The organism is Corallococcus interemptor (assembly GCF_003668875.1).
In the GTDB taxonomy this organism is placed as follows: Bacteria; Myxococcota; Myxococcia; order Myxococcales; family Myxococcaceae; genus Corallococcus; species Corallococcus interemptor.
In genome coordinates this window covers 1-109,309 of the sequence record NZ_RAWM01000013.1, presented here as the reverse complement: position 1 = coordinate 109,309, position 109,309 = coordinate 1, and the positions used below count along the sequence as shown (strand labels likewise).

The following is a 109,309-nucleotide window of genomic DNA, read 5'->3' as shown; positions in this document are numbered from 1 at the left end:
GGGCATGGCGGGGGCGGAGCCTACCCGGGTTCCCGGTGTGGACGGCTGGACGGTCGAATGGCGGACCCGGGCGCCGGTGTGGGGAACCTTCGCGCTTGCGGGGCAGGGGGGCAGGGCATATCCCTGGCGGCCACGCCCCCTATGAGCCTGCTCGAAGCCATCGTCCTGGGTCTGGTCCAGGGTCTCACGGAGTTCCTGCCCATCAGCTCCACCGCGCACCTGCGCATCACGCCGGAGCTGTTCGGCTGGCCGGATCCGGGCGCGGCGTACTCGGCCATCATCCAGCTGGGCACGGTGGCGGCGGTGCTCATCTACTTCCGCAAGGACATCGTCTCGCTGGTGAAGGCGTTCGTCGTGGGCCTGGTGAAGCGGGACCCGTTCGGCACGCTGGAGGCGCGGCTCGCGTGGTTCGTGGGCGTGGGCACGCTGCCCATTGGCATCTGCGGGCTCGCGTTCAAGAAGCTCATCGAGACGCAGTTCCGGTCGCTCTATGTCATCGCGGGCAGCCTCATCGTGCTGGCCATCGTGCTGTTCGTCGTGGAGAAGCGCGCGTCGCACCAGCGCACCGTGGCGGACATGACGTGGCGGGACGGAATCATCATCGGCCTGTGGCAGGCGCTGGCGCTGGTGCCGGGCTCGTCGCGCTCCGGCACGACGCTCACGGGCGGCCTGTCGCTGGGGCTCAAGCGCGAGGACGCGGCGCGCTACTCGTTCCTGCTGTCCATCCCGGCGACGACGCTGGCGGGCATCTTCGAACTGAAGCACCTGCTGGAGGCCACGGAGCGTCCGTCGACGCTGGCACTGGTGGTGGGGACGCTGGTGGCCTTCCTGTCGGGCATGGCCGCCATCGCGTGGCTGTTGAGCTTCCTGAAGCGGCGCACCACGTTGGTGTTCGTGGTGTACCGCATCGCGCTGGGGCTGCTGCTGCTGGGGCTGTTGCAGGCGAACATCCTCAAGCCCATGTCCGGCGTGGAGAACCTGGCGACGCCGGAGGCTCCGGCGAAGCCGCCGGTGGAGAAGCAGATCACGGACTGAGGAAGGGGGAGGTCGTGCGCGTGCAGGCCCTGTTCGATGCTCTGGAGACGCGGCTGACGGCGAGGCCGGCGCGGACGTTCGAGTGGAAGGGCCGGGCGCTGCGGGAGGCCGCGGTGCTGGTGCCCCTGTTCGAACGGGACGGGGTGCCCCACGTGGTCTTCACCCGCAGGCCCACCACCCTGCGCACGCACGCGGGGCAGTACGCGTTCCCGGGCGGAGGCCAGGAGGCTCGGGACGTCACCCCGCTGGAGACAGCGCTGCGCGAGACGGAGGAGGAGCTGGGCATCGCGCGCGCGCACGTGCGGGTACTGGGCCTCCTGGACGAAACGCCCACCACGTCCGCGTACCGCATCCGGCCCTACGTGGGCGTCATCCCGGGGGATGGGAGGTACGTCCCCAACCCGGTGGAGGTGGACGTGGTGCTGGAGGTGCCGCTGGTGCGCCTGATGGACCCGGCCATCCTCCGCGTGGAGCGGCACACGTGGGAGGGGATGGAGCACGACGTGCACTTCTACACGCACGGCGAGCACGTCATCTGGGGCGCCACGGGGCGCATCGTGCGCAACTTCCTGCAGTTCGTGGCGGAGGTGCCGGGCATCCAGGGGCTCCTGGACGCTCCCCTGCCTGCTGAGCGCTGAGTCGCGGGGCCCGTGCTGGCGGGCGGCTCGGGCGGGAGGACGCCTTGTCGCCCTGGAGGGGCGGTCCCACGTTGAGGACACACCCTTCGAAGGGACGCGACGTGGATGGTGGCAATGGGCACGGGGCCATGGAGGTGAGGGAGGCCGCGCTGGTGGCGCTGGGGGAGGAGCTGCGCGCCAGGGGCTACACCTTCACGACGGTGACTCCGGAGACGCACCGGCGGGTGAACGCGCGGCCGGGGGCGGAGCGGGCCCATTCGGTCCGGGACGTGTTCGGGTGGAGCCGTCCCTTGGGTCCGGGCGTGCTGGAGCCCCGGCTGGTGTCGCTGCTGGAGGAGGCCGGCGCGCTGGGGGACTGCAGGGACGGGACGCACCGGAGCCGGGTGCGGTTCTCCAGCCTGGGGACGGGGCTGTATGTCCATTCCGCGTGGCCCACGTCGGAGAAGGACGCGGTGTTCTTCGGGCCGGACACCTACCGGTTCTGCGCGTTGCTGCGAAAGGTGCCGGGTTCGTTCCGGCGCGTGGTGGACCTGGGGTGTGGCTCCGGGGCCGGAGGCCTGTCGGTGGCGGCGCGGAGTGAAGCGGTGGTGCTCGCGGACCTGAACCCGTTGGCGCTGGAGTTCTCGCGGGTGAACGCGAAGTTGAACAACGCGGCCAGGGTGGAGGCGGTGCACTCGGACCTGCTGCGGGACGTGTCGGGCCGGTTCGACTTGATCATGGCGAACCCGCCGTACCTGGCGGACACGGACGGGCGCACGTACCGGGACGGTGGCGGCACGCACGGCACGGAGCTGTCGGTGCGCATCGTGCGGGAGAGCGTGGAGCGCCTGGAGCCGGGCGGCACGCTGGTGCTCTACACGGGCGCGCCGGTGGTGGAGGGAGAGGACCTGCTGCGCACCGCGCTGGAGCCGGTGTGGCGGGAAGCACCGCTCTCGGAGGTGCGCTACGAGGAGCTGGATCCGGACGTGTTCGGCGAGGAGCTGGAGAAGGAGCCCTACGCGGGCGTGGAGCGCATCGCCCTGGTGGCCCTGGTGGCCCGGCGGGGTTAGGGCTGCCTTCCTCGCGGAGTCTTCTTCCGCGCCTTGTGACGGATTCCGGGCTCGGATGAATCCTCCAGCTGGGACTCGAGTTGCTCGATGCTCGGGAGGCTGTCTTCGAGCCGCCCCGGCAACGTCTGCACGAGCTGGTATTCGGCCACGCCCATCGGCTTGTTCGTGTCGCGCAGGGCGTACTCGGCGATGACGCGGCTCTTGGTCTTGCAGAGGAGGATTCCGATGCTGGGGCCATCGTGCTCGCCGCGCATCGTCGCGTCGACGGCGCTCAAGTAGAAGTTGAGCTTGCCGGCGTGCTCGGGTTCGAACTCGCCTGCCTTGAGTTCGACGACGACGTAGCAGCGGAGTCGCAGGTGGTAGAAGAGCAGGTCGAGGTAGAAGTCCCGGCCATCAATCTCCAGATGGACCTGTCGACCGACGTACGCGAAGCCCGCGCCAAGCTCGATCAAGAAACGCGAGATGTGCGTGACGAGGGCATCTTCAAGCTCGCGCTCATTCGCATCGGCGCCGAGCGTGAGGAAGTCGAAGCGGTATGGGTCTTTCAGGCTCTCGCGCGCCAGGTCCGAGCTGGGTTCGGGCAGCCGCTCCGCGAAGTTGGTGACGGCCTTGCCTTCGCGCTCAAGCGTGCGTTGTTCGATGTGGAGTGTGAGGACCGCTCGTGACCAGCCGTGCTCGGAAGCTCGCATCGCGTAGGCGAGGCGTGCCTGCTTCGTCTTGAGCTTGGTGAGCAGTACGAGGTTGTGGCCCCAGGGCAATTGTCCAACAGGCTGTTGGACGATTGAGGCCTCGTCCGGCCAGGCCTCCGCGAAGGCACGCATGTACATCAGGTTCGCCCGGGAGAATCCCTTCATCTCTGGGAATGCTGCGCGCAAGTCCGCGGAGACGCGGTCGACGATGCCTGTCCCCCAGCCCGCTCGCCGCTGCCGCACGAGGATGTCACGACCGATCCGCCAGTAGAGTGCGAGAAGCTCGCGGTTCACTGCCAGGGCCGCGCGCTGCTGCGCTGCATGGATGCGTGCCTTCACGTCGGCGAGCCATGCCGCGTATCCCGAGGGAGGCGAGATGAGGGAGGCAGGCGTTTTTCTCGAAGCCTTCTTCGTGCGCAAGGTCATGGCAGGAGATCGCCGTCCGTACCGAGCGCACGACGACACCCATGACGGTACCGCAAGCACGACGCACCGGAAACGGCGGCGTTCGGCTCAGGGCTGGCGGCTCACGTCGCAGCGACCGGAGGCCTGTCTCGCGAGGTCCTCCGCCACGGAGCGCAGGAGGCTGGTCAGGACCGGTGTGCCGGAGGACGTGGGCTCTCCCTGCGTGAGCCAGCGCGCCATGCGGCCCAGGCTCGTGGCCGTCACGACCTGGAGCCTCACCTCCACCTGCACGACGAAGTGTTCGTCGGACTCGGGCCTGGCATCCAGCGTCCAGGCCACCCGCTCCAGCTCCAGCGTGCCCACGCCTCCGGTCAGCTCGCGCCCGTCCAGGACGTAGCCCTCCTGTGTGAAGGCGAGCACCTGCGTGATTCGCGCGCTGTCCAGGTTCGCGTCGAACCAGAAGGCCCGGCGCTTCCAGAGCGTCAGCTCCACCTCCAGCTTCCCCGCCAGGCCCAGCCGCACCAGCCGGTCCAGCTCCGGGGAGATGAAGGCGCGTGCCTCCGGCCGGACCATCACGCGCCTTCCGGAGAGCGTCGCGGTGCACGCGGCGGAGGCCTCTTCCGCGTGCGCTCCGGACGTGAGCAGGCACGCCGCGACGATGAGCGCCGCGCCAGGCCTGCTCTGTGTTCCGTGCCTTCCCATGGCTCAGAAGGTCCGGTTGAACAGCAGGCGCGCCTCGGGCGCGAGCCGGGCTCTTTCGTCAATGCGCCAGGCGGCCTCGAAGCGCACGGCGTCACCGAGGTGGAGGCTGGTTCCCAGGCTCAACTTGGCGTCCGACCACGCGCTCGCGGCGTGCACCGAGCCCAGGTCCGCGAAGACGCCCAGGCAGTCCCAGCGGTACTCGGCGCTCGCGAGCACCGAGCTGTCTCCGCCCCGGAACTCCTTGAAGCCGAAGCCTCGCAGCGCGCTCCAACCTCCCAGCGCCTCCTGCTTCTGCAGCGGCAGGTCGTGACCCGTCGCGGCCCGCAGGCGCAGGCTCAGCCCCGTGTCCCACTTCATCGGCAGGTCCATGGCCACGTCGCCCACCAGCTTCCAGAAGCGCGTGTCCATTCCGCCCGCCCCCGGGCCCTCGCCCACCTCCAGCGTCACGAAGCCTCGCAGCAAGGGTTCGCGCTTCCAGTTGTCATGGCGCTCGAAGAGGGCCGTCTCCGGCGTGCGGAAGAGGGACCCCACGCGCGTGCCCCGCTCCGCGGCGCTGCTGTACTCCAGCCGCACCACCGCTGAACGGAAGCGGCCCTCGTTCACCGGCGCGTTCGGGAACGGCGGGTCGTCGCTCCGGAAGAGGCTCAGCGGCGGCGTGAACGACTGGAGCGAGCCCAGCGTGTCACCGCGCACCTCCACGCCCGCGAGCCACGACTTCGCCCAGCGCCACGTGGCGAAGGCCGTGAAGCCCTCGCGGCGGAAGTAGTCCCGGTCCGGCCGGTTGATGAGGAACGAGTAGAAGTACGAGTCGAAGTCCCCCAGCCGCCAGCGGTCCAGCGTGTCGATGAAGTCATGCACCTGCGCGCCCAGTTCCTCGATGCCCAGCGAGGGCAGCTGCACCTTGGCTCCGCCCAGCAGGTTGACGTGGCGCTGACGGCGCGTGCCCTCCGGGTCGCCCGGGATGCGCTGCCCACCCAGCCGCAGGGGGATGAAGAACGCTCCCTCCAGCGTCGTGTGCACGCGGTCCCGCGAGTCGAAGATGCGCAGGCTCGCCTTGAGCCCCGGGGCGAAGCCCGTCACCTGCGTGTGCACGGGCAGCAGATCCACGTCCAGGTCCGGCGGACGCGGACGCACGTGCACGATGAGCCGCTTCCCCTCCAGCGTGAGGCCGTCGCTCGCCACGTCGCTCTCGATGTTGAACATCCGGGCCCAGCCCACCTCGAAGTCCACGCGCTCGCGGCGCCGCGACTTGCGCCGCGATTCCTCCTGCGTGCGGTAGGTCCGCGTGCCGTCGGTCCCGCGCTCCTCGACGATGCGCACGCCCGTGCGCTCCTCGTCCAGGTCCTCGCTGTCCACCGCGCGCAGGAAGGGCAGCCGTGACTCCATCCGCTTCATGGCGCGGCGGGCATCACTGCGCAGGAAGACGTCGCCGGGCCGCAGCCCGAGGGCCTCTTGCACGCGCGTGGCCATGGCCTCGTCCACGCCCCGCACCTCCACGGACTCCAGCTGGCCTTCGTCCACCGTGAGGGTCAGCTGGCCTTCGGGGGACAGCGTGGCGGACACCGTCGCGAGCAGATAGCCGTCGTTCTCGCGGAGGGTCTTGAGGACGCGGTCCAGCGCGGCGTCCAGGCCTCCCAGCATGATGCCGGGACGGAAGGCTCCGCCCTCCCTCCTCGCCAGCCAGGGACGCGGCGGGTGCGGGGGCGGACACGGGCTGACGACCTTCAAGCTCCCGTCGCGGGTGCGGATGCGCAGGGTGGTGACGTCGTCGTCATCGTCGTAGTCCGGGTCGGAGCGGGAGGACGTTTCGAACAGCGAGCCCCACAGCTCCTGGGGCTGGAGGTCCTGGAGTCCTTCGACCACCACCGACGTGACCGTGGGGTTCTCCTCCAGCGTCACGTCGAGCACGGCCGGGCCCTGTTCACTGACGCGAACGCGGGGCTCCACGCGGGCGAAGAGTCCGGTGCGTGCCAGGCGATGCAGCAGGGGCTGCACCTCCGTGGCCGTCAGGGGGCGCGACGTGTCCGCGGGAGGTGCGCCCACGAGCTTGCGCACCTGCGGATCCGTGAGCCGCTGGAGCCCGTGAAGCTCCAGACCCGTGGGCGCGAGCCCCCGGCCGTCGACCTCGACCTGCATGGCCCCGAGCACCGTGGAGTCGGAGAGGTCGCCCTCGTCGGTGTTGAAGCCCTCCGGGCACGTTGATTCGACGGAGTCCTCCGAAGCGGCTTCGCCTTCCGATGGAGGTTGGCCCAGGGCCGTGAGCGAGAGGAAGCAGAGTGCCAGTGCGAGTCGGTTCATGACGGGCAGCAGGAGCAGGGTTCGTTCCAGGTGGGGGCTCACGGCAAGTGCCCGGAACCACGGAGGGCGGGCAGGCGGGCGGATGTCATGGACACATCCGGATGTATCGGGCGGTTGTGGCCGTGACATCGCGGCTCACGAGGTGACGGGCAGGCCCAGGGCCTTGATGCGCCGGTAGAGGTTGCCCCGGTCCACCTGGAGGAGGCGCGCGGCGCCGGCGATGCTTTCACCTTCGCGGAGCGCGGCGCGGATGAGGTCCCGTTCGAAGTCCTCCACGTGCTCGCGGTAGCTCTTGTCCCCCAGCGACCTGCGCGGCGCGGGCGCGGCCGCCGCCGGTGCGGCCACCGCGTCCGGTCCCAGCTCCAATGGACCGTCACCCCGGAGCAGGTTCAGCCGTTCGATGACGTTGCGCAGCTCCCGCACGTTGCCGGGCCACGGGTAGGCGCGGAGCGCGGCCTCCGCTCCCGGCGCGAGCACGAGCGGCGTGCGGGGGCCGGCGAGCTCCGCGGCGAAGACCCGCGCGAGGGGCAGCAGGTCCTCGGGGCGCTCGCGCAGCGGCGGCAGGTGCAGCGGCAGGACGTTGAGCCGGAAGTAGAGGTCCTGCCGGAAGCGGCCTTCCTTCACGGCCCGGCCCAGGTCCTGGTGCGTGGCCGCGAGGATGCGCACGTCCACCGGCACCGGCAGCGTGCCTCCCAGCCGCTCCACCTGACGCGTCTCCAGGACTCGCAGCAGCTTGGCCTGGAGCTCCAGCGGCATGTCCCCCAGTTCATCCAGGAACAGCGTGCCGCCCTGGGCCTGTTCGAAGCGGCCCGCGCGCCGTGCGACCGCGCCGGAGAAGGCGCCTCGCTCGTGGCCGAACAGCTCGCTCTCCAGCAGCGTCGAGGGAATCGCCGCGCAGTTGACCGCCACCAGCCGGCCCTTGCGCCCGGAGGCCTTGTGCAGCGCCTGCGCCACGCGCTCCTTGCCGGTGCCCGTCTCGCCGGTGATCAGCACCGCCGTGTCGCTGGGGCCCACGCGCGCGATGAGCTGGCGCAGGGACTCCATGGCCGGGCTCTCGCCCACCAGGTGCCCTGGCTGGGCCAGCGCGTCCAGCAATCGCTCCCGCTCCTCGCGCAGCGCGCCCAGGGCCAGCGCGTTGTGCAGCGCCGTGAGCAGCCGCTCGGGGGATGGAGGCTTCTCCACGAAGTCCGTGGCGCCCAGCTTCAGGGCCTGCACCGCTTCGGAGGGGGAGGCTTCGCCGGACAGGACCACCACCGGCACGGGCAGCGGCTTGGGCAGACGCGCGAGCAGCTCCAGCCCCGTCTCGCCCGGCATGCGCAGGTCCAGCAGCATCAGCGCGGGCGGCGCGTCCGGCGCTTCGAGCAGACGCGAGGCCTCCGCCGTGGAGCGGGCCTCCACGGGAGTGAAGCCTCCATCTTGGAGCAGTCCGCGCACGGCCCTGAGGACGCCGGGGTCGTCGTCGACGATGAGGATGCGGGCTCCGGTCTTCATGTGGCCCCCTGGGACGCGTCGGAGGGCAGCACCACCTGGGCCCGGGTGCCGCCCCGGGCGCCGGGCTCCAGTCTCAAGGTGCCGCCGTGTTCGTGGGTGATCTTCTGCGCGATGGGCAGGCCCAGCCCGCTGCCTTCGGGCTTGGTGCTGAAGAGGCCTCGGGTGAGGGCAGGGCCCTCCAGCACGCCCGGGACGCCGCTGCCGCCGTCGCTCACGATGACGTGCACGCGGCCGTCCTCCGCCCGGTGCAGCGCCACGTGGACGGGTGGGGCGTCGGGAGAAGAGGCTTCGGTGGCGTTCTTCACCAGGTTGCCGAAGAGGCGGCGCAGTCCGTCCGGGTCCGCGCGCAGGGACACCTCGTCGCCGGGGTCCAGCACCACGGGGACGGGGGAGGTGCCCGAGTACAGCGCGCACACCTCCGCGAGCAGCGGGCGCAGCGCCACGTCCTGGAAGCGGGGCGCGGGCAGGCGCGCGAAGGTGGAGAAGCTCTGGGTCATGCGCATGAGCAGGTCCACCTCCTCCTGGAGGAGCGCCACGGCTTCGGCGAGCCGCGTCGGGTCGGGCGGGGTGTCGGCATCCCGCGGAGACAGACGCGCGAGCGACAGCCTCATTGCGGTCAGGGGGTTCTTCAGCTCGTGGGCGAGCGCCCGGGCCACGTCCTGCCACGCGGCGATCTGCTCGGCGGCCTTGAGGTGTTCGCGCTGCTCCAGCAGCTCCTGGCCCATGCGGTTGAACTGTCCCAGGAGGAACTGGAGCTCGTCGCGCGCGGGTTCGGGGACGGGCAGGCGGACCGACAGGTCGCCTCGCGAGTAGGCCCGCATGCCGTCCAGGAGCGTGGCCATGGGGCGCGTGAGGACGCGGCCCAGGAGCACGGCGGACACGGTGAGCACCACGGCGGCGATGACGCCCACCGCGGCGATGAACACGGGCACGCGGCGCACCAGGGCCCGTCGCGCCAGCTCCGCCTGCGCCAGGTTCAACCGTGCTTCGTCGAGCGCATCCGGCGGCAGTCCCCTGCGGCTCAGCTCGTGGGAGACGTTGTCGAGCACGGCCTCCACGGGAGCGATGGAGATGGAGAGCACGCGGTCCAGCACGCTCTGGGCGAGGGCACCCAGCAGTGCCAGTGGGATGAGTCCCGCGAGCAGCATCACCGCCAGCAGTCGCCGGCGGAAGCGGAACGGAGGCGGGGGAGGGCGCATGGATGGCGCACGGCGCATGGTGCGCTGTTCATATACCCACTGCCGCTGGAGTTCCCGCCAGGCCAGGCCGCGCGTTCACACATTGCGGTGATAGACGGGGCATGGCTCAACTCGAGGCGACGCCCATGCTGAGACCCCACGCACTGCTTCTCCTCGTGTCGCTTCTCCAGGACGGAGGAACGGAGCCGCCGGCCCGGCCCGCGCATTCCATCGTGAGGAACCCCGCGTTTCCCGCCGCCACAGTTGGTGCGGAAGGCATCCAGTGGCCCGACGACCTTCAGCCCCTGGCGACCCTGGACGGGCCCGCGGTCCTTGCCGCGCACGCCGCGTTACAGCGGCTCCTCTCCCGCTACCCCAAGGAGTACGCCAAGAGCTGTACCTATTCGGCGAAGGGGATGGAGGTCATCGTAGGGGAGGAGCGAGGGATCTACTTCGTCCGCATCAACCCACGGCCCGACAAGTGCGGTTGGGCGCCCGGCTCGGTGCTCGCGTACGACGAATTCGAGCTGTACGCCGTCTCACCCGAGGGAAGGGTGTTGGCGCGATATCCGTACATGCCCTGAGCGAACCTGCAGCATCAGAACTGCAGGTACACGTACGGGCGGGTCTCCAGGGTGGAGAGCTGGCGGATGCCGAGGCCCAGGAGCACCAGGACCACGGCCCTCGCGGGCGCGGGCATCTTGAGGAAGACGAGCGCCGCGGTGTCGTAGAGCTTCATCGGCAGCGTGTGCGCGATGACCGCGATGGCCAGCATGCTCCACACCAGCGGGCCCACGTTGGCCAGGCCCGGGATTCCCGCCAGCATCCGCGCGTAGAACTCTCCCGCGTGCGCCATGTCCGGCGCCCGGAACACCACTCGCGTCAACACCACCAGCGTGAACGTGGCCAACATCCCCAACGCCACGCGCACCGGGCCCGGCTCCTGCTCCTTGCCCTTGAACCACCACCAGCAGCGCACTCCGCACAGCGCCACGCCGTGCACCGCGCCCCAGACCGCGAAGCGCCAGTCCGCCCCGTGCCACAGGCCTCCCAGCACCATCACCATCATCAGGTTGAAACACACCCGAGGCTTCGACCGGCGGTTGCCGCCCAGCGGGATGTACAGGTAGTCCCGCAGCCACGAGGACAGGCTCATGTGCCAGCGGTTCCAGAACTCGAACAGGTTCTTCGCCAGGTACGGCCGCGCGAAGTTCTCCGGGAACTTGAACCCGAACAGCGACGCCACCCCAATCGCGATGTCCGAGTACCCCGAGAAGTCGTAGTACAGCTCCAGCGTGTACGCGACCGCCGCCACCGCGCACTCCGCCGACGAGTACGCGTGCGGACTGCCGAACACCGGATCCACGATGCCGCTGCCCAGCACGTCCGCGATGACCAGCTTCTTCACCAGCCCCACGGCGATGCGGAACAGCGCCTTGTTCCCGTCATCCGAGGACAGCGTGGGCACTTCCCGGAAGTGCGCCATCAGCTCCGACGCGCGGACAATGGGCCCGCTCAACACGCGCGGGAAGAACAGCATGTAGAGCAGGTGCTCCACGAACGAGTGCTCGGAGCTCGCCTTCCCCCGGTACACGTCCACCGTGTAGCTGATGGACTGGAACACGAAGAACGACAGGCCCACCGGCAACAACAGATGGAAAGGCTCCGGCCGCACCTCCACGCCCCACGGCCCCAACAGCGACGACACCGTCCTGCGCAGCAGCTCCAGGTACTTGAAGCCCGCCAGCAGCCCCAGGTTGGAGACGATGGACAGCACCACCAGCGCCTTGCGCAGCCCGGGCCGCTCCGTGGCCCCCATTCCCTTCACCAGCAGGTGGTCCACCGTCACGCCGGCCACGAAGATGAACAGCGGCACCAGCTTCACCACCAGCGCGCCTGGCGGCATCCCGCCCACGAACGCCAGCAGCGGCACCTGGAGGAAGGACAGGTAGACCAGCAGGCTGGCCGCCAGCAGCAACAGCATCCGCGGCCAGTAATACCGGTGCACCGCCCAGTAGGCCGCGAACACCAGGATGACGAAGACGACGTACTGGAGGCTGTGGGACAGCACGGCTCAGGGCGCTCCCGCGGCGGAGGCCGTCGGCTCGCCGCCCTTCTTCGTGGACTCGTACGCCGCCATCAGGTCCTTCACGAACGCGTTCGCCAGCACCGCGTACCCCTGCGGCGTCAGGTGCACTCCGTCCGCGTGGCCCAGCGGCACCGGCTGGCGCTGCCAGCGCTGCATGGAGCGCTCGCCGCCCATCGCCGCGCGCGCGGACCAGTACGCGCAGCCCGCGTCCTTCGCCACCTGCGGCAGCGTGTTCAGCACCTTCGAAAGGGACGGCGCCTCGTCCCAGCGGCCGCTCGAGTCCTGCGCCAGCCGGTCCGTGGGTCCGATGATCAAGCACTCCGCGTTCGTCGCCTTGCGCATCCGCGCAATCAGCGCCGCGTAGTCCTGGCGCAGGCCGTTCGCGTCCAGCCCCGGCAGCTCCGCCTCGTTGGTGCCGTACCAGAACACCAGCAGGTCCGGACGCCGCGCGGTCAGCTGCGCGTCCATCGCCTGCGCATCCATGTCCCGCGCCGTGAAGGCCGTGGCCCCGGGCAAGCCCAGCGCGTCGTACACCAGGCCCGGCGTGTCGTACTCCAGCGACGCGCCCAGCACCGTCGCGCTCCCGCCACCCTCCGGCACCTTCACCTGGACGGAGTGCGCCACGCCCGTCACCGGGAACGACCGGATGCGCACCGTGGGCTGCGTCAGCGGCTCCGGCGGCGGCGCTTCCGGCGCAATCGCCTCGCCGTCCACCGTGATCTCCGGCGCCGCGGCCCCCGGCGCGTCCAGCGCGTACAAATCCAAACGGCCCTGGCGGTCCTTGTCCTCCGCGCAGCCTTCGCAGAAGGAGATGCCCAGGCTCGCGCCCGGCGCGCCCACCGCGCGGATGCCCGTGAGGCCCCAAAGCCCTCCCGGCGTGGCCTTCGCGTCCTCCACCGTCCACGCGCCGTCCAGCGTGCGCGTCACGTGCGCCGCCTCCAGCCGGGAGGACGGCTTGCCCGCCGCGATGAAGCCCCGGCCCGCGTCGCCGAAGCGCTTCGTCAGCGCGTCGCGGACCTTGTCGGAGAAGGAGTGCGCCGCCGTGTGCGAAGCGCCCAGCTGCGCGATGCCCACGCGCAGCTTCGCGCCGGACTCGCGGCGGGCCAGCGAGGCGAACGTGTGCTGAAGCGCCGGGGTCGCGTTCTGCAGCCCCGTCGGATCCGCGCCCGGCACGCGAGGCGGATGCGTGCGCGCGAAGGCCCGCTGCAGCGCCAGGTCGAACAGGTGGCCCAACAGGTTGGAGCCGCGCACGCGCGGGTGCACCAGGTCCTCCAGCATCAGGCCGGACTCCAGCCATTTGAGCGCGGAGCCCTCGCCGCCCATCGCCGCCAGCGTGTCGTAGAAGGCGCAGCCTCCCGCGCGCGCCTGCTCACGGAACACCTCCGCCACCTCCGCGGAGTGCCGGCGCGTGATGAGTTCACCGCTCAGCGTGCGCACGCCCGCGTCAATGGGCGACATGACGAGGCACGCCGCGTCCGGCACCGACGTGCGCACGCGCGACACCAGTTCCTTCATCTGCGAGCGGACCTCGTCCAGCGTGGTGCGCTCGCGCGAGAGGAAGAACGCCTCGTTGCCGCCCACCATCAACACCACCAGCGACGGCTTGCGGTGCTTGAGCTGCGCGCGGAACGCCTGGGGCTGCGCGCGCAGGTACACCTCCGCCATGCCGCCCAGCAGGCCCACCGTGTCGTAGACGACGCCCGGCGTGCCCGACTCCACCGACACGCCGTGCAGCTCCGTCTTGCCGCTGGCGGTGAGCGTCAGCGTCTTGGCTCCTTCGGGAATCTTCAGCCGCGCGAAGGCCGCTTCCGCCTTGGGCCCGAACGCGCGCGTCTGGATGCGCTGCGTGTTCTTGCCGTCCACCGCCACCTGCACGGAGCCGTTCGCGGGCTGCGCCAGGAAGAACAGCTCCGCCTCGCGCGCGCCCTCCACGGAGTAGCGCGTGGCCTGCGCGGGGCCGCTCGTGGAGAAGGCCACGCCCGTCCAGCCCACGCGGTCCCTGGGCCAGTGCGTGTCCACCAGCCGCTCCATCTTCCAGCCGTCCGTGCTCGCGGTGCCCGCGCGCGTGGCGCGGCCGGCGCTCGCCAGCCGGTGGATGTAGAGGAAGCCCGGGCCGCCCGAACCGAAGCGCTCCTGCAGCCGGTCGCGCACCACGTCCGTGATGTAGTCAGAGGCGATGAGCGAATCGCCCAGGTGCACCACCCGCACCGGCGTGCGCCGCGCGTCCGCGCGCAAATCTCCCAGCGCCTTCATGAACGGCGCCAGGCCGTCCTCTTCACACGAGCCGTCCGCGCGCGCCTTGCGGCAGTTGAGCTCGATGTCCACGTGCTTCGCGCCCATGCGCTCGCGCAGCGCCTCCAGCTCCCGCGCGGTCGCCAGCGTGGGGGCGCTCAACTCCTCCAGGCCGATGCCGGGGACAGCGAGGGCTTCCCCCACCTGCGGGCCCGCCTGCGGATCCGTGTCGTTGGCGGCGGTGTCCGCTTCCGCGAGCGCGGCGGGCGGAGCATCCGGCGCCAGGCCATCCGCGGGCGGACGTGGGGCCTTCACGCCCCGCAGCGACGCGGGCAGCACGAGCGCCGCCAGCTTGGGCCCGAGCGAACCTTCCTGACGGAGGCTGGGGAGGGGGCGGTACTTCTCCGGCAATGGCGCCAGGGACAACCCCACCGCCAGCAGCACGGTGAAGGCCAGCGTCCATCCGGTGGATGTGGGCTTGAGGCTCAACGCCCGGGCATGAGACTGGCTTTTCGGGGGCGGGTCAAAACTCTGCCCACATTGTCGCGCCCCATCCCTCGGGGAGCAGGCGGCCGGGCCCCCTTCACATCGTCGGGCCGGATGGGAGACGCTGAATCATGGGACAGCGCTCAGACTCCTCGAAGACGCCGACCGTGGTGCTGACGAACCCGAAGGGGTTGTTCGACCCGGCGCCCTATGGCTTCTCCCACGTGGCGCAGGTCGCGCCCGGCTCCCGGCTGGTCTTCCTGGCGGGGCAGGGGGGAGAGCATGAGACGGGCGCGCTCGAGCCCGACTTCCGCCTCCAGGTGCGGCAGGCCTTCAAGAACGTGCGGACGGCCCTCGAGTCCGTGGGGGCGGGCGTCGGTGACGTCGCCAAACTCACGATGCTCGTGGTGGACCACACGGAGGAGAAGCTGCGCATCATCGGCCCCGAACTGGACGCGGCCTGGAACGGCGGCATGAAGCCGGCCTGCACGCTGATTCCCGTCTCCCGGCTGGCACTGGACGGGATGCTCTTCGAGGTGGAGGCCATCGCGGTCCTGCCCGCCTGAGCGGCGAGCAGCCCCCTTCCTCCGCTGGCGCGACGCGCTAATGTGCGCCGCCGTGCGCGCCGGGCCGTGGCCCGACGTGCCCCTAGGAGCTCACACCCGTATATGGCCCTCTACCCCGTCATCATGGCCGGAGGCTCCGGCACCCGCTTCTGGCCGCTGTCCCGCCAGGCGCGTCCGAAGCAGTTCCTCCCGCTGGCCTCCAAGCAGCCGCTGCTCACCGACACCGCCCAGCGCCTCAAGGGCCTGGCCCCGGTGAAGAACACCTTCATCGTGTGCGGACCCGTGCACGCGAAGACGGCCGCGAAGCTGGTGAAGGGGCTGCCCAAGGGCAACCTCCTGGTGGAGCCCGTGGCGCGCAACACCGCGCCCGCCATCGCGCTCGCTGCGCTCCAGGTCGCCGCGCGCGACCCGAAGGGCGTGCTCGCGGTGCTGCCGTCGGATCACCACGTCGCGGACGTGAAGGGCTTCCAGCGCACGCTCGCGGAGGCCGCGCGCATCGCCGAAGGCGGCCACATCGTCACGCTGGGCATCAAGCCCGCGCGCCCGGAGACGGGCTACGGCTACATCCAGGTCGGTGACGCGCTGGAGGGCGGCGGCCGCCGCGTGAAGGCGTTCAAGGAGAAGCCCGACCTCAAGACGGCGCAGGAGTACGTGGCCGGCGGCGACTACCTGTGGAATGGCGGCATCTTCGTCTTCCGCGCGGACGTGATGCTGGAGGCCTTCCAGAAGCACATGCCGGAGATGCAGAAGGGCCTGGACGCGCTCCAGAAGGCCGCGGGCAAGCGCACCTTCCCGGCCGTGCTCAAGCGCGTCTTCCCCAAGCTGCCCTCCATCTCCATCGACTACGGCGTGATGGAGAAGGCGGAGAACATCGCGGTGCTGGACGGCGACTTCGGCTGGTCCGACGTGGGCTCCTTCGCCGCCATCCCGGAAGTGCGCCCCGCGGACGCGCAGGGCAACGTCGTCTCCGGCGACGCGGTGCTGGTGGACTGCACCCACTGCGTCGTGCTCGCGGACAAGCGCACGCTGTCCGTCGTGGGCATGAACGACGTGGTGGTGGTGGACTCCGGTGACGCCGTGCTCGTCGTCCCCAAGGACAAGAGCCAGGACGTGCGCAAGGTCGTCGAGGCCCTCAAGGCCCGGAAGCGCACCCGGCTGCTGTAGGCGTTGAGGCGACTTCGCCTCCTGTTTCACCCCAGACGTTTCTTCCCGGGGCTCCCTGTCGTTTCTACAGGGGCCCCGGGTTCGTTTTGCGGGGTTTGCTGGCACCTGCGGGTGTTGGAGTGTCGCGGTCTGGACGAAGGCGCGCCCCGGGTATGAGGCGCGCGGGTTGCAAGTCCACCCCGGGCCGCCCCATTTCCGGGGCGACAGGCGGGGATGGCGATGGGCTGCAAGCGCTGCGTGGGCGAACACCGGGACGGGGAGGCGTGCCCCGTCGCTGTCCGGCCTCCGGTTCCGGGGGATTCGCTGGAGGGCCAGCGGCACGGGCCGCTGCTCTTGAAGCGCCGGCTGGAAGTAGGGGCGGTGGCGTCGGTGTACCTGGCGGAGTACGTGCCCACGGGGCACCGCTTCGCGGTGAAGGTGCTGCACGCGCACCTGGCGGCGCGTCCCGCCGTGCGCGCCCGGTTCATCGCGGAGGCGCTGGCGCAGCGCAACGTCGTGCACCGCCACGTGGCGCGCGTGCTGGACGTGCGCCCCGGTCCCCAGGGCCTGCCCTGCGTGTTGATGGAGGCGCCGGAGGGTGAGTCGCTGAGCGCGCTGCCCCTGCCGCTGTCTCCGGCGGAGGTGGGCGAGGTGTTGGACCAGGCGCTCGCGGGGCTGGAGGCGGCGCACGCGCGCGGGCTGGTGCACGGGGACCTCACGCTGGATTCGATGTTCGTCACGCGCGACGCGAAGGGCGAGCGGCGCGTGCGGGTGCGCGACTTCGGCGCGGGCGCGGTGCGCGAGGCGGCGCTGTCCCAGCAGGAGCGCGCGCAGGGCGTGGCGGTGGGCTCGCCCACGTTCATGGCGCCCGAGCAGTGCGCCGGCATGAACCCGAGCCCTCGCGCGGACGTGCACGCGATGGGCGTGGCGGGCTACCTGCTGGTGACGGGGCGGCTGCCGTTCGGGCTGGGGCGCTCCGCGGACGTGACGCTGTTTGCGCCGCATGCCCTCAACGCGAGCGTGCCGCCCGCGCTGTCCACCGTGCTGATGCGCGCGCTGGCCGCGAAGCCGGAGGAGCGGTTCGACAGCGCGTGGGCCTTCCGAGTCGCGCTCGCGGAGGCGCTGGGCTTGAAGGCGCCGGTGCGGGACGCGTCCGCGGATGCGCCCGAGGTGGCCGTCGACGTGGAGGTGGAGGAGCGCGACGCGGACGACTTCGACATCGTGGAGGACGTGCCGGAGTGGGGCATGACGGCCACGTCCATGGAGGCCGCGGCCCAGCGCGCGGCGGATGGCGCGTCTTCCGACGGGACCATGCGCGCGGACGTGGCCGCGTTCTGGGCCTCCGCCGTGGCGATGCTGGGGACCGCCGAGCCGGAGCTCTCCGCAGGCCCGCAGGCGCCGGCCAGGACGATGAAGCTGGGCGTCGTGGACGTGAACACCCTCCAGGGCCCGGCCACGTCCACGCTGGGCGCGGCGGCCATCCCGTTCATGACCCTGGCGCCCTCGCTGGAGCCCGCGTCCATTCCGTCGCCTCCGCCCATTCCGCTGGTGGACGTCATCGAGGACGCCGCGCCCATCCCGCTGGTGAACCCCGTGCCGCCGCTGGAGGCCTCCGCGCCCCGCACGGACGCGCCCGCGGACCTGCGCGTGCGCCTGGGCCTGACGCCGGGGGAGGTCCTCCAGCCCGTCTCCGTGAGCGACGTCGCCCCCGAGGGCCTCTTCGCCGAGTGCCAGGGCTCACTGCCCCCGCTCGCCGCGCGGCTGACGGTGGAGGTGTCCTTCCGGGGCGAGACGGCCCTGGGCGCCTGCGACGTCGTCCGCCACGTCACCTTCGACGAGGCGCGCACCTGGAACGTGCCCGCGGGCGTCTTCGTCCACTTCTCCGACGAGTTCCCCGCCCTGGGCCGGCTGCTATCGCGCGTCCTGATGGAGGCCGCGGAGCCCGCGCCCGACGCGGAGCTGGCCCGCATGCTGTCCCGCGCGGAGGCCGTCGCCAAGGACCCCTACACGCTCTTGGGCGCGAAGCACGACGCGGACTTCGGTGACATCCACCGCCGCGCCCAGGCCGCCCTGCGCCGCCTGGCCGCCTTCCAGCACCGCCCGCTGCCCACCGCGCAGCGCCAGGCCCTGGACGCCCTGCGGGTGCGGGTGCTGGCCGCGCAGCGGATGCTCGGCGACCCGCTTTCACGTGTTGGCTACGACGCCACCCGGGGCAACCTGGGGGGCCTTGCCCGCTGCGTGGCCGCCGGGGTGCCGGAGCCCACCATGGAGGCCCTGCGCAGCGCGTTCCTCGCCGCCCGGCCGGAGGTGGAGCGCAAGGCCCGCGCCCTCTTCACCCAGGGGCACGCGTTGGAGGTCCAACGGGCGGTCCCGGCCGCGCTGGAGCGCTACGCGGAGGCGCTCAAGCTGGACCCTCTGAACACGTCCTGGCTGAAGCACTACCAGTCCCTGCGGCGGCAGGTTCCGGCCCAGTCCGCTGGGGCCATGGCCTGATGGGGGCCATCAGCCTCCCCTGGGGGTAGGTTCCGCCCTCCCACGGGGGCCAGGCGTTCAACAGTCAGCCGGGCTCGTTCGGGCGTGTGCAGCCCCCGGGCCCGCTCGTGTAGTGTCCCACGCCTTCCGTTACGCCCTCCCGGTTCCTGTCGAGGGTGGGGACACTGCCATGAACGCGCACATCTTCCGCGAGTACGACATCCGAGGTCTGGTGGACAAGGACCTCACCATCGAGGTGGTGGAGCTCCTGGGCCTGGGCCTGGGCACCATGATCCGCCGCAAGGGCGGCACCTCCATCGTGGTGGGCCGCGACTGCCGCGAGTCCTCCACGCGCTTCCGCGACGCGCTCGCGAAGGGCCTCACCGCCACCGGCCTGGACGTCTACGACGTGGGCGTGGTGCCGACGCCGCTGACCTACTTCGCGGCGAACACGCTGCCCGTGGACGGCCTGGCGATGATCACCGGCAGCCACAACCCGAAGGAGTTCAACGGCTTCAAGATTGGCGCCGGCAAGACGACCTTCCACGGCCCCGAAATCAAGGAGCTGCGCCGCCTCATCGAGGCGAAGGACTTCGCGACCTCCAGCAAGCCCGGCAAGGTCACGCCCTACGACATCATCACGCCCTACAACCACTTCATCCGCCAGACGGTGAAGGTGGGCCGCAAGGGGATGAAGATCGTCATCGACGCGGGCAACGGCACGGGCGGCGCCATCGCGGTGCCCCTGTTCGAGAGCATGGGCTTCGACGTGGTGCCCCTGTTCTGCGAGATGGACGCGGACTTCCCCAACCACCACCCGGACCCCACGGTGGTGGAGAACCTCCAGGACCTCATCAAGAAGGTGAAGGAGGTCAAGGCGGAGGTGGGCATCGCCTACGACGGCGACAGCGACCGCATCGGCGTCATCGACAACGAGGGCAACGTGCTCTGGGGTGACCAGCTGATGGTGCTCTTCAGCCGCTACGTGCTGAAGGAGTCCCCGGGCGCCGCCATCATCGGCGAGGTGAAGTGCAGCTACACGATGTACGACGACATCGCGAAGCACGGCGGCCGGCCCATCATGTGGAAGGCCGGGCACTCCCTCATCAAGTCGAAGATGAAGGAGGAGCACGCGGAGCTGGCCGGCGAGATGAGCGGCCACATCTTCTTCAAGCACCGCTACTTCGGCTTCGACGACGCGGTGTACGCGTCCGCGCGCCTGCTGGAGATCCTCACGCAGGAGAAGCAGTCCATGTCGCAGCTGCTCGCCGACGTGCCGAAGACCTTCGCCAGCCCCGAGCTGCGCTTCGACACGACGGAGGAGAAGAAGTTCGCGATGGTGAAGCGCGCCACGGAGATCCTGCGCGACGCGGGCCACAAGGTGGTGGACGTGGACGGCGTGCGCGTGACGTTCCCGGACGGCTGGGGGCTCATCCGCGCGTCGAACACGCAGCCCATCCTGGTGCTGCGCTACGAGGCCAGCACGGAGGCCCGCGTGAAGGAGATCCAGGCGCTCATCGAGAAGACGGTCGCCCAGGCGCAGAAGGAAGTCGGCGCCTGAGCCGCTGGCGCTCCACGCGAAGCACACGCACGTAAGGGAGGGAGCATGCCGACGCTGGGAATCGACCTGGGCGGAACGTTCGCCCGGGCCGCGGTGGTGGACGGGAAGGGTGAAATCCTCGCGAGCGCCAAGGTCGCGGTGCAGGACCGCAAGCCGCAGGGCGTGGTGGAGACCATCGCGCAGGCGGCGGAAGAGGCGGTGAAGAAGTCCGGGGTGAAGGTGGACGGCTGCGGCGTGGGCGCGGCGGGGCAGATCCACAAGGACACGGGCGTCATCTCCGTGGCGCCCAACCTGGGCTGGCGGGACGTGCCGCTGGCGGCGATGTTGACGAAGCGGCTGGGCTTCGGCGTGAAGGTGGTGAACGACCTGTCCGCGGCGGCGTGGGGCGAGCTGCACGCGGGCGCGGGGCGCGGGGCCCAGGACATCCTGGTGGTGTTCGTGGGCTCCGGCGTGGGCAGCGCCATCATCGCGGACGGGCGCCTGGTGCAGGGCGGCGGCGGCGTGGCGGGCGAGCTGGGCCACATCAAGGTGGTGCCCGGCGGCCGGCTGTGCGGCTGCGGTGAGCACGGCTGCCTGGAGGCGTACGCGGGCGGCCACAACCTCATCGCGCAGACGAAGGAGCTCCTGTCGTCCGGCGGCTCGCCCGTGCTGGAGCAGCTGACCAGCGGCGACCCGTACACCATCACCCCGGTGACGCTGGAGACGGCGGCGGAGGCGGGGGACGTGAAGGCGAAGGAGATCCACTCCCGCGCGGCGCAGTTCCTGGCGGTCGCGGTGGCCAACTACGTGACGGTGCTCAACCCGTCGCGCCTGGTGCTGGGCGGCGGCGTGCTGACGCACTGCCCGGGCATGAAGCGGAAGGTGCTGGACGGCGTGCAGCAGTGGGCCTCCCGCGTGTCGCGCGAGGGCCTGCTCATCGCCGACGCGGAGCTGGGCGACGACAGCGGCATCATCGGCGCGGCGCTGCTGGTGAAGTGAAGCACCCGGCGCGGGGAGGAGACTCCCCGCGCCCGAAGTGGATTACGGGGCGAACACGAGCTTCGCGATGCGCCCCTCTTCCCCCACGGCCCAGGCGGTGTCCCGTGCGCGAGGCGGAGTGGACACGGCGTGGAAGCCGGTGGAGTCCAGCGGCTCCCACGTCCTGCCCGCGTCCTTCGACACGTCCGAGCCCGTGGGCCCTACCGCGACGAGCCACATCTTCCGCTCGCGCGTGAGCGGGGCCACGCAGGAGCGATATCCACCGAGGCCCTTCTCCGGCACGGTCCACTTGCGCTTGGCCCCGTCCAGCGTGAGCGCCGCGTTGCCGGTGGCCACCTCCGGCTGCTTGTAGTTGCCGCCCACGGCGATGCCGGCGAGGGGGCTCCAGAAGTAGAGCGAGAACACGCCCGCGCCTTCCCCCGTGGCCAGCGGCGTGGGCGCGATGCCCCACGTCCTGCCCCGGTCCGCGGAGTGGAGCACGCGCGCGATGGAGCCTCCCAGTCCGAACCAGACATCGGATTTGCCATGCACGGCGATGCTCGTGCCGCTGGCGGCGAAGCCGGCCTCCCCCGCGAGCGCCGCCGGCAGCGCTCCTTGAGGCACGGGCTTCCACGTCGCGCCGCCGTCCTCCGTGGTGATGACGACGAAGTGGCCGTCCACCGGGTCGCTGAAGGCGACGCCGTGCTGTTCATCCCAGAAGGCCATGCCGTTGAAGAAGGCCCCGGGCATGGCGTTGGTGAACTGGAGCGTCCAGTGCGCGCCGCCGTCCGTCGTCTTGTAGATGCGCGACTTGTCACCCGCGCCAATGGACAGCACGTAGGCGGTGCGGTCGCTGAAGGCATCCACGTCGCGGAAGTCCAACGCCTCGGAGTCCGGCACGGGCGCGCGCGTCCACGTCTTGCCGCCGTCCGTGGTGCGCACGACGGTGCCCTTGTCGCCGCTGGCCCACGCCACGCGGGTGTCCACCGCGCTCACGCCGCGCAGCCGCACCGTCGTCCCGCTCGCCTGCGGCTCCCACTTCATGCCCGCGCTCCCCAGGGCCAGCCACGTCGCCAGCCACACCGCTCCCGTCGTCATGTCCGGTGCCTCCCGCGTGTTCGTCCACGCGAGGGGAACGCTAGCCGAGGTCAGCGCCGCTCGGCGGGGTTCGCGGCGTCGGGCAGCGAGGTGTCCTCGGGGACGAAGTCGATGCGGCACTTGTCCAGGAGCGGGCCGCAGGCGCGGTCCAGGTCGCCGCGCGTGTCGCAGCCCGGGCGCTCCTCGCAGGTGTCCGGCAGGAAGGCCCAGACGAACTGGAGCACGTTGCCGCCCCGGCCCTCCGGCAGCGCGGCGAGGAAGTCCTGCTTGTGCTCCTGGAACAGGCGCGCCAGGTGCACGGTCTTGTCCTCCAGCTTCACGTGCCTCGCGTCGCCCATGTACCGGCGGCTGGCGTCGTTGAGCTGCGCGTCCAGGAACTCCGGCTGGTAGGGCGCGCCGTCCAGCCGGGGGCCCCCGCGCGTCCCCCGGAAGAGGGCGAAGTGCACGCGCGGGTCGGCGTACTCGCCCAGCAGGATGCGCTGCTCCAGGGCGTACAACGTCAGCCGCTCGCCGCCCACCGGCCACGCGCGGGTCCAATAGAAGCCTCCGAACCAGGACGCGCCCACGCCCTCCGGGTAGCGCTCCACCAGCTGCATCAGCACCAGCGCGTTGTACGCGTTGATCCAATACGCCAGCCCGTCCTGGGATGAAGGGAAGCGCTCCGGCTGCCGGTGCGGCGACACCGACGCCAGCGACGCGACGAAGCGCTCCAGCGCCGGGCGGTCGCGCTTCAGGCCCTCGAAGTCCAGGTCTCCGCTGGGGCGCACGTGGTTCAGCGCCTGCGCGTAGTCCGTGTAGCCAAAGGGTCCCGCTTCCGGGGGCACCGGCGCCGGCAGGGCTCCCCCCACGTACAGCCCCGCGCCCACGGCGAGTGCCACCAGCACGGCCAGGGCCGCCACGGCGGACCAGCGCGCGCTGCGACGGGAGGGAAGGGGCGCGTTCACGGCCGGGCAGTCTATGCCACCCGCCTGGGTCCTCCACGACAGACCGCTATACTGCGCGTGCCATGGAGCCTACCCCCGACGTTGTCAGGCATTTCCATCCGGTACTCCCCTCCCGTCAGCTGCGCCGCCAGCCCGTCCGCGTGGAGCTGGCGGGCCACGCCTACGCGCTCTTCCGGGATGCGTCCGGCAAGGCCGCGGCGCTGTCGGACGCGTGTCCGCACCGCTTCGCGCCGCTGTCGAAGGGCACCGTGACGAAGGAGGGACAGCTCCAGTGCCCGTACCACGGCTGGCGCTTCGACGCGCAGGGCCACGGCGTCAATCCCAGCCAGCCGGAGCTGCGCCACTGCGAGGCGAAGAGCTACCAGGTGGTGGAGCGCCACGGCTACCTCTGGCTCGCGCACGCGAGCACGCCCGAGTCCGCCCTGCCGGAGCTCTCCGGCGAGGACTACGTCTTCGGTGGGACGTTCTCCACGCTGTTCCAGGCGCCGCTGCACGTGGCGCTCGACAACTTCAGCGAGGACGAACACACGCCCTTCGTCCACACCCGGCTGGGGTGGAGCGGCCAGCATGCGGGGGAGGTGCAGTTCGAGGCGCACAACCACGAGGACCACACGGAGGTGCACTACCGCGCCCCTCAGCGGCCCGCGCCCATCATGCGCCTACTCACCGTGGGCAAGGGCGACATCTTCCACAACGACTGGGTGACGCGCTTCGATCCGGTGCGCAGCGTCTACACCGTGAGCTGGAGGACGCCCTCGGGGGCGCCGCGTCCGTTCACCACGCAGGCGCACATCTTCTTCGTGCCGGAGACAGCGCGCACCACGCGCCTGCACGTCTTCTCCTTCCTGCGCACGTCGGTGCCCGCGCTGCGGCCCTTCCTGCCCGTGGCGGCGAAGGCCGCGCTGGGCCTCACCTGGTGGGAGGTGCGCGACGACGCGCGCTTCATCCCCACCGTGGCGGACACGCCCTACAGCCACAAGGGCATGCGGCTGGACAAGTACGACAAGCCGCTCGTGCACCAGCGCAAGCTCATGGAGCGCATCTACTACGCGCACCCGGCGCACGAGCCCGCCGGGCCCGCGCTGCCGCACGTTCGCGACGCCACGGGGAGCTGAGCGGCCGGTGCGCCGTCAGTGCATCGGCGCGGGTTCCTCGTAGCTGGGAATGGCCTCGCTGGCGCGCGCCTCGAAGGCGTTGCAGCCGCTGTCCCCGGAGACCACGAGCGCGAACTGCTTGAGCTCCGGCTGGTTGCAGCTCTGCGTCGCGTCGTCGCTCGGCTCGTCGCTGTTGCCCGCGAAGAAACGGCAGTTCTTGCAGTTGCCCCAGGATGCATCCGCCATGGTTCCCTCCTCGTGGAAATGGGTCCTAGGAGGAGGGTGGGGTCGCTGACGGACCCCCACAACGAAGCACCTGCTTCCCGCCCGGGAGGGCAGGGGACCCGGCGCCCTCAACAGGCGCCGGGAATCACACCTCGCCTGCGCCTTACTGCTGGGGCGCGGGCTGCTGCGGAGCCGGCTGCTCCTGGGCCGGCTGCTGTTGGGGCGCGCCCGCGCCGGGCAGGGCGCCCAGGGCGGCCGCGTCCCGCTTCACGGAGCCAGACTCGAAGGAGCCCAGCGAGTTGAGCAGGCGCAGCGCGGCGAGCGATGCCTGCAGGCGCTCGGACACGAAGCCCACTTCCGCGTTGGTGAGCGCGGTGTTGGCGTCCGCGACCTCCAGGTAGGTGGCGACGCCCGCCTTGAAGCTCACGTCCGTCAGGCGGTTGGACTCGCGCGCCAGCTCCAGGGCCTCCTCGGCCTTGGAGCGGTTGGCCAGCGCGTTCTCCAGGTCCAGCTTGGAGCGGCGGACCTCTTCCTTCACGCGGGCCTGCGCCAGCGACTGGGTGACGGTGGCCTCGCGCACGCGCGACGACGCCTCGGAGAGGTTCGCCTCACGCAGGCCGCCGTCGAACAGCGTCCAGCTGGCGCCGAAGGTGATGGCCCAGGTCTCGTTCTGACCGGTGAAGCCCGCCGCGTTCGCGATGCGGTAGGCGCCCGTGACGCCCAGCGTGGGCAGGTAGCTCAGGATGACGCCCGTCTTGTTGATGCGGCTGAGCTTCAGGCCCACTTCCGCGGCCTGCACGTCCGAGCGCTCCTGGATGGCCTGGTTGACCAGGTCGTCCGGCGACGCCTGCGCGGGCACCGTCGGCTCCGGCGGCGGGGCCAGGTCGAAGTCCGGCTCGCGCTGGATGAGCGTGCCCAGCGCCAGCTTCAGGCCCGCGAGCGCGTTCTTCGCGCGCACCAGGTCCTGCTCCGCGCGCGAGCGGTCCAGCTGGGCGCGAAGCAGCGCCACGCGCGTCACCGTGCCCGCGTCGAACCGGGCCTGGGTGTCCTTCTCCCGCGCCTGGTTCAGCTCCAGCAGGCGCTCCTGCGCGCGCAGCGCTTCCTGCTGCGCCGCGGCGCCGTAGTACGCCTGCGCCACGCCGAAGAGCACCTGCCGGCGCGCCGTCTGCGTGTTGAGCTCCGCCAGCCGCACGGCCTTGTAGGAGGCCGCGATGCCCGCCCACAGCTGCGGCGCGATGATGGCCTGGCGGATCTCCGCCTGCGCGCCCTGCTGGATGAGCGGCTGGATGGTGATGTCCACCGGCGCGATGGGGCCCGCGGGGATGATGGCCGCCACGTTGTTGCGCGTGATGGACGCGCCCACGCTGATGTTGGGCAGGTAGCCCGCCCACGCCCGGCGCGTCGCGAGCGATGCCTGCTCGAAGCGCTCCTGGGCAATCTTCAAATCGAGGTTCTGCTGGCGGGCCGACTCCAGGGCCTCATCCAGCGTCAGTACGGGCGCCGCGGCCAGGGCGGCCGACAGGGACAGCGCCAGAAAGGTACTCATACCGCTCGACCTCCTCACCGACCCGCGGGAGCGCGAGGCGGATCCGTCCAATGGACGACTGCGTTGCGTCCTCTACCCGACCTGCGAGCGGCGTTGAAGTAATCCGCACTGTCGGATGTTGGAATATGCGGAATGTAGTAGCGGTCAATGGTTGAGGGTGTCAATTGTTTATGTGTGCACGATGAATTAACGTAAATTCACTATGAACGCTTTCAACGACGGTCCCAGCGAGCAGGTGACGTGCCGGCCGGCGGCCACCCAGGGTCTGGCGGAGGGGGCGGGCGGGCTGCCCGAGCAGGCGTGGACGCTCCTCTTCGAGCTCTTGCACACGCACATGCGCAACTTCCCCGCGCTGGCGGCGGAGTTCGATTTGTCTCCCGTGCAGGCGCACGTGCTGAGGCAGCTGGGCGAGGGTGCGCTCGCGATGAGCACGCTCGCGCACTACCTGTCGTGTGACGCGTCCAACGTGACGGGGCTGGTGGACCGGCTGGAGGCGCGCGGGCTGGTGGAGCGCAAGAGCAGCGAGCAGGACCGCCGCGTGAAGATGCTGGTGCTGACGGAGGCGGGCGCGGAGCTGCGCGGCCGGCTGATGGCGCGGCTGAGCGCGCCGCCGCCCCTCATCGCCGCGATGCCGGATGAAGACCTGGCCGCGCTGCGCGACATCATGCGCCGCGCGCTCAAGACGCAGTAGCGCGCGGACCCCTTCAGTCCAGCAGGAAGGTGTACGAGTACTTCATCTCCGTGGCCACCGGCTCACCGCCCTTGATGGCGGGCTTGAAGCGGAAGCGGCGGATGGCGTCGCGCGCGGCCTCGTTGAGGCCGTAGCCGGGCCCGGAGATGACCTTCACGCTGCTCACCTTGCCCTCCGCGTCGATGGCGATGGACAGCGTGACGGTGCCCTCGATGCCCGCGCGGCGCGCTTCATCCGGGTAGGGAATCTTCACCTCGGACGCGACGGACGGCTCCGAGTCCACCTGGTACACCGGCACGTACTTCGGCGCGGAGTAGCCCTTCACGTCCTGGGGCGCCTTCGCGGGGCCGTTGGCCTTGCCGTAGGCGGTGTTGCCCACGGGCGCGGCGAAGGAGCCCGCGCTGGTGGTGGACGACATGGTCATGCCCACCACGAGCGGCGGCTTGGGCTCCTCCGGCTTCTCCTCCGGAGGCGGCGGGGGCGGCGGCTTCTGCACCTCCACCATGACCAGCTCCACGGGCTTCTGGATGGCCGTGAGCTTGCGGCCCTCCAGGGTGGAGAGCAGCCCGAAGCCCACCCCGTGCAGCGCGAGCGACACGAGGACGAACACGAGGAGGAACCGCGAGGAGCGGTCGCGCTGCGGCAGGGGAGAGGGTTCGAGGACCGCCTGGCTCATCGTCGCTCAGCCTCAGGGCGTGGCGGGCGCGGCCCGGGCGGGGCCAGCGTCCTTTTCGATGTTGAGGGCGAACTTCGCGATGCCCTGCCCCTTCACCACGTCGATGAGGCGCATCACGCGGCCGTAGGCGAGCGTCTGGTCCGCGCTGATGATGGCGCGCGTGTCCTTGTCCTTGGCCACGGCCTCCGTCACGCGGCGGGACAGGTCCGCCTCCGTCACCTCCGCGCCGTCGAAGTAGAGCTTGCCCTCTTTATCCAGGACGACGTTCACCAGGCCCTGCACCGTCTCACCGCCGTTGGCGGCGCGGGGCAGGTCCACCTCCACCGTCTCGCGGACGATGAAGTTGGCGGTCACCATGAAGATGATGAGCAGCACCAGCACCACGTCCACCAGCGGGGTGACGTTGATGCCGGAGATTTCCTCGTCGCTGTCGTTCGCGCCGCCGGCCATGGGCTAGTTGCCTCCCGCGGCGCCCGGCTTGCGCGCCTTCATGGCGCCCACGAGCGCGTGGCCCAGGGCGGTGGTGCGGCTGGTGAGCGTCTTCAGCTGCCGGTTGAAGATGTTGAAGGCGACCACGGCGGGGATGGCGACGGCCAGGCCCACCGCGGTGGCGACGAGCGCCTCCGAGATGCCGGCCATCACGGTCTGCTGCATGGCGCCGCCCTTGGCGTTCATGGCGCCCAGGTCGTTGAAGGCCTTGATGATGCCGAGCACCGTGCCGAACAGGCCGATGAACGGGGCGTTGTTGCCCAGCGTGCCCAGGATGGACAGGCCGCGCTCGTACTGGGGGCGCTCGCGGGCCACGGTGGACGCGATGACCTGCTCCACGGTGTCGGGGCCCTGGTGCGAGGAGGCCAGGGCCTCGCGGATGACGGCGGCCTCCATGCCCTTCTGGTTCTTCACCTCGCCGGCCACGGCGTCGAACTCGCCGCGCGCCAGGCGCACCGCCAGGGCCTCCGAGTTCGCCAGCCGGTGGCGCGAGAAGTAGACGGCGCGCTCCAGCATCACCGCGATGGAGACGATGGACAGCGACACGAGCAGCCAGAGCACCCACTCGGCGCTGCCCAGCGTCACCCCGAGCAGCTTGCTGCTCAACCATCCGAGTTCGGGGTGGGCCGCCTGGGCCAGGAGGAAGGAGGACGTCATGTGGGAAATGCCCGGTTCAAGAGTGGGACCGCGTTAACGCGCGGCGCAGTCTCTTGTTCCCCCCGACTTAAAAGTCAAATGGATCGGCCTTCCGTTCACCTGCCTGTCGCGTGCCATGGGACAGGCGCTCGGAAACCAGGGCGCGGATGTCATATGCCGAGCACGAAGCGGAACAGGCGTTGGGGCGCCTGTCCCGAGGGGTGGGCGGCCATCCGACGCTTCAGGGCCGGCGGCTGGGGCTGGTGGTCTGCGCGGGGTCGCGCTCCACGACGGGGCCGAGGAGGGTGTCGATGCGGCGCAGGAGTTCCGCGTCGAGCTTCACGCCGGTGGCCTTCACGTTGTCGAGCACCTGCTCCGGCTTGGACGCGCCGATGATGGCGGAGGACACGCTCTTGTTCTGGAGCACCCAGGCGATGGACAGCTGCGCCATGGACAGGCCGGCCTCCTGGGCCAGCGGCTTGAGCTGCTGGACGCGGGTGAGCACGTCGTCGGTCATGAAGCTGCTCATGAACTGCGCGCCCGGGGTGGCGGCGCGGGTGTCCGCGGGCGGGGGCTTGCCGGGCAGGTACTTGCCGGAGAGCACGCCCTTGGCCATGGGGGACCAGACAATCTGGCCCAGGCCTTCCGCGTCGGACGTGGGGATGACCTTGGACTCGATGACCCGCCAGAGCATGGAGTACTGGGGCTGGTTGGAGATGAAGGGCACGCGCAGCTCGCGGGCCAGCTTCGCGCCGGCGGCGATCTGCTCGGCGGTCCACTCCGAGACGCCGATGTAGAGGGCCTTGCCCTGGCGCACGATGTCCGCGAAGGCGAGCATGGTCTCCTCGAGCGGCGTCTCCGCGTCGAAGCGGTGGGCCTGGTAGAGGTCCACGTAGTCCGTCTGGAGGCGGCGCAGGGAGCCGTGGATGGACTCGATGATGTGCTTGCGCGACAGGCCGCGGTCGTTCTGTCCGGGGCCGGTGGGCCAGTAGACCTTGGTGAACAGCTCGTAGCCTTCGCGGCGCTGGCCCTTGAGGGCGCGGCCGAGCACGGCCTCCGCCTTGGTGCCGGCGTAGACGTCCGCGGTGTCGAAGGTGGTGATGCCCGTGTCGAGCGCCGCCTTCACGCAGGCGATCGCGGCGTCCTCCTCCACCTGGGAGCCGTGGGTGAGCCAGTTGCCAAAGGAGATTTCACTGACCTTCAGACCGCTGCGACCAAGGAATCGGAAGTTCATGGGGGGCGGCACACTAACCGCCGCTTCCTGGGGGCGCACTGCTTCAGGAGAAGCAGCGGTGGAACCAGGCCACGAAACGTTGAGCTTCGGGCGAGTCATGGCCCAGCACCTTGCTGGCGAGGGCGACGCCGAAGGGGATCCCCGGGTCCAGTTGCCAGGCGAGCCAGGCGTGGAGGGCGCCCTTCACGTGGTCTTGGTGGCGCAGCGGCGCGCCTTGGTTCAGCGCGTCCGTGGTGGTCGCCCGGGCGTGGGGCCAGAGGGTGTCACCGGCGGGGACGAGCTTCTCGATGAACTCCTCGATGCGGCCGGGCTGGGAATTGTCTGGCATGACCCAAACTCCCAGCAGCGAATTGGGGCGAAGCCCCGGGAGGAGGGTGCCTCCGGGCTCGGGTGTATCTGGGACTGCGATGTTGAGTTGTTCGAGACAGGTCTTGAGCTGGTGCCAGCGATTGTAGGGCGGCAGGTCCGCGTCGAAGACCAGCGCAAGACGGTCGTGGGTCTTGAGTGCGGTGGACAGAAGTGTTCTGTCGAGCAGCTTCTCCACGCCACCCACGTCCTCGACATAGGGACGCTTGATCGTTGCATCGTCCCAGTCATAGCCGTGCCGTTTCAAGAGGTGGACGAGGGTGTGCTTGTCGTCCGGCCCTTCAACCATCAGGCGATAAGGGCTCTTGGGAGACGGCGGGCTCACCGGATCTCCATCTCGTGCTTGGCGGCGATGAGCAATTCGTCCGCCGAGTACGGGACGTTGTGCTCCGCGTTCCGTTCGATGCGATGGACGGAGATGACATCCCGGAGGTCCTGCTGCTCCTCGTAGAGCGAGGCGAGAGCCCGGACGCAGTCCAGGCTGTGCGTCGTCGCGAGGACCTGGACGTTCAAGCGCTTCGCGGCTTCCGTTACGAGCCGCCACATCTTCACCATCACGGAGTGATGGAGGCCTGTGTCGATTTCGTCCACGAGCAGGTAGCCACCTGCGACGTGCACCAGATTCAAGCTCAGGGTCATGAGGCGTTTGATGCCTTCGCCCATGCTCCCGAGCGGGATGCGCTGCTCGGAATCGCGCAGCTTCACGAACATGCTGGCATCAGACCGACGATGATGGCTACCCGAGAGAGCCGCGATCCGTTCGATGTCCGGCTCAATGATTCGCAAGACCTCCGTGACACTCTCTTCCTCAGGCGTAAGAACGACTCCGTCCCAGAGGTCACGGAGGAATGCGGCACCGGGAGAAGTCGTTTCAATGAATCCGACTCGGTTGTTTCCGTACGATTCGCTGCCAATGGAGAGGCCGAGGTCGTCCAGCGAGAGTGCACGGCCTGCTAAGTCATAAACTGCAGGACCGAATTGATCACTCTCCAATTCGATTGCCCCCGGAGAATCAACCCTAAGAGACAAGCCCCGCACGGGTGTTTTGGCACTGACTCTGGTGGAACCCACGCCACTCTTGAGGCGGCCTTCGAAGAATATTTCTTGAGGGGTTATCGCCTCAATCCGGAAGACCCCTGGTTTCTCGGTCGCGTGCCTTGAGAAAAGATGCGCCACCTCCACCAGCTCGCCTTGCAAGCCTTCCTCTGCGTGACTGCTAGTCTCGCCACGCCGCATGGGGCTCCAGGCGATGGCGGAAGGATGGTGGCCTGCGAGCACCAGTTCCGCTGCCTCCAGTACGGAGGTCTTGCCCGTGTTGTTGGCGCCTACCAGCAGGCTGACGCGGGTCAGTCCCTCGACCTTGAGGTTTCGAAGGGAGCGGAAGTTCTGGATCCGCAGGGACGTCAGCATGGGAGGCTCCGGCAGAGGCAGGCTCCGTCCCTCTAGCACAGCGAGCCCGGCCACGGTTTCTCATGACGCGAGAGGCTGGTCGCCCTGTCCTCCCGACCGTCCGCGGCGGGATTCGACCGTTCCCGGGCGTCGCTTGTGGACGGTGGGCCGGGTGGCCGACACTGGCTTCCACGCATGGCCGCCAGTGACGAACGCCGCTTCCAGTCTCTCGTGCTCGCGCCCATCCGGCGCGTGCAGCGGCGGCTCAACCTCGTCGCGTGGGCTGGCGCGGGCATCGCTCCGGTCTGGGCCCTGGTCACTGTTTGCGTGCTGTCCCGGCTGCTCTTGCGCGACGGGGCGGTGTGGGCCGTGCCTCCGCTCGTCGTCGCGGGGCTTGGGTGGTGGTTCGTTCGTGCCCGGTCGCGCGGTGTTTCGCTGGAGTACGCGGCGGTGCTCGCGGACCGCTCCGCCAACGCGGGCGGTCTGCTGCTCACGCGGCTGGAGCGCCCTGTTGGCGAGTGGGAGCTGAGCCTCAATCAGTTCGCCCAGCAGGTGAAGCCTCCGGACGTCCCGTGGCGCAGGCCCGTGGGGGCGCTCCTGGGCGCGCTCGTGTTCGTCGCCATAGGGTTTCTTGTTCCGCTTCCCGCGCTGCGCGCGTCGAACATCAACGCCGCCGCCGCGACCCAGGTCGCCGCCGTGCAGGCGCAGGCGGAGGCGCTGGCCCGTGAGGAGCCGCTGGGCCCCGACGTCGAGGAGGAGCTGCGCCGACTGTCGGAAGAGGTCGCGCAGGGCCGCTTCGACTCCGCGGATTGGGAGGCCTCGGATGCCCTGGAGCAGCGGCTCGCCGAGCGCGCGTCCGAGGCGGCCGCCGAGCTCAACCGCGCGTCCGAGGCCGCTGCTGAGCTGGAGGATGCGCTCGCCGCCGCCGGTGGTGCGGAGTCCGCCACCCGTGAGCGTGAATCGTTGGAGCAGGCGTTGATGGCGCTCGAGGCTCGCGCCAGTGGGAACTCGGAGGACCCTGCCTCCGGTGATCAGGAAGCTCCCGCGTCCGAACGGAACTCGCAGGGGCAGGGGGCTGATTCGCAGAACGGCGGTGACTCGCAGGGGTCCTCCTCCGAGGCACGAGCCCGTGCTTCCGCTCGCGCCCAGGCCTCCGGTTCTCCGGATCAAATCGCCGACCTGCGCCGCACGCTGGAGCGGCGGCAGCAGTCCCTGGCCCAGCGCTTCGGCGAGGAAAACGCGTCGCGAGGGAACCGCGGCGCCCAGGCCCGGCGTCCCACCCGGCGGCAGCAGTCCGGACAGGGGCAGAAGGGTCAGGGCCAGGACGGGCAGGGCGAAGGGGAAGAGGGCGACGGCGAGGGCGAGCAGGGCGGTCAGCACGCGAGCCGGAACACGCGGCAGGGCGATGGCTCGGGCACGGGCCGGGGCGGAGAGAGCCAGCCGCTCGTCTTCGGCGGCGAGGCGGAGATGGATCCGAACCGGCTCGCGTTCCAGCCGCTGCCGGACGGCAACGGCGGCGAAGCGGAAGAGTTGTGGGGCCTTCGCGCAGCGGATCCGCAGGCCCGGACGGGGCAGGCGGGGCCGTCCAGCGCGAAGGGCACGGGCGCGAAGGGCGATGCGACGGCGGGACCGACCTCAGGTCCGCTGCTGCCTCGCAACCGCGACCTGGTGAAGCGGTACTTCGGTGGTCCGTAGTCCAGCAGGGGGAAACGACGTGGCAGCGGAACTTCTGAGCCCCGCCGAAGCACAGGGCGCGGCGGACGTGGCGTCCCGGCTCAAGGCCGGGCTCAACCAGGTGATGCTCGACCAGGAGGCGGTCGTCGAGCAGGTCGTGACGGCCATCCTCGCCCGGGGCCACGTGCTCCTGGAGGGTCTGCCCGGCCTGGGCAAGACGGAGCTGTGCAAGGCCCTGGCGCGGCTGTTGTCGCTGCCCTTCCGCCGCATCCAGTTCACCCCCGACCTCCTGCCCGGCGACATCACCGGCACCTACGTGCTGGAGGGCGAAGCGCGCCGCGACTTCGTCTTCCGCGAGGGCCCCCTCTTCGCGAGCCTCGTCCTCGCGGACGAAATCAACCGCTCCAGCCCCAAGACGCAGTCCGCGCTGCTGGAGGCCATGCAGGAGCGCTCCGTGACGGTGCTGGGCCAGACGCGCCCCCTGCCCGACCCCTTCTTCGTGCTCGCCACGCAGAACCCCATCGAGCTTGAAGGCACGTACCCGCTGCCCGAGGCGCAGCTGGACCGCTTCCTCTTCCGCATCCTGGTGCCGCCCGTGGGCGCGAAGACGCTGCGCACCCTGCTCACCACGCGCGTGCGCGGCGCGCCTCCCGCGCTGGAGCCGGTGCTGGACGCGGAAGGCCTGTCGCGCCTGTTCGCCGCCGTGGACCGGGTGCACCTGCCCGGTCCGGTGGCGGACTTCATCGGCCGGCTGGTGGAGGCGTCCGACCCGCGCCAGCCCTCCGCGCCCGAAGCCGTGCGCCGCTTCGTGCGCTTCGGCGCGAGCCCTCGCGCGGCGCTGGCCCTGGCCGCCGCGGGCCGTGCGCGCGCGCTGCTGGAGGGCCGGCCCAACGTGGGCTTCGACGACGTGGTGGCCGCCGCGCCCGCCGCCCTCAACCACCGCCTGGTGCTGGCCTACGAGGCGTCCCTGGAGAAGGTGACCGCGCCGGACGTGGTGCGCGAACTGCTCAAGGCCACCCCCGAGGTGCCTCGTGGCTAGCCGCGCGACCCTCGTCCTGGCCATGGGCCTGGGGGCCCTGCTCTGGGGCGCGACGCCCGCGTTCGCCACCAGCCCGACGGTGGAGGCAGCGCGAGAGGCGGAGCCCCAGGGCAGCGGCTACCGCAATGTGGTGGAGACGACGGAGATGCTCCAGGACGTGGGCGGCGGCCTCAAGGTCTCCATGCGCGTCGTCACGCTCGTGCCCAACCGGGGCTACACGCCCATCCAGGTGACGGTGCACAACAGCGGCGGCCAGCCGCGCCCGGTGCGCCTGTCCATCAATGCCCAGGGGCGCCTCATCGAGCGTTCGCTGGAGTTGGCCCCGCGCGAGCGCACGGTCACGTGGCTGATGCTGCCCGCGGACCTCCAGTCGGGGACGCTCACCATGAGCTCGCCCGGGTTGGACACCGCGTCCCGGGGCTTCTACCTGGACGGAGCCCGGGGCGCGCGCGTGATGGTGCTGGGCGACGTGAAGGCCTTCGAGGCGGCGACGGGCCTCGTTTACTCGCCGGAGAACGTGGAGCCGCTGGTCGCCACGCGCTTCGTGGAGCCTCGCACCGCGCCGCGCGAGCTGGCGGCCTACGCGGGCTACGACGCGGTGCTGGTGACAGTGCCCGCGGATCAGGTCCCCGATGACGTCTGGGCGGTGCTGGAGACGTACGCCGTGAGCGGCGGCAAGCTGGTGCTCGACCAGCCTCCCGCCAATCCGCGCCTGCGCCTCCCGTTGCTCCAGGACGACAAGGCGGAGCTGTCCCCCTATGGCTTCGGCTTCGTGCGCCAGTTCCGCGAGTGCCGGAAGCAGGAGCCGGGCTGCGGCTTCAGCCTCTGGGAGGACACGCAGCGCTCCCAGTCCGTGGTGACGCCCGCGGGGCCTCCGCCCCGGTGGGAGCGCCACGACCTGCTGAACGACGGTCGGCTGCCGCTGCTCTCCAGCGCCCGCGCGCCCGTGGGCCGCTTCCTCCTGCTCATCTTCCTCTTCACGCTCGCGGTGGGGCCCGGCGGGTGGATGCTCGCAAGGAGCAAGGGGCCGCTGGCGGTGCTCATCGCGGTGCCCTCGCTGGCGGTCCTCACCAGCCTGGGCCTGGTGGCGTGGTCCGTGCTGGTGGATGGCTTCAACGTGCACGCCGCGCGCTACAGCCTCACGCTGTTGGACCGCGAGCGCTCGCGCGCGGTGACGGTGGGGATCAACGCCTGGTACGCGAACCTCGCGGAGGACGGCATGCGCATGCCCGGCTCCAGCGTGCTGCTGTCCGCCAGGGACCCGGAGGAACCCCCGCGCTTCCTGGACTGGACGAACGGGCTCGCCGTGAAGAACAGCTTCCTGCCCTCGCGCAGCTACCGCGAGTGGGGCGAGCTCGCGGTGGTTCCCTCCCGCGCGCGGCTGACGGTGCACGAGGCCGGCGGCGGCGTGCGGGTGCAGAACGCGCTGGGCGCTCCGCTGAAGGGCGGCACGGTGAAGCTGGACGGCCGGTTCTGGACCCTGCCGGAGCTGGAGGACGGCGCGGAAGGGGCGGCCACGCCGCTGGACGCGGCGCCCGAGGACCTGCTGGGCATGGAGCACGAGCCGCTGTCGCGCTTCGCGGACGGGGTGATGCCCCTGTCGCGGGCGCTGGAGGACGGGGCGTTCGTGGCGCGGCTGGGCGGGCGCGGCTTCACGCCCACGGCGGCGCTGGACGTGGAGCTGGAGGCCGCGCTGCACGTGGTGCGGGGTCAGGCCGAGGAGGCACGACGATGAGCCTGCTGGAGGTGAAGGGGCTGCGGCGCGACTACGGGGCGCTGCGCGCGGTGGACGACGTGTCGTTCTCGCTGGAGGCGGGCAGCATCCTGGGCTTCATCGGGCCCAACGGCGCGGGCAAGAGCACCACGCTGCGCATCCTGGCCACGCTGGACGTGCCCACCGCGGGCTCGGTGCTGCTGGACGGCACGTCGCTGGTGGACGCGCCGGACCGGGCCCGGCCGCTGTTGGGCTACATGCCGGACCGCTACGGCACCTACGACGACGTCACCGTGAGGGAGTTCCTGGACTTCTTCGCGCGCGCGTACGGACTGAAGGGCGCGCAGCGCAAGCAGCGGGTGGAGTCGGTGATGGAGTTCACGGGGCTGGGGCCGCTGGCGCACAAGCTCACCACGGAGCTGTCCAAGGGCATGCGCCAGCGCGTGGCCCTGGGGCGCACGCTGCTGCACGACCCCCGGCTGCTCTTGCTGGACGAACCCGCGGACGGCCTGGATCCGCGCGCGCGCATCGAGCTGCGGGAGCTGCTGCGCGCGCTGGCGGACCAGGGCAAGGCGGTCATCATCTCCAGCCACATCCTCACGGAGCTGGCGGAGATCTGCGACAGCTGCGTCATCATCGAACAGGGGCGCCTGCTGGCCCAGGGCAAGGTGGAGGACCTGCTGCGCCAGGGCCCGGACACGTCCCGCGTGCTGGAGCTGACGGTGCGGCTGGCGGCGACGGGTGACGGGAGCGAGGCGCTGTGGGCGCGCACGGAGCGCACGCTGCTGGAGCAGCCTCGCGTGAAGGACGTGTCCCGTGAGGCCAGCGCGCTGCGCGTGCGGTTGGAGCTGGAGGTGGACGCGGGGCCGACGCAGGCGGAGGCGGCCGCGGCGGCGTTGCTCTCCGCGCTGGTGTCGCAGGGGCTGCCGGTGTGCGCGTTCAGCCCGCGCGAGCGCAACCTGGAAGATGCGTTCATGACGGTGACGAAGGGGAGGGTGGCGTGAGCACGCAAGCAAGTCCCGCGTCGGGCGCGGCCGAGTCCGCTCCCTCGCCCGGAGTCCCCGCCGCGGCGTCCGACCGGTGGGAGAAGTGGGGCGACCGGCTCAACCCGCTGGTGGTGAAGGAGGTGCGGCAGGGGCTGCGCACGCGCGTCTTCTGGGTGAGCTTCGGGCTGTTGCTCGCGGCGTGCCTGGTGCTGTCGCTCATCGCGTACGCGAACACGCACGACAGCACGTACACGCGCGAGGGGCGGAGTTACTTCTTCTCCTTCTTCGTGTGCCTGGCGCTGGTGCACTTCGGCCTCATCCCCTTCAACGCGTACCGCTCCCTGGCGCGCGAGCGCGAGGACGAGACGTGGTCGCTGCTCCTGCTCACGGGGCTGGGGCCGCGGCGCATCCTGCGCGGCAAGGTGGCGTCGTTCCTGGTGCAGGCGGTGCTGTACGCGTCGGCGGTGGGGCCGTTCCTGCTGTTCAGCTACTTCCTCAACGGCATCGACCTGCCCACCATCCTGATGGTGCTGCTGTTGGGTGGGGCGTGGCTGGTGTTCCTCACGCTCGTGTCGGTGTGCGCGGCGACGCTGGCGGACAGCCGGATGGGGCGGGCCGCGGTGCGGCTGGCGCTGGTGGGCGTGCTGGTGGTGACGTTCTTCCAGTCGCTGACGTTCGCCTTCGTGATGACGAACGAGCGCGGCAGCGGGTTCTCGTTCGACCGGGACTTCTTCCTGGGGCTGGTCACGGCGCTCTGGGTGCTCGGGTCGAACGGGTGGCTGGTGTTCGAGACGGCGGTGTCGCGGCTGTCGCTGGTGACGGAGGACTACACGCGCCATCCCCGGCGGGCGCTGGTGGCGCAGGTGGTGCTGACGTTCGTGGGGATGATGGCGGTGTGGTGGCTCCAGGACTGGGACAACAACATCCTCGAGGTGATGGGCATCCTGGGCGGCCTGCACCTCATCTTCGTCAGCCTCTTCGTGGGGACGGACGTGGACGGGCTGGCGCGGCCCCTGCGCGCGGGGACGCGGGGCTGGTCGCTGTTCAAGCCCGGCGCGCTGCGCGGCTTCCGGCTGTCGGTGCTGCTGCTGCTGGGGTGGGCGGCCGGGTGCGCGGTCCCGATGCTGGTGGTGGACGACGCCTCGGGGAGTCTGCGGAAGGCGATGTCCACGGTGGCGCTGGCGCTCTATGGGGTGCTGTACCTGTCGGTGGCGCTGCTCTTGGGGCGGATGCCGCGCTCGGGGCGGTTCGCGTCGCCGGTGTCGGTGCGGCTGCTCTACGTGCTGGCGGGAATCCTGGGGGCCGGCGTGCCGCCGCTGCTGGCGGTGTTCCTGGGGCTGGAGGGGGACGATGCGTTGCTCAACCTGCTCAACCCGGTGGTGGGGACGCTGAACTTCGGCAAGTACGACTACAGCGACCCGAGCGGTCTCAAGCTGCCGCCGGAGATGCTGCTGTGCGTGGCGCTGGTGTCGCTCCTGGCGGCGTTCGCCGCGGACCGGGTGCTCGTGGGGCGTGAGAAGCAGGTCCACGAGCAGTGAGCACGATGCTGGATGAGGCGGAGGTGGCGCGGCTGGCGCCGGGGTTGAGCCTGGCGCTGCCTCGGCTGCCGCAGCGGGGGAGGGTGGGCGCGGTGCGCCGCACGTCCGCGGGCAGCGCGATGGAGCTGCACGACTTCCGCGCGTACCAGCCGGGGGATGACCTGCGGCAGCTGGACTGGAACGCGGTGGCGCGCACGGGCGAGCTGGTGCTGCGCGTGCGCCAGGACGAGGTGTCGCCGCGCGTGGAGGTGGTGCTGGACGGTTCGCGGAGCATGGCGCTATCGCCACGCAAGGCGGCGGGGGCGCGCGAGGTGGCGCTGCTCACGGTGGAGGTGGGCGGGCGGCAGGGGTTGACGCCGGCGCTGCTGTGGGGCGGGACGAGGTCGGAGCGGGTGCAGGGGCCGGCGTGCCGCGCGGCGCTGCGAGGGGCGGAGTTCGAGGCGCGGGACGACCTGGCGTCGGCGCTGGGGCGGCTGCCGCCGCTGAGGCCGTGTGGGCTGCGGGTGGTGGTGAGCGACTTCCTCTTCGAGACGGACCTGGAGGCGCTGTGCGCCCGGCTGTCGCGAGGCGCGTCGGCGCTGTTCCTGGTGCAGGTGCTGGACGCGGAGGACCTGAACCCCACGGGGGGCGAGGGCGCGCGGCTGGTGGACGCGGAGAGCGGTGTTGCGCTGGAGGAGCTGCTGACGGACAGCGTGCTGGCCGCCTACGCCCGGCGCTTCGAGGCGCACCAGCGCGCGCTGCGAAGCGCGGCGGTGCGGGCGCGGGGAACGCTGCTCACCGTGAACGCAGCGGAAGGGTTGCGAGCGCAGCTGGCGGGACCGCTGCGCGCGCTGTTCGTGGCAGGAGGCGGGGCGTGAGCTTTGGGCTTCCCTGGGGGCTGCTGGCGCTGGGGGCGCTGGTGCCGTTGGTCGCCGCGTACTTCCTGCGCCGCCGGCAGAAGCCGGTGGTGGTGAGCGCGCTGTTCCTGTGGCGCACGCCGCGTCCTCGCGCGGAGGGCGGACCCCGGTGGGAGCGCTTCACTCGGGAGGCGTCCCTGCTGCTGGAGGCGCTCGCCGTGCTGGCCGCCGCGCTGTACCTGGCGGACGTGCGGCTGGGAGAGACGGCCCACCGCCGTCATCTCGTGCTCGTCGTGGACGGCAGCCTGTCCATGTCCGCGCGGGCTCCGGATGGCAAGACGGTGCTGGAGCACGTGCGCGCCGAAGCCGCGAAGCGTGTGGAGACCGAGCGTGCGACGCACGTCACGGTGCTCGCGAGCGGTGTGGCCCCCCAGGTCATCGCCGGACCGGAAGCCGATGCATCCCGCGCCCTGGCCGCACTTGAGTCCTTCGAGGCGCGCGGACCGGACCACGACGTCACGGCGTCGCTCCTGTGGGCGCAGGAGCTGGCGGGGCCGGGCAAGCGCGTGCACTTCTTCACCGACGCTCCGCCTTCGGAAGACGCCACCGTGCCGCCCTCCGTGCGCTGGACGGCGCTGGGGCATTCCCAGGGCAACGTGGCCCTGGTCTCCGCGCAGCGGCGCGACGAAGGAGGCCGGGCCACGGTGACGCTGCGGGTCGCGCGCTTCGGAGCGGGGCCTTCGGAAGTTGAAGCCCGCGTGCGCGCGGCGCCAGGGCCGGGCGCGCGCGAAGGCACCGAGCGCACGGAGCGCATCGCGCTGCCGCAAGAGGGCGCCGCGACCGTGCGCCTCACCTTCCGCGAGGCCGGCGACGTGGAGGTGTCCCTCCCGGACGACGCGCTTCCCGAGGACGGACACGTGCGCCTGCCTCCGTCCCCCGTGATGCCCGTGTCCGTGGGATTGACGGAGGGGCTGTCGCCCGCGTCGAAGCAGGCGCTGGAGCGGTTCCTATCGGTGTCCCCCGACGTGGCGCATGGCCCTCCCGTCCCCGGTGCGCCGGTGCTGTCCGTGGGGCCCGCGCGCGCCGAGGCCCGCGTGACGCTGGGCGCGGAGGGGCCCCTGCGCACCTTCGTGGGGCCGTTCTTCACGGAGAAGGGCAGCACGCTGATGGACGACGTGCAGCTCGCGGGTGTGCGGTGGACGGCGGGCGCGAATCCACCGGGCCGTCCGCTGATGACCGCGGGAGAGGCCGTGCTCGTATCGGAAGAGGAGGGCGGGCGGCTGCACCTCAACGTGGACCTGGCGCGCTCCAACCTCCAGCGCACCACCGCCTGGCCCGTGCTGCTGGGCAACGTGGTGCGCGAAGCGCGGCGGCTGCGTGAAGGCTTCCCCCGGCGTCAGCTCAACCTGGGCGAAGCGCTCTCCGTGGTGACGGAGGCCGGTGCCCGCTACGCGTTGAAGGGGCCCTCGGGCCGCAAGCCCGTGTTCGGCGCGGGTTCGCTGAGCCTGCCCGCGCCGACGAGCCCCGGCCGCTACGTGCTGGAGCGCGAGGGCCGCGACGTGGACTCACTGGAGGTGCTGGCGCTGGACGCGCGCGAGTCGGACCTGCGCGGCCGGGGCAGCGCTGACGTGGCCGCGAAGGACGTGGGCGAGGACTCGGATGGGACCGGCGGCCATGAGCGCGCCCGCTGGCCCCTGGTGGTGCTGCTGGCCGCGCTGCTGGCGGACTTCTACGTCACGAGGAAGGCATGACCTTCACCCTTCCCCAGGCGTGGCTGCTGCTGCTGCCGCTGGGCCTCTTCCTGTGGCGCTACGGCCGGCGGCCCGGTCCGCCCATGGTGCTGCGGTGGGCGCTGCTGGTGCTCGGCGTGGGCGCGCTGTCCGGGCCGGAGCTGCGGCTGGCGAACGCGGGCAGCGACGTGGCCGTGGTGGTGGACCGCTCGCGCTCCATGCCGCTGGACGTGGACCGGGTGGCACAGGAGCTCATCGCGCTGGTGGAGTCCCAGCGCCGCCCGGGCGACCGCGTGGGCGTCATCACCTTCGGCCGCGAGGCCCGGGTGGAGTCTCCGCTGTCGGAGGTGGGCCGGTTCGGCGGCTTCACGCGGCCGGTGGACGCGGAGGCGTCGGACCTGTCGGCCGCGCTGGACGCGGCGGGCGCGCTCATCCCCTCCGAGCGCACGGGCCGCGTCCTGGTGGTCTCCGACGGCCGGGCCACGGGAGCGGATGCCCGGGGCGCGACGCGGCGGCTGGCGGCGCGAGGCATCGCGGTGGACTACCGGCAGGTGGCCCGTCCGGAGCCCGCGCTGGACGTGGCCGTCGTGTCGCTGGACGTGCCCGCCACGGTCTCCGTGCGCGAGCCCTTCCAGTTCTCCGCCGTGGTGCAGGCCACCTCGGCCATCACCGGCACCGTGCGCCTGGAGCGCGACGGGAAGGTGCTGGTGAAGGGGCCGTACGACTTCAAGCCCGGGCCCAACCTGCTGCCCCTGAGAGACCTCCTGGAGGAGCCGGGGCTCGTGCACTACCGGCTCAAGGTGGAGGTTGCCGGTGACGGCGTCCCGGAGAACGACGTGGGCGTGGGCGTGCTGCGCGTGGAGGGACCGCCGCGCGTGTTGCTGCTCACCGCGCAGCCGTCGGGAACGCTGGCGAAGGCGCTGGCGGCGACGGGCATGTCGCTGGACGTGAAGGCGCCATTCCACCTGTCGCTGGAGGCGCTCGACGGCGTGGGCGTGGTGGTGCTGGAGAACGTGGACGCCAACGCGCTGGGCGAGACGGGGTTGAACGCGCTCGCGGACTACGTGGACCAGGCGGGGGGCGGGCTGGTGATGACGGGAGGGCGGTCGAGCTTCGGAGAGGGCGGCTACCGGCGCTCGCCCCTGGAGCCGCTGTTGCCCGTGTCGCTGGAGATGCGCGAGGAGCAGCGGCGTGCCTCGGTGGCGATGAGCGTGCTCATGGATTCGAGCTGCTCCATGGGCGTGCAGGTGCCGGACGGCCGCACGAAGATGGAGCTGGCCGCCGAGGGCGTCACGGCGGCGCTCACGCTGCTCAACGCGAAGGACGAAGCCTCCGTGCACATGGTGGACACGGAGCCGCATGAAATCTTCCCCTTGAGCCCGGTGAGCGAAGGGCTGCCGTTCGACAAGGTGGCGCGGGGCTTCAGCGGAGGTGGAGGCATCTACGTGGGCACGGCCCTGAGCGCGGGCCGCAAGGAGATCCTCCGCAGTGACAAGCCCACGCGGCACGTGGTGCTGTTCTCCGACGCGGCGGACTCGGAGGAACCGGGCGACTACCAGCAGACGCTGGCGGCGCTGCGAGAGGCCAACGTGACGGTGTCCGTCATCGGCCTGGGCAAGCCCACGGATCCGGACGCGGACCTGCTGCGCGAGGTGGCCCGGCGCGGCGAGGGGCGCATCTACTTCGCGGAGGACGCCATGAGCCTGCCGCGCATCTTCAGCCAGGAGACGCTCGCGGTGGCGAGGGCCACGTTCGTGGACGAGCCCGCGTCGCTGGAGGCCGCGCCGGACCTGCCGCTGCTGGGGCCGTTGCCAACGGCGGGCCTGCCGCAGGTGGGCGGCTACAACCTCACCTACCTGAAGCCCCGGGCGAACGTGGCGCTGCGCACGCTGGACACCAACGCCGCGCCGGTGCTGGCGCTGTGGCCGCATGGCGCGGGGCGCACGGTGGCGCTCACGGCGGAGGTGGACGGCAAGTACACGGGCGAGCTGCGCGAGTGGAGCGCGCTCCGGGCGACGCTGGAGGCGGTGGTGCGCTGGTCCATGGGCCGGACGACGCCGAAGGAGGAGGCGGTGGTGCGCTCGGAGCGCCAGGGCAACCTGCTGAGGGTGACGTTGGACCTGCCGCCGGGTGAGCCCATGCCGGGAGCGCTGCCCACGGCGGTGTTGCTGTCCGGCGACGGGCGCTCCGGCGTGGAGAGGCCGCTGCACTGGGAGGACGAGGACCGGCTGGTGGTCGAGTACCCCCTGACGGGCAGCGGCACCTGGCACCCGGTGGTGAAGTGGGGAGGGCGCGCGTTGAGGGCGCCACCAGTGGCGCTGCCGTACGCGCCGGAGTTCGAACCCGGCAGCGCGAAGGAGGGACTCAAGCTCCTGCGAGCCCTGTCGGCGGTGGGCGGAGGCCAGGAGCGGCTGTCGATGACAGGCCTGTTCGCGGAGGCGCCCGAGTCGGAGGGCCGCGTGGCGCTGGCGCCATGGCTGGTCGCGTTCGCACTGGCGGCGATGCTGGCGGAGGTGGCCGTGCGCCGGTTCCTCTCCGCGCCGCGAGTGCGAGCAGCGCGAGAGCGGCCGATGAAGGAAGCCACCACGAGAGGGACCACCACGGCACCGGGCCCGGGCCCGAGGCCCATGACAACGCCGGCCCAGCCTTCACCGGAACCACCTGCCGAGCAGAAGCCCGAGCCCCCCAAACCGCCAGCCGGAGTGGACTCCGCGCTGGAGGCCGCGCGAGCGAGAGCAAGGCGCCGCACGGGCCGCTGAAAGGGAGTCATGCACAGAGGCCCGGAAGCACGAGTCGAGCGGAAGCCTCCGGGGCCCATTGCCACGCCGGAATCTGCCTTGAGCCCGTCATCCCGATTGACGTCTGATGCCGGTCGGTCGGGGGCTCACTCTTCCACGCGGGAAACTGTCGTCAGCACATCATCCGTCAGCACCTCGTCCTGCGCGGTGATTGGTGGGCGTCGGTCGAGGTCACCCTTCTCAATGCGGAGAACTGCCGTCAGCGCATCGTCCTGCGCAGTGGCTGGTGTGCGTTGGTCGAGAGCAGTCCCCTCCACGCGGAAAACCGCCGTCAGCACGTCGTTCTGCGCGGCGGTTGGTGCAAGCTGGTTGAGGTCAGGCTCCTCCAAGCGAGGAACCGCCGTCAGCACATCGCCCTGCGTAGTGGCTGATACAAGTCGGTCGGAGTCGCGCTCCTTCATGCGGTGAGCCGCCGGCAGCGCACCGTCCAGCGCGGCGGTTGGTTCACGCTGGTCGAGGACATGCTCCTCTACGCGGGAAACTGCAGTTGGCTCATCATCCGGTGTACCGGCTGGACCAAGGTGATTGAGGCCACGCGTCTCGTCGCAGGGGCGTGCATCCAATGACCCACTCCTGCCTGTGGCTGGCGCGATGTCTTCAACGGGGCTCTTCTGGTGGCCCGATGCCTCGGGGGACACATGTCCTTGGAGGGTAGGTGCGAAGGCGTCCAGCACAAGGTCATCGTGTGCCTTCATCAGGACAGGCAGTTCGTGCTGGATGGCCCGCGTATCGCGGTCATGCAGGGCATCCTTCGCGCAGTTCACCCACTGGCGCAGCGGCTCACCTCCCAGGAGGGGCAGCAACTGGGCCGCGCCGACCATGAAGGCCCGCTGCAGGGACTGCACGAGGAGCACGTGCCCGGGCCGGTCCGCCACCCGGGCCGCCAGCCGCAGCAACTCGAACTCCACCTGGGCGCAGTAGGCCCCCGACTCCCAGCGCGCCGCATCCCAGAGTCCGAAGCAGATGCTCCCCAATCGGTCCAGGTCCCGCTTGGAGGCCCGTGCGCAGCAGTCGGACAAGAGCTCCACCAGCACCTGCCGCCGGAGGCTGAAGTAGCCCTCCAAAAGCCACCGGGCGTCCGGCGAGCGCATGTCATGCAGCGCCAGGCCCAGGTTCTCCAGCGTCAGCGACTCATCCAACGGCACCGCGCGCGTCTTGCGTCCAGGCCGCTGCACCACCACGCCCCGCGCCGCCAGCCGCCGCAGCGCTTCACGGATGGTGCCCCGGCAGACGTCATAGTGACGCGCCAGCTTCGCTTCCGAGCCGAACCGCCCGTTCGGGTGAATCCGTCCCAGCGCGATGTCGCGCTCAATCTGTGCTTCCACGTACGCCACGAGCCCGCCGTGCTCCATCCCCATTCCCCCTCCTCGTCCCAGCATCGCCATCCAACCACAGGGGTCTGACATGGACGCGCGAGGCTCCCCTCCGGAGCCGGACGAAGAAAACCTGTCCGACTGTCGGACAGGTTTTTGGCAACCGCCCCCGGGCGGGCATCTTTGTCCGAGGCCTGGTCCTGGCGCCCTCGCGCGCACGACATCGCGCATCACCGCTACACCTTGCGAGGCGCATGTCCCTTGCTTCATGCGGCGCGAACCTGTCCGACAGTCGGACGGGTTCTGAACCAACCCCGCCCAGGCGGGTGCCTCTGCCCGTGGCGCTGTCCTGGCATCCGTGCACGCACGACGTCGCGGCGTATCGCTGTGCTCTGATGGCGCGTGTCCTTGGGTTCATGCGGCGTGAGCTTGTCCGACTGCTGGAGCGGTTTTGGGGCAATCGCACCTGGTGCGGGCGTCGCGCCTGCATGACGCCGCGGCCCACAGCGGCGCTCCATGGGCGACAGTCCCAGGCTTCATGCGGCGTGAGCCTGTCTGGCTGTCGGAGAGGTTTTGAATCAGCCGCTTCCCGGGCGGAGCTTCTGCCCCCAACCCGCCTTGGCGTCTCGCCGGCTCTGCCGTGTGGAAGGTTGAGTTGCTTCGGTGGTGAGGCAACGGTCGTTGGCATGTCGCAGATCTGGTTCTCTGTCCGGCTTTCCAGCGCGTATGCGGTGCGCGGCCATGGTGGAGTGTTTTCGCGGTATGACGGCGCCGATGACGGAGCCTCGGGCCTTGCGGTGGGGGCTGGGTGTCGTCCTGGGCGTGCTCGCGCTCCAGGCCTCTCGCCTCGCGCTTCACAAGGCATTCAGCATCGACGAGTTCCAGTACGCCCATGCCGCGTGGCTCATGGCCCACGGACAGGTGCCGTACCGCGACTTCTTCGAGGTGCACTTTCCTCTCGTGTACCAGGTGCTGGCTCCGCTGTTCCGGATGCTCGGGGATGATCCGCGCAACGTGCTCGCGCTTCGTGCCGCGATGCTCGTGCCGCTCGCTGGGGCGTGTGTCTCCGTGTTCCTGATCAACCGGCGGGAAGGACGCATCGCCGCGCTCCTGGCTCCGTTGATGCTGCTCTGCTCGCCGGGCTTCCTGCACTTCGCCACCGAGGTGCGCCCGGATGCCCTCACCGCCGCGCTCTTTCTGGGAGCCCTTGCGGCACTGGCCGTGCAACCCGGCTCCTTCCGTTCGTCGTTCCTGGCGGGCGCGCTGCTCGTCGCCTCAGCATGGGGCTCCCAGAAAGCACTCTTCTTCGGCGGGCTTGTGATGGCCGTGCTCCTGGTCGGCTTCGTGTCGCGACGGAGTGCTGTGCCTTCGCTCATCGCAGCGCCTCGCGCGCTCTTCGTGGGCGTCATCTCCGCGACCAGCCTGGTGGCTGCGTATCTCACGGTGACAGGGTCCTGGCGCTCCTGGTGGCAGTGGTGCTTCGTCTGGGCTTCTGAACACCAGCGCCACTACCCGGGCTTCTCGTGGCGCGAATACCTGGTGCCGGCCCTGAGGGAACAACCCGCGTTCTTCCTCCTTGCTGGCGTCGGGCTCGTCGCGATGGTCCCCCGGTTGCTGAAGGATTGGCGTACTCCCGAGTTGCTCCTGTTCGTGGCCGTGCCCGCGACCTTTGGGGCCTATGCGCTCCAGCGCGCTCCGTTTCCGTACAGCCTGCTTCCCTTCCTGGGCGTGCTGGCTCCCTTCGCTGCTCGCGGCGTCCTCGTCGTGGTCTCTGGGTTGCGCACTCCCGTCGTACGCGCCGTTGGCCTTGCTGGGCTGGGCGGCCTGTTCGCTGTTCAGGCCTTGCAGGTGGAGGCCTTGCTGGATGGAGGCGGCAATGCGCGTCAGCGCGAGGTGCTGGCTCGCATCGCGGCGCTCACGGACCCGGAGGATGTCGTCTATGACAATTCGGGCGGCTTCGTGAGCCGGCCTCATGCGCACTTCTACTTCTACACGGATGCGTATCTGCGCGGCTCCCTCGCGGACCTGCTTTCCGACGAGATGCCTCGGGTGCTCGTGGCGCAGGGCTGTGTGATGCGGGTGGATGATCTGCGCACCTCGGGTCTTCCCCTGGCGCTGCGCCGCTTCCTCGACACGTACTACCAGCCCTACGACGGTGACTTGTTCCTGTGGGGGCAGCGCTATCGCGTGCGCTCGGACTCCGGCACTCTGGAGGATCGCTTCCTCGCGGTTCGCTCCGACCGGTACTTCGTCCAGCCCGCGAGCCTGCTCGAATCCGGCGCGATGTTCATTGATGGCGCGCGCGTCACGACTCCTGAGTTCAGCCTGGCTCGGGGCGAGCACCGCCTTCGTTATGAAGGGCTCGCGGAGGCCTTCCAGATCCTGTGGTTGCCCCGGGATGCGAAACGTTGGGTGCCTCGGCCGGGGGCTCCGTCCATCTACTCGCGCTTGTTCTAGAGCAGGCGAGCCAGCGTCGGGCCCTCCTTCCGGGATGACGGCACTGTCGTCCTGGCTGTCCGCGGTGGCGACTCCATCCTGAAATCAACCGTGAAGCCGGGCCCCGGGCCGAACTTCCCTGCGCCCGGGGGATTCCTACTGTGCAGGGCCTGGATGGTTCGCAGGGGAGGTTGCCGTGGCTGGTGATGATTCGGGGCGGAAGCGGAACCGTGCGCCCGTTGCTTCCCAGGGGGTGATGTCGCTCCTGGACCGCTGGGTTTCCGACCTCGAACGGGATGCTCCCTTCTCACGGGAAGGTGCGACGGAGTCTCGTCCACTCAGCCCTGGACCTTCTCCGCGGAGCGGTGTTGATCCGCTCGAAGCCGCCGGGCCTGGCGGCCGGACGACGCAGCGGGAGTCCTCCGGTTCTTCAGGCGCGGCTCGGGAGGAGCTGCGTCCTGCGCGTCGTGGCTCGGGCTCCGACCCACGGCACGCACGGGATATCCCGTCCCGCTCGGCCCGGGAGGAGGGACGTTCCCCGCGTGGCCGTGAGCCTTTCTCCGAAGTGGAGGGCCGTGCATCCGTTGCATCCGAACCCTCTGCCTCCGCCTTGCGCACGACCCGTGAGGGGATTCGTCCTCCACGCCCCGGCTCCAGCGCGCTCGCTGGGGCATCGCCCCGGACCCGTGTGACGCAGGACGCGTCCTCGCATGCAGCCCGTGAGGCGCGCCGCCCGGAGGTGGATCCGTTCGGCGAACAAGCGCCTCGCGCCGAGTCTGCTGGTGCGGTGCGTGGCGCGCGTCACCCGGAGGCAGCGCTCTTCGGTGGCCAGGCGTCTCGTACGAATCCCGTTCGCGCGACGCGCGGAGAGCGCCCATCGGCAACAGCCGCGTTCAGCGGGCCGGTACCGCATGCGGAGTCCGTACGTGCGACGCGTAGGGGGCGTCACCCGGAAGCAGCGTCGCCCAGTGACCGGGCGTCCCGCGCGGAGTCCGGTCGTGCGATGCGCGGAGCGCGTCCCCTGGGCGCGGCGCCCTTGGGCGACCGGATGCCCCGCACGGAATCTGTTCGTGCGACGCGCGGGGAGCTCCAACTGGACGCTGCGGCCTTCCGTGAACCGGCGTCCCTCCCTGAATCCGTTCGCGCGGCACGCGAGGTGAGTCACACGGCGGCAGCGCTCCTCGGTGAATCAGGGCCTCGCATGGGTGCGGCATCGGAACGCCTGGCTCGTGAAGAGGGCCGTTACCCCAATCCCAGCGGAGGCCTGGCCGGCGCCTCTGATAGGGCCAGCGGTCGTGCTCCCCGGGCAGGGAACCTTCATCCGCGCTCCGGCGTGGATCCGTTCAGGGAACCCGAGCGCACGCCTGTTCGCTCCGCCGCTGAGATGAACCATCACTTCCGAGACTCGGAGGCGGAATCCGGTCGCGCAACCCATGAAGAGCACCATCACTCCGGTTCCGGCGTGAATCCGTTTGGAAACTCCGGAGAGGAGACTGCTCGCGCTTCCCACGAGGAGAATGTCCACCTCCGCTCCGGAGCCGCCCTGTTCTCCGAGCCCCGGTCCCTCGACGCGGACGCACCGGCTTCTCCCTTCCGTGCGGCTCGCGAGGAACTTCTCCTCCAGGGGCACGTGGTCGGTTTCCCGGATGGCGCCCGAATCGTCCTCGACCTCGAGGGCGGCAGACCCATCCATCGCGGCACCGTCGCGGTGCGTGGCCCTTGCTCGCCTTCTCGCGAGGAGTTCATGGGGCTGGGCCTCTCCACGCCGGAGGCCCGCGCCCTGGAGTTCGTCCTCGCCTGGTTCGGTCACCCCTTCGACTCCGTCACCTTCGAATCCGCGTCCAGCCACGAGCTCCGCTGGGGCGCCTGGCCCCTGTCAGGGCCCACGCTCGCCACCGCGCTCTGCCTCTGGAAGCAGCGTGAACCCGAGGCGTTCGAGAACCGGCTGGGACGCCTGGGGCTCGATGCCATCCCTCACTCCGACAACGCGCCGGCCCTGTTCGCCCAGGACCCCCGGCTGCTCGCGGCGCTCGCCCGGGCCGGACGGGAACGCGGCGCTCAACGCGCGCAGCTGGAGGTCCTTGTCACGCACGTGCTCCGTCCCATGCTGGCCTCCTGCACCCAGACGGAGCTTGCCTCCGGAGGCCTCTTCGCCTCGGCCCGCGCGCTGGCGCTGCTCTTCCATGCCGAGCTGCGCTTCGGCCGCCGCGGCGCCACCCGGCTGGTGACGTTCGCTCGCGAACGGCCGGAGCCTCCCGCGGGAGAACGCCTCGCGGAGGAGCTGCGCGCCTCCGGGCACCCGCGCGAAGCCTCCGAACTCTGGCGCATCCTCACGTCTCCCGAACTCGCGGACCCGGCCTGAGCCCCCGCCATGCGGACGCCTCTTCCTCCCGGGAGCCATGTGCTGCTCGTGGTTCCCGACCCCGGCGGCCCGGCGCCTCCCCCCGCGCGCAACCACGCCCTGGCCGGTGAGCTCATCATCAACGGCCAGCGCTACCACCTGGTGCCCGCCGAGCCCGGCGCGCCCCCCGCGACCGGGCCCGCCTCCGACGTGCGGCTGCTCACGTCGCGCGAGCTGCAGGTCGTCTCGTGCGTCTGCGCGGGCTGGGGCAACAAGCAGATCGCCACGAAGCTCAACATCAGCACCTGGACCGTGGCGGCCCACCTGCGGCGCATCTTCGTCAAGCTGGGCGTGGACACCCGCGCGGCCATGGTGTCGCGCTGCCTGGGCGCCGTGTCCCTACCGCCCACTCCCTGACGGCCGCCGCGCTGGCGGCGCCACGCTCTGACGCAGCCCCAGCAGGAGCGCCACGTTGGCCTGGGGCCGGCACACCAGCCGGACGCACTCCTGCGGGCAGATGAGCAGCGGCGTCACCCCGGGCCCGTGCCCCGCGACCTTGCTGTCCGAGTGCATCACCACCGAGGGCACCGTGTGCGTCACCGGAACCACCAGCCGCCCGCCTTCCGTCCGCACGCCCCAGCGCCGCAGCAGCCGGGGCGACAGGTTCAGCGCGCGCACCCCGGGGAAGTCCGGCAGCTCCAGCCCCTGCCCGTACGCATCCAGCTGGATGCGGTCCCCGATGCACAGCCGGCGCTTCACCAGTGGAGGGAAGTCCACGATGACGTGGTTGATGCCGCCGTGCTTGCCCACCACCGTGCCCACCGCGCCCGTCATGGGGCCGCTCGTCACGCGCGCGCGGTTGCCCACGCACGCCTGGAACATCAGCGCGCGGTTGGAGCCGCCCTTGCGGCCCACGTCGTCGCGCCCCGTGTTGTGGATGGACACGCCCGCTTCCATGTGGTCCGCGGCCAGCCCCACCGCGCGGTCCCCCACGCGGCGGTTGAGCACGATGCCGCCGGTGCCGGGCACCAGCCGGAGCACGCCATCCCGGCCGATGCGGTAGGGCGAGACCTGCACGACGGGATGGGACACCTGTCCCGCCACCGCCGAGGCCACCAGCCGCGACACGTTGGTGCGCGGCGCCGAGGCGGCCCCCATGCCCGCCTCCATCAGGGGGTGCTGCAACGGGAGGTCCATAGGGCCGTTCCTCCCGCCTTCAGCGCAGCGCGCCCGGCGCGGGGCTGGTGATGCCCAGCGTCGTGCGCAGGGTGGGCGCCACGCCCCGGAACGCGCGGCCGTCCGGCGTCATCCGGTAAGCGGCGATCCACTCTTCAGCCACCGGACCCAGTGGCATGACCTCCGTCTGGAAGTCCCTGAAGTCGCGCGTCTTGAACGGGTTGTCCGCGATGAAGTTGAGCAGCAGGCGCCCCGCGTCCGCCATCTTCGAGCGCTGCGAAATCTCACCCGTGCCGCCCAGGTAGCGCTGCGACACGACCTCAATCACGTCCCACTTGGTGTTCGCGTCGAAGGCCTTCTTGATGTCCGGCGTCTCCAGCGCGTCGAGGATGGTCTTGAGGTACTCGCCCACCTCCACCGTGAGCGCCAGGATGTTGCCGTAGGTGGCGCGGTCAATCTGCCAGCGGATGTCCGTGCCCAGGCGCTGGATGGTGGCCTGGCTCGCGAAGGGCCGCTCGTTCAGCTGCTGCGAGCCGCGGATGACCTCGCCAATCAACAGGTCGCGGAAGTACTGCGCGATGGCGGACACGAAGGCGACGAACTCGCGGTGGAAGTTGCGGAACATCACCGCGCCCGGGGGCGCCGCCAGGCTGCCGTAGTTGAACGCGCGCCGGTACGCGAGCTGCCGGTCGCGCGGCTTGTAGCGCAGCGGCTGGTGCTTCTCGATGAGGTACAGCGCCCGCGCGCCCGGGCCCCGCTGGATGCGCATGCGCCCGTCGTGGAAGAGGCGCAGGAGCGCGCCCGCCACCTGGAAGACCTTCATCCGTTCGTGCTGGTAGATGTAATAGAGCTCCGCGGTCGCGTGGAGCTGCGTCTCGATGACGGACTCGTCGAAGTCCTGGACGAGCACCGGCCGGCTGATGGAGTCGAACGACGGCGCGCCGCCCTTGTCCAACCCCATCAGGTCGGAGAAGACGGACGCCGTCGAGCCGTCCGAGGCGCTGGCGAGCAGCTCCTCCTCACGGAGCGACAGCTGCTTCTGCAGCTCCGTGCGCTGCTCATCCGACGTGACGTTGGCGAGGACTTCCCGCTTCCACTGCGAGAACAGCCGCTGAAGGGCTTCTGCCGTACCGATGCTCATGGCATGCCACCTGGGTCAATGACGTTGAAGGAAAGGGTTTCGGGCCCGTGCGTGCACGTTCACGGCTTGCGCGCGTGGCGCACGTGGCGGCGCGAGTGGCCGCCCTTGGCGTGTCCGTTGACCGGCGCGGGCCGGCTGTCCGCGCCGTGCCGCTCCCTGCCGGCGATGATGCGCTCCACGGCCTTGAGCTGATCCGAGAACGCCTGCTCCAGCTGCCGGGCCAGCTCCGGCCCCTGGGCCTCCAGCTGCTGCTTCACGTCCGTCATGATGCGCGCGCGGCTCTTTTCGATGAGCGACGCCACGTCATCCATGCTGGCCCCGTTGCCTCGCGCGCCGGCGGCCGGCGCCTCCGGAGACTCGCCCGGCTCCGCGTGCCTCGGGTGCTCCACGACGCCGGGGTTGGAGATGATGCGCGGCTCCAGGTCCTTTTCGATGCGGTCCAGCGAGACGCGGATGGGCGGCGGCACCGTGAACGGCTCGCCGGTGTTGCAGTGCGCGCCCTGGGGGAAGCCGTACTTGTGGTTCCGGTCGTCTTCAATCTCCTCCGCCTGGCCGGGCGCCTCCTGGGTCAGCGTCTTCGCCAGCTCCAGCGAGTCCTCCTCCAGCCCGCATTGCTCCCGGAGGAACGCCGGGCTCACGTTGAAGACGTCCACGTTGTCATCCAGCTGTTCAATCATCTCCTCGTGGAGGTCCACGCGGTTGCCGCCCGGCACCGTGGCCTCGTCGTAGTCCAGGAGGAACAGGTCGATGATCCGGTCGATGTGGTAGAGCTTGCGGTCCAACCGGGCCAGCTCCTTCCAGAACTCCACCGACGTGCTGGGGTCCATCAGGAGGTCCTCGATGAGCTCCTGGGTGTCGTTGCGCTGCCGGAACTTGTCGTTGAGCTCCTGCTCCTTGCCCGTCAGGTCCCGGAAGGTCAGCGGGACGGGGAGCACCAGGTTGAGCAGCCGCGCTCCGGCGTTGGGCCGGTCGAACGCGTCGATGAAGAGCGTGAGCGCCTCCACGAAGGCGGCCAGGGGCGCGGAGGCGCCCTGGACCTTCGCGTTCAGCGCGACGCCCCGGCTGCTGCTGTGGGTGAAGGCGTCGGTGGACGTGTCCAGCAGCGTTCCGGCCACGTCACGCAGGCGCCGCAGCTGGATGAGCTCCACGGGCACCGCGGACGCGATGCCGCGCATGTCCTCCGAGTTCTGCCGGGGCGCGTGGTTCAGGAGCACGTCCAGAAGCCGCGACATGGCCTCCGGCCGGGCGATGGCGCGCAGGTCCGACTGCCCCCGGGCGCGCAGCTGATCCAACAGCTTGCCGTAGGACGCCTGGCCGTCACCCCAGTCGTCATAGCCCTCCTGGAGGGAGGTGGCGGTGAGCTGCTCCAGCGAGTTGATGAGTGCTTCGCGGCGCTGGCGCAGGTCCTGGAGCGCCACCTGGAACACCGTGCCGCCCTTGTCGAAGCCCGCGCGGAAGAGCGCCTCGCCCGCCAGGATGCGCAGCAGCGTGGCGTTGTCGTCGATGGTCGCCGCGAGCCGGCCGAACTCCTGGACCACCGTGGGGTTGATCATCCCCACCAGGCGCGCCACGCGCGCGGTGTCCCCCAGCTTGCGGATGGAATAGAAGGCCCGGTCGCGCGACACGGGGTCCACGGCCAGGTTCGCCGCGGCCTCGCCCTCGTCCAGCTCCGCGAGGATGGAGTCCCGCCAGCCGCAGATCGGCGCCTTGAAGTCCCGGTTGGAGGCCAGGTTCACGGCGATCTCCAGGTCGTCCACCAGCGCCTGGCGCTCCTGGCGGAAGCGGCGCTGGCCCGGCGAGTCCAGCATCCCGGTCATGGGCGTCATGGCCGGTTCGGGCGTGGCCGTGACGCGGATGGGCTGGCCGCGGCTCTCGTCGTCCAGGCGCGCGGCCGTGGTCGGGTAGAGCTTTCGCAGCGCGTACACCACCGCCTTGGGGTCACGCGCGTCGGACACGCCGAGCTGACGGCGCAGGAACTCGTCGAACTTCGACTTCGCGCTCGAGGCCAGCTCGATGGATGCGGCGGGGCTTCTCCCCTTCACGTTCTCGTACATCGTCCCTCCCTTGAGGTCCTGTCATGCGGCCAGGGTGACGCCCACACCCGGCGTCCGCGCATCGCGCGTGCCGAGCTTCACCAGATGATTGAGCACCGTCCGAGAGATGCGCTCGGGCGGGGCCAGCCTCCGTTCAAGCGCCTCGCGGCTGGCGCTCACCACGTGGCGCGGAGGCACGCCGGGCGGGATGTGCCCGCGCGCCAGCGACTCCGCGGCCCGGTCGATGCGCTCCTGGTCCGAGTGCCAGAAGGGCACCACGTCCACCAGCGCGCGCTGCGCGAGGCCCCGGCGGGGCTGGAAGGCAATCTCATCCACGACATGGGGGATGAGCTGGCGGGCCGTGGTGAGCAGCAGCTTCGGGATGCGCGCGTACGGCAGCCGCGAGCGGTACAGCCGGTTCCAGTTGTCGAACACGTCGCAGGCGCGCTGATGGAAGCCCATGCGCCGGAGCATCTCCGCCTGGATGAACACGCGCAGGAACGGCGTGGGGTGCGCGCTGAGCGGATGGAATGTCAGCACCCGCGACGCCGGGTACGCGAGGAAGTCCTTCATCGAGTGCACCGACGCGGGCCCCCCGAGCAGGCACGCGATGAGGTCCGCGAAGATCTCCTTGTGCCAGCGACCCCACAGGCGCGTGAGCCACGGGTTGCCGGTGGCGTGCAGGACGCGGCGCTGGAGGGCCACCTGCGTCTCCTGCCAGATGCCCAGGTCCGCCTGCAGGTTGTGGCCGATTTCATGGAGGATGACCCCCATGCCCCACGGGGCCTCCACGCGCTCGTAGGGCACGCGGATGAGCGGGAAGGGGTTTCGCTCCCCCAGCAGCCGGCTCAGCAGGACGCCGCGCCGGAAGGTGGCCGGGGAGAAGCCGTGCTCCAGGTAGGTGAGCGGCTTGAGCATCGGGCTGTGCAAAAGGCCCGGCGCGGCCTGCCGCACGGCCTGGAAGCAGTCCACCGCGATGGCGTCACACGCCGCGAGCGCCGGCGCGAACCGGGTGCCCCGCTGGCTGAAGACGTCGAAGAACAGGCCGTAGGCGCGGCGGGCGCGGTCGATTTCGCGCTCCAGCAGCGCGTTGCGCTGCAGCACCTCGTCCGGCGGGGGCGGGGCGTCGCGCAGCCGGCCGTTGAGCCGGGACAGGGCGCGGCGCACGTCCCGGTCGATTTCGCCCAGCCGCGCGTTGGCCGCGGCGAAGTGCGCGGGGGAAGGGGCGTAGGGGACGTCCCGGGGCCGGATGCCCACGTCCTGCGGCGTGAGGCGCGACAGGCGCCCCGCCCGGAACGTGATGCTCTGGACCTTGGCCCGCAGGAACCGCTGAAGCGTGTCCGCCATGTGCCCGCCTCCCCCTTGCCCGCTTCGCGCCCCTTCCACTCACCGCACGACGACGCGCACCGGCCCCCGCAGGGTGACGGTCCGCATCCGGCGGTAGGCCGGGCCTCCCATCATGGTGTTGTACCGGCCGCGCGGCCCCGTGCGGCGCAGGCCCGCGCGCGCCCGCAGCTGCCGCACGGCGGGGCTGGTCCGGGCCAGCCGGCGCACCACGCGCGGGTTGGAGATGACGCGCATCCCGATGCGGCGGATCATCCGCGGCACGGCCTGGGGGCTCGCGCCCTGCTGGCGCACCAGCCGCGTCACCTGGCGCACCACGCGCGTCACCGCCGGCAGGGCCCGGGGGCCGTAGCGCTGGCTGATGCGCGAGGCGAGCTGCGTGGTCATCTGGCCCACCGCGCGTCCCAGCGCCCGGGCCTGCTGGGGCGACTGCCGGCGGCGCGCGGGGGACAGGGTGGAGCGGACCACGTGCCGCGCGGCGAGCCCGCCCAGCACGCGGTTGAAGGCGTCCAGGTCCTCGTCGCTCGCGTAGTCACCGGCGGCGTCCGCGAAGGCGTCCATGGCGTCCGCGCGCAAGAGCCCGCCCAGGGTGCGGCCAATCTCCTGGCCCGCGATGCCGCCCAGCCGGGGCGCGGCCTGGCGGATGAGCCGCATGGCGATGGGCATGGCCCGGCGGCGGATGCGCTGGAAGGTGGGCCCGGCCACGGTGGCGATGCGCCTGGCGCCGGCCACCAGGCGGCGCAGGAACTCGTCCTCGTCCTGGGCGTCCATCGCGTCCGCGAAGGCGTCGTCCAGGGCGTTGGGGTTGTCCATCTCGAAGCCGTCACCCTCGAAGCCCTCGCCCTCCATGTTGATGGGGCTCTCCTCGAAGGAGATGGGGCTCTCCTCGAAGCCCTCACCCTCCAGGGTGGTGGGGTTGTCCTCGAAGCCCTCGCCCTCCATGGGGGTGGGGTTCTCCTCGAAGCCCTCCTCCATGCCCTCGGCCTCGAAGCCCTCACCCTCGAAGCCCTCGGCCTCGAAGCCCTCCTCCATGCCTTCGTCCTCGAAGCCCTCCTCGCCCTCTGCCAGCAGGTCGGACATCTCGTCGCCCTGGCCCGAAAACTCCTCTTCGAAAGGCTGCGGTTGCATGGGTACTCCTCCTTGTCCTGAAGACTTCGTGAGTGGATGGAACTAGGCGCGGCGGACGCTGGCGGCGCTGACCGCGGCCACGGGGATGCGGCGCAGCACCTGCCGCCGGGCGTACACGCGCCGCGCGGCCAGGCGCGGCGGGACGACGCCCATTGAAGGCACCTGGACCGCGCGCGTGAGCACCCGGCGCCCCGCGCCCTGCACCACGCCGGGCAGGGCGGTGATGGCGCCGCTCGGGCCGCGCAGGCGCAGGTTCCCCGCCGCCAGCCGGGCGATGAGGCGCATCAGCCGCAGCCGCCGGCCCGCGGTGCCCGGCACCTGACGGGCCAGCCGCATCAGCAGCTGCTCCACGCCGCGCGAGCGCGCGCGCAGCACCCCCTGCGCGGCGCCACCGAGCGACGTGCTCAGGGGCACCGCCTGCCGCGTCACCACCCGCGCCGCCAGCCCCGCGCCCAGGGGCAGGGCCACGGCGGGCGGCACCTGCCGCGCGTCCGCCATGTCCGCGAGCGCGTCCAGCGACGCGTCGTCATCCGCGCCGTCTCCGCGCAGGATGGAAGACGCGATGCGCCCGCCCACGCCTGGAATCAGGCCACCCACCGCCCCCGCGAGCGCACCGCGCAATCCCTGTCCGCGCAGCAACCCCTGCGCGGCGCCAATGCCCGCCGCGACGACCCGGCCCCACGGCCCCGCGAGCCCCGCCACGCGCTGGACCACCGGCAGCGCGCGGGCGATGAGCGGCCCCGCGCGGCGCAGCGCCGCGGCCCCCAATTGGCCCGCCCGCCGTACGCCCCGGGCGATGCCGCGCGCGGCGCTGCGCACGCGCCGGGTGATGCGACGGAAGAACGCCTCGGCGTCATCCGCGTCCATGGACTCCAGCACGAAGGGGTTGAGCGCCCGCGCGAGCGTCACCGCGGCGGGGCCGGACACGAGCCGGTTGCTGGTGGCCGGCACGAACAGGCCGGTGGCCGGGCTCGCCTCGAACCCCTCGAAGCCGTCGTCCTCCAGGAAGGTGTCCTCGGCCTCGGCCGCGGCGAACAGCTCCTCGAAGCCGTCATCCTCGAACCCCGAGGGCTCGAAGCCGGTGGGCTCGAAGCCCGAGGGCTCGAAGGGGTCGTCCTCGAAGCCCGAGGGCTCGAAGGACTCCAGCTCGCTGAACTCATCCGCCAGGTCCTCCAGCTCCTGGAGGGCATCCGCGCCCTCCCAGGCGTCCATGGCGTCGAGGGACTCCACATCGGACAGGTACTCAGCGCTGGTCATCACTCCCCCTCGCAGGTGAGACATCCACCCTTCACGGGCCGCAAGTTGGAGGAGGCACTGGGGGAGTGACAGTCACTCGTTTGAGCTAGTGCTGGCACAATCCAACGCCCCATGACCCTGGAAGAGACGATGCGGAAGCTGGAGCGGCTGGGCACGGAGCAGACGCGGAAGACCTATCTGCGCCACGGGGCCCCCCAGCCGTTGTCCGGTGTGAACTTCGGTCCGCTGACGGCGCTGAAGAAGCGCATCGGCACGGACGCGGCGCTCGCCCGGGCGCTCTGGGCGTCGGGGCATACAGAGGCGCGGCTGCTGGCGACGATGGTGGTGGACGCGCCCGCGATGCCCTGGAAGGAGCTGGACGCCTGGGCGAAGGCGCTGGACTGGCACACGCTCACGGACGTCTTCGTGACGAACGTGGTGCTGCGCTCACCGCACGCGGCGAAAGCGCTGACGTGGACGAAGTCCAGGTCCGAATGGGTGGGGCGGGCAGGGTGGCAGAGCCTGGCCGCGCTGCTCACGAAGACGGCGGTGCTCGCGGAGGAGGACCTGCTGCCGTGGGTGAAGCGGATTGAAGCGGAGCTGCCGGGCGCGAAGAACCGCGTCCGCGAGGCGATGAACACGGCGCTCATCGCGGTGGGCGCCACCGGAGGCGCGGTCCAGACCGCGGCGCTCGCGACGGCGAAGCGGCTGGGCAGGGTGGAGGTGGATCACGGCGACACGGCCTGCGAGACGCCGGATGCCGCGCAGTACATCCAGAAGATCCAGGCCCGGAAGAAGGCGAAGGCCCGGGCCTGACGAAGGCCCGGGCGTCAGCGGCTTTAGTTCTTCACGCACGCGGGCTGGCCGCCCGCGTCCTTGTAGGCCTTCACGCGATTGACCAGGTTGCCGTTGTCCGTCTCCGGCGTGGTCTGCTCGTCGTTGCCCGCGCCGAAGAGCATGGCCACGCCGCCGGCCGCGGCCACTTCACCCGGGTGGGTGAGGAAGTAGTCCACGCGGTTGTCGCGCCACTGCTTGCCGCTGTTGGAGAGGGCCATGTTGCCCACCGGCAGCTGCCACCACATGTGCGGCTTGTTCATCCGCGCGGACACGGCCTTGGCCCAGCTGAGGGCCTGATGGAAGTGCGGCAGCTGGCGGTTCTCCGGGTCCCACCACACGGCGCTGCCCGTCGTCTTCTGGTACCAGCCCGCGTCGCGGTCGGACGCCTCCACCGTGACGAAGTCGGTGTCGCCCGCGCCTACGGACATGAGGAAGTCCGCGACCTTGTTCGCCTCGCCCGCCACGTCGAACGACGGGTCCATGTTGCCGGACACGTCCATCTTCGTCGCCCACGCGCTCGCGTGCAGGCCCACCTTCGCGTTGGGCGCGTACTTGCGCACCATGGAAATCATGCACCGGCCCAGGCCCGCCCCGTTGTTCTCCTGGGTGCCGCAATCCGTGGGGTTCGCCGCCTTCACTGCGACTGGCGTGGACTGCGCCTTGCCGTCGTTGGGGAAGTACTGGAGGTAGGCCCACATGTCCGGCTCGATCTGCAGCAGCACCTTCTCCTGTCCCACCTGCTTCAGGAGGAACCGCCAGTCCGCGAGGTAGCGCCCCAGGAACGCCGCGTCGTTGAGCGCCTTCAGCTGATCCTTGCCCTCGGCGAAGCCGCTGGCTTGGTAAGCCTCGTAGTAGGTGATGAAGGGAATCTGTCCGTTCTCTTGCGCGGTCTTGATGAAGTCACGCAGGTAGGCGCCGGGCGGATCCTGGTCGTACTGCCAGCAGCCCCACCACCCGCAGCCGCCTGCGTCGTTGGCGCAGGACGCGCCGTCGGACGTGCACCCGGATGCGCACGAGTTGCACGCGTCCTTCGAATCGAACAGGCCCGCCGAGAGGTACAGGTAGCGCACGTCGAAGGGCGCGGCCTTCGCGGTGTCGTCCTCCATCTTCGCGCCCACCAGCACCGTGCTCTTGCCCAGCGTGGTGAGGAACTTCGCGCCCAGGCACTCCGAGCCGTCGCCCGGCGTCACCCCGGGCCCGTCCGTGCCCGGACCGGGCTCTTCACCCGGGCCACTCGAATCCGAACAGCCCGCCACGGCCAGGAGGCCCGCGGCGAGGAACGGCCAACACTTCCGACGAAACAGGGCAGGGGTCCGCATGATGTCCAGAACTCTACTCCGCCCCTCGTCCTCCCTGCTCGGGGCTAATTCTCAACTTCCCGGAAAGTCTTGAGTCATGCTCGCCCCACCGGCCCTCAGCCGGCCTTTCCCCCGAGGTGTGCGTGATGAAGCTCCGATGGTCTGTGCTGCTGCTCCCGGCGCTGCTGGCGGCCGGCTGCGGTCCCCTGGAAGAGAGCCCCAACGAGCCTGTGATTGACGAGCTGACCGGGCAGGTGCTGCAGGAGGCGACGACGAAGTACGACATGCACCGCCTGCTGGAGGACTCGGACGTCACGGGTGGCACGGGCATCACGCCCGCGCAGGTGCAGGCGTTCCTCCAGCAGCAGGGCTCGTACCTGGCGGGCTACACGGACCCGGCCTGGGGCAAGACGGCGGCGACGCTCATCGTGGAGCGCTCGCGCGCGTCCAACATCAGCCCGCTGTACATGCTGGCGCGCATCCAGGGTGAGTCCAGCCTCATCCAGAGCGGCACGTCCACCAACCTGAGCAAGGCCACGGGCTGTGGCTGTCCGGACGGCAGCGGCTGTGACGCGCAATACGTGGGCTTCGGCAAGCAGGTGGAGTGCGCGGCGAAGAAGATGCGCGGCTACCTCACCGACCTGGAGGCGGGCCGCGCCACCATCTCCGGCTGGAAGGTGGGGGTGACGAAGTCCACGTCGGACCCGTGCTCGGTGAAGCCGGTGAACAACGCCACCGCCGCGCTCTACACGTACACGCCCTGGGTGGGCGCGTACGCCATCCAGTGCGGCCGCACCACGGTGGGCGGCTCGTCGCTGATGGCGACCATCTACAACCGCTTCAAGACGGCGTACCCGTGGACGCTGACGACCACCACGGAGGGCTGCTACTCCGGCACGGTGGACGCCACGGTGCCGGAGGGCTCGTGCGTGCAGAGCTCGTCGGACGCGCTGTGGCGCCAGTGCTCGCAGGGCGTCTTCATTGGCGGCACCACCACCAAGCCGTCCAACTGCAACGTGTCCTTCCCGTACTGCGTCTCCACGCGCCTGGGCCGGGGCGTGCCCGTGCGCACCTGCGTGCAGGTGAGCAGCACGCTGTGGCAGCAGTGCGGCGCGGAAGGAGCGTGGCGGGACGCACCGGGCGCGGGCACCACGGGCGTGGGGCCCATGGGCACGTGCTACGCGGCGTATCCGCTGTAAGGCCGCGCATGCCGCCCGGACGTACGCGTCCGGGCGGTCAGTAGTCCTTGTGAATGAGAAGTTACAGGGCGGTAGGCCGTGTGACACCATCTCTAGTCGTGCAATCCCACCCTGCTTCTTGCGGGTAAGCTTGGCTGGGGCGACTAATATTTTTCTCTGATCTTAATAGCCTCTTCGACCCAGGCTTCGATGTTTTTGGCGATGTCGGCGTATGCTGCTTTGCTGTCAACCCCGGATGGGGTTTTGAGTGATGCTATTTGGGAGAACGATTTCCCTTTAATGTTGAGCAGATCGAACGGATTGGCTCCTGGGGCTGAAGATTTGCCATCTTTGTTGAGGAGTTTGTTGATCCGAATGCCAAGAACCCCCTTGCCCTCACTCCAGCCTTTCTTGATCTCGTATTGGACCCATTTGCGGGAGGCGGTTTCTGAGCCTACAAGAACGACAACGCAACTCTTTCCAACCATTTGGTCGTCGATCCACTTTTGAATTGAGGCGTCACCCTTCTTCTTAACCTCTTCCCAGGTGTTCGCAGCGACAAGCGTCTGACCCTCAAGAGCATTAATGTTTCGCACTTGCTGCGTGCGCCAAAAGTCATTGTCGAAGTGGAAGCTATAAAAGACTCTGCGTGCCAAATTGTCCTCCAGGGTATTTGTTGGTTCTAGTGTGGCGCGGTAGTGGGGTGGCGGAAACTTGCTTCTGTTGGCAGGTTTTCAGGGGCTCAGTGTCTGGCTCCAAGAGTTGGGCTGCGTAAATAGAGACGATGTGTTTGCGCTGGTGCTTCAGTGTAGATGCGGTGTAATGATGGCTTGCTTCGGCCAATTAAGGTGGAGTTGATGAACTCGGGCTACTAGCCGGGGGAATCGGCGGGCTCCCTGTTCTACGTAATAATCGTCTAAACAGGGATGCGTATGCTAGATCATGCTCTAGTCCAGGATCTTTCGTGCCCAATGGCTCGCGATCAAAAAGGATACGAGCGGCAGCTCCAGTGGAAGCAACTGCGAGAATGGCCGCATGTGGATGGTGGTGACAGAAGAGCTTGAATTCATCTTCCACTCCCTCCATCCCTCCTATGAACACCCCTGCTTGGAAGCGCTCGCTCATGATCATCTGTTTTCGCATCAGGTCCAAACTAGCGGCCCGGCTGGCACCCGCTTGCGTCCAGATGAGATGGCGAAATTTCAGTGAACTCGGCGGAATCATGCTCTTGAAAAAGAGGGATTGATAAATGTAGACATGGTTTGCGACACCAAGTCGCTCTGCGCCTAAATGTACTAAGGGGGAAATTGCGGGATGGCCACCGAAAACTAGCCGATCTGTGGGAGCAATCACCATGGTGAGCGCGGTGACGGCCTCCCTGATGGCTATGAGGTCAACGGTGGTCAAGTACTTCTGATCGCGATACGGGCTGGGAATGCTTGCTGAGAGGAAGACAGGCCCTAAGGTGTGCTTTTGGGTGTCAGCCACTTGGGGACCTCTGAGATAGCCAGGGATTCGACGGGAAGGAAGCCATTAAGCCACTGTAGGTGCGCTGCTTTCCGGGGCCAAATGCCAAGCGGATCGTAGATGAGACAGCCATGAGGAGTTGGTGCTCCGCATGTTGTGCAGTCGTCGGCTATCTCTTGTAGCAGAGTTGCCTCTGGATGCCCCACAATGGGAAAGACATACGTGGCGCCACGGTGTGGGTGCGGTACTTCCAAGCGTCCAGAGGGTTGGATGGTTACGTCCACTCCGTGTGTCTTCATCTGCTTGCAGAACTCGGTAATTACTCTGGTTTTTCGACTTGCGAGAGAACGAGCACGTGTGGATTCGGCCCGCGCGACAATCTCTTCAAGCTTGAACTTGTTGAGTGTCGTTCCCGACGAGTTCGGATTGTCGGTAAAGTCGTTAGCTTCGAGAACGAATGGCTCACACAATTCGGTTCCAGGCGTTCTTTTGTGCGGTGCGGGCCAAATGAGTTGGAGCACGCCCAGCCCAAGATTGTGTGCACGTGCGACCTCTTGTTCGACCCAAGTGCTTGTAAGCGCATTGGGTGTATCCAGGAGAATCAGTAGATCCGCATCTCCTAGTCTGTCCCAAAGCATGGGCTGAAATTCCTCGCCACGTTTGATGCTGTGGGTGTCCAGGAATACTTCGAACGAGCAAGCATCCAAGGCTTGGTAGAGTTGGAGCGCTACCCCGCGTGACTCATCTCGTTTGTAGCTAATGAATGCGAGTCGACGCGAGCGCATCAATCCCAGTTCTTCCATGAGCCGGGCTGTAATGTGCTCTAGGGCAGGGTCGCTCTTTTTTAGTTCCTGGCCATTGATTGCAGCCAGTGTGCTGGGGACCTGCGTTTGATACGCTATCAGCGTGGGTACAACGGGGAGGATGAAGCAGCCCTCGCTTCGAAGCTCTTCTAGGATCTGAGTAGCCTCCGTGCTCTGGTATGACCCACCGAAGTAAACGGCAGCCACAGGCATGCCGCGAACCCGCTCTCGGTGAAAGTTACTCTCATCGAGAACCCGTAGTGCAGCCATAGGGTCGAGCCCAAGTTCCCGTAGCTGACGTTCAAGGGTCGCCTGCAGCGTCGTTGAGTGTCCGCCTCCACCGGTAGCCTTGCGCTCTGGTTCAAGTACCACGACTTGGTAGCAGCCAGACGTGCCCATTATACTCACGGTGCTTTACCTCAGCCTGTCCCGAAGTGCATTGGCAATTGCATTGGGCTCAAAAACAACTTCATGCTCGTTTTGGATTTCTCGGGGTAATCCTCCTCTCGTCCCTGGAATCCTAATGGGAATAACAATTTTGTGAAGCGAGCGAGCCACTGACACTTCATAGTCAATCCACTTTCGACTGTGGCTCGTGTCCCCCACAAGTACGAAAACCGCAGCACAGCCCTGGATGAGAGGCCGTAGGTGGTTGCGGATCTCCTGTTCACCTTGCTGCCGAACATCGGCGCGCTCATAGGTGACGACAACATTGGAGCCTAGCCGCAGTCCTTCAATCCAACTCGCAACTTTGTCTTTGTAAGGCCGTTCTTCGAAAACGTAGCTAATGAAGACGGAATGAGGCATCGTCTGTCTCCCTAAACGTTGGTGCTCGATAGAGAGCCTACCAGAGCCCCAAGTTGGAAGGAACTTCATGTCGGACCTTATCATCAAGCGCGCAGAACTGCACCAAGGCATCATTAGCAGGATGGCACAGAACTCCTTCGCTATTAAGGGGTGGGCCGTCACAGTCATCACGGCACTGCTGGCTTTTGGCAACAAGGACACAGAGCGCTATTTTGCTGTCCTGGCTGTTTATCCGACGGTGGTGTTTTGGGGATTGGACTCCTACTTCCTCATGAAAGAGCGCCAATTTCGAGGCTTGCCAGTTCAGTTGATAGCGTCTGGAGAAGAGCTAAGTCTTGTTGTGCCTCCGGCCTCGGTTAAGAAATATTTCGAGGCGGTTTGGGCGTGGACTGTATGGCCAATCTATGTTGGGTTGTTGTTTGTTGTTGGTATATTGGTTGGAGCGTGAAGTCGTGGGTTTGTGCTGTGTCTTGATGTGTCAAAGTGAGGCCTGGACGGTTCTTTTCGGCATGAATGTCAGTAGTCCTTGGTCCAGATGAGGTCCAGGCCGCCGGAGCGCGCGTCGCCGTACATGCCCTCCAGGCTCCAGCGCGGGCTGAAGAGGTACTGGAAGCGCACGGCGTTGGCGTTCTCTCCCCGCTGGAGGTTGGCGCCCACGCGGCCGGTGTAGCCCACGTAGATTTTGTCCGTCACGTACGTGCCCACCTCCAGCTTGGTGCCGGAGATGCCGTTGTCGCCCGCTTCGATGGAGAGCACGTCCAGGGGCAGCTTCGCGGCAATGGCCTTGCGCGCCTCGTTGGCGACGAACGAGCCCACCACGGAGGCCGCCTGCGCGCCCGCGTTCATGGACGCGCCGGAGCCGCGCTCCAGCGTGCGCCGGCCGGTGGCGAGCAGCGTGTAGATTTCCGACTCCGGCAGGGCCGGCTCGCTCGTCGTCTTCAGGGTGATTTCCTTGCCCTGGCCGCGCACGGTGACGAAGACGGTGACGTTCGCGTTGTCGTTGCGGTGCTCGGCGGTGACGTTGATGTACGGCATCATCACCGGGCCGGTGAAGCGCACCTGGCTGTCGCGCTGCACGTCGAAGCGGCGGCCCAGCACGTCCACGCGGCCCAGCAGCACCATCACCTCGCCGAACATGCGCGCCTCGTTGGCGTACTCGACGCGGAAGCCCTCGGACAGGCCCAGCTGCACGTTGAGGTCCGTGCCGCGCACCCACAGGTTGCGGGGCGCGTTGATGTTCACCCAGAACTGGCGCTGCGGCGGTGCCTCCTCCTCGCCTTCCTCCGCCAGGGCCTCGGCCTCCGCCTGGGAGGTGGGGCCGCCCGCGCCGCCGCTGCCCACGGTGGACTCCGGGTTGCCGGGCATGCCCGGGGAGTCCGGCGCGTTGCGCGGGTCCCGCGCCTTCTGCGACGTGGCCACCTGCGTGGGCGCCTGTTCCTTCTTCTTGCGCTTGTCCACCGGCACGCCGTTGCGGACCATCACCACGTCCACGGGGCGCTCCAGGGGCTGCAGGTCCTTGCGCTTGGCCTCCGGCAGCTCGACGTGCGCCTCCGGGATGGACAGGTCGCTGATGTTCACCAGCCGCTCGGTGAGGCTGCCCTTCATGGACAGGTTCAGCGTGAGCAGGGCCATCAGCTGGTCCTCCACCACGATGGGCAGGTTCTTGGTGTGGCCCTTGCCCTCCATCAGGAACTCGCCGCCCTTGCCCTGGCGGTTCGCGGTGGCCGTCAGCTCCAGCGAGCCGTTGCCGGACTTCGCGGTGAGCTGCTTGAGCTCGATGCGGTCCTGGGACGCGTTGAGCGCCAGCTGGATGTCGTTGTACTCGCCGTAGCCCATCAGCCCCAGCCGGCCGTTCTTCCACGCCAGGTTGCCCTTGAAGGTGGGCGCGCCCACGGTGCCGCCCAGGCTCGCGTCCGCCTGCATGATGCCGCCCAGCGAGCGCACGTACGGGGAGACGCCGGACAGGAACGTCGGGTCGAAGCGGCGCGCGCGCAGCGTCAGCTCCACCGGCGCCCGGTCCACCTTCTTCGCGGGCCCCTGCGCGGACTGGAACGCGGGCAGGGACAGGTCCAGCTCCATGGTGCCGCCCAGCAGCAGCGACCCGCCGCCGGGCGCGGTGAGCATCGCGTCGAAGAGGGACTTCGCCTGCGAGTAGGAGTAGTGCAGCCGCGCCTGCCCCAGCGCCGTCTGCGCGACGCCCAGGCCCTGCATGCCCGCGTTGACCTCCAGCTCCGGGGCCTCCGGCGTGCCGCGCGCCACCAGCTCCATGGACAGCACGCCCTGCGGCCCTCGGTTGCCCGGGCCGGGCTCCACCACCATGCCGGGCAGCTCGTTGAGGGGCACCGGCCCCACGCGGCCCTTCATGCGGAAGGGCACGCGGCTGACCACCTCGCGGTCCTGGAGCGCGGCCAGCGGCGCCAGCACGCGCGCCTCCAGCGTGGCCAGCGGCCCGTTGGGGCGCTGGACGTCCAGCGTCAGCTTCACGTCTTCATTGCCCGCCAGCGCCAGCGCGGTGCCGTTGAGGGGCGGCAGGCCGTTGGCGGTGACACCCTTCGCCTGCATCTCCACGCGGCCCTGCGGCGCGAGCGCGCTCCCGTTCACGTCCGCCTTCAGCGTCAGCGTGCCGTCCGGCCTGTCCACGCCCTCCGCGCCCTGGAGCACCTTCAGGGGCAGCTCCGCCACCAGCGCCTCCAGGTGCAGCGGCGCCTCCAGCGCCTGCGCGGGCGTGGGCGGCTTCGCGATGACGCCGCCCAGCGTGAAGGGCGTCTTCACCAGCACGTAGGCCCGCGGCGCCACGCCCTGCACGTCCAGCCGCGCGCCCAGCGTGCCGTCGTTCGCGTCGGAGTTCGCGTGCAGCTCGAAGCCCAGCGCCTGCGCGAACAGGGCCTCCGGACGGCCGGGGTAGCGCAGCTCCGCGCCCACCACCTTCAGGTCCAGCCGAGGGTCCTTCGCGGAGCCGTCCACCACCAGCGTGCCGGTGATTTGGCCCGTGGGGCCAGGGGGCTGGTTCGCCAGCTTCAGCGCCTCCGCGACGTCCAGCTTCTCCAGGTTGACCGTCAGGGACACGGGCTCGTTGCGCCGGCGCAGCACGCCCTGCACGGGCACGTCGAACTTCGACGACACGCGCGCCGCGTTCAGCTCCGCGCCCAGCGTGCCGGTGGCGCGGTCCTTCACGTACCGAGCCTTCACCTGGAGCCCCAGGCCCTCGTAGCCGCGCGCCTTGCCGTCCGTCAGCGTGAGGTCCACGTCCGCGTCCGGCCGAGCCATGCGCCCCTTCGCCGCGACGTGGCCGGACAGCGTGCCGCCCAGGCCCAGGTCCTCCGGCACCGCGATGCGCGGCAGCTTGGACAAATCAAAGGCGCCCAGGTCGATGCGCGCGTCCACGCGCTCGCCGTCCTTCAGCGCGGCGATCTTCAAGGTCTGCGGCCCGGACGCGAGCGCCAGCGGCGGCTCCAGCGCGATGCGCCCGCCCCCGAAGCCCAGGTGCGTGGGCTGCTGGAGCGTCCAGGTGGCCTCCGGCCAGGACAGCGAGAAGACGCGCATGGCGAGCCCCTCGTTGTCCGCGTCCACCGTGCCCTCCACGCCCAGCGCGAGCTGCGCGTCGCCGTCCACGCGCACGCTGGCCTTCAGCTCGCGGTGGTCGTCGGTGGTGAGCGCCAGGGACAGGTCGCGGAACGTCTTGCCCGCGGTCTTCAGCTGGCTCACCAGCACGGTGGCGTCCGTGGTGAGCGGCCGGGTGACGTCCGGCACGTTCGCCTTGAGCGACAGGTCCTGGATGGCGATGTCGCCGTAGTTGAGCGCGACGAAGTTGCCGTCCGCCTTCACGCCCGGCGCGGCCGGAGGCCCCGTCACCAGCAGCTCCAGCGAGCCGCTGCCGGACATGGGCGGCACGGTGCCGCCGGGGAGCAGCTTGTCCAACGCCTGTGACAGGAGCTTCAGGTCGCCAGCGGACAGGCTGCCGCGCGCCTCCAGCGCCTTCGCGGTGCCTTCACCGGAGGCGACGAGCGCCGCGCCCGGCATCATCACGCGCAGGTTGGCCACGTTGTAGCGGCCGTCCTTCGCGCTGGCCTTCATCTCGATGGGACCCACCGACTGGCCCCGGAACTCGGACGGGGTGACGGTGAGGGCCACGTCGCCGTCCAGCGTCTCCACGCTGGTGCCACCGCCGTGCGCCACGAGGTCCGCGGCGATGTTGGTGGGGATGCCGTTCTCCATCAGCTCCGCCAGGTTGACCCCGCGCGCCTTCACGGTGGTCTCCGAGGTGCGGAACGTCTCGAGGTTCACGTCGCCGTCGAGGTCCAGCGTGGCCTTGCCCGCGGTGGCGCCCAGCTTCGCCTTCGCGAGGTCGCCGTCCATGGACGCGGTGCCCTTCGCTTCAATGGGCACCACCAGGGGGTACGTGGGCACGAAGGCCTTCACCGGCGCGGGCGGCACGGCCAGCCGGCGCAGCTCCACGGCCGCGGCCGCCTCACCGGTCTGCTTCGCGCCCAGGTCCGCCTCGATGCCGGCGAGCCCCAGCTGCGCGTCCACCTGGCGCACCACGTCCTTGCCCTGGCCCTTGAGCACCAGGCGCACCGGGCCCGTGAGCGGGCGCGTGAGGCCGCCCGAGGCCTGCAGGTCCGCAGCGAAGTCCATGTCCGCCAGCGCGTAGTGGCCCTCGCCCTTCGCGCCGAACTCCTCCAGGCGCACCTGGCGCTCGCCGCCGTCCGGCAGCTCCTGCTGGAAGTCGATGTAGCCGTGGCTCAGCTCGAAGTCCTTGAGGTCGATGCGCAGCGCGCTCTTGCTCTCTGCCGGGGGCTCCTCGGGCTTGGGCTCGCGGGGCTCCAGCGCGCGCATCAGGTTGAGGCCGCGCTCGTCCTGCACCAGGTACAGGCGGGGCGCCTCGATGCGCACCTTCCTCAGGTCCACCCGCTGACCCAACAGCGGGGACAGGTTCAGCCGCGCCTCCACGCGGGCGATCTCCGCCGCCAGGTCGCCCTCCGGCGTGTACAGCTTGATGCCGGTGAGGACCGCGCCGTTCAGGTCCAGGTCGAACCCGCCCAGCTCCAGCCGGCCGGCGAACTGCTTGTTCGCCAGGTCCACGCCGAAGCGCGCCAGGCGGGCGGACCCGCCGGGACTGGTGGCGTACACGAGCGCGCCCGCCACCAGCAGGACGATGAGTCCCAGGAGGCCAAGCAGGCCCCACAAGAGCCTCCGTCCCCAGCGCTTGCGCCGGTGGGGCGGGGCGGCGGGGGCGGGGGTCGTCGGGTCGCTCAAAACGCCTCTCCGATGGAGATGTGGATCGCGCAGAGCCCTTCCGGGGCACCCGCATAGGCTGCATCCGCGGATGTCGAGGTCTTGTCGAACTTGCGCCCGAAGCCCAGGCATCCACCCGAGGACGGATAGATGTATCCGGGATCGCTGACGGGCAATCCCCGCCCGATGTTCAACCGCCGGGCAAGGTCCAATCGGATGGGGCCGACGACCGTCAGGTAGCGCAGGCCGGCGCCCACCGCGTGGTAGTGCTCGGGACCGAACAGCTTGGGGCCGTTCTTGCCGAACAGCTCCTGCGTGCCCACGAGGCCGGAGTCGTAGAAGACGGCCAGCATCAGCGCGTCCGTGAGCATGTAGCGCAGCTCCACGGCGCTCTCGAAGAGGCTGTTGCCGCCCACGGGCACGGTGTCCCAGGAATCCAGGATGGGGTTGCCGTTCGCGTCCACGAGGACGTTGCCGTCGTCGTCCTCCTTGTAGGTGGGCGCCAGGGGCGTCATGGGCGACAGCCGCTGGCCGTTGAAGCCGCGCATCGCGGTGGCGCCGCCGGAGAAGAAGCGGGTGACGATGGAGCTCTGCCCGCCGCCCGCCGGGTTCAGCGTGCCCGCGCGCAGCTTCACCGCGAGCGTCAGGTCCTTGTTCTCCCCGATGGAGCGGTAGTAGCGCAGGTCCGGCAGCAGCCGGACGTAGTTGTAGTTGCCGAAGAAGGGGCCGCCGCCCTTCTGGAGGGAGAAGCCCAGGTAGTAGCCGTCGCGCGGCTCGGTGCGGTCGTCTCTGCGGTCCCAGGCGAACGCCACCTCCAGGAAGCTCAGCGCCTGGTCGCACTTGCCCTCCGACGTCGTGGTCCCACAGCCCAGGATGATGGGCGGGACGCTCTCCTCCAGGCTCACCTGCCCGGTCAGCCGGTACAGCTGCAGGTTGTACGAGGGGAAGACGGAGAAGGACGGGTGGGGCGTCCAGATGACGCCCGTCTTCAGGTAGCCGCCGTAGAACGAATAGGCCTGCTGGAGGCCCTTCTCCGCGGTGATGGAGGCCTGCAGGGCCACGTCGCGGAAGAGGAAGCGCGGCTGCTCGAACTCCGTGGTGAAGGTGAAGACGGGGGCCTGCTGGGAGCCCTCGTCGTCCCGGAGGCTCGCCAGCACGTTGGGGATGAACGCGTAGCCCAGGCGTCCGCGCAGCGTCAGCCGCCGCAGGCCGCCGCGGAAGTTGCGGTTGGTCCACTCGCCCAGGATGCGGCCCTCCTGCCGGGCCGCGTCCACGCCGATACCGCCGCCCAGCCGGATGGAGTGGAAGGGCGACTCGCGCACGTCCACCACCACCGGCACCGTGGCGTTCTGCCGGTCCGGCGCGCCCCGGTTCACCTTCACCGCGCCGAAGACGCCCATGCGGAAGACGCGCGCCTGCGCCTCCGCCAGCGCCGCTTCGCTGAAGTACGCGCCCTTGTGCACGGCGCCCTGCGCCTGCTCGATGATGCGCCGGGGCGGCACCTGGGGGTTCGCGTCCGTGGCGATGAAGATGTTGCCGAAGCGGTAGCGCAGGCCGGGGGCGATCTGCAGGTCCACCACGGCCTTCTGCGTGGCCACGTCCACGCGCACCTCGCCGCCCACCTCCGCCTCCGCGTACCCCAGGTCCTTGAGCCGCTGGAGCACCAGGTCCTTGGTGACGGCCCACGTGTCCTCGCGGAACACGTCGCCGGTCTTCACCGGCAGGTCCTCCAGGATGCGCTCCCGCTCGCGCTGCGAGGGCTGGTCCGGCCCTTCCCCCAGCGCCTCCAGGCCGTGCGTCTCGATGCGGTCGATGACGGTGGGCGCGCCCTCGTTGACCACCACCTTGAGGCGCACGGCCTTGTCGCCGTCGGGAATCACTTCGTTGGACTCCACCTGCGCCTGGTAGAAGCCCTGCGCCTGGTAGAAGCGCTCGATGCGGCGCAGGTCCGCCTGCCACGCGTTGGTGTCGAAGTAGTGCGCCTTGCCGAAGGGCCAGAACGCGTACCAGGGCGTGGAGGACGTGAGGATGCGGTCCTTGATGTCCCCGTCGTCCACCTGCTTCGCCCCCTCGATGTCCAGGGACTTCACCTTCGGGCCGGTGGGCTGATTGGACGTGGTGGCGCACGCCGTCAGCAACACGGCCAGCGCGAGGGGCACGGCGGAGCGGAGTCGGAGGAGTCGGACGGCGGCCACGTCACGTTTCTTACCGGAAGGCCAGCCCCTGACGCGTTTCCCAATGTTTCTTTGTGGGGCGAGTGTCGCATTCCACGACCTCGGGGACGGGGTCAGTGTCCGCCACCCCCCGGGCTCCGTCGCGGCGCGTGCAACCGGGCCCGGGGTGCGTCAGATTCGGGCCCCTATGGTCCGGCGAATCGCACTCTTGTTGTCGGCCACGCTGGTGCTCGCCACCGGCTGCGGCGTGAGCGAAGACGAAGTGGTCCAACTCAAGGAGGGAGAGAACCTCTCCGACACGCCCTACTGCGGCTCGCTCGGGTGCGCGGATCCGTTCCGCTCCTGCGCGGAGCTGTTCCTGGAGTTCGGCCGCTCGCCGCCCCTGTGCGTGGTGGAGAACATCTGCGACCGGCTGGAGTGCGCGAAGGCGGGCCGCCACTGCGCTGTGTTCGGGGGCTTCCCCGGCCAGGTGAAGTGCATCGAGGACTAATCCCTCGCGCCCGGGGCGGCCGTCGTCCAGCGGCCCCGGGGCGGGAGGCTTTTTCAGCCTAGCGGCGCGACGAGGCGGTGAGCCACGCCAGGCGCTCCGCGGCGTCCTTCGTCTGCGGCTCCGTGAGCAGCGCGTCCGTGTTCTGCGCGATGCGGTAGGCCCAGTTGGCGTCGCCCATGGTGCCGGGCAGGTTGATGCGGTCGCGCGTGCCCAGCACGTCCTGCCACGGCAGCACGCACAGGTCCGAGCCCGCGTTGAGCGCGGCGGCCAGCGTGGCGCGGTGGATGTCCGGGGTGAACTCGCGCGTCACCGCCACGCCCTGGAACTCCGGCCACGCGCGCGCGGCGTTCTGGCGCTCGTGCTCCTGCGCCTGCTCCCACCACTCGGCCTGCGGCTCCGTGTCGTGCGTGCCGGTGGTGACCAGCGACACGGCGGGGAAGCCGTGCGGGTCGCGGTAGGTGTTGTCGTCGCGCTCCCAGCGCAGCACCCGGTAGCCGGGCAGCTTCAGGTCCGCCAGGATTTGCCGCACGAACGGGGGAATCACGCCCAGGTCCTCGGCGACGATGCCCGCGCCCTCCGACAGCAGGCGGAAGTGCTTCTCACCCTGGCGGCGCCAGGTGGGCTCGTCCGCGGGGACGAAGTAGCCGGTGGGGTTCTTCTCGTCGCGGATCCACTGGCGGAAGTAGCCCACCGCGTGGTCCACGCGGCGCAGGTCGTAGTAGCTGGCCGCCTTGGCCGCGCGCTTCTTCAGCCACGCGTAGTCGTCCTTCTCCATCGCGGCGAAGTCGAAGTAGGGCAGGCCCCAGTCCTGGCCGGTGGCGGAGAAGTCGTCCGGCGGCACGCCCAGGCGCGCGTCGCGGCGCAGGATGTCCGGGTGGGCCCAGCAGTCGGAGCTGTCCTGCCCGATGATGAAGGGCTCGTCGCCGCACAGCAGCACGTCCTTCGCCTTCGCCTGCGCGCGGACCTGGTTCCACTGCGCCTCCGCCAGCCACTGGAGCCAGGCGTGGTAGCGCACGCGGCGCTCCAGGCCCTGCTCCTGGATGGCGCGCAGCGCGTCCGGCTGGCGCGCGCGCAGCCCCTCGGGCCACTGCCACCAGGGACGGCGGTCCTCCTTCTCGCTGATGGCGGTGAAGAGCGCGTAGCTCTCCAGCCACTCGCCCTGCGCCTCGCGCCACTTCTGGAACTCCTGGGCGCGCGGCGTGCGGGCGGACCACTCGTGCTTCTCGAAGTGGTCGAAGGCGCGCGCGAACGCGGCGTCCTTCAGCGGGAACACCAGGTCGTAGCGCACGCGCGCGGCGGCGCGGGCCTCCGCCAGCTGCTGCTTCTGCGCATCACTGAGCGCGCCCTCGCCGCCGGTGGCCTGGAACTCCGGGACCTGGCTCAGGTCGATGAAGAGCGGGTTCAGGCCGAACGCGGACCGCGTGGCGTAGGGACTGGGGTCACCGGGCGCGGTGGGCAGCAGGGGCAGCACCATCAGCAGGCGCTGCCGCGCGGCCTTCATCCAGGAGAAGAGCCCGTCCATGGCACCGAAGTCACCGATGCCGAAGTCCGTTCGCGAACGCAGGGAGAAGAGAGGCAGCAGGAGACCGGAGAGCCGGCCAGGAGTGGACATGATGCGGCGCAATCTGCCCCAGCCCCGGGCCGGTGTGAACTGCTGTCGCGACGCGGTGCACACACGCCTGCCTGTCCGCCGTTTGGGGCCGACGGTGGCATTGGACCGCGGGCCCATCCGAGCGCTCAGTGGTTGACGAAGCGCACGCGCCCTTGGCTCCCGGGCGTACGGCGCCTTCAGTCCCGGAAGTCGAAGTCCAGGGCGACCTCGGCGGCCTCACCCGGGCAGGTGCCAGCCGTTGGTCCCTGGACTGTCAGCTCCAGGTGCCCCCGGAGCCGGTCCTCCGAGTTCTCCTCCAGCACGAACCGGCCGGAGACCTGCTGGATGGCGGTCTTCTCGTCGTCCCCGGCCGCGCAGAACGACTGGGTCCAGGCCGCCTTCAGCCCCGGCGAGTGTCCAGGGCCGGGCTCGAAGTAGACGCCGTCGTGGGTCCCCCGATACCGCAGGCCCGGGACATGGGCTGCTCCGTCAATGGCGTACTCCGCGGGCCCGCTCCCCTTCGCGAAGAGCTCGACGTCCACGTAGACGCAGAGGCCCCGGGAGTTCTCCTGGCGTTTCTCCGACAGGTCGTCCGAATTGCAGAAGCTGAAGACCGGGCCGAGGTTGAACCCGGAGTCCCGGGCCTCCTGGGGCTGGACCTGGCTGAAAGCCGACGTGGGGAATTCCTCCCAGACCTCGCCATGCCGCACCCGCATGTGGCCGGTGACGCCGCCGGGCTCCCTCCCGCACCCGGTCCCTCCCAGGACCGTGAGCGACAGCACCAGGGCGAACGGGGCACGGCGGAAGCGGGGAAGCCCATTCATCGGGTTGTGCATGAGGTCGTCTGCCATCATCTTTCGCCTCCGGACAAGCCTCCCTGGCGTCGTGGGTGGCTTTGGCCCCGGCACGCTCCGCACCCATGAAACGACTTCCCCTGTCCTTCTACGCGCGGCCCACCCTGGAGGTGGCGCGCGACCTGCTGGGCACCCTGCTGGTGGTGGACGGGGTGAAGGGCCGGCGCGTGGGCCGCATCGTGGAGGTGGAGGCCTACCTGGGCGAGCACGACCTGGCGTGTCACTCGTCCAAGGGGCGCACGCCCCGGACGGAGGTGATGTTCGGGCCGGCGGGGCGCTCCTACGTCTACCTCATCTATGGAATGCACCACTGCTTCAACGTGGTGACGGACGGCCCCGGGGTGGCCGCGGCGGTGCTCGTGCGGGGCGTGGAGCCGATGGAGGGCATCCCGCCTGGTGAGCGGACGGACGGGCCCGGGCGGCTGTGCCGGGTGCTGGGGCTGAACCTCAACCACAACGACCTCCCGCTGGACTCGGAGGGGCTGCATCTGCTCCCGGGGACGCCGGTGCCGGACGGGCAGGTGGAGCGGGGGCCCCGGATTGGCGTGGAGTACGCCGGGGCGTGGGCCGCTGAACCCTTGCGGCTGTGGGACCGGGACAGTGGACACGTCAGCCGCTTCGTCTCCCGGCGGCCTCGCCGTCGTCCTTGACGCGGAACGTTCTGGCTGGTTGGGTGGAAAACGCCATGTCCCAAGAGGCTCCCCAGGAAGATGACCGGCAGGAAGAAGACCGGCGGCTCCTGGCGCGCGCCCAGGACGGCGACGTCTCCGCCTTCGAGGCCCTGGTGGGCCTGCACCAGGACCGGGTCTACGGCCTGGCGCTGCGGATGACGCGCTCGGAGGCGGACGCGGCGGAAATCACCCAGGACACCTTCCTGTCCGCCTACCAGCACCTGAAGGACTTCCGGGGCGAGGCGGCCTTCGGCTCCTGGGTGCACCGCATCGCGGCCAACCATGCGCTCATGCGCCTGCGTCACCGCCGGGTGGCCCAGGCGGCGGAAGCCGAACTCCAGGCGCCTGAATTCACGGAGCGGGGCACCCTGGCGGACTACCCCGTCACGGACTGGAGCCGGGACGCCGAGGAGAAGGCGCTGGACGCGGAGTTGGGGCAGGCCATCCAGCAAGCGGCCGACCGCCTGCCGGAGGGCTACCGGGAAGTCTTCCTCTTGAAAGACGTGGATGGCCTCAGCTACGAACAGATCGCGGAAGTGACGGGGGATTCCATCCCCGCCATCAAGAGCCGCCTGCACCGGGCACGGCTCGCGCTGCGAGAGGCCATCGACCTGTTCTACAACCGGGACAATCGCGGGGTGTGAAACCCCCAGGGCGCCTCGGCATCTTCGAACTGGAACGAGGGGAGCCGCAGCCAGCCGAGGTTCGGATGTATACCTGCAAAGATTCCATCAACCTCCTGCTCGAGTTCCTCGAGGGCGAAATGCCCGAGGAGGAGGCGCGGCACCTGCAGGAGCACCTGTCGGGCTGCAAGCCCTGCGAGGAATTCCTCAGCACCTATCGGGCGACGCCCGGCCTCTGCAAGCGCGCCATGGCGCTGAAGATGCCCCGGGAGGTGTCCGCGAAGCTGACGGAGTTCCTGCGCTCGAAGATCAAGTCCTGCTCGTGAATCTGAAACAACTGTCGCTGCCGGAGCTGGAAGCGGCGCTCGCGCCGGCCCAGCCGTCCGCCACCGCGGTGCGCAAGGTGTTCGCGGGCGTCTTCGCCCACGCCCGTCCCACGGTGGACGCCGTCGCGCTGGCGCCCCAGGTGCCTCGCCGGGTCGCGGACCTGCTCCGCGCCCAGGCCCAGATGCCGTCGCTCAAGATTGTGGAGCGGCGTCAGGCGGAAGACGGCTTCGTGAAGTACCTCTTCGAGTCGCCGCTGGGCGGCCGCATCGAAGCGGTGCGCATCCCCATCTTCGAGGAGAAGTACGTCGTCTGCGTGTCCAGCCAGGTGGGCTGCGCGCTGGCGTGCGACTTCTGCATGACGGGCAAGCTGGGCTTCCAGCGCAACCTCCAGACCTGGGAGATACTGGACCAGGTGATGCAGGTGCGCGCGGAGGCGGACCGGCGCGTGGGCGGCGTGGTGTTCATGGGGATGGGCGAGCCGCTGCTCAACTACAAGGAGACCATCCGCGCGGCGCAGATTCTCTCGCACCCTGCCGGGTTCTCCATCTCCGGCACGGCCATCACGTTCTCCACCGCGGGGCACGTGCCCGCGATTCGCCGCTATACGAAGGAAGGGCACCCGTTCCGCCTGGCGTTCAGCGTGACGAGCGCCATCCCGGAGAAGCGCGCGAAGGTGCTGCCCATCGAGAAGACGCACCCGCTGCCGGAGCTGATCCAGGCCATCCGGGAGTACAGCGAGGCGCGGCGCGAGCGGGCGATGATTGCCTACGTGGCCATCCAGGGCTTCAACCTGGGGCGCGAGGACGCGGAGGCGCTGAAGGCGGCGTTCGAGGGCATCCCCATCAAGGTGGACCTCATCGACGTGACGGATCCGACGGGCAAGTACCTGCCGCCCTCCGCGGAGGAGCTGAGCGCGTTCCGGGACCACCTCCAGATTTTGAAGGCGCCCATCGCGCGGCGGTACTCCGGCGGCAAGGAGATTGGAGCGGCGTGCGGCACGCTGGCGGCGAGCCAGTACGGCGGCACGGTGCTGCCCACGCCCGCGGCTTCGTCCCGGCAGGCCTGACGCCCGCTTCTCGCGGCGTTCGTGATTCGACGGCAAGAACCGGAGCGCGGGCCCTGGCCCTGCGGCGCTACGAGGACCGTGCGCCGCGGCGAGGGCCCCGGCGGCGCGACCTCATGCGCGGGCCATGTTCGGAGAGCCGTCGGATGACGCATCGATTGGAAGGGAAGGTCGCCCTGGTGACGGGGGCGGGTTCAGGGATTGGCCGGGCGACGGCGTTGGCGTTGGCCCGGGAGGGCGCGCGCGTGGTGGCGGCCGGCAGACGTATCGAGCCGCTCGAGGAGACGGCGCGCCTGGCTCGCGAGATGGGCGGGCAGGTGGTGGCCCGCGCCGCGGACGTGACGAAGGAGGGCGACGTCGAGGCCCTGGTCCGCTTCACGCGGGAGACGTTCGGGAGGCTCGACGTGGGCGTCAACGCGGCGGGGGGCTCGTTCGGCGGCGGGCCCACGCACACGCTGGACACGGCGTCGTTCCGGGAGTGGATCGACGGGTACCTGGTGAGTGCGTTCCTGTCCACGAAGCACCAGGTGGCCGCGATGCTGGAGTCGGGCGGAGGGAGCGTCATCAACATCGGGACCTTCGTGGGGCACACGAAGGCGATGCCCGGGACGTCCGGCTACGCCGCCGCGAAGACGGGCCTCATCGGGCTCACGCGCACCGTCGCGGCGGAGTACGCCGCTCAGGGCATCCGCGCGAACGTGCTCGTCTCCGGAGGCGCGGACACGCCCATGTTCCGGAGCTGGAACGCCTCCGAGGAGCAGCGCGCCGCCGCCGCGCGGCTGCATGCGCTCCAGCGCGTCGCGGACCCGGAGGAGATCGCCAACGCGGCCGTCTTCCTCGCGAGCGGCGAGGCGTCCTTCGTCACGGGGAGTGTCCTCACTGCGGATGGGGGACTCTCGCTCGTCTGAGAGGCCGGGGCCGGCATCCGGCCCGTGCCTGCGCCCCCCTGCGCGGGGGATGCGAGCGTGGGTTGCCCCTGGAGGCCAGGGGGCTGTCCGTGTTCACCTCCGCGCGGGTGGTGGAAGAGACGGGTTCCCCCGGGCGGGAAGGCGACTTAAGTCTCGCGCCGGGAGCTTCTGGCCCTGGAGGGCACCGCGCGGATGTGGATCGAGCACGTCGACAAGCTGATTGGGATGCTGGGGCCGTTCGGGTTCCTGGTGCTCGGCGTGGCGGCGATGCTGGAGTACGTGGTGCCTCCGTTTCCCGGGGACACCATCGTGCTCATGGGCGGCGTCTACGCCGTGCGCGGGGAGAAGCCCTGGTGGCTGGTGCTCGCGGTGGTGACGGCGGGCAGCGTGTTGGGGGCGTTCATCAACTACGCGGTGGGCCAGTGGCTGGCGAAGCGCTTCGAGGCGCAGCCGGGGCGCTCCTTCTTCGGGCTCACGCACGCGCGGCTGGAGCAGGTGCAGGCGAAGATGCGGCGCACGGGGCCGTGGCTGCTCCTGGTGAACCGCTTCCTGCCGGGCATCCGGGGCGTCATCTTCATCGCGGCGGGGGCGGCGCGCATGCCGCGCTTCAACGCGTTGGTGCTGGGCGCCATCTCCGCGCTCGCGCACAGCGGGCTCATCCTGGCGCTGGGCATGGCGGTGGGCGGCAACCTGGAGCGGCTGACGGTGCTGGTGTCGCGTTACCAGTACGCCGTCATCGGGCTGCTGGTGGTGGCGGCGCTGGGGTTCGGCGTGCGGGCGCTGACGCGGCGGCGTGAGTCGGCCGTGGAACCGTAGCGGGCCCGGCCGGGCAGGAAAATGTGCGGGGACGACCCGCCAGGGTGGGCGCACGTTGCGCGGGCCCGGGGTGGCGCGGTTGAGTCGGGGCATGTTCCGCGCCCGTGCTCGCTGGTGGTTGCTCCTGGTGCTCGTCCTGGTGGGAGGGTGCCGCTGTGGCGACGACCCCAACCTGGGCGGTGCGAGCGCCAGCTTCCGGCCCCAGGCCGAGGTCGTGGACTTCGGCCGGGTGCTGGAAGGCACGCAGGTGCGCCGCTCGCTGACGCTGGTGGCCACGGGCCGCGCGGGCGTCACGGTGGAGGCGGTGACGGACGCGCCCTTCTTCGTCGTCGTGTCCCAGATTGTCGTGAGCGGCAGCGGCACGGGCACGGTGGACATCCTGTTCTCCGCGGGCAACGCGCCGGTGGATGGTGAGCTGGTGCTCACGGCCGGGCGCACCACGGCGAAGGTGAGGCTCACCGGCGTGGGCGTGCGCCCGCTGGCGTGCGTGCCGCAGGGCGAGTGCCGCGAGTCGCGCTTCGACCTGGACTCCGGCCAGTGCATCGAGTCACCGCTGGAGGATGGCGCGTCGTGCATCCCCGGCAGCCGCTGTCAGGAGAACGGCCGCTGCCAGGCGGGCGTCTGCGTGGGGCAGCCGCGCACGTGCGATGACGACAACCCGTGCACGGTGGACAGCTGTTCGCCGACGCAGGGCTGCGTGACGGCGAACGTCGCGTGCCCGGTGCCGGGCAACCCCTGCAAGGTGGGCGTGTGCGACCGCAACGAAGGCTGCAAGCAGGTGGACGTGGCGGACTTCAGCCCGTGCGGCGCGGTGAGCTGCAAGGCGGCGCAGGTCTGCTTCAGCGGCACGTGCCGGTCGGTGACGCCGCCGGACGGCTTCGTCTGCGCACCGGCCACGCCCTGCCAGGACGAAGGCAAGTGCAGCGCGGGTGAGTGCATGCGTCCGGACGCGGGGGATTTGGAGTCCGTCTTCAGCGCGGAGCTGGGAGGCGCGCCCGTCGCGGAGGACGGAGGCCCGGTGCTGTTGGTGGACGACGGGACGGTCTACGCGTCGGTGTGCGGTGAGGACGCGGGCTGCTGGCTCGCCGCGTACACGGAGAGCGGACTGCTGCGCTACGAGTCGCCCTATGCGGACGGGGGCGTGAGGACGTTGCTCGCGGCGTCGGACGCGGGCGTGGTGGTGCTGGCACCGGAAGCGCTGGAGGCGTACGCGCCTCGAGGCGCGGGCGAGCTGCGCTGGCGCACGTCGCTGGCGTTCGCCGATGGAGGGACGCCGGAGGGCGTGCCCGGCACGGGAGCGGGCAGGGTGGCGCTCACGCAGGAAGGAAACGTGCTGACGTACGTCTCGCGGAGCGCGGAGCCGCTGCGCTCCCGGCTGATCATGCTGAGCGCGGTCGATGGCGTGCCGCTGGCGACGGGGCCGGAGGAGGACGGCGGTGGAGCGGCGAGGCTCGCAGTGGACGACACGCGAGGCGCGTACCTCTACACGCCATGGGATGGACGGCTGGCCTTCACAAGCTGGGCGCTGCCCGAGCCGGTCATGGACGGCGGGACTCTCTTCGGCGATGCCCTCGAGGACGGAGGCATCGCATCGCTGATCCTCGAACAGCGTGGGGAGGGTGTCCCAGGTGGTGCGCCGTCACTGGCGCTCGCGTCGGGACGGTTGCTCGTGGGTACGCGGGCCGCCGTGGACACGGATGGAGGCGTGCTTGGCGCGCTGGATTGGGACGCGGGCACGCGCACGCTGTCACCGTTGGCCGAGCCCGTGCTGATGACTCCCAGTGGCAGGGTCGGTCATGCGTTCGCGCTCGCTTGTGACCGCACGGACGGCAGCCCGTGCGTCGACGCGGAGCTGCGCACCGTGCTGCGCTCCTTCAGCACGGATGACGGCAAGTCCCTCTCGGACGTGGACGTGCTGCCCTCGCCGCTGCTCCCCGGCGCCTTCCATGAAGCCGCGCTGCTGTCTCGGAACACGGTGGGCGTGCTCGCGGACGCGGCGCTGCCGAATGGTCAGCGCCAGGCGTGGCTCGAGTGGATTGCCTACGGCAACAAGCTCAACCAGTGCGCCCTGCCGGGCCGCGTGGAGGTCGCGGGCGCGCTGTTCGCGGGCGACCTGCTGCATGTGGCGCTGCGCCGCGATGGCGTCTGGAGGCTGGAGGCCTATCCCGTCGGCGAGCGCGCCGAAGTCCGCGGCTGGCCCCAGCGCAACGCCAGTCCCGCGGGCACACGCCGCGCCGTGCCGTAGGTCAGCTGCCCACGGCGCACGGACAAACGGCGCCCGCCGGACCCGGTCTCTGAAAACCTGTCCGACAGTCGGACAGGTTTTGGCGCTTCGCCTTCGGAGGGCGAGGACGCGGGTGCTTCGCGTCCATGTCAGCCCCCCCTGGTTGGATGGCGAGGCTTGGGCGGGGAGGGTGGCGGAGATGGAGTGGGTGAAGTCGATTGCGAAGATGGCGGCGCGGCTGATCCGCTCAGCCGCCCACGGCGGGGTCCACCCAGAGGTCCTCGAAGCGCACCTGCGGCGGCGTCTGATGCAGCCGCAGGTTCTGCACGGAGGCCACCGCCACCGCGTGCGTGCGGTCGTGGTACAGCGGGATGAGCGGGCAGTCCTCGCGCGCCAGCAGCTCCGCGCGCTTGTACAGCTGCGAGCGCAGCTCCGGATCAATGGACACGCGCGCCTCGGCGGTGAGCCGGTCCAGCTCCGCGTTCCTGTAGCCCAGCGGGTACACCGTCTGCGCGCTGGAGTTGAGCAGGAAGTGCAGGAACGCGTCCGGGTCCGGGAAGTCCGCCAGCCACAGCGTGCGGAAGGCCGGGACCTTCCCCTCGCGCAGGCGCGGCAGGTACTCCTCGGCGGGCATCTGTTCGTGGCGCAGCTCCAGGAGTCCCGCTTGAATCAGCGGCCGGAAGAGCACCGCGTCCTCGGCGGATGTGTCGCGGCCCACCGGGTGGTGCAGGGTGAGCTGCAACCGCCGCACGCCCGCCTCGCGCAACAGCCGCTCCGCCAGCGTCAGGTCCGGCACCGGCGCGGGCCCCAGCTCCTGGGCCCCGTCCAGCAGCTCCGGAGGCGTGAAGGTGCGGGCCACCCGCGCGCCCGGGTGGAACTGCTCCACCACGCCCTGCAGGTCCATGCCCGCGCGCAGCGCGCGCCGCACGCGCACGTCGTTGTAGGGGGCCTCGTTCAGGTTGAAGCCCAGGAACGCCGTGGAGGGCGTGGTGCTGGTGACCACCTGGTGCGCGTCCAGGCCGTTGGCCTGCGTGTGCTCCACGTGCAGGAACGACACGAGGTCCAACTGTCCGTCCAGCAGCTGCCGCATCGCCTGGTTGCGCGTGTCCGAGAGGACGAACTCCAGCCGGTCCAAAAGGGGCAGTCCGCCGCGCCAGTAGGTGGCGTTGCGCTCCAGCACCATCCGGTCCGGCTGCATGCCCACGACGCGGAAGGGCCCCGTGCCCACCAGCTTCCCCGCCGGGTCCACCTTCGCCACCGCCGTGGCGGTCAGCGCCATCAGCTGGAGGAAGAACACCTTGGGCTCGCGCAGGCGGATTTCCAGTGTGCCCTCGTCCAGCGCCTCGATGCCCGTCACCTCGCGCGCCATGCCGCTGGAGTACTCGCGCGCGCCCTCCACGTCCTCCAACAGGCTGCGGTCCGGCGAGCGCAGCGCCGGGTCCATCAGCCGCTCCAGGTGGCGCTTCACGTCCTGCGCGGTGAGCAGGGCGCCGTCGTGGAAGGTGACGCCCCGGCGCAGGTAGAAGCGGTAGCGGCGCGCGGACGGGTCCGCGTCCCAGCGCTCGGCCAGGTCGGGCACCAGCATGCCGTCCTCCAGCCGCACCAGGCAGGAGAAGAGGCACGCCGTCAGCTCCGCCATCTGGTTCTCCACGCTGAAGAGCGGATCCACCGTCTGGCGCGCGCGCAGCGATCCCCCCTGATGCAGCCCCACCCGCAGCGTGCCGCCCACGCGGGCGCGGGGCAGCTGGAAGCGGAACACCTCCGCCTCCAGGCTGGCCGTCTCGTGGCCCAGCTGGTCCACCGTGCGGTCCAGCCCATCGCCAATGCGGATGACCCGGCGCGCGTCCTCGCGCACCTGCGCGATCTCCTCGCGGATGGACGCGTCGCCCCGGGTGAGCACCTGGTGCGCGGAGCGCAGCTCCTCGATGGCCGCGCTCAGGCGCATCACCGCCTCGGACAGGTCGCGGCCGGTGCGCGCCTGGGCCTCCGCCTTCTGGCCGGCGCTCTGGCCCACGCGCGACATCTCTTGAATCTGGCGCACCAGGTCCCGCGCGTTGCCGGACTGCTCGATGGCCATGCGCGTGATGTCCTCCACGCGCTGGGCCACGCGCTTGCTGGCCTCCACGACCGTGGCGCCCTGCGCCTCCAGCTGCTGCGTCTCCATCACCGTGGCCTCCACGGCGGCGAAGGTGCGCTGGGTGATGGTGCGGATTTCGGCCAGGGCCTCGGAGGCGCGGTCGCCCAGGGCCACACCCGCGGTGGCCTGCTCGCGGCCCTCCTGCACCAGCGCCACGGCGGTCTCCACCGCGTCGCGGATGCCCGTCACCATGGTGCCAATCTCGCGCGTGGAGCGCGTGGTGCGCTCGGCGAGGCTGCGGATTTCGTTGGCCACCACGCCGAAGGGGCGGCCGTGCTCGCCCGCCTGCGCGGCGATGATGGCGGCGTTGAGGGCCAGGAGGTTCGTCTGGTCGGCGATCTCCTGGATGACGTCCACGATGCGGCCAATCTCCAGCGACCGCGTGCCGAGCATCTCCATCAGCTCGGCCGCCTTGCGCACCGTCTCCTCCACCCGGTACATGCCCTGCACGCTGTCGCCCACCAGCGACTCGCCGCGCTGGGCGGTGGCGGTGACGGCCACGGCCATGCTGTTGGTCTCCATGGCGCGGCGGCGCACGGCGTAGATGCCGCCCTCCACCAGCGCGACGAAGTCCTCCGCCTCCGAGGCGAAGCGGCCCAGCTCGTCACCCGACGCGGCGATGTGGGTCAGCCGCTCCGTCATCGCCTGGGTGAGGCCGCTGGTGCGCTGGCTGAAGTCGTTGACCGTCTCCAGGCCGTCCACCACCTGATGCAGCCGCTCGGTCATCTCCAGCAGGGCGCCCGTCGTCTCGTGCGCGAAGGTTTCAATGTGCTGCACGCGCTTGATGGCCACCTGGAGGCTGCTGCCGTTGCCGCCCACGGCGGAGAGCGTGCGCTCCACGGCGCCGCCCTGACGGCGCGCGGCCTCCAGCAGCATGCGGGCCTGCTCGCTCACGCCGTTGCCGGTGCGGTGCAGGTTGCTCGTCACGCGCTGCACCTGGGACAGCGCGCGGCGCAGGGACAGGATGAGGCGGCGCAGGTCCTCCTGGCCCTCGAAGCCCGTGTGGATGGGGGTGGTGAGGTCGCCCTCCGCCAGCCGGGACATCAGGTCGCGCCGCTCTCGCCGCCGCATGGACGCGAAGCGGAACCACGACAGGTAGCTGCCGATGAGCCACAGGAACGGCACGCCGAGCAGCAGCACCGCCCACCCGGCCGTGTCATCCGGCTTGCCCGTCACCCACCACAGCACGAAGCCCAGGATGAGTGCGGAGACGAGCGCCGCCACCAGCCCGAACGAGAAGAGGTACCGTTTGGCGCCCATGGACGGGGGTGACGCTAACCCGCCTTCTCGCGCCGGTCCTGATTTCGACGCATGCTTCACGGGACATGAAGGCCCTCTTCGCCATCGCCATGCTGGCGCTCCCGGGAATCCCCGCGAGCACGGGCGCCGAGGCCGCCCGGAGCGGAAGCTCGGTCCGGTTCGTCTTCGCGTGGCGGGGCGTGCCGGTGGGGACGGTGGGGCTGTCCCTGGACGCGGGGCGGTTCACGTACACCAGCCGGCACCTGCACGTGCGAGACGGCCACGCGGGCGAGCGCGTGCGCGAGGTGACGCTCCCCGTGGACGCCACAGGGCGCGTGACGGCCGGGGACGCGGTGCCCCAGGCGCTGTGGCTGTGGCGGGGCCCCCCTCCCGAGGGCTGCGTGAAGGGCCGCGAGGAGCTGTCCGGCCAGGAGGGCCCCCACTGCGTCACGGCGAGGGGCCCCACCAGCGCCGAGGGCACGATGCTGGGTGCCCGCTTCCGCGCCCGCTACGACGACCGGGGGCAGCTCCAGGCGCTGGAGGTGGGCGACTCCCGCTTCACCCGGGCGGCCCCCGGGGAGCGGCTGCGCGCCCCGCCGGAGCTCTTCGCGGACGGAGTCCCCGTGGAGGGGGGCACCGGAGGCGCGCTGGCGCTCGCGCCGCGAGGAGACGGGCCGTCCTTCACCGTCCCCCCGCGCCTGCCGGAGATGACGGAGTGGACGCCCGCGGCGGCGCGGGCCCTGTCCGCGAAGGTGCACGCGGCCTTCCCGGACAAGGGGCCCACGGCGGCGGACTGGCGCCCGGGAGGGGAGGGCGAGGCCGGAGGCTGCCTGGCGCACGCCCTGCGCTACGCGTCCCTGGCTCGCGCGCGGGGCCAGCGGGTGGGGCTGGTGCACGGGCTGCTGGTGGTGGACGGCGGACCGGCCCGGCCGCACGCCTGGGTGCGGGTGGCGCTGAAGGGCGGCGGGACGCTGGAGTTGGACCCCACGTCCCTGGACCCCGTGCGCCCGGACACGCACCTGGCGCTGGCGCTGGCGCCGCCGGAGGGCCCCGCGCTGGAGGCAGGGGAGCGCTGGCTGGCGCTCCTGCGCGGGGACTACCGGGTGGTGCGCGCTACTCGAACGGAATGACGGACAGCTTCGCGCCGGGCTTCACTTCCAGGATTTCCTTCGCGCGGGCGGGCAGGTGGATGACGGTGTTGTCCAGCCGGGCCGTGCAGCGCACGGAGCGGAAGCGGTTGCGGCCGGATTCGCGCTCGGCGGCGACCAGCACATCGTCGCCCTCCAGCTCGAAGTCCTCCTCCGCCAGCTTCATCGTGCGGTAGCGGCGCACCAGGGAGATGTCCGCCGTGTCCGCCTCGAAGTGCGGGCCGCCGTCGAACGGGTCGATGCGCTCCACGTACCGGAAGCCCACCCGCTCCAGCATCCGCTGCACGCCGCGCGTGGCCGGGCCCACCTCTCCCAGCACCTTCTGCACGCGGTCCGGGAAGAGGGACGCGTAGATGTCCGACGCGGGGAACAGCTCCTTGATGAACTCCTTGTTCTGGCGGCTCAGCCGGTCCGCTTCCAGGTAGGTGAGGCCGGTGAACTTCTTGCCGCACGCCTCCCAGAGCAGGCTGCGGCCGTCCGGGAGCAGCGGCGGCAACAGCTCCGCCAGCACGCGCGGCCGGAACAGCCGCCGGTGCATGGCGATGAAGAGGAAGCGCACGAAGGACAGCTGCTTGCCGGGCTTGTCCGGCGTCGCGCGGTAGGGCGGGTCCACCACCAGGCCGCCAATCTCCGTGGGGCCCTCGTAGTTGTACGCGATGGACAGCACCTTGTGCCGCAGGTGCCGCTCCAGCGAGGCGGAGTAGTGCTCGCGCTCGCTCACCTCATAGTAGATGTGCGGCGCGTCGTACGTCCCGTGCTGGGCGATGATCATCGACGTGCCGATGATGAGGTTGTTGCGCACGTCCTCCAGCACGAAGAGGTACTCGCGCTCGAACGGGTCCTTCACCTTGCCGGCGAAGCTCTTCACCGACTTGTCGATGATGGCCTCGAGCGTCTCCTCGTTGTTCGGCAGGTTGACCGTGTTCAGCACCGCGGCAAGACGCTTCAGGCCGGGCAAGTCGGTTTTCTGGACGTCTCGCAGCACGAGCATGGGGCACACTGAAGGGCGCCCCGGGAAGGGAGCGCCGGAAGGGCCCGTGACCTTACACCACGCCCCCGTCCCGTCAGCCCCCTGCATGCTCCCCTGTCAATGACGCGTTGCGTTCAGGACATCGCTCCGCCGTCCGCTCGCTGGGTATGGGCGGCGTGGCTCCCGACGTGAAACATGTCTCAATCCGGGGAAGGGCCTGCCTGCCCGCATGCTGTGTTGTCAGGCGTCTGGGAATGGTTTGGCGGGGGAATGAAGTGAGGGAATGGTTTGGGGTAGTGTTTGTCAAAGCTTTGCCGTCAAAGCATCAACCCCTCCCCTCCCCCCTCCCAAGGATTCAGCATTGAAAGCACTGCACCTCTGGCTCGCGGCCTGTCTGCTCCCGAGCCTCGCTGCGGCGGAAATCGTCTGGCGGGGCGATTTCGAGACGGGAAACCGTTCCCAATACAGCGTGGAACAAATGGTGAGCTCGGACCGGCTCCAGGTGGTGACGAGCCCGGTGTCGGAGGGCAAGTACGCCCTCAAGGCCACGGTGAAGCAGGGCGATGACCCCATCAACTCCAGCGGCAACCGCAATGAGCTGGTGTACCTGAGCAACGAGAAGGTGGGTTCGGAGTACTGGTACCGCTGGAAGGTGATGTTCGCGAACGACTTCCCCAGCGTGGACGCGTGGCAGCTCTTCACGCAGTGGCACCACGACGGGTGCTGCGGGTCGCCGCCGATTGAGTTCTTCGTGAAGGGCGAGCTCATCCGCCTGACGCTGAACGACAGCGGCACGGTGTGGAGCACGGCGCTCAAGCGCGGCACGTGGCAGGAGTTCGTCTTCCACGTGAAGTGGTCCCCGGACGCGTCCGTGGGCTACGTGGAGCTGTGGCACAACGGCGCGCAGGTGCTGAAGAAGACCTACGCCAAGACGATGTTCTCCGGCCAGAACAACTACCTGAAGCTGGGGCTGTACCGGGCGGACACCATCAAGCCGGTGGGCGTCGTCTACCACGACGGGATGATCCAGGCGACGAAGCGCGAGGACGTGTTCCCGGTGGTGCAGCCGGATCCGGAGCCGGTGGTGGACGCCGGCACGCCGGTGGACGCGGGGACGCCGGTGGACGCGGGCTCGCCGCAGGATCCGGACCCGGTGGTGGACGCGGGCAGCCCGGTGGATCCGGACCCCGTGGTGGACGCGGGCACGCCCGTGGACCCGGCCCCGGTGGTGGACGCGGGCACGAGCACGGGTGTGAAGCCGGCGCCGCTGGACGAGGACGATGGCGACGCGAACTTCCACGGTGGCTGCTCCGCGAGCGGTGGTTCGCTGGCCGCGTTCTCGCTGCTGGGGCTCTTGGGCCTGGCGCGGGCGCGCCGCCGCCGGAGCTGAAGCGTCGTCCCTGAAGGACCCTCCCGCTCCGGTGCGTCCGGGGCGGGAGGTGGGTTGAAGGAGTCCGCGCTTCCATGCGAGGAGGCGCGGGATGACTCCTCCCCGATTGGCGTGGTGGCTGTGCGGCCTCCTGCTGTGGACCGCGTGCGCGGGCCCGGAGGTGCGAGCGCCACGAAGCTACTCCCAGATAACGATGGACTCCGCGACGACGGGGTGTCTGCGCAATCCGGCGTGTGCCTCGCAGGTGGGGCAGGACGCCATCCTGCCGTGGCTGTCCCGAGCCGCGGCCCGAGCGGCCGAGGCCGCGGCGGTGATGCGCCTGTGGGAAGCGGCGGAGGTGGCCCGCGTGGAGCACGTGCTGGTGGAGTGCGCGAAGCGGGCGAACTTCGAGGTGAACGAGCGGATGCTGGGGCCGGGCCGGCGGACGACCCGCGAGATCTGCGAGGAGAAGGTCGTGGACTCGAACGGACGGACGGTCAAACGGGGCGTGCTGCTGGGGAACGCGAAGCACGAGGCCGCGCTGGCGTGCGTGCAGGAGCAGCTGGGCGCCACGGACGCGGGCCGGTTCAGCCTGGAACCGCGCTACCTGCGGGATGCTCAGACGGGCCGGACGCGGTGGTTGGACCCGGAGGAGGTGGCGCGCTGGCTGGCCGCCGGACAGTTCTTCCTGCTGACAGGGACCATCGCGCCGGATGTGGTGCTGCACGCCTTGGGAAACCCACTCCAGGCGCAGCGGGTCTACGACTTCAAGTTCCCGTGCCCCGTGACGAACCCTCCCAGGTGGGAGACCTACCCTGAAGGACATCCGTTCGCGAAGCAGGAGCAGGGCGAGGTCTACTCACTGCTCCTTGGCAAGGACACCGCTCCTCGCCTCGTGTCTCCGAACCTGGGAGTCAAGTAATGGCCACGAGCTATCCAGAGAGCCGTGTCACCCTCGACATCGAAGGTGAGCCGATCGTCGTCCTGCGCGAGGCGGTGAGCATCGCGTTCTTCATGGGGGGACCCCACGAGGAACTGGCCTTGCCGCTCTGCCGTGCCCTGGAACGTTACCGGCGTGCCATCGAGCCCCGCTCCCTGGCGTGGTACGTGGACCGCCACGGTGATTGGAGTCCCCTGGCCGAAGAGGCTGATGCATTCCTGACCGAGGCGGTGATGCACCCGGCGACCGGGCGCATTGAAGTGAGCGAGAAGCCCGACTCCGTGACGGGGATCCGGTTCAAGTACCGGGGCCGAGGGTTGCCTCAACAACCCTTCTTCCAGCTCACACCGCATGGCACCTTCGCCGCGGAGTTCTGGCTCCCCATCGAGTTCCTGGAGCATCCCGGTCCGGAATGGGTGCGTGCGCTGGCCCTCGAACTGGGACGAGAGCTGCCCTTCCACTCTGGTTACGTGGGACTCTCCTTCGACGCCTGGGGCTGGGCGGAGTCCACCACTCCGGTCATGAAGGCGAAGGGGTTCCGCCATCCTGGCCTTCTGCTGCCAGGACTGGAGACCCTGGCGACGAAACTGGGAACGCGGCTCTGGGGGCCAACGTGGCTCAATTTCCTGGGCCCGCCCGTGCTCAACGAACTGGGCGGCGTGGAGGGACTTCGCTCCCGGCTGCACTCGCCTTCGACGCAGGTCGAAGCCCTGTCTCCAGACCGCGCAGTGGTGTCCCTGGGCCCGGTTCCTGAAGCCGGGGACGTGGAGGCCGGTGACACACTGCCTGCGTACCGCGAGCTGGCTCGCTTGCTGGAGCCGTGGCTCTACGCGCACCAGGGGGCCTGGGGCGGCCTCACTGAAGCCGAAGTCCGCCAGTGGGAGCGCCGCTTCCTCTGACCTCGCTGTGGCATCATCCCCGGACGCCATGTCGCAGACGCCTCGCAAGGTCTCGCTCGTCCTGAGCTTCCAGTACCCCGGCAAGTACGCCTTCACCGTGCTCGCCGGCGCCGTGGAGGCGGACCCCGCGCTCGCGGATGTTTCGCTGCACTTTCCTCGCAGCCGCGAGGCCCTGCTGGACACCCTGCGCCAACGCGTGGACGCGGGCGACACCGTCGTCGCCGCGTGGTCCTTCTACTCCGCCAGCTTCGGCCCCTCCGTGGAGGAGCTGACCTGGGTCCGCGAACGGCTGGAGGGCCGCGACGTCCTCTGCATCGCGGGCGGCGTGCACGCCACCGCCGAAACCCTCCAGACCCTCCAGGCCGGCTTCGACCTCGTCGCCGTGGGCGAGGGCGAGCACACCCTGCGCGCCCTCCTGGCCCGCGTCCTCAAGGGCGAGGACCCGCGCGCCACGCACGGCACCGCGCACCTCAAGGACGGCAAGCTCGTGCAGCACGGCCACGGCGAGGGCGTGCGCCTGGACGACTTCCCCGCGTTCGCCGTGAAGCACGTGAAGTACGGCGCCATCGAGATCACCCGAGGCTGCATCTACGCCTGCCGCTTCTGCCAGACGCCCTTCATGTCCAAGGCGCGCTTCCGGCACCGCACCATCCCCAACATCGCCCACTGGGCCCGTGAGCTGCTGCGCATGGGCCGGCGCGACGTGCGCTTCATCACCCCCACGTCCCTGTCCTACGGCACCGCCGACGAGACCGTGAACCTGGCCGCCGTGGAAGAACTGCTCGCCGCCGTGAAGGAGGCCACGGCCCCGGACGGGCGCATCTTCTACGGCACCTTCCCCTCGGAGGTGCGCCCGGAGCACGTCACGCCGGAGGCCCTGGCCCTGCTCAAGCGCTACGTGGCCAACGACAACCTCATCATCGGCGGCCAGTCCGGCTCCGAGCGCATCCTCCAGGCCACCCGGCGCGGCCACGACGTGGAGACCGTGGTGCGCGCCGCGCGGCTCGCGGTGGAGGGCGGCTTCGTGCCCAACGTGGACTTCATCCTGGGACTGCCGGGGGAGGAGCCCTCGGACGTGGAGGCCACGCTGGACCTCATGCAGCGGCTGTCCGACCTGGGCGCCCGCGTGCATGGCCATACCTTCATGCCGCTGCCCGGCACCCCGTACCGGGACGCGGCCCCCGGCCGCCTGGACGCGCGCACCCGGCAGCGGCTGGACTTCCTCGCGTCCCAGGGCCGCCTGTATGGCCACTGGAGGGCGCAGGGCGTGCTGGCGGAGGCCATCGCCGCGCGCAGACAGCCGCGCGCCCGCTAGCGCCGGGCGTTACACTGGCCCTCGCGATGGCTGAACAGACGCCCTATTGGCTCCTCATCTCCGTGCTCTTCAGCTCCCAGCCCCTCACCCCGGCGCTGGCCATGACGCTGCACGAGGCCGCCTTTGAGCTGTACTCGCGCGGCGAGGGCTCACGCGAGGTGGCCGGCGATCTCATCTCCGGCCGCGTGAACAACCTGCGCAAGGACGTGTCCCTGGGCGGCATCGCCGGGCCCGCCTTCGAGGCCGAAATCGAGACCGAGCGCGGCTCCGGCGTCGTCCGCTTCATCCTCACCCGCCAGGGCCTGGAGATGATGAAGGCCCAGCCCCCGGCAGCTCCCAAGAAGCCCCAGTACCTCAACTGAGGAGGGGGCCGCCCGGCCGCCCGGCCGCTCCCGGAACGGCGCCCCGTCACCACCTTGAGGGCTCAAGGGAGGAATGGCGGCATGGACCCCAAGGACGAATACCTCAAGAAGAGCGCCGGCATCCCGCTGGATCCCAGCAAGCAGAAGGACCCGGAAGAGCACGGCGACACGGTGCCCGCGGAGGGCCGCTCCGAGGAGCTCAACGACGTCACCGGGCAGAACGGCGGCCAGCGCACCGACGTGGACCAGCCCTGGAACGACACGCGGCACCGGCACGACGGCATCCGCGACCAGTACAGCGACGACAGCGACAAGAAAAAGCCCTGAGGTCTCCCCCAGGGCTTCATGAAGTCAGTGCTGTGAAGACGGCCTGGGGCGAGGGGACTACTCGCGCTCCAGGTCCAGCTTCATGCCGCCCATGTGCAGGATGGACTGGGACATGGACACCGCGGACATGGTGGCCAGGTCTTCAATCGCCTGCAGCTCCTCGCTCTTGGGCTCCGCGCCCGTGCCCGTCTGCGAGGCCGCGGCCTGCTGCTGGGGCTGCTGCCCGGTGACGTTCACCGGCGTGGAGGTGGCGCCCGAGGTGTAGGTGCCCAGGAGTGAGCCGTGCGGCGTGGCCCCCATCTGCGCCAGCGCCGACGACACCACCGACGCGCCCGTCAGCTGCGCGCCCGTCTTCGGCTGCGCGGCCGCGCCCGACATGAGCGAGCCAAAGCGGCTGCCCGACACGGAGGAGGCGGTGTTCGTCGTGGCCGGCTGCACCCGCGGACCGGAGAGGGACGTGATGCGGTTCATGGCGGCTCCCGTCAAAAAGGCCCCGGTCGACTGAAGAGGCACACCCGAAGGCGTACCCGTGGGGCTTCAAGTTCGTTCTCCCCATTATCGCCCTGGGCCCGGGGAAGTTGCCTCTTCCGCCCTACAAACAGCGAAGGCCGCGAAATCCCAGGGAATTTCCCCCTGGGACGCCGCGGCCTTCAGCGCTGCTCAGCCTTCAGGATGATCCGCCGGGCCTAGAACTGGTGGGCCTCGGTGGACTCGTGCAGGGCCAGGGTGCTGGCGCTGCCGCCGGAGATGACTTCGGCGACCTGGTCGAAGTAGCCGGTGCCCACCTCGCGCTGGTGGCGCGTGGCGGTGTAGCCGTGCTTCTCCGCACCGAACTCGGACTGCTGCATCTCGCTGTAGGCCGCCATGCCGCGGTCCTTGTACTGACGGGCCAGCTCGTACATGGAGAAGTTCAGCGCGTGGAAGCCCGCCAGGGTGACGAACTGGAACTTGTAGCCCATGGCGCCCAGCTCGCGCTGGAACTTGGCGATGGTGCTGTCGTCCAGGTTCTTCTTCCAGTTGAAGGACGGCGAGCAGTTGTACGCGAGCATCTTGTTGGGGAACTGCTTGCGGATGCCCTCTGCGAAGGCCTTGGCCTGCGCGAGGTCCGGGGTGCTGGTCTCGCACCACACCAGGTCCGCGTACGGGGCGTAGGCCAGGCCGCGCGCGATGGCGCACTCCAGGCCGCCCTTGATGCGGTAGAAGCCCTCGCCCGTGCGGCCCGCCGCCTTGTCGATGAAGGCGTGGTCGTACTCGTCCGCGTCGCTCATGAGCAGCTTGGCGCTGTCCGCGTCCGTGCGGGCCACGAGCAGCGTGGGCACGCCCATCACGTCCGCCGCCAGGCGCGCCGCGGTCAGCGTGCGCACGAAGTGGCTGGTGGGCACCAGCACCTTGCCGCCCATGTGGCCGCACTTCTTCTCGCTGGCCAGCTGGTCCTCGAAGTGCACGCCCGCGGCGCCCGCTTCGATCATGCCCTTCATCAGCTCATAGGCATTGAGCGGACCGCCGAAGCCGGCCTCCGCGTCCGCGATGATGGGCGCGAACCAGTTGCGGTCCTTGCGGCCCTCCGCGTGGTCAATCTGGTCCGCGCGGCGCAGGGCGTTGTTGATCTTCTTCACCACGGAGGGGACGGAGTCCGCCGGGTAGAGGCTCTGGTCCGGGTACATCTGGCCGGCGTTGTTCGCGTCCGCGGCGACCTGCCAGCCGGACAGGTAGATGGCCTTGAGGCCCGCGCGCACCATCTGCACGGCCTGGTTGCCGGTGAGCGCGCCCAGCGCGTTGATGTAGTCCTCCGTGTGGAGCAGCTCCCAGAGGCGGCGGGCGCCCAGCTCCGCCAGCGTGTAGCTCACGCGGATGGAGCCGCGCAGCTTCTCCACGTCCTTCTCGGTGTAGTTGCGCTTGATTCCCTCGAAGCGCTGGGCGTGGAGCTTCGCGTGAGGGGAGGCATCGGAAGTGGTCGGCGTCGCGTCGTACATGCCAGGACTCCTCGGGCTTGAGTGAAGGGTGGAAGGAACGTCGTTGAAGCGGTTGGAAGAGCTCAGGACCGCGGGTCGAGGGCCTCGTAGGCCGGCAGGGTGAGGAAGTCCTCGAAGGCGGAGGCGGTGGACAGCTGCTCGAAGAGGGCGCGGGACTTCTCCATGTGCGCCTGGCCGTAGCGCTCCACGGCGCCCTCGCGGCCCATCCGAGCCATCTCCTCCTCGAGCAGCTTGCGGAACAGCTCCGGCGTCACCTTGCGGCCGTCCTCCAGCGTGGCCTCGTGGTGGATCCACTGCCACACCTGGGCGCGGGAGATCTCCGCCGTGGCCGCGTCCTCCATCAGGTTGTAGAGCGGCACGCAGCCCAGGCCGCCCAGCCACGCGGCGGTGTACTGGATGCCCACGCGGATGTTGTGGCGCAGGCCCTCTTCCGTGCGCGTGCCGGACGGCACCTTGAGCAGGTCCGCCTCCGTGACGCGCACGTCCTCGCGCTTGTTGGCCACTTGGTTGGGGCCCTTCATCCGCGCGTCGAAGATGTCCTTCGCCACGGGGACCAGGCCCGGGTGCGCCACCCAGGTGCCGTCATGGCCGTTGTTCGCCTCGCGCTCCTTGTCCGCGCGGACCTTGGCCATCACCGCGTCGTTGGCGGCCGTGTCCCCCTTGATGGGGATGAAGGCGGCCATGCCGCCCATGGCGTGCGCGCCCCGGCGGTGACAGGTCTGGATGAGCAGCTGCGAGTAGGCGTTGAGGAAGCCCTTGTCCATGGTCACCTGCCCGCGGTCGGGCAGCACCACGGACGCGTCGGACTGGAGCGTCTTGATGAAGCTGAAGATGTAGTCCCAGCGGCCGCAGTTGAGGCCGGCCGAGTGCTCACGCAGCTCGTAGAGGATCTCGTCCATCTCGAACGCGGCGGGCAGCGTCTCGATGAGGACCGTGGCCTTGATGGTGCCGTTCGGGATGCCCAGCTCCTTCTGGGCCAGCTGGAACACGTCGTTCCACAGCCGGGCCTCCAGGTGGCTCTGCATCTTGGGCAGGTAGAAGTAGGGGCCCGTGCCGCGCTTCAGCTGCTCGCGCGCGTTGTGGAAGAAGAACAGGCCGAAGTCGAAGAGCGAGCCGGAGATGGGCTTGCCGTCGATGCGCACGTGGCGCTCCGGCAGGTGCCAGCCGCGCGGGCGCACGAAGAGCACCGCGTGCTTGTCATTCAGCGCGTAGTGCTTCCCGTTCTCCGCCGTGAAGGAGATGGTCTTCCGGACCGCGTCGCGCAGGTTCAGCTGGCCGCGCACCACGTTGTCCCAGGTGGGGCTGTTGGCGTCCTCGAAGTCCGCCATGAAGACGCTGGCGCCGGAGTTGAGCGCGTTGATGATCATCTTGCGGTCCACCGGACCGGTGATTTCCACGCGCCGGTCCTGCAGGTCCGCCGGCACCGGGGACACCTGCCAGTCGCCCTTGCGGACCTCCGCCGTCTCCGGGAGGAAGTGCGGGCGCTCGCCCTTGCGCCACGCCTGGGCCACCTTCTTGCGCCGCTCCAGCAGGGCTTCCCGCCGTTCACCGAAGGCGCGGACCAGCTTCGCCACGAAGGCCATGGCGTCCTGCGTCAGCACCTCCGCGTAGTCCGGATGCCAGGCCCCCTCCACGGTCACGCCGGGGCCGAAGGCCGGAGGATTCTGGGAGGTGCGCGCGTCCATGTCGGCTCCTGACGTGATGCGTTGTAAAAACGGCTCAACGGGCTGAAAGATGCCCCTCCCGTCTAGGGAAGGGAAGCCTTGGTCAATTAGAAGCCGCTTGCCTGTAAGCCCGTCAACATCCTCTGGATTAAATCTGTAAATCGCCTGACGCAGCGGGACACAACCCCCCGGAATCACAGCGCCGGGGGGAGTGCGCAATCGGGCCCGCGGGTTTCCGTAGGTAGGAATGAGACCCCCATGTGCCAAGCGGGGGCCTGACGGAGAGGTCACCTCATGGACGTCACGACACGCTGCAGGGCCTGTTCGAGGGAGCTGTCCGGGGAGGCGCTGCGCTGCCCGCACTGCCGCAAGCGCACCGTGCCGATGCACCGGGGCGAGGGGCGGGCGCTGCTGGGCGTCTGCTCGGCGCTGGCGCGCGAGCTGGACGTGGATGTTTCGCTGGTGCGGGTGGCGTTCGTGCTGATGCTGTTCGCCTCCGCGGGGATGAGCGCGGCGCTCTACCTGCTGCTCTGGGCGTTCATCCCGGCGAAGGCCTACGGCCGCGCCCCGCTGCAGGGGACGCTGGACTGGGTGTCCAAGGTGGCGAACACGCCGGTGGACGACGACTCGCCCCGCTGGGAGAAGCGCGTCTGACGTGTGGCCGGCGTCGGGTGCGTCCCGCTAGACGCGCCAGACGCCCGCCACGGTCTCCATGCGCTCGGCCACGCCGCGCAGCGCGAGCGTCATCCGCTGCGTGCCGTGCATGGCCTGGAGCGTGTCGTCCATCATCCGGGACAGGTCCGTGACGGCCATGAAGATCTGGGCGATGCCGGCGTTCTGCTGGATGACGGCGGCGGCGATCTGCTGGGCCGCGGACGCGTTGTCCTGGATGATGTCCGCCAGCGCGCGCAGGCTCTGACCGCTTTCGCGCACCTGCGCCAGGCCCGCCTCGGAGTGGCGCTGGCCTTCTTCCGACAGCGCCACGGTGTCGCGGATGCCGCCGCGGATGGCGTCCAGGATGTCGCGCACGCGGTCGGTGGCCTGGATGGACTGGTCCGCGAGGCTCCGGATTTCGCGCGCCACCACGCCAAAGCCCTTGCCGTGCTCGCCGGAGCGCGCGGCTTCGATGGCCGCGTTGAGCGCGAGCATGTTGGACTGGTCCGCCAGGTCCTTCACCGTCTGGGTGATGCCGCCAATCTGGTGCGTGCGCTCGTGGAGGGAGGAGATGCCCTCCGCCAGGCGCGTGCCGTGGTCGCGCAGCTGTTCGAAGCCGTCCAGGCTGGCGCCGAGCGCCGTCTGGCCGGAGCCGCCCACCTCGCGCGCCCGCGCCACCAGCGCCAGCACCGCCTGCGAGCGCTCCGCGGCCAGCTGCGAGGTCTGCTGGATCTCCTTCGCGGTGACCTGCGTCTCCTGGATGGCGGCGCCCTGCCGGGTGAGGATGCGCTCCTGCTGCTCGGTGGCCTGGGTGAGCTCGCCCACGGTCTGCCCCAGCACGCGGGTGGCCTGCTGGAGGCTGGTGGTGGACTCGCGCAGGTGGTCCATCATCCGGGAGAAGGCGGAGGCCAATTCGCCCACCTCGTCCTGGTGGCCGTGGGCCTCCACCTTCTGGGTGAGGTCGCCCTCGCGCACCACGCGGGTGACGAGCTCGCTCAGCGTGGCGATGGGCCGCGTCACGCCGCGCGCCAGGGCCCAGGCGGCCAGGACGGCGATCCCCAGGAGCGCGGCGCCCGCGAGCAGGCTCAGTTGCAGGAAGCGCCCCAGGGGGAGGAAGGCCTCGGTCTCCTCCAGCGCCGCCACGAAGCGCCAGTCCTGGCCCGCGGAGAAGCGGTGGTTGGCGTCCTTGTGGGCCTCGGCGCGCACGGGATTGGAGAGGTTCGGCGTGCCCTCCGCGCGGGCGCTGAAGAGGCTCTGGCCGTCCGGGGTGAGGATCTCCAGGGTGAAGCTCTTCTGTCCCCGGTCCTGGGCCCGCTGGAGCGCGCCCGTGACGACCTTCTCCAGCTGGCCCCAGTCATACGCGGCCAGCAGCACGCCCACGCGCGCGCCGGAGATGGGGCTGAGCACGGGCAGGGCCAGGGGCATCACGAGGCGGTCCAGGAACGGGTCCTTCTTCGCGAGCGCGCCGGTGAGGATGGCGGGGTCCAGCCGGTCCTCCAGCGCGGCCTGGAACCAGAGGGAAGCGCGCACCTCCTGTTCGCGTCCGGCGAAGGCCTGGCGCAGCTGGGGCTGGCTGACGGAGACGGCGCGTCCGTCGGGGGTGAAGAGCACCAGGCCCGCGAAGCTGGTGTGCCGGCCGTTGAGCGAGGTGAGCACCGCGTCGCTCTTGGCGTAGGTGTCGAAGAGGAGCGCGCCGCGCACGATGGCGTCCTCGGTCCACGCGCGGGCGTTCGCTTCGCGCTCGTGCAGCGAGGCTTCGATGAGGTCCCGCAGGCCGTCCGCCTCCACCTGGAGGACGCCGCGCACCTGCTGCTCCAGGTTGCGCCGGATGACGTGGACCCCCGCGCCGACGGCGGGGACGAGCGCCGCGACGAGCAGCAGGCAGATCCACAGCGTGAGGCGGCCGCGCAACTTCAATCCGGACAACAGGCGCATGCGTGAGGAACCCGGGTGGACGGTTGTCACAGGTCGAGCAGGGACAGGCCCACGGTGAGCGCTCCGATGACGCGGGCGCCGTCGCGGACGGGGAGGGACACCTGGATGACGTAGGCCTGGGTGGACTCGTCGAAGAAGGGGGCCTCCTTCAGCACGGGGCCGCCGCGGCCCTGGGCGTAGGTGAGGCGCCACTTGTCCTCGTCGCCCTGCCAGTAGTCGGACGTGCGCCGGCTGGCGCAGACGAGCGCGCCCTGGTCATCCATGGCGAAGGACTCCGCCAGGGCCGGGCCCAGCGTCTCCCGCAGGCGCAGGAGCGCGCCCGTGCACGGGCCGTCCAGCACGCGCTGCTTGTGGGGCGTGAGGGCCGGTGTGGCCATCCACTCCGAGTCCAGCTGCTGGATGGTGGCGAGAGGTGTGCCGCGCGCGTTCTGGGCGCGCAGGGCGCGCACCACCTCCGGGTCTTCCGCCAGACGCCGCAGGTGGGGCATCACGCCGTCCACCTTCCGGAGCTGCGCGACGCCGTCCGGTGGCAGCTGCCCCCAGGCAGCCAGCGCCAAACCCAGCCAATGCATGGACATCCAGGCGCCCCCAGGAGCCGTGAGAACGATTGAGAAAAGTGTGACACGGAACAGCTCGCGCCGTCACCCAGGCAGGCGTGATTTGAATAATTCAATCAAAGCTTGTTTTCACCGGCTTCAAGGCAGACGGCACTGCACGGGCTTGTCCTCCTGCCTCCGTGTGCCGGCTGGGTCGGCCGTTGGCTTGAGGATGTTATGGGTAGGGTGCATCCTCTCTCTCATGGTGATGGGAACCAGAACGCTGGCCACATACGCTGACCTCGAGGACGTGCCACCGACGAAGGTGGGGGAAATCATCGAGGGAGAGCTGGTCGTCAGCCCACGTCCCGCGTCCCGCCACACGCGCGCGGCATCGAAGTTGGGGGCCTTCCTGGACGGTCCCTTCGACCAGGGCGTCGATGGGCCAGGAGGATGGTTCATCCTCAAGGAGCCAGAGCTGCGGTTCTTGAAGTCGGGTGATGCATTGGTTCCCAACATCACTGCCTGGCGACGAGAGCGGATGCCCTACATGCCCAACGTGCCCTACTTCTCACTCGTGCCGGATTGGGTGTGCGAGGTCGTGTCCGACGTCACGCTGGCTTGGGACCGCAGCCCGAAGATGCGCGTCTATGCGCGCGCGGGCGTGGAGTGGCTGTGGTTCATCGACCCGCTGGCGGAGGGGCTGGAGATCCACCGTCTCCAGGACGGCCAGTAGCGCCTGCACGAGGTCCACCTCGGAAGAGGCACCGTGAATGCTGTTCCCTTCGATGCGGTGCCTCTGGACTTGAGCAGGCTCTGGAGCCGGTGACGGCTCAGGGCAGCTTGGGCCTCCGGGACGCGGCGCATGGGCGTGCCTCGCTCCTGGGCCAGGAAGGGGGCCTTGATGATTCCAGCGGTGCTCACGACGTGACACTAACGCCCGGGGGCTCCGGTGGTGAGTGGGTGGCGGTGTTAATCGCTCGCAGACCGCGTTCCTGACTGGAGAGGCCCACCGTGAGCACGAAGAACGTCCGCATCGAGAAGGACACCTTTGGTCCCATCGAAGTCCCCGCCGACCGGCTCTGGGGCGCGCAGACCCAGCGCAGCCGCCAGAACTTCGCCATCTCCTCGGAGCGCATGCCCCTGGCGCTCGTGCACGCGCTGGTGCTGGTGAAGAAGGCCGCGGCGCTGGTGAACCAGGAGAACGGCTCGCTCCCCAAGGAGAAGGCCCAGGCCATCGTGAAGGCCGCGGATGAGGTGCTCGCCGGCCAGCATGACGACGAGTTCCCCCTCCTGGTGTGGCAGACCGGCAGCGGCACCCAGACGAACATGAACTGCAACGAGGTGCTGGCCAACCGCGCCTCGGAGCTGCTGGGCGGCGAGCGCGGCGAGGGCCGCAAGGTCCACCCCAACGACGACGTCAACAAGGGCCAGAGCTCCAACGACGTGTTCCCCACCGCGATGAGCGTGGCCGCCGTGGAGGCCGTGGTGAAGCACGTGCTGCCGGAGCTCGTGGCCCTGCGCGACGTGCTGGCCCAGAAGTCCCTGGCCTTCGGGTCCATCGTGAAGATTGGCCGCACGCACCTGCAGGACGCGACGCCGCTCACGCTGGGCCAGGAGTTCAGCGGCTACGTGGCGCAGCTGGACCGCGCGAAGGGCCACATCGAGGCGTCCCTGCCGCACCTCCTGGAGCTGGCGCTGGGCGGCACCGCCGTGGGCACCGGCCTCAACGCGCCCCCGGGCTACGCCGAGCGCGTGGCGGCCGAAATCGCGAAGCTCACCGGCCACGCCTTCGTCACCGCGCCCAACAAGTTCGAGGCGCTGGCGGCGAACGACGCGTTGGTGCAGGGGCACGGCGCGCTCAAGGGGCTGGCGGCGGTGCTGTTCAAGGTGGCCAATGACATCCGCTGGCTGTCGTCCGGGCCGCGCTCGGGCATTGGCGAAATCAACATCCCGGAGAACGAGCCGGGCAGCTCCATCATGCCGGGCAAGGTGAACCCCACGCAGAGCGAGGCGCTCACCATGCTGTCCGCCCAGGTGATGGGCAACGACGTGGCCATCTCCCTGGGCGGCGCGTCCGGCAACTTCGAGCTCAACGTCTTCAAGCCGCTCATCATCCAGAACTTCCTGCAGAGCTGCCGGCTGCTCGCGGACGGCATGCGCAGCTTCCGCCTCAACTGCGCGGTGGGCATCGAGCCCAACCTCCCGCGCCTGCAGGAGAACCTCCAGCGCAGCCTGATGCTCGTCACCGCGCTCAACCCGCACATCGGCTACGACAACGCGGCGAAGATCGCCAAGACGGCGCACAAGCAGGGCAAGACGCTGAAGGAGGTGGCGGTGGAGCTGGGGCTCGTCACCGCCGAGCAGTTCGACCAGTGGGTGCGCCCGGAGAAGATGACCGGGAACCTGTAGGCCCGCCTCCGACCCGCCCAATCGTGGGACAGCGCACGCTCCCGCAAGAAGGGGGGAGCGCGCGCGCTGGGGGACGATTAGGGTACGGGGGCCATGAACGTCCCCTTCGTCATTGAGACCACGCACCGCGGCGAGCGGGCGTACGACCTCTACAGCCGTCTGCTCAAGGACCGCATCATCCTCCTGGGCACGCCCATCAACGACGATGTGGCCAACCTCATCGTCGCCCAGCTGCTGTTCCTGGAGTCCGAGGACCCGGACAAGGGCATCAACCTCTACATCAACTCGCCCGGTGGCTCCGTCACGGCGGCGCTCGCGATGTATGACACGATGCAGTACGTCAAGTGCCCGGTGTCCACCATCTGCGTGGGCCAGGCGGCCTCCGCGGGCGCGCTGCTGCTCCTGGCCGGCTCCAAGGGCAAGCGCTACGCCCTGCCCAACAGCCGCATCATGATTCACCAGCCGCTGGGCGGCGCGCAGGGCCAGGCGACGGACATCGACATCCAGGCGAAGGAAATCCTCCGGCTGCGCACGTACCTCAATGGCCTGTTCGTGAAGCACACGGGCCACACCATCGAGCGCATCGAGAAGGACACCGAGCGCGACTACTTCATGAGCGCCGAGGAGGCCCGGCAGTACGGCCTCATCGACGAGGTCGTGGAGCGCGCGTCCGGCGTGCCGGCGCCCAAGTAGCATTCATTCCAGCAGGGACCGGAGGAGCAGGCTCCGTGCCGCTGCTCCGGGCAGGCATGCGATGGGTGACGGCTCCGCAAGCTGCCCCACGGTGCAGCTTGACGGGGGCGTGTCCAGAGTCTGGACATGGCTCCCCGTCTCCTTGCCGCTGCTCTATTGCCTGCCTTCCTGGTGGGCGTGGGATGTGCCACAGGCCCTTCGGGCCGTACTCCCGTGCCGCCCAATTCCCAGTCGGTGCAGGCGGAGCTGGGCGAGCGCAACATCGTCGAGGCGGGCGCGGAGTACTCGCGGCAGAACGCCATCCTGCTGGCGGACAGCGGTGACAGTGAGGCGTTGCGGATCAGCCCCAACTACTGGCGGATCCGCTTCGCGCTCCCGGAGGAGGGCTCCGGGAACATCCTGGCGCTGAACTTCGATGAGCTGGCGCAGCGCGTGACAGGGGCGCGGCGCCTGGACATCACGCCCATCCCCATCACGAACAGTGCCCTTCGGCCCAGCGTGGCGAGCCCCGCGACCGGGGGCTCGGGGTTCCGCTGAGACGCGGCTTCAGGGCAGCCGCGTGATGCGGTCCAGCGACGGGGCCGGCAGCGGGTTCGCCTGGGTGCTCTTCGCCTTGAAGTACGCCTCCAGCGCATCCAGGTCCACCGCGCCGCCCATGGTGTTCGTGCCCTCCGCGAAGACGGTGAAATTGTCGCCGCCCGGGGCGAGGAGGTTGTTCGTCGTCACGCGGTAGCTGGCGGCGGGATCCACCGTGACGCCGTTCAGCCGGATGCTGGCGGGGTCCACCTTGGAGCCGATGGGCGCCGACGCGCTGAACGCGTACTGGAAGCCCGCGGACGGGAGGAGGATGCGGGTGAGGTCGCCCGTGCGGAACTGCTGCTCCAGCAGGCGTTCAATCTGCGCGCCCGTCAGGGTCATGGTGACCAGCGTGTTGCTGAAGGGCTGCACGGTGAACGCCTCGCCGTAGGTGACGGCGCCGGCGCCGTTGGGGTCGGCCGGGTCGTACACGAGGTCGGTTCTCACGCCGCCCGGGTTCATGAACGCAATCTGGGCGCCGCCCAGGGCCGCGGGCTTCGTGGCCTCCAACTGGGCGTCCGCGATGACGAAGCCCAGGGTGGACTGGCCGGTGGGGTCCCGCTGGAGGTTGCTGCGGGTGAGCGTCTCCGCGACCCAGCCAATGACGCGGCCCTCCAGCGGCGCCGTCAGCCCCCTGTAGCGGGCGACGAGCTCCGTGAGGGTGGGGTCCGGCTCCACCGTGCGGGTGACGATGACGTTCTGGGCCTGGGCCTTCACCACCTGGCCCGAGGCCGCGTCCAGCGTCAGGTCGATGTCCGTGACGAGCCGGCCCACCGACGCGGCGCTGGTGACGAGCTTGCCGCTCAGCGTGCAGTTGTAGGCCTGGTGGGTGTGGCCGCTGATGATGACCGACACCGCCGGGTCCAGGTTCTGCGCGATGTCCACGATGGGGCCGGACAGGCCCTTGCACTCGTCGTAGAGCGAATCGGGCGCGGGCGTCCCGCCCTCGTGCACGATGACGACGATGGCGTTCACGCCCTGCGCCTTCAGCTCCGGCACCAGCGCGTTGACGGTCGCCACCTCGTCCTTGAACTCCAGCCCCGCCACGCCCGTGGGGACGACGATCTTCCCCGTGCCTTCCAGCGTCATGCCGACGAAGGCCACCTTCACGCCGCCGAAGGTGCGCACGTCGTAGCGGGCGAAGAGGGTGCGGTCCACGTCGGTGGCCACGTTGGCCGCGAGGTACTTGAACCTCGCGCCGGAGAAGCCGGTGCCGTCCTGGCAGCCGTCCACCGGGTGGCAGCCGCCGTTCTGCATGCGCAAGAGCTCCGAGCCGCCCTCGTCGAACTCGTGGTTGCCCACGGCGGCGAGGTCCAGGCCGATCTGGTTCATGGCCTCGACGGTGGGCTCGTCGTGGAAGAGCGCGGAGAGCAGCGGCGTGGCGCCGATGAGGTCACCCGCGGACACCACGATGGAGTTCGGGCTCTTCGCGCGCAGCTCCGCGACGTAGCGCGCGAAGTACACCGCGCCGCCCGCGTTCACGCGGCTGGCCGGGTCCACGCCGCCGTCGGGCAGCAGGGCCTGGGCAATCTGGCCGCCAGTGCCGGTCGCGGGCTCCAGCTGCCCGTGGAAGTCGTTGAAGGCGATGATCTTCAAGGCGACGGTGCCGCCGGTGCCCGCGTCGTCATCGCCGGTGCCCGCGTCGGTGTTGCCCGGTGGAGGCGGAAAGGTGACGGCCTGGCAGACGTGGTCCACGCAGGTCCAGCCCTGGCCTTCCGGCGCGGGGTTCTGCTCCTGGCAGTCGAAGGCGTTGGTGCACTCGTTGTTGCCGCAGCCGCCGTGGAAGGCGAGCAGCAGGCCGGTGACGAAGGCACCGGCGAGGAGGAAGACGCTGGGGCGCGCGGCGTCACGCGCGCGGAGGACGGAAGGCTGCATCGGGAACGACTCCTGGGCAGGGATGCGCTGAGCGAGCGAGGTGTCGGACCCTGGCATCGTCGCGTGGCGCCCGCGTGAGGGCGGGGTTCCGAATGGATGCCGGCCCGGCGGATGTGACCTGTTCGACACCTGACGCGCGCTCAGGTGCGGACGGACCCACTGCACATCACCAGCTCCGCGACGCCGCTCACGGCGCCCCAGAGCACGGCCTCCTGGTCGAACAGCCCGCCGATGCGCAGGGCCTCATCGCGGGACAGGCCGGGGACGAAGAGGCTCTCCTCGAACCAGCGGCGGTCGTCGGCCACGCCCACGGCGGACAGGGCCACACGGCCTTCGGCTTCAATCAGCGCGAGGAGGCGCTGTTGAAGCCGCGCGTTGGTGCGGGGCGGGCGCGGGTGCGCGTGGGGGTTCCACGCGGTGAGGAAGGCCCAGGTGGCGAAGCCGCGCGCGGTGAGCGCGGCGTCGAGCGCCGGATGCTCAGCGCCCACGCGCAGCACGTGCTTGCGGTCTCCCACGAGCGGGTGCGCGCGGACGACGTAGCCCGTGGCCTGGAAGGCCGCGTGCAGCGCCGTCCGCCGTACATCACTCATGCGGCGTCACGACCGCGGGCACCGGGAGCCGCGGCAGCGCGGGATGTCCCTCGCGCAGCTTGGGCGGAATCTGGCTGGCCACGATGGGGGCCTCCTCCGCCGTCTTCCACGGACGGTCGGGCCACCAGCGCTCCACGGGCGGCGGCGCCAGCGGGAGGAAGTCCTGCCCGGGCCGGGGCGTGGTGATGCCCACGCCGTCATGCTTCGCGGCCACCAGCGAGCGCTCCACCGGCTCCGTCCAGCCGTGGTACGCCAGCGTCACCAGCCCCCAGTGCACCGGCAGGAACAACCGGCCCTGCACCAGCCGGTGGGCCAGCACCGCCTGCTCCGGCCCCAGGTGCCAGTCCGGCCAGCCCGCGCCGTACTGACCCGTTTCAATCATCGTCAAATCGAACGGCCCCAGCTTCGCGCCAATCTCCTCCATGGCGGGGAACAGGCCCGTGTCGCCGGAGTAGTAGACGCGGTGCTGGGGGCCCACCAGCGCCCAGCCCGCCCACAGCGTCTTGTTCTGCTGGAGGAAGCGGCCCGACGCATGCCGCGCGGGCGTGCACACGATGTCCAGCCCCTTCACCTTCGTGCGCTCCCACCAGTCCAGCTCCACGATGCGGTTGGCGGGCACGCCCCAGTATTCCAGGTGCGCGCCCACGCCCAGCGGCACCACGAACGTGGTGTCCCAGTCCTTCATCGCCTCGATGGTGTGGTGGTCCAGGTGGTCGTAGTGGTCGTGCGAAATCACCACCGCGTCGATGGGCGGCAGCTCGTTCAGCGCGATGGGCGCGGGGAACCAGCGCTTCGGGCCAATCCACCCCAGGGGCGACGTGCGCTCGCCCCACATGGGGTCGGTGAGCACGCGGTGCCCGTCCACCTCCACCAGCGTGGACGAGTGCCCCATCCAGGTGACGCGCAGGCCGTCCGCGGGCGGCGTGGCGAAGCGCTTCGGGTCGATGCGGTCCACCACCACCGGCATCCGGGGCGTGTTGTCCGGGCTCGCGTGGAACAGGTCCGTCAGCGTCCGCTCCCAGTTGTTGAGGATGGGCTGCGGGTTCTCGAAGCCACCGTCCAGCCACTGCGGCGAGCGCTTCATCCGCTCCAGCCGCGCTCCCTCCGCCCCCGTGCCGAACGCACGCCACCCGTCAATGACGACGACCAGCAGGAACGCACCCAGCAAGAGCAGGCCCCATCCGAACAGGCGCAACAACCTGCCGCCCCAGGACGGCCGCTGGCCGTAGGAGGGAAAGGCCGTGCGGAAGGCCTTCTGTCGGGCCTTGTCCGCGGCCCGCATGGGTCCCGCGTTCATCCTCATCCCCGGACCCTGATGGGTCCGGTGCGTCAGTGTCAATGGGGAGACATCCCGCTACGCCCCGGTTTTTCCTGACTCCGGCGGCGTCGCTCCAGACCCGTGGCCGTTCGGCGTGGGGCCGGGTCTGGACCTCTTCAGGACCCGGGCGGGACGATCTTGAACCCGCGCTGGAGCAGCGGGGCCAGCCGGTCCGTGAGGTCCCACGCCTCCACCAGCCGACCGTCGCGCAGCCGGTACAGCGAGTCCCCGAGGAACGTGAGCGGGCGCGATTTGCCGTCCGCGGTGGGCGGGCCCTGGGTGTCCGTGCCCGTCGCGCGCCAGCGCACCACCACCCAGTCGTCCTCCGCCAGCACGTGGAGCAGCTCGAACTTCAGGTCCGGGAACAGGGTGAAGCCGGCTTCCGCCTGGGTGCGCACCACGGCCGGGCCGCGCAGGTCCTGGGGCGCGCCCTCGGAGTGGTCCACGAAGTCCGCCGCGACGTACTCCGGGATGCGCTCCAGGCGCTTCTGGTTGTAGATCTCCTCGGTGAACAGGCGGGCGCGCTCCTTGTTGGACGCGCTCACCTGTTGGGCCCGTTCCGCCGGGGACACCGTCGCGCAACCGGTGAGCCCCACGAGCCCCAGCACCACCCACGACACAACACAGGTCCTCATGACGCGCGCGAATCTGCCGGGCCCGCACGGGCACTGTCAGCCGCCGTGTCGTCGAACCGTTCACCGCCGGGCGCCAGCCGCCCCAGGCCAATGGGCGCGGCCAGGCACGTGTCCGGAATCCCGAAGGCGTCCACCAGCCCCACTGCATCCGGACGCAGCTCCGCGCACAGGAGCACGCGCTCCTTGCGGATGGCCTGGGCCTTGGGGGCCGTGAGCCAGCCGTGCTCCAGGAACCAGCCGCTGGCGGACTCCAGGCAGGACAGGCCGAAGAGGTCCGCCAGGCGCCCCAGCACCGGCTTGAGCGCTTCGTCCTTCACCGCCGCCACGCCGCGCAGGAACTGCTCCAGCACGATGCGCTCCACGCTCGCGTGCGCCAGGGCCAGCAGGTGCGCCTGCACCTGGTTGAAGGCCTCGAAGGCCTCCACGCCCGCGGTGAGCCGCTTGCGGATGCGCTTGGACACGGACGCGAGCAGGGCCTCCTCCCGGAAGCGCAGGGCGCGCAGCTGGAAGTCGCTGTCGCGCAGGTGGTCCGTGTCCGTGCGCCGGCCCGCGATGGGGTTTCTGTCCGTGAACACCGTGGTGGCCTGATCCACCAGCAGGCGCAGGACGGCGAAGACGCGGTCGTCCTCGAAGCGCTGGCGGTAGCCCGTGAGCAGGCCCTTGGCGACCAGCTGCATGAGCACGGTGTTGTCGCCCTCGAACGTGGTGAACACGTCCGTGTCCGCCTTGAGGGACGCGAACCGGTTCGCGGTGAGGTAGCCCTGGCCGCCGCACGCCTCGCGGCACTCCTGGATGGTGGCGGTGGCGTTCCACGACGCGTAGGCCTTGAGGCCCGCGGCCAGCGCCTCCACCTCGCGCGCGTCGTCCTCCGTGCGGTGGACGTAGCGGTCCACCAGGTACTCCAGCGCGAAGTCCACCGCGTACGCCTTGGCGACGAGCGGCAACAGCCGCAGCTGGTGCACCTGGTGGTCCAACAGGCGCACCTCGGGCGCGCCCTGCGGGCCGAACTGGCGGCGCAGGTCGCCGTAGCGCACGGCGATGGTCAGCGCGCTCTTGGCCGCGGACAGGGACGCGCACGCCACGCTCACGCGGCCCGCCACCAGCGCGCCCAGCATGGTGAAGAAGCGCTTGGAGTCGCCGGTGATGGAGGACGTGTATTCACCCGTCTCCGTCACCTGGCCGTAGCGGTCCAGCAGGTTCTCGCGCGGCACGCGCACGTGGTCGAACCACAGCCGGCCGTTGTCCACGCCGTTGAGGCCCATCTTCTCGCCGCAGTCCTCGATGCGGATGTTGGGCAGGACCTTGCCCTTCTCATCGCGCAGCGGGACGAGCAGCGCGTGGACTCCCAGCCGTTCCCCGTCCACCTCCAGCTGCGCGAACACGGTGGCGATGCGCGCGTGGCGGGCGGCGTTGCCAATCCACTCCTTGCGCGCGGTCTCCGACGGCGTGTGGAGGACGAACTCGCTGGTGGCCGCGTCGTAGCGGGCCACCGTCTCGCAGTCGCGCACGTTGGAGCCGTGGCCCAGCTCGCTCATCGCGAAGCAGCCGGGCAGGTCCAGCGAGGCGACCCCGGGCAGGTACTTCTGGTGGTGCCGCTTCGTGCCCAGGAACAGGATGCTGGAGCCGAAGAGGCCGAAGTGCACGCCCGCCTTGATGACGAGGCTCAGGTCGAAGAAGGCCATCGTCTCGAAGGCGGCGATGAACGCGCCCAGGTCCCCGCCGCCCTCGCGCCCCTTGGGGTAGGCGAGCTGTCCCAATCCGTCGTTGGCCAGGTGCTTGAGCCAGTCGAAGACCTGGTCGCGGTAGGCGGTGGTGGACAGCCCTTCCTTGTAGCGGAAGTCCGCGTCCTCCAGCCATCCACGCACGCGCTGGCGCACGTCCGCGTAGGTGCGCTCCAGCACGGCCGTCATCGCCACGGGGTCGAACGACGCCGCGTGCGAACGGGGCTCCGCCTTCGGGACGCGCGATGCCTTGGGCATCAGGGAGCGCACGGCCTCCTTGCCATCCACGCCCAGGGTGGCCTCGATGGAGGCCAGGGCCTTGGACAGCTCCGCGGGCGGGATGCTCAGGGGCGCTTCACCCGCGAGCGCCTGGGCCAGCTGCACGCCCAGCTCCGCCAGGTTCTGCTGCTGACTGCTGGCCAGCTTCTCCGCGGTGGCGCGGATGTGTTCGCGCACGAGGGCCAGCTCGCGGGGCGGGGGCGGACGCAGCGGATCCACCCAGAGGGCCAGGACGGTGCTGGACTTGAGGTCCAGCCAGGGCTGGGAGCGGGCCGCGGCGCCCAGGGCCTTGAGCTCCTCGCCCGTCAGCTCGCCGTCCGTCCAGGCGACGTACAGCATGGGGACCAGTGGGGCGAGGCTGGAGAGCGACAGCAGCTCGCGGGCGGAGGGGCGGGAGGGGGCGTCGAGCATGCTGGACTCTCCAGGCGAGGGTACGGAACCCGGGCAGTGTCGCCACGCTGGAAGGCTCCGGCAACGATGGAATGGGGACCTGTTCACCGGACGGGGCCGGGGGCGGGCGGTGACTCCCAGGGG

90 protein-coding genes are annotated in these 109,309 nt (G+C 70.1%); 45 read left to right on the top strand and 45 right to left on the bottom strand.

Features of this window, described 5'->3' with window-relative positions:
- Positions 1 to 141: 141 nt before the first annotated feature.
- The 3 genes from D7X96_RS07590 to D7X96_RS07580 all read left to right on the top strand — a co-directional run bounded on the left by D7X96_RS07590 (position 142) and on the right by D7X96_RS07580 (position 2,722).
- The gene (locus tag D7X96_RS07590; RefSeq protein WP_120550042.1) at positions 142 to 1,035 is read left to right on the top strand and encodes an undecaprenyl-diphosphate phosphatase; all 894 of its coding nucleotides are present in this window, start codon (positions 142 to 144) and stop codon (positions 1,033 to 1,035) included.
- Between the two features lie 14 nt (positions 1,036 to 1,049).
- Positions 1,050 to 1,673: an NUDIX hydrolase gene (locus D7X96_RS07585; protein WP_120550043.1), complete on the top strand. Its 624-nt coding sequence runs from the start codon at positions 1,050 to 1,052 to the stop codon at positions 1,671 to 1,673.
- Positions 1,674 to 1,774: 101 nt separating this feature from the next.
- Positions 1,775 to 2,722, top strand: a complete 948-nt coding sequence (locus D7X96_RS07580; protein ID WP_233609793.1) for a methyltransferase — start codon at positions 1,775 to 1,777, stop codon at positions 2,720 to 2,722.
- Here D7X96_RS07580 and D7X96_RS07575 read toward each other — a convergent pair.
- The 5 genes from D7X96_RS07575 to D7X96_RS07555 all read right to left on the bottom strand — a co-directional run bounded on the left by D7X96_RS07575 (position 2,719) and on the right by D7X96_RS07555 (position 9,506).
- A complete protein-coding gene (locus D7X96_RS07575) occupies positions 2,719 to 3,837 on the bottom strand; it encodes a PDDEXK nuclease domain-containing protein (protein WP_121769351.1) in 1,119 nt (372 codons plus the stop codon). The genes D7X96_RS07580 and D7X96_RS07575 overlap by 4 nt on opposite strands.
- Positions 3,838 to 3,924: 87 nt before the next feature.
- Positions 3,925 to 4,518 carry a hypothetical protein gene (locus D7X96_RS07570; protein ID WP_120550045.1) on the bottom strand — a complete coding sequence of 198 codons (594 nt, stop codon included), beginning with the start codon at positions 4,516 to 4,518 and terminating at the stop codon, positions 3,925 to 3,927.
- Positions 4,519 to 4,521: 3 nt separating this feature from the next.
- Positions 4,522 to 6,816, bottom strand: a complete 2,295-nt coding sequence (locus D7X96_RS07565) for a BamA/TamA family outer membrane protein (RefSeq protein WP_121769350.1) — start codon at positions 6,814 to 6,816, stop codon at positions 4,522 to 4,524.
- A 135-nt stretch (positions 6,817 to 6,951) separates the two neighbouring features.
- Positions 6,952 to 8,307, bottom strand: coding sequence for a sigma-54-dependent transcriptional regulator (locus tag D7X96_RS07560; protein WP_120550047.1), 1,356 nt, complete (start codon positions 8,305 to 8,307; stop codon positions 6,952 to 6,954).
- Complete coding sequence (locus D7X96_RS07555; RefSeq protein WP_121723078.1) at positions 8,304 to 9,506, bottom strand: sensor histidine kinase; 1,203 nt, start codon at positions 9,504 to 9,506, stop codon at positions 8,304 to 8,306. Before D7X96_RS07555 ends, D7X96_RS07560 begins: the two co-directional genes overlap by 4 nt.
- Positions 9,507 to 9,607: 101 nt before the next feature.
- Here D7X96_RS07555 and D7X96_RS40805 point away from each other — a divergent pair, with 101 nt between their 5' ends.
- Complete coding sequence (locus tag D7X96_RS40805) at positions 9,608 to 10,069, top strand: hypothetical protein (protein WP_233609794.1); 462 nt, start codon at positions 9,608 to 9,610, stop codon at positions 10,067 to 10,069.
- A gap of 14 nt (positions 10,070 to 10,083) precedes the next feature.
- Here D7X96_RS40805 and D7X96_RS07545 read toward each other — a convergent pair whose 3' ends face one another.
- Positions 10,084 to 11,556, bottom strand: a complete 1,473-nt coding sequence (locus tag D7X96_RS07545) for an MBOAT family O-acyltransferase (RefSeq protein ID WP_120550049.1) — start codon at positions 11,554 to 11,556, stop codon at positions 10,084 to 10,086.
- A gap of 3 nt (positions 11,557 to 11,559) precedes the next feature.
- On the bottom strand, positions 11,560 to 14,295 hold the full coding sequence (locus D7X96_RS07540; RefSeq protein WP_121723079.1) for a GDSL-type esterase/lipase family protein: 2,736 nt from the start codon (positions 14,293 to 14,295) through the stop codon (positions 11,560 to 11,562).
- Between the two features lie 128 nt (positions 14,296 to 14,423).
- Between D7X96_RS07540 and D7X96_RS07535 the strand changes: the two genes are divergently transcribed.
- From D7X96_RS07535 to D7X96_RS07515, 5 genes are all read left to right on the top strand, one after another.
- On the top strand, positions 14,424 to 14,858 hold the full coding sequence (locus D7X96_RS07535; RefSeq protein WP_120550051.1) for a RidA family protein: 435 nt from the start codon (positions 14,424 to 14,426) through the stop codon (positions 14,856 to 14,858).
- A gap of 102 nt (positions 14,859 to 14,960) precedes the next feature.
- On the top strand, positions 14,961 to 16,022 hold the full coding sequence (locus tag D7X96_RS07530; protein WP_121769349.1) for a mannose-1-phosphate guanylyltransferase: 1,062 nt from the start codon (positions 14,961 to 14,963) through the stop codon (positions 16,020 to 16,022).
- 213 nt (positions 16,023 to 16,235) lie between these two features.
- Positions 16,236 to 18,494, top strand: coding sequence for a serine/threonine-protein kinase (locus D7X96_RS40800; RefSeq protein ID WP_244219487.1), 2,259 nt, complete (start codon positions 16,236 to 16,238; stop codon positions 18,492 to 18,494).
- Positions 18,495 to 18,663: 169 nt separating this feature from the next.
- A complete protein-coding gene (locus D7X96_RS07520) occupies positions 18,664 to 20,034 on the top strand; it encodes a phosphomannomutase/phosphoglucomutase (protein WP_120550053.1) in 1,371 nt (456 codons plus the stop codon).
- A gap of 45 nt (positions 20,035 to 20,079) precedes the next feature.
- Positions 20,080 to 21,012: an ROK family protein gene (locus D7X96_RS07515; protein WP_121769348.1), complete on the top strand. Its 933-nt coding sequence runs from the start codon at positions 20,080 to 20,082 to the stop codon at positions 21,010 to 21,012.
- A gap of 42 nt (positions 21,013 to 21,054) precedes the next feature.
- On the opposite strand, the gene D7X96_RS07510 is transcribed toward D7X96_RS07515, so the two are convergent.
- Complete coding sequence (locus tag D7X96_RS07510) at positions 21,055 to 22,089, bottom strand: WD40/YVTN/BNR-like repeat-containing protein (protein WP_121769347.1); 1,035 nt, start codon at positions 22,087 to 22,089, stop codon at positions 21,055 to 21,057.
- Between the two features lie 50 nt (positions 22,090 to 22,139).
- Positions 22,140 to 23,033 (bottom strand): DUF547 domain-containing protein, encoded by an 894-nt coding sequence (locus D7X96_RS07505; protein WP_121723084.1) that lies wholly within the window; start codon positions 23,031 to 23,033, stop codon positions 22,140 to 22,142.
- Positions 23,034 to 23,095: 62 nt separating this feature from the next.
- Between D7X96_RS07505 and D7X96_RS07500 the strand changes: the two genes are divergently transcribed.
- Positions 23,096 to 24,148, top strand: coding sequence for a Rieske 2Fe-2S domain-containing protein (locus tag D7X96_RS07500; RefSeq protein ID WP_121769346.1), 1,053 nt, complete (start codon positions 23,096 to 23,098; stop codon positions 24,146 to 24,148).
- Between the two features lie 15 nt (positions 24,149 to 24,163).
- Here D7X96_RS07500 and D7X96_RS07495 read toward each other — a convergent pair whose 3' ends face one another.
- Both D7X96_RS07495 and D7X96_RS07490 read right to left on the bottom strand, forming a co-directional pair.
- Complete coding sequence (locus tag D7X96_RS07495; protein ID WP_121769345.1) at positions 24,164 to 24,373, bottom strand: hypothetical protein; 210 nt, start codon at positions 24,371 to 24,373, stop codon at positions 24,164 to 24,166.
- Between the two features lie 142 nt (positions 24,374 to 24,515).
- Positions 24,516 to 25,898 carry a TolC family protein gene (locus D7X96_RS07490; RefSeq protein ID WP_121769344.1) on the bottom strand — a complete coding sequence of 461 codons (1,383 nt, stop codon included), beginning with the start codon at positions 25,896 to 25,898 and terminating at the stop codon, positions 24,516 to 24,518.
- Between the two features lie 202 nt (positions 25,899 to 26,100).
- On the opposite strand from D7X96_RS07490, the gene D7X96_RS07485 reads away from it, so the two are divergent.
- Positions 26,101 to 26,589 (top strand): MarR family winged helix-turn-helix transcriptional regulator, encoded by a 489-nt coding sequence (locus D7X96_RS07485; RefSeq protein ID WP_120550059.1) that lies wholly within the window; start codon positions 26,101 to 26,103, stop codon positions 26,587 to 26,589.
- A 13-nt stretch (positions 26,590 to 26,602) separates the two neighbouring features.
- On the opposite strand, the gene D7X96_RS07480 is transcribed toward D7X96_RS07485, so the two are convergent.
- From D7X96_RS07480 to D7X96_RS07455, 6 genes are all read right to left on the bottom strand, one after another.
- A complete protein-coding gene (locus D7X96_RS07480) occupies positions 26,603 to 27,265 on the bottom strand; it encodes an energy transducer TonB (protein WP_121769343.1) in 663 nt (220 codons plus the stop codon).
- Positions 27,266 to 27,277: 12 nt separating this feature from the next.
- Complete coding sequence (locus D7X96_RS07475) at positions 27,278 to 27,715, bottom strand: ExbD/TolR family protein (protein WP_120550061.1); 438 nt, start codon at positions 27,713 to 27,715, stop codon at positions 27,278 to 27,280.
- 3 nt (positions 27,716 to 27,718) lie between these two features.
- Positions 27,719 to 28,411, bottom strand: a complete 693-nt coding sequence (locus tag D7X96_RS07470) for a MotA/TolQ/ExbB proton channel family protein (protein ID WP_120550062.1) — start codon at positions 28,409 to 28,411, stop codon at positions 27,719 to 27,721.
- A 220-nt stretch (positions 28,412 to 28,631) separates the two neighbouring features.
- A complete protein-coding gene (locus D7X96_RS07465; RefSeq protein WP_120550063.1) occupies positions 28,632 to 29,624 on the bottom strand; it encodes an aldo/keto reductase family protein in 993 nt (330 codons plus the stop codon).
- Positions 29,625 to 29,667: 43 nt separating this feature from the next.
- A complete protein-coding gene (locus tag D7X96_RS07460; RefSeq protein ID WP_147468256.1) occupies positions 29,668 to 30,315 on the bottom strand; it encodes a DUF3226 domain-containing protein in 648 nt (215 codons plus the stop codon).
- Positions 30,312 to 31,400 carry an AAA family ATPase gene (locus D7X96_RS07455; protein ID WP_121769341.1) on the bottom strand — a complete coding sequence of 363 codons (1,089 nt, stop codon included), beginning with the start codon at positions 31,398 to 31,400 and terminating at the stop codon, positions 30,312 to 30,314. Before D7X96_RS07455 ends, D7X96_RS07460 begins: the two co-directional genes overlap by 4 nt.
- Before the next feature lie 174 nt (positions 31,401 to 31,574).
- On the opposite strand from D7X96_RS07455, the gene D7X96_RS07450 reads away from it, so the two are divergent.
- The 8 genes from D7X96_RS07450 to D7X96_RS07415 are packed head-to-tail and all read left to right on the top strand — an operon-like array spanning position 31,575 to position 43,655.
- A complete protein-coding gene (locus tag D7X96_RS07450) occupies positions 31,575 to 33,074 on the top strand; it encodes a hypothetical protein (RefSeq protein ID WP_121769340.1) in 1,500 nt (499 codons plus the stop codon).
- 19 nt (positions 33,075 to 33,093) lie between these two features.
- Positions 33,094 to 34,092 (top strand): AAA family ATPase, encoded by a 999-nt coding sequence (locus tag D7X96_RS07445; RefSeq protein WP_208647279.1) that lies wholly within the window; start codon positions 33,094 to 33,096, stop codon positions 34,090 to 34,092.
- The gene (locus tag D7X96_RS07440; protein WP_244219486.1) at positions 34,085 to 35,827 is read left to right on the top strand and encodes a hypothetical protein; all 1,743 of its coding nucleotides are present in this window, start codon (positions 34,085 to 34,087) and stop codon (positions 35,825 to 35,827) included. Before D7X96_RS07445 ends, D7X96_RS07440 begins: the two co-directional genes overlap by 8 nt.
- Entirely contained in the window at positions 35,824 to 36,810 is a 987-nt protein-coding gene (locus tag D7X96_RS41415; protein WP_121769338.1) for an ABC transporter ATP-binding protein, read from the top strand. Before D7X96_RS07440 ends, D7X96_RS41415 begins: the two co-directional genes overlap by 4 nt.
- A complete protein-coding gene (locus tag D7X96_RS07430) occupies positions 36,807 to 38,330 on the top strand; it encodes an ABC transporter permease (RefSeq protein WP_121769337.1) in 1,524 nt (507 codons plus the stop codon). Before D7X96_RS41415 ends, D7X96_RS07430 begins: the two co-directional genes overlap by 4 nt.
- Positions 38,331 to 38,335: 5 nt before the next feature.
- Entirely contained in the window at positions 38,336 to 39,187 is an 852-nt protein-coding gene (locus D7X96_RS07425; protein WP_208647280.1) for a DUF58 domain-containing protein, read from the top strand.
- The gene (locus D7X96_RS07420) at positions 39,184 to 40,917 is read left to right on the top strand and encodes a vWA domain-containing protein (protein ID WP_120553067.1); all 1,734 of its coding nucleotides are present in this window, start codon (positions 39,184 to 39,186) and stop codon (positions 40,915 to 40,917) included. Before D7X96_RS07425 ends, D7X96_RS07420 begins: the two co-directional genes overlap by 4 nt.
- A complete protein-coding gene (locus tag D7X96_RS07415) occupies positions 40,914 to 43,655 on the top strand; it encodes a VWA domain-containing protein (protein ID WP_121769335.1) in 2,742 nt (913 codons plus the stop codon). Before D7X96_RS07420 ends, D7X96_RS07415 begins: the two co-directional genes overlap by 4 nt.
- Before the next feature lie 125 nt (positions 43,656 to 43,780).
- Here D7X96_RS07415 and D7X96_RS40790 read toward each other — a convergent pair whose 3' ends face one another.
- Positions 43,781 to 45,052, bottom strand: coding sequence for a FadR/GntR family transcriptional regulator (locus D7X96_RS40790; RefSeq protein WP_244219485.1), 1,272 nt, complete (start codon positions 45,050 to 45,052; stop codon positions 43,781 to 43,783).
- A 717-nt stretch (positions 45,053 to 45,769) separates the two neighbouring features.
- Between D7X96_RS40790 and D7X96_RS07405 the strand changes: the two genes are divergently transcribed.
- The 3 genes from D7X96_RS07405 (at position 45,770) to D7X96_RS07395 (ending at position 50,201) form a co-directional block, all read left to right on the top strand.
- Positions 45,770 to 47,464: a glycosyltransferase family protein gene (locus D7X96_RS07405; RefSeq protein ID WP_121769334.1), complete on the top strand. Its 1,695-nt coding sequence runs from the start codon at positions 45,770 to 45,772 to the stop codon at positions 47,462 to 47,464.
- A 1,723-nt stretch (positions 47,465 to 49,187) separates the two neighbouring features.
- A complete protein-coding gene (locus tag D7X96_RS07400) occupies positions 49,188 to 49,805 on the top strand; it encodes a hypothetical protein (protein WP_233610066.1) in 618 nt (205 codons plus the stop codon).
- Positions 49,806 to 49,814: 9 nt separating this feature from the next.
- Complete coding sequence (locus D7X96_RS07395; RefSeq protein ID WP_120546651.1) at positions 49,815 to 50,201, top strand: response regulator transcription factor; 387 nt, start codon at positions 49,815 to 49,817, stop codon at positions 50,199 to 50,201.
- Here the strand turns inward: D7X96_RS07395 and D7X96_RS07390 are convergent.
- Genes D7X96_RS07390 through D7X96_RS07365 form a run of 6 tightly spaced genes read right to left on the bottom strand, consistent with a single transcriptional unit; the run spans position 50,184 to position 57,863 of the window.
- Positions 50,184 to 50,981 carry a DUF4438 family protein gene (locus D7X96_RS07390; RefSeq protein ID WP_121769333.1) on the bottom strand — a complete coding sequence of 266 codons (798 nt, stop codon included), beginning with the start codon at positions 50,979 to 50,981 and terminating at the stop codon, positions 50,184 to 50,186. The two genes, D7X96_RS07395 and D7X96_RS07390, sit on opposite strands and share 18 nt — an antisense overlap.
- A gap of 19 nt (positions 50,982 to 51,000) precedes the next feature.
- A complete protein-coding gene (locus D7X96_RS07385; protein ID WP_120547932.1) occupies positions 51,001 to 52,101 on the bottom strand; it encodes a hypothetical protein in 1,101 nt (366 codons plus the stop codon).
- A gap of 59 nt (positions 52,102 to 52,160) precedes the next feature.
- Positions 52,161 to 54,155 (bottom strand): hypothetical protein, encoded by a 1,995-nt coding sequence (locus D7X96_RS07380; protein ID WP_121769332.1) that lies wholly within the window; start codon positions 54,153 to 54,155, stop codon positions 52,161 to 52,163.
- 21 nt (positions 54,156 to 54,176) lie between these two features.
- On the bottom strand, positions 54,177 to 55,481 hold the full coding sequence (locus tag D7X96_RS07375; RefSeq protein ID WP_121769331.1) for a hypothetical protein: 1,305 nt from the start codon (positions 55,479 to 55,481) through the stop codon (positions 54,177 to 54,179).
- 39 nt (positions 55,482 to 55,520) lie between these two features.
- Positions 55,521 to 56,606 carry a hypothetical protein gene (locus tag D7X96_RS07370; RefSeq protein WP_120547935.1) on the bottom strand — a complete coding sequence of 362 codons (1,086 nt, stop codon included), beginning with the start codon at positions 56,604 to 56,606 and terminating at the stop codon, positions 55,521 to 55,523.
- 42 nt (positions 56,607 to 56,648) lie between these two features.
- Positions 56,649 to 57,863: a hypothetical protein gene (locus tag D7X96_RS07365; RefSeq protein ID WP_121769330.1), complete on the bottom strand. Its 1,215-nt coding sequence runs from the start codon at positions 57,861 to 57,863 to the stop codon at positions 56,649 to 56,651.
- A gap of 111 nt (positions 57,864 to 57,974) precedes the next feature.
- Between D7X96_RS07365 and D7X96_RS07360 the strand changes: the two genes are divergently transcribed.
- Complete coding sequence (locus D7X96_RS07360) at positions 57,975 to 58,658, top strand: DNA alkylation repair protein (protein WP_121769329.1); 684 nt, start codon at positions 57,975 to 57,977, stop codon at positions 58,656 to 58,658.
- A gap of 23 nt (positions 58,659 to 58,681) precedes the next feature.
- Here D7X96_RS07360 and D7X96_RS07355 read toward each other — a convergent pair whose 3' ends face one another.
- Positions 58,682 to 59,998 (bottom strand): hypothetical protein, encoded by a 1,317-nt coding sequence (locus D7X96_RS07355; RefSeq protein ID WP_121769328.1) that lies wholly within the window; start codon positions 59,996 to 59,998, stop codon positions 58,682 to 58,684.
- A 125-nt stretch (positions 59,999 to 60,123) separates the two neighbouring features.
- Between D7X96_RS07355 and D7X96_RS07350 the strand changes: the two genes are divergently transcribed.
- Entirely contained in the window at positions 60,124 to 61,176 is a 1,053-nt protein-coding gene (locus D7X96_RS07350) for a hypothetical protein (RefSeq protein WP_121724448.1), read from the top strand.
- Positions 61,177 to 61,319: 143 nt separating this feature from the next.
- On the opposite strand, the gene D7X96_RS07345 is transcribed toward D7X96_RS07350, so the two are convergent.
- The 4 genes from D7X96_RS07345 to D7X96_RS41725 form a co-directional block, all read right to left on the bottom strand.
- Positions 61,320 to 61,811 carry a TIR domain-containing protein gene (locus D7X96_RS07345; RefSeq protein WP_121724447.1) on the bottom strand — a complete coding sequence of 164 codons (492 nt, stop codon included), beginning with the start codon at positions 61,809 to 61,811 and terminating at the stop codon, positions 61,320 to 61,322.
- Between the two features lie 187 nt (positions 61,812 to 61,998).
- The gene (thcA, locus tag D7X96_RS39495) at positions 61,999 to 62,643 is read right to left on the bottom strand and encodes a Thoeris type III anti-phage system protein ThcA (protein WP_147468255.1); all 645 of its coding nucleotides are present in this window, start codon (positions 62,641 to 62,643) and stop codon (positions 61,999 to 62,001) included.
- Entirely contained in the window at positions 62,616 to 63,824 is a 1,209-nt protein-coding gene (gene thcB4, locus D7X96_RS41730) for a Thoeris type III anti-phage system protein ThcB4 (protein WP_121724446.1), read from the bottom strand. Before thcB4 ends, thcA begins: the two co-directional genes overlap by 28 nt.
- 15 nt (positions 63,825 to 63,839) lie before the next feature.
- A complete protein-coding gene (locus D7X96_RS41725; RefSeq protein ID WP_158626424.1) occupies positions 63,840 to 64,232 on the bottom strand; it encodes a TIR domain-containing protein in 393 nt (130 codons plus the stop codon).
- Positions 64,233 to 64,299: 67 nt separating this feature from the next.
- Here D7X96_RS41725 and D7X96_RS39920 point away from each other — a divergent pair, with 67 nt between their 5' ends.
- Positions 64,300 to 64,680, top strand: coding sequence for a hypothetical protein (locus D7X96_RS39920; RefSeq protein WP_158626423.1), 381 nt, complete (start codon positions 64,300 to 64,302; stop codon positions 64,678 to 64,680).
- 68 nt (positions 64,681 to 64,748) lie between these two features.
- Here the strand turns inward: D7X96_RS39920 and D7X96_RS07330 are convergent, their stop codons facing one another.
- Together D7X96_RS07330 and D7X96_RS07325 are read right to left on the bottom strand one after the other, a co-directional pair.
- Positions 64,749 to 69,488: a translocation/assembly module TamB domain-containing protein gene (locus D7X96_RS07330; protein WP_121769327.1), complete on the bottom strand. Its 4,740-nt coding sequence runs from the start codon at positions 69,486 to 69,488 to the stop codon at positions 64,749 to 64,751.
- Entirely contained in the window at positions 69,485 to 71,662 is a 2,178-nt protein-coding gene (locus tag D7X96_RS07325) for a BamA/OMP85 family outer membrane protein (RefSeq protein ID WP_121769326.1), read from the bottom strand. The genes D7X96_RS07330 and D7X96_RS07325 overlap by 4 nt, the downstream gene beginning before the upstream one ends.
- A 166-nt stretch (positions 71,663 to 71,828) precedes the next feature.
- Here D7X96_RS07325 and D7X96_RS07320 point away from each other — a divergent pair, with 166 nt between their 5' ends.
- On the top strand, positions 71,829 to 72,131 hold the full coding sequence (locus D7X96_RS07320) for a hypothetical protein (protein ID WP_120547944.1): 303 nt from the start codon (positions 71,829 to 71,831) through the stop codon (positions 72,129 to 72,131).
- Positions 72,132 to 72,189: 58 nt separating this feature from the next.
- Here the strand turns inward: D7X96_RS07320 and D7X96_RS07315 are convergent, their stop codons facing one another.
- Positions 72,190 to 73,743, bottom strand: coding sequence for a 4-alpha-glucanotransferase (locus D7X96_RS07315; protein ID WP_121769352.1), 1,554 nt, complete (start codon positions 73,741 to 73,743; stop codon positions 72,190 to 72,192).
- A gap of 176 nt (positions 73,744 to 73,919) precedes the next feature.
- Entirely contained in the window at positions 73,920 to 74,576 is a 657-nt protein-coding gene (locus D7X96_RS07310) for a hypothetical protein (RefSeq protein WP_120547945.1), read from the bottom strand.
- Between the two features lie 65 nt (positions 74,577 to 74,641).
- On the opposite strand from D7X96_RS07310, the gene D7X96_RS07305 reads away from it, so the two are divergent.
- The 7 genes from D7X96_RS07305 (at position 74,642) to D7X96_RS07275 (ending at position 81,229) form a co-directional block, all read left to right on the top strand.
- A complete protein-coding gene (locus D7X96_RS07305; protein ID WP_120547946.1) occupies positions 74,642 to 75,226 on the top strand; it encodes a DNA-3-methyladenine glycosylase in 585 nt (194 codons plus the stop codon).
- A 35-nt stretch (positions 75,227 to 75,261) separates the two neighbouring features.
- Positions 75,262 to 75,891 (top strand): RNA polymerase sigma factor, encoded by a 630-nt coding sequence (locus tag D7X96_RS07300; protein ID WP_120547947.1) that lies wholly within the window; start codon positions 75,262 to 75,264, stop codon positions 75,889 to 75,891.
- 65 nt (positions 75,892 to 75,956) lie between these two features.
- On the top strand, positions 75,957 to 76,196 hold the full coding sequence (locus D7X96_RS07295; RefSeq protein ID WP_014399836.1) for an anti-sigma factor family protein: 240 nt from the start codon (positions 75,957 to 75,959) through the stop codon (positions 76,194 to 76,196).
- Positions 76,193 to 77,263 (top strand): radical SAM protein, encoded by a 1,071-nt coding sequence (locus D7X96_RS07290; RefSeq protein WP_121722287.1) that lies wholly within the window; start codon positions 76,193 to 76,195, stop codon positions 77,261 to 77,263. The genes D7X96_RS07295 and D7X96_RS07290 overlap by 4 nt, the downstream gene beginning before the upstream one ends.
- 143 nt (positions 77,264 to 77,406) lie before the next feature.
- Positions 77,407 to 78,168 (top strand): SDR family oxidoreductase, encoded by a 762-nt coding sequence (locus D7X96_RS07285; protein ID WP_121769325.1) that lies wholly within the window; start codon positions 77,407 to 77,409, stop codon positions 78,166 to 78,168.
- Positions 78,169 to 78,360: 192 nt separating this feature from the next.
- A complete protein-coding gene (locus D7X96_RS07280; protein ID WP_120547950.1) occupies positions 78,361 to 78,984 on the top strand; it encodes a DedA family protein in 624 nt (207 codons plus the stop codon).
- Positions 78,985 to 79,075: 91 nt separating this feature from the next.
- On the top strand, positions 79,076 to 81,229 hold the full coding sequence (locus D7X96_RS07275; RefSeq protein ID WP_121769324.1) for a hypothetical protein: 2,154 nt from the start codon (positions 79,076 to 79,078) through the stop codon (positions 81,227 to 81,229).
- Positions 81,230 to 81,455: 226 nt separating this feature from the next.
- On the opposite strand, the gene D7X96_RS07270 is transcribed toward D7X96_RS07275, so the two are convergent.
- Entirely contained in the window at positions 81,456 to 84,605 is a 3,150-nt protein-coding gene (locus tag D7X96_RS07270) for an ABC transporter substrate-binding protein (RefSeq protein ID WP_121722289.1), read from the bottom strand.
- Between the two features lie 65 nt (positions 84,606 to 84,670).
- Here D7X96_RS07270 and D7X96_RS07265 point away from each other — a divergent pair, with 65 nt between their 5' ends.
- Positions 84,671 to 85,714, top strand: coding sequence for a lasso peptide biosynthesis protein (locus tag D7X96_RS07265; RefSeq protein ID WP_121769323.1), 1,044 nt, complete (start codon positions 84,671 to 84,673; stop codon positions 85,712 to 85,714).
- Here the strand turns inward: D7X96_RS07265 and D7X96_RS07260 are convergent.
- Positions 85,698 to 86,723: an arginine N-succinyltransferase gene (locus D7X96_RS07260; protein ID WP_120547954.1), complete on the bottom strand. Its 1,026-nt coding sequence runs from the start codon at positions 86,721 to 86,723 to the stop codon at positions 85,698 to 85,700. The genes D7X96_RS07265 and D7X96_RS07260 overlap by 17 nt on opposite strands.
- A gap of 262 nt (positions 86,724 to 86,985) precedes the next feature.
- Between D7X96_RS07260 and D7X96_RS07255 the strand changes: the two genes are divergently transcribed.
- The 6 genes from D7X96_RS07255 to D7X96_RS07230 all read left to right on the top strand — a co-directional run bounded on the left by D7X96_RS07255 (position 86,986) and on the right by D7X96_RS07230 (position 91,914).
- Positions 86,986 to 88,092, top strand: coding sequence for a polysaccharide lyase family 20 protein (locus D7X96_RS07255; protein WP_440588238.1), 1,107 nt, complete (start codon positions 86,986 to 86,988; stop codon positions 88,090 to 88,092).
- Between the two features lie 91 nt (positions 88,093 to 88,183).
- Positions 88,184 to 88,993, top strand: a complete 810-nt coding sequence (locus tag D7X96_RS07250) for a hypothetical protein (protein WP_121769321.1) — start codon at positions 88,184 to 88,186, stop codon at positions 88,991 to 88,993.
- Complete coding sequence (locus tag D7X96_RS07245; protein ID WP_121722292.1) at positions 88,993 to 89,910, top strand: type VI immunity family protein; 918 nt, start codon at positions 88,993 to 88,995, stop codon at positions 89,908 to 89,910. Before D7X96_RS07250 ends, D7X96_RS07245 begins: the two co-directional genes overlap by 1 nt.
- Before the next feature lie 28 nt (positions 89,911 to 89,938).
- Complete coding sequence (locus D7X96_RS07240) at positions 89,939 to 91,225, top strand: TIGR04013 family B12-binding domain/radical SAM domain-containing protein (protein ID WP_120547958.1); 1,287 nt, start codon at positions 89,939 to 89,941, stop codon at positions 91,223 to 91,225.
- A 26-nt stretch (positions 91,226 to 91,251) separates the two neighbouring features.
- Complete coding sequence (locus D7X96_RS07235) at positions 91,252 to 91,587, top strand: hypothetical protein (RefSeq protein WP_120547959.1); 336 nt, start codon at positions 91,252 to 91,254, stop codon at positions 91,585 to 91,587.
- 81 nt (positions 91,588 to 91,668) lie between these two features.
- Positions 91,669 to 91,914: a hypothetical protein gene (locus D7X96_RS07230; RefSeq protein ID WP_120547960.1), complete on the top strand. Its 246-nt coding sequence runs from the start codon at positions 91,669 to 91,671 to the stop codon at positions 91,912 to 91,914.
- A gap of 57 nt (positions 91,915 to 91,971) precedes the next feature.
- Here D7X96_RS07230 and D7X96_RS07225 read toward each other — a convergent pair whose 3' ends face one another.
- The 3 genes from D7X96_RS07225 to aceB all read right to left on the bottom strand — a co-directional run bounded on the left by D7X96_RS07225 (position 91,972) and on the right by aceB (position 95,572).
- A complete protein-coding gene (locus D7X96_RS07225) occupies positions 91,972 to 92,385 on the bottom strand; it encodes a hypothetical protein (RefSeq protein WP_120547961.1) in 414 nt (137 codons plus the stop codon).
- 215 nt (positions 92,386 to 92,600) lie between these two features.
- On the bottom strand, positions 92,601 to 93,887 hold the full coding sequence (aceA, locus tag D7X96_RS07220) for an isocitrate lyase (RefSeq protein ID WP_014399818.1): 1,287 nt from the start codon (positions 93,885 to 93,887) through the stop codon (positions 92,601 to 92,603).
- 62 nt (positions 93,888 to 93,949) lie between these two features.
- Positions 93,950 to 95,572 (bottom strand): malate synthase A, encoded by a 1,623-nt coding sequence (gene aceB / locus D7X96_RS07215; RefSeq protein WP_121722295.1) that lies wholly within the window; start codon positions 95,570 to 95,572, stop codon positions 93,950 to 93,952.
- Positions 95,573 to 95,845: 273 nt separating this feature from the next.
- Between aceB and D7X96_RS07210 the strand changes: the two genes are divergently transcribed.
- A complete protein-coding gene (locus tag D7X96_RS07210; RefSeq protein ID WP_120547963.1) occupies positions 95,846 to 96,205 on the top strand; it encodes a PspC domain-containing protein in 360 nt (119 codons plus the stop codon).
- 27 nt (positions 96,206 to 96,232) lie between these two features.
- On the opposite strand, the gene D7X96_RS07205 is transcribed toward D7X96_RS07210, so the two are convergent.
- Together D7X96_RS07205 and D7X96_RS07200 are read right to left on the bottom strand one after the other, a co-directional pair.
- Positions 96,233 to 98,140, bottom strand: a complete 1,908-nt coding sequence (locus tag D7X96_RS07205) for a methyl-accepting chemotaxis protein (RefSeq protein ID WP_121769320.1) — start codon at positions 98,138 to 98,140, stop codon at positions 96,233 to 96,235.
- A 26-nt stretch (positions 98,141 to 98,166) separates the two neighbouring features.
- The gene (locus D7X96_RS07200; RefSeq protein WP_120547965.1) at positions 98,167 to 98,718 is read right to left on the bottom strand and encodes a PDC sensor domain-containing protein; all 552 of its coding nucleotides are present in this window, start codon (positions 98,716 to 98,718) and stop codon (positions 98,167 to 98,169) included.
- Here D7X96_RS07200 and D7X96_RS07195 point away from each other — a divergent pair.
- The 4 genes from D7X96_RS07195 (at position 98,711) to D7X96_RS07180 (ending at position 102,318) form a co-directional block, all read left to right on the top strand.
- A complete protein-coding gene (locus D7X96_RS07195) occupies positions 98,711 to 99,412 on the top strand; it encodes a Uma2 family endonuclease (RefSeq protein ID WP_306449642.1) in 702 nt (233 codons plus the stop codon). The two genes, D7X96_RS07200 and D7X96_RS07195, sit on opposite strands and share 8 nt — an antisense overlap.
- Positions 99,413 to 99,690: 278 nt before the next feature.
- Positions 99,691 to 101,088, top strand: a complete 1,398-nt coding sequence (gene fumC, locus D7X96_RS07190; protein ID WP_121769319.1) for a class II fumarate hydratase — start codon at positions 99,691 to 99,693, stop codon at positions 101,086 to 101,088.
- Positions 101,089 to 101,181: 93 nt separating this feature from the next.
- The gene (gene clpP, locus D7X96_RS07185; protein ID WP_014399808.1) at positions 101,182 to 101,781 is read left to right on the top strand and encodes an ATP-dependent Clp endopeptidase proteolytic subunit ClpP; all 600 of its coding nucleotides are present in this window, start codon (positions 101,182 to 101,184) and stop codon (positions 101,779 to 101,781) included.
- A gap of 213 nt (positions 101,782 to 101,994) precedes the next feature.
- Complete coding sequence (locus D7X96_RS07180) at positions 101,995 to 102,318, top strand: hypothetical protein (protein WP_233609572.1); 324 nt, start codon at positions 101,995 to 101,997, stop codon at positions 102,316 to 102,318.
- A 9-nt stretch (positions 102,319 to 102,327) separates the two neighbouring features.
- Here D7X96_RS07180 and D7X96_RS07175 read toward each other — a convergent pair whose 3' ends face one another.
- From D7X96_RS07175 to D7X96_RS07155, 5 genes are all read right to left on the bottom strand, one after another.
- On the bottom strand, positions 102,328 to 104,232 hold the full coding sequence (locus D7X96_RS07175; RefSeq protein ID WP_121769318.1) for a bifunctional metallophosphatase/5'-nucleotidase: 1,905 nt from the start codon (positions 104,230 to 104,232) through the stop codon (positions 102,328 to 102,330).
- 140 nt (positions 104,233 to 104,372) lie between these two features.
- Positions 104,373 to 104,822 (bottom strand): DUF3293 domain-containing protein, encoded by a 450-nt coding sequence (locus D7X96_RS07170; RefSeq protein ID WP_121722298.1) that lies wholly within the window; start codon positions 104,820 to 104,822, stop codon positions 104,373 to 104,375.
- The gene (locus D7X96_RS07165) at positions 104,815 to 106,119 is read right to left on the bottom strand and encodes an MBL fold metallo-hydrolase (RefSeq protein ID WP_244219484.1); all 1,305 of its coding nucleotides are present in this window, start codon (positions 106,117 to 106,119) and stop codon (positions 104,815 to 104,817) included. The genes D7X96_RS07170 and D7X96_RS07165 overlap by 8 nt, the downstream gene beginning before the upstream one ends.
- 137 nt (positions 106,120 to 106,256) lie before the next feature.
- Entirely contained in the window at positions 106,257 to 106,775 is a 519-nt protein-coding gene (locus D7X96_RS07160; protein WP_121722299.1) for an ester cyclase, read from the bottom strand.
- The gene (locus tag D7X96_RS07155; protein WP_121769317.1) at positions 106,772 to 109,186 is read right to left on the bottom strand and encodes an acyl-CoA dehydrogenase family protein; all 2,415 of its coding nucleotides are present in this window, start codon (positions 109,184 to 109,186) and stop codon (positions 106,772 to 106,774) included. The genes D7X96_RS07160 and D7X96_RS07155 overlap by 4 nt, the downstream gene beginning before the upstream one ends.
- Between the last annotated feature and the right edge of the window lie 123 nt (positions 109,187 to 109,309).

Coding starts and splice junctions, on each gene's coding strand:
- D7X96_RS07590 (WP_120550042.1), top strand. CDS start 142: ATGAGCCTGCTCGAAGCCATCGTCCTGGGTCTGGTCCAGGGTCTCACG.
- D7X96_RS07575 (WP_121769351.1), bottom strand. CDS start 3,837: ATGACCTTGCGCACGAAGAAGGCTTCGAGAAAAACGCCTGCCTCCCTC.
- D7X96_RS07570 (WP_120550045.1), bottom strand. CDS start 4,518: ATGGGAAGGCACGGAACACAGAGCAGGCCTGGCGCGGCGCTCATCGTC.
- D7X96_RS07565 (WP_121769350.1), bottom strand. CDS start 6,816: ATGAACCGACTCGCACTGGCACTCTGCTTCCTCTCGCTCACGGCCCTG.
- D7X96_RS07560 (WP_120550047.1), bottom strand. CDS start 8,307: ATGAAGACCGGAGCCCGCATCCTCATCGTCGACGACGACCCCGGCGTC.
- D7X96_RS07555 (WP_121723078.1), bottom strand. CDS start 9,506: ATGCGCCCTCCCCCGCCTCCGTTCCGCTTCCGCCGGCGACTGCTGGCG.
- D7X96_RS40805 (WP_233609794.1), top strand. CDS start 9,608: ATGGCTCAACTCGAGGCGACGCCCATGCTGAGACCCCACGCACTGCTT.
- D7X96_RS07535 (WP_120550051.1), top strand. CDS start 14,424: ATGGGACAGCGCTCAGACTCCTCGAAGACGCCGACCGTGGTGCTGACG.
- D7X96_RS07530 (WP_121769349.1), top strand. CDS start 14,961: ATGGCCCTCTACCCCGTCATCATGGCCGGAGGCTCCGGCACCCGCTTC.
- D7X96_RS40800 (WP_244219487.1), top strand. CDS start 16,236: ATGGCGATGGGCTGCAAGCGCTGCGTGGGCGAACACCGGGACGGGGAG.
- D7X96_RS07520 (WP_120550053.1), top strand. CDS start 18,664: ATGAACGCGCACATCTTCCGCGAGTACGACATCCGAGGTCTGGTGGAC.
- D7X96_RS07515 (WP_121769348.1), top strand. CDS start 20,080: ATGCCGACGCTGGGAATCGACCTGGGCGGAACGTTCGCCCGGGCCGCG.
- D7X96_RS07510 (WP_121769347.1), bottom strand. CDS start 22,089: ATGACGACGGGAGCGGTGTGGCTGGCGACGTGGCTGGCCCTGGGGAGC.
- D7X96_RS07500 (WP_121769346.1), top strand. CDS start 23,096: ATGGAGCCTACCCCCGACGTTGTCAGGCATTTCCATCCGGTACTCCCC.
- D7X96_RS07495 (WP_121769345.1), bottom strand. CDS start 24,373: ATGGCGGATGCATCCTGGGGCAACTGCAAGAACTGCCGTTTCTTCGCG.
- D7X96_RS07490 (WP_121769344.1), bottom strand. CDS start 25,898: ATGAGTACCTTTCTGGCGCTGTCCCTGTCGGCCGCCCTGGCCGCGGCG.
- D7X96_RS07485 (WP_120550059.1), top strand. CDS start 26,101: ATGAACGCTTTCAACGACGGTCCCAGCGAGCAGGTGACGTGCCGGCCG.
- D7X96_RS07480 (WP_121769343.1), bottom strand. CDS start 27,265: ATGAGCCAGGCGGTCCTCGAACCCTCTCCCCTGCCGCAGCGCGACCGC.
- D7X96_RS07475 (WP_120550061.1), bottom strand. CDS start 27,715: ATGGCCGGCGGCGCGAACGACAGCGACGAGGAAATCTCCGGCATCAAC.
- D7X96_RS07470 (WP_120550062.1), bottom strand. CDS start 28,411: ATGACGTCCTCCTTCCTCCTGGCCCAGGCGGCCCACCCCGAACTCGGA.
- D7X96_RS07465 (WP_120550063.1), bottom strand. CDS start 29,624: ATGAACTTCCGATTCCTTGGTCGCAGCGGTCTGAAGGTCAGTGAAATC.
- D7X96_RS07455 (WP_121769341.1), bottom strand. CDS start 31,400: ATGCTGACGTCCCTGCGGATCCAGAACTTCCGCTCCCTTCGAAACCTC.
- D7X96_RS07450 (WP_121769340.1), top strand. CDS start 31,575: ATGGCCGCCAGTGACGAACGCCGCTTCCAGTCTCTCGTGCTCGCGCCC.
- D7X96_RS41415 (WP_121769338.1), top strand. CDS start 35,824: ATGAGCCTGCTGGAGGTGAAGGGGCTGCGGCGCGACTACGGGGCGCTG.
- D7X96_RS07425 (WP_208647280.1), top strand. CDS start 38,336: ATGCTGGATGAGGCGGAGGTGGCGCGGCTGGCGCCGGGGTTGAGCCTG.
- D7X96_RS07415 (WP_121769335.1), top strand. CDS start 40,914: ATGACCTTCACCCTTCCCCAGGCGTGGCTGCTGCTGCTGCCGCTGGGC.
- D7X96_RS40790 (WP_244219485.1), bottom strand. CDS start 45,052: ATGGGGATGGAGCACGGCGGGCTCGTGGCGTACGTGGAAGCACAGATT.
- D7X96_RS07405 (WP_121769334.1), top strand. CDS start 45,770: ATGACGGCGCCGATGACGGAGCCTCGGGCCTTGCGGTGGGGGCTGGGT.
- D7X96_RS07400 (WP_233610066.1), top strand. CDS start 49,188: ATGGGGCTGGGCCTCTCCACGCCGGAGGCCCGCGCCCTGGAGTTCGTC.
- D7X96_RS07395 (WP_120546651.1), top strand. CDS start 49,815: ATGCGGACGCCTCTTCCTCCCGGGAGCCATGTGCTGCTCGTGGTTCCC.
- D7X96_RS07390 (WP_121769333.1), bottom strand. CDS start 50,981: ATGGACCTCCCGTTGCAGCACCCCCTGATGGAGGCGGGCATGGGGGCC.
- D7X96_RS07385 (WP_120547932.1), bottom strand. CDS start 52,101: ATGAGCATCGGTACGGCAGAAGCCCTTCAGCGGCTGTTCTCGCAGTGG.
- D7X96_RS07380 (WP_121769332.1), bottom strand. CDS start 54,155: ATGTACGAGAACGTGAAGGGGAGAAGCCCCGCCGCATCCATCGAGCTG.
- D7X96_RS07375 (WP_121769331.1), bottom strand. CDS start 55,481: ATGGCGGACACGCTTCAGCGGTTCCTGCGGGCCAAGGTCCAGAGCATC.
- D7X96_RS07370 (WP_120547935.1), bottom strand. CDS start 56,606: ATGCAACCGCAGCCTTTCGAAGAGGAGTTTTCGGGCCAGGGCGACGAG.
- D7X96_RS07365 (WP_121769330.1), bottom strand. CDS start 57,863: ATGACCAGCGCTGAGTACCTGTCCGATGTGGAGTCCCTCGACGCCATG.
- D7X96_RS07360 (WP_121769329.1), top strand. CDS start 57,975: ATGACCCTGGAAGAGACGATGCGGAAGCTGGAGCGGCTGGGCACGGAG.
- D7X96_RS07355 (WP_121769328.1), bottom strand. CDS start 59,998: ATGCGGACCCCTGCCCTGTTTCGTCGGAAGTGTTGGCCGTTCCTCGCC.
- D7X96_RS07350 (WP_121724448.1), top strand. CDS start 60,124: ATGAAGCTCCGATGGTCTGTGCTGCTGCTCCCGGCGCTGCTGGCGGCC.
- thcB4 (WP_121724446.1), bottom strand. CDS start 63,824: ATGGGCACGTCTGGCTGCTACCAAGTCGTGGTACTTGAACCAGAGCGC.
- D7X96_RS41725 (WP_158626424.1), bottom strand. CDS start 64,232: ATGCCTCATTCCGTCTTCATTAGCTACGTTTTCGAAGAACGGCCTTAC.
- D7X96_RS39920 (WP_158626423.1), top strand. CDS start 64,300: ATGTCGGACCTTATCATCAAGCGCGCAGAACTGCACCAAGGCATCATT.
- D7X96_RS07320 (WP_120547944.1), top strand. CDS start 71,829: ATGGTCCGGCGAATCGCACTCTTGTTGTCGGCCACGCTGGTGCTCGCC.
- D7X96_RS07315 (WP_121769352.1), bottom strand. CDS start 73,743: ATGTCCACTCCTGGCCGGCTCTCCGGTCTCCTGCTGCCTCTCTTCTCC.
- D7X96_RS07310 (WP_120547945.1), bottom strand. CDS start 74,576: ATGATGGCAGACGACCTCATGCACAACCCGATGAATGGGCTTCCCCGC.
- D7X96_RS07305 (WP_120547946.1), top strand. CDS start 74,642: ATGAAACGACTTCCCCTGTCCTTCTACGCGCGGCCCACCCTGGAGGTG.
- D7X96_RS07300 (WP_120547947.1), top strand. CDS start 75,262: ATGTCCCAAGAGGCTCCCCAGGAAGATGACCGGCAGGAAGAAGACCGG.
- D7X96_RS07295 (WP_014399836.1), top strand. CDS start 75,957: ATGTATACCTGCAAAGATTCCATCAACCTCCTGCTCGAGTTCCTCGAG.
- D7X96_RS07285 (WP_121769325.1), top strand. CDS start 77,407: ATGACGCATCGATTGGAAGGGAAGGTCGCCCTGGTGACGGGGGCGGGT.
- D7X96_RS07280 (WP_120547950.1), top strand. CDS start 78,361: ATGTGGATCGAGCACGTCGACAAGCTGATTGGGATGCTGGGGCCGTTC.
- D7X96_RS07275 (WP_121769324.1), top strand. CDS start 79,076: ATGTTCCGCGCCCGTGCTCGCTGGTGGTTGCTCCTGGTGCTCGTCCTG.
- D7X96_RS07270 (WP_121722289.1), bottom strand. CDS start 84,605: ATGGGCGCCAAACGGTACCTCTTCTCGTTCGGGCTGGTGGCGGCGCTC.
- D7X96_RS07265 (WP_121769323.1), top strand. CDS start 84,671: ATGAAGGCCCTCTTCGCCATCGCCATGCTGGCGCTCCCGGGAATCCCC.
- D7X96_RS07260 (WP_120547954.1), bottom strand. CDS start 86,723: ATGCTCGTGCTGCGAGACGTCCAGAAAACCGACTTGCCCGGCCTGAAG.
- D7X96_RS07255 (WP_440588238.1), top strand. CDS start 86,986: ATGGTTTGGGGTAGTGTTTGTCAAAGCTTTGCCGTCAAAGCATCAACC.
- D7X96_RS07250 (WP_121769321.1), top strand. CDS start 88,184: ATGACTCCTCCCCGATTGGCGTGGTGGCTGTGCGGCCTCCTGCTGTGG.
- D7X96_RS07245 (WP_121722292.1), top strand. CDS start 88,993: ATGGCCACGAGCTATCCAGAGAGCCGTGTCACCCTCGACATCGAAGGT.
- D7X96_RS07240 (WP_120547958.1), top strand. CDS start 89,939: ATGTCGCAGACGCCTCGCAAGGTCTCGCTCGTCCTGAGCTTCCAGTAC.
- D7X96_RS07235 (WP_120547959.1), top strand. CDS start 91,252: ATGGCTGAACAGACGCCCTATTGGCTCCTCATCTCCGTGCTCTTCAGC.
- D7X96_RS07230 (WP_120547960.1), top strand. CDS start 91,669: ATGGACCCCAAGGACGAATACCTCAAGAAGAGCGCCGGCATCCCGCTG.
- D7X96_RS07225 (WP_120547961.1), bottom strand. CDS start 92,385: ATGAACCGCATCACGTCCCTCTCCGGTCCGCGGGTGCAGCCGGCCACG.
- aceA (WP_014399818.1), bottom strand. CDS start 93,887: ATGTACGACGCGACGCCGACCACTTCCGATGCCTCCCCTCACGCGAAG.
- aceB (WP_121722295.1), bottom strand. CDS start 95,572: ATGGACGCGCGCACCTCCCAGAATCCTCCGGCCTTCGGCCCCGGCGTG.
- D7X96_RS07210 (WP_120547963.1), top strand. CDS start 95,846: ATGGACGTCACGACACGCTGCAGGGCCTGTTCGAGGGAGCTGTCCGGG.
- D7X96_RS07205 (WP_121769320.1), bottom strand. CDS start 98,140: ATGCGCCTGTTGTCCGGATTGAAGTTGCGCGGCCGCCTCACGCTGTGG.
- D7X96_RS07195 (WP_306449642.1), top strand. CDS start 98,711: ATGGACATCCAGGCGCCCCCAGGAGCCGTGAGAACGATTGAGAAAAGT.
- D7X96_RS07200 (WP_120547965.1), bottom strand. CDS start 98,718: ATGTCCATGCATTGGCTGGGTTTGGCGCTGGCTGCCTGGGGGCAGCTG.
- clpP (WP_014399808.1), top strand. CDS start 101,182: ATGAACGTCCCCTTCGTCATTGAGACCACGCACCGCGGCGAGCGGGCG.
- D7X96_RS07175 (WP_121769318.1), bottom strand. CDS start 104,232: ATGCAGCCTTCCGTCCTCCGCGCGCGTGACGCCGCGCGCCCCAGCGTC.
- D7X96_RS07170 (WP_121722298.1), bottom strand. CDS start 104,822: ATGAGTGATGTACGGCGGACGGCGCTGCACGCGGCCTTCCAGGCCACG.
- D7X96_RS07165 (WP_244219484.1), bottom strand. CDS start 106,119: ATGAACGCGGGACCCATGCGGGCCGCGGACAAGGCCCGACAGAAGGCC.
- D7X96_RS07160 (WP_121722299.1), bottom strand. CDS start 106,775: ATGAGGACCTGTGTTGTGTCGTGGGTGGTGCTGGGGCTCGTGGGGCTC.
- D7X96_RS07155 (WP_121769317.1), bottom strand. CDS start 109,186: ATGCTCGACGCCCCCTCCCGCCCCTCCGCCCGCGAGCTGCTGTCGCTC.